The 115343-nt window shown below is 71.4% G+C and carries 101 protein-coding genes (2 of these 101 cut by a window edge); 66 read left to right on the top strand and 35 right to left on the bottom strand.

Translation table 11 applies throughout. The features are described 5' to 3' along the window. Together AB0D53_RS02015 and AB0D53_RS02010 are read right to left on the bottom strand one after the other, a co-directional pair. Positions 1 to 811: the beginning of an ABC transporter substrate-binding protein gene (locus tag AB0D53_RS02015; RefSeq protein ID WP_362438567.1), read on the bottom strand. Its footprint begins 971 nt before the window's first position; 811 of the gene's 1782 nt are visible here — the first part of the coding sequence; its start codon is at positions 809 to 811; its stop codon lies beyond the left edge, outside the window. Positions 812 to 885: 74 nt separating this feature from the next. Next, the gene (locus AB0D53_RS02010; RefSeq protein WP_362438564.1) at positions 886 to 1914 is read right to left on the bottom strand and encodes an ABC transporter permease; all 1029 of its coding nucleotides are present in this window, start codon (positions 1912 to 1914) and stop codon (positions 886 to 888) included. Between the two features lie 471 nt (positions 1915 to 2385). On the opposite strand from AB0D53_RS02010, the gene AB0D53_RS02005 reads away from it, so the two are divergent. From AB0D53_RS02005 to AB0D53_RS01980, 6 genes are all read left to right on the top strand, one after another. Then, entirely contained in the window at positions 2386 to 4017 is a 1632-nt protein-coding gene (locus AB0D53_RS02005) for an ABC transporter substrate-binding protein (RefSeq protein WP_362438561.1), read from the top strand. A gap of 116 nt (positions 4018 to 4133) precedes the next feature. Next, a complete protein-coding gene (locus AB0D53_RS02000) occupies positions 4134 to 5057 on the top strand; it encodes an ABC transporter permease (RefSeq protein ID WP_362438558.1) in 924 nt (307 codons plus the stop codon). Then, positions 5050 to 6024, top strand: a complete 975-nt coding sequence (locus AB0D53_RS01995) for an ABC transporter permease (RefSeq protein WP_362438555.1) — start codon at positions 5050 to 5052, stop codon at positions 6022 to 6024. Before AB0D53_RS02000 ends, AB0D53_RS01995 begins: the two co-directional genes overlap by 8 nt. Positions 6025 to 6037: 13 nt before the next feature. Continuing rightward, positions 6038 to 7015 carry an ABC transporter ATP-binding protein gene (locus AB0D53_RS01990; RefSeq protein ID WP_362438552.1) on the top strand — a complete coding sequence of 326 codons (978 nt, stop codon included), beginning with the start codon at positions 6038 to 6040 and terminating at the stop codon, positions 7013 to 7015. Beyond that, positions 7005 to 8234 (top strand): dipeptide ABC transporter ATP-binding protein, encoded by a 1230-nt coding sequence (locus AB0D53_RS01985; protein ID WP_362438548.1) that lies wholly within the window; start codon positions 7005 to 7007, stop codon positions 8232 to 8234. The genes AB0D53_RS01990 and AB0D53_RS01985 overlap by 11 nt, the downstream gene beginning before the upstream one ends. 196 nt (positions 8235 to 8430) lie before the next feature. Then, positions 8431 to 9471, top strand: a complete 1041-nt coding sequence (locus AB0D53_RS01980) for a hypothetical protein (RefSeq protein ID WP_362438545.1) — start codon at positions 8431 to 8433, stop codon at positions 9469 to 9471. A 17-nt stretch (positions 9472 to 9488) separates the two neighbouring features. On the opposite strand, the gene AB0D53_RS01975 is transcribed toward AB0D53_RS01980, so the two are convergent. Beyond that, positions 9489 to 11621: an alpha/beta fold hydrolase gene (locus AB0D53_RS01975; RefSeq protein ID WP_362438542.1), complete on the bottom strand. Its 2133-nt coding sequence runs from the start codon at positions 11619 to 11621 to the stop codon at positions 9489 to 9491. A 166-nt stretch (positions 11622 to 11787) separates the two neighbouring features. Here AB0D53_RS01975 and AB0D53_RS01970 point away from each other — a divergent pair, with 166 nt between their 5' ends. The 8 genes from AB0D53_RS01970 (at position 11788) to AB0D53_RS01935 (ending at position 19408) form a co-directional block, all read left to right on the top strand. Continuing rightward, positions 11788 to 11982 (top strand): hypothetical protein, encoded by a 195-nt coding sequence (locus AB0D53_RS01970; protein ID WP_329818050.1) that lies wholly within the window; start codon positions 11788 to 11790, stop codon positions 11980 to 11982. Positions 11983 to 12048: 66 nt separating this feature from the next. Continuing rightward, the gene (mshB, locus tag AB0D53_RS01965) at positions 12049 to 12948 is read left to right on the top strand and encodes an N-acetyl-1-D-myo-inositol-2-amino-2-deoxy-alpha-D-glucopyranoside deacetylase (protein WP_362438538.1); all 900 of its coding nucleotides are present in this window, start codon (positions 12049 to 12051) and stop codon (positions 12946 to 12948) included. After that, on the top strand, positions 12945 to 13382 hold the full coding sequence (locus AB0D53_RS01960; RefSeq protein ID WP_362438535.1) for a DUF6113 family protein: 438 nt from the start codon (positions 12945 to 12947) through the stop codon (positions 13380 to 13382). Before mshB ends, AB0D53_RS01960 begins: the two co-directional genes overlap by 4 nt. A 339-nt stretch (positions 13383 to 13721) precedes the next feature. After that, entirely contained in the window at positions 13722 to 15767 is a 2046-nt protein-coding gene (locus tag AB0D53_RS01955; protein WP_362438532.1) for a hypothetical protein, read from the top strand. 179 nt (positions 15768 to 15946) lie between these two features. Next, positions 15947 to 16882, top strand: coding sequence for an ABC transporter ATP-binding protein (locus AB0D53_RS01950; protein ID WP_362438529.1), 936 nt, complete (start codon positions 15947 to 15949; stop codon positions 16880 to 16882). After that, positions 16879 to 17619: an ABC transporter permease gene (locus tag AB0D53_RS01945; RefSeq protein ID WP_329818045.1), complete on the top strand. Its 741-nt coding sequence runs from the start codon at positions 16879 to 16881 to the stop codon at positions 17617 to 17619. Before AB0D53_RS01950 ends, AB0D53_RS01945 begins: the two co-directional genes overlap by 4 nt. After that, positions 17616 to 18800: a sensor histidine kinase gene (locus AB0D53_RS01940; RefSeq protein WP_362438524.1), complete on the top strand. Its 1185-nt coding sequence runs from the start codon at positions 17616 to 17618 to the stop codon at positions 18798 to 18800. Before AB0D53_RS01945 ends, AB0D53_RS01940 begins: the two co-directional genes overlap by 4 nt. Continuing rightward, positions 18797 to 19408, top strand: a complete 612-nt coding sequence (locus AB0D53_RS01935) for a response regulator transcription factor (protein ID WP_362438521.1) — start codon at positions 18797 to 18799, stop codon at positions 19406 to 19408. Before AB0D53_RS01940 ends, AB0D53_RS01935 begins: the two co-directional genes overlap by 4 nt. Before the next feature lie 203 nt (positions 19409 to 19611). Here the strand turns inward: AB0D53_RS01935 and AB0D53_RS01930 are convergent, their stop codons facing one another. From AB0D53_RS01930 to AB0D53_RS01920, 3 genes are all read right to left on the bottom strand, one after another. Further along, positions 19612 to 21384 carry a coagulation factor 5/8 type domain-containing protein gene (locus tag AB0D53_RS01930; RefSeq protein ID WP_362438518.1) on the bottom strand — a complete coding sequence of 591 codons (1773 nt, stop codon included), beginning with the start codon at positions 21382 to 21384 and terminating at the stop codon, positions 19612 to 19614. A gap of 396 nt (positions 21385 to 21780) precedes the next feature. Further along, a complete protein-coding gene (locus tag AB0D53_RS01925; protein WP_362438515.1) occupies positions 21781 to 23292 on the bottom strand; it encodes a VCBS repeat-containing protein in 1512 nt (503 codons plus the stop codon). A gap of 121 nt (positions 23293 to 23413) precedes the next feature. Continuing rightward, positions 23414 to 24133, bottom strand: a complete 720-nt coding sequence (locus AB0D53_RS01920) for a class F sortase (protein ID WP_362438512.1) — start codon at positions 24131 to 24133, stop codon at positions 23414 to 23416. A 288-nt stretch (positions 24134 to 24421) separates the two neighbouring features. Between AB0D53_RS01920 and AB0D53_RS01915 the strand changes: the two genes are divergently transcribed. Both AB0D53_RS01915 and AB0D53_RS01910 read left to right on the top strand, forming a co-directional pair. Then, complete coding sequence (locus AB0D53_RS01915) at positions 24422 to 25591, top strand: hypothetical protein (RefSeq protein ID WP_362438509.1); 1170 nt, start codon at positions 24422 to 24424, stop codon at positions 25589 to 25591. A 395-nt stretch (positions 25592 to 25986) separates the two neighbouring features. After that, positions 25987 to 28002 carry a translation factor GTPase family protein gene (locus AB0D53_RS01910; RefSeq protein ID WP_362438506.1) on the top strand — a complete coding sequence of 672 codons (2016 nt, stop codon included), beginning with the start codon at positions 25987 to 25989 and terminating at the stop codon, positions 28000 to 28002. 15 nt (positions 28003 to 28017) lie between these two features. Here the strand turns inward: AB0D53_RS01910 and AB0D53_RS01905 are convergent, their stop codons facing one another. Next, positions 28018 to 28866: a transglutaminase-like domain-containing protein gene (locus AB0D53_RS01905; protein ID WP_362438503.1), complete on the bottom strand. Its 849-nt coding sequence runs from the start codon at positions 28864 to 28866 to the stop codon at positions 28018 to 28020. A gap of 16 nt (positions 28867 to 28882) precedes the next feature. Next, a complete protein-coding gene (locus AB0D53_RS01900) occupies positions 28883 to 29884 on the bottom strand; it encodes a GNAT family N-acetyltransferase (RefSeq protein WP_362438500.1) in 1002 nt (333 codons plus the stop codon). 117 nt (positions 29885 to 30001) lie between these two features. Here AB0D53_RS01900 and fdxA point away from each other — a divergent pair, with 117 nt between their 5' ends. Then, the gene (fdxA, locus tag AB0D53_RS01895) at positions 30002 to 30322 is read left to right on the top strand and encodes a ferredoxin (protein ID WP_018956287.1); all 321 of its coding nucleotides are present in this window, start codon (positions 30002 to 30004) and stop codon (positions 30320 to 30322) included. A gap of 150 nt (positions 30323 to 30472) precedes the next feature. After that, a complete protein-coding gene (locus tag AB0D53_RS01890) occupies positions 30473 to 31567 on the top strand; it encodes a bifunctional succinyldiaminopimelate transaminase/glutamate-prephenate aminotransferase (RefSeq protein ID WP_362438497.1) in 1095 nt (364 codons plus the stop codon). Positions 31568 to 31652: 85 nt separating this feature from the next. Here the strand turns inward: AB0D53_RS01890 and AB0D53_RS01885 are convergent, their stop codons facing one another. Further along, complete coding sequence (locus AB0D53_RS01885) at positions 31653 to 32066, bottom strand: ATP-binding protein (RefSeq protein ID WP_362438494.1); 414 nt, start codon at positions 32064 to 32066, stop codon at positions 31653 to 31655. A gap of 288 nt (positions 32067 to 32354) precedes the next feature. After that, positions 32355 to 33302 (bottom strand): hypothetical protein, encoded by a 948-nt coding sequence (locus tag AB0D53_RS01880; RefSeq protein WP_362438491.1) that lies wholly within the window; start codon positions 33300 to 33302, stop codon positions 32355 to 32357. Positions 33303 to 33363: 61 nt separating this feature from the next. Between AB0D53_RS01880 and dapE the strand changes: the two genes are divergently transcribed. Together dapE and AB0D53_RS01870 are read left to right on the top strand one after the other, a co-directional pair. Next, on the top strand, positions 33364 to 34443 hold the full coding sequence (gene dapE / locus AB0D53_RS01875) for a succinyl-diaminopimelate desuccinylase (protein WP_362438488.1): 1080 nt from the start codon (positions 33364 to 33366) through the stop codon (positions 34441 to 34443). Positions 34444 to 34555: 112 nt separating this feature from the next. Then, on the top strand, positions 34556 to 35305 hold the full coding sequence (locus AB0D53_RS01870) for a TIGR00730 family Rossman fold protein (RefSeq protein WP_362438485.1): 750 nt from the start codon (positions 34556 to 34558) through the stop codon (positions 35303 to 35305). Between the two features lie 48 nt (positions 35306 to 35353). Here the strand turns inward: AB0D53_RS01870 and folP are convergent, their stop codons facing one another. Next, positions 35354 to 36214 carry a dihydropteroate synthase gene (gene folP, locus AB0D53_RS01865; RefSeq protein ID WP_362438827.1) on the bottom strand — a complete coding sequence of 287 codons (861 nt, stop codon included), beginning with the start codon at positions 36212 to 36214 and terminating at the stop codon, positions 35354 to 35356. A 136-nt stretch (positions 36215 to 36350) separates the two neighbouring features. On the opposite strand from folP, the gene AB0D53_RS01860 reads away from it, so the two are divergent. Continuing rightward, positions 36351 to 36800, top strand: coding sequence for a hypothetical protein (locus tag AB0D53_RS01860; protein WP_362438482.1), 450 nt, complete (start codon positions 36351 to 36353; stop codon positions 36798 to 36800). Next, the gene (locus AB0D53_RS01855; protein WP_362438479.1) at positions 36797 to 37384 is read left to right on the top strand and encodes a DNA-3-methyladenine glycosylase I; all 588 of its coding nucleotides are present in this window, start codon (positions 36797 to 36799) and stop codon (positions 37382 to 37384) included. Before AB0D53_RS01860 ends, AB0D53_RS01855 begins: the two co-directional genes overlap by 4 nt. A 94-nt stretch (positions 37385 to 37478) precedes the next feature. On the opposite strand, the gene AB0D53_RS01850 is transcribed toward AB0D53_RS01855, so the two are convergent. Continuing rightward, positions 37479 to 38291, bottom strand: a complete 813-nt coding sequence (locus AB0D53_RS01850) for an enoyl-CoA hydratase-related protein (RefSeq protein ID WP_362438476.1) — start codon at positions 38289 to 38291, stop codon at positions 37479 to 37481. Positions 38292 to 38604: 313 nt separating this feature from the next. On the opposite strand from AB0D53_RS01850, the gene AB0D53_RS01845 reads away from it, so the two are divergent. Then, the gene (locus AB0D53_RS01845) at positions 38605 to 38772 is read left to right on the top strand and encodes a DUF3117 domain-containing protein (protein ID WP_003966491.1); all 168 of its coding nucleotides are present in this window, start codon (positions 38605 to 38607) and stop codon (positions 38770 to 38772) included. Positions 38773 to 38903: 131 nt separating this feature from the next. On the opposite strand, the gene AB0D53_RS01840 is transcribed toward AB0D53_RS01845, so the two are convergent. Beyond that, on the bottom strand, positions 38904 to 39569 hold the full coding sequence (locus tag AB0D53_RS01840; RefSeq protein ID WP_329818028.1) for an O-methyltransferase: 666 nt from the start codon (positions 39567 to 39569) through the stop codon (positions 38904 to 38906). A 183-nt stretch (positions 39570 to 39752) separates the two neighbouring features. Between AB0D53_RS01840 and sigE the strand changes: the two genes are divergently transcribed. The 5 genes from sigE (at position 39753) to AB0D53_RS01815 (ending at position 44709) form a co-directional block, all read left to right on the top strand. After that, entirely contained in the window at positions 39753 to 40514 is a 762-nt protein-coding gene (gene sigE / locus AB0D53_RS01835; protein WP_329818027.1) for an RNA polymerase sigma factor SigE, read from the top strand. Then, the gene (locus tag AB0D53_RS01830; protein ID WP_362438471.1) at positions 40511 to 41542 is read left to right on the top strand and encodes a zf-HC2 domain-containing protein; all 1032 of its coding nucleotides are present in this window, start codon (positions 40511 to 40513) and stop codon (positions 41540 to 41542) included. The genes sigE and AB0D53_RS01830 overlap by 4 nt, the downstream gene beginning before the upstream one ends. Positions 41543 to 41653: 111 nt before the next feature. Next, a complete protein-coding gene (locus tag AB0D53_RS01825) occupies positions 41654 to 43345 on the top strand; it encodes a trypsin-like peptidase domain-containing protein (protein ID WP_362438468.1) in 1692 nt (563 codons plus the stop codon). A gap of 98 nt (positions 43346 to 43443) precedes the next feature. Further along, the gene (locus tag AB0D53_RS01820) at positions 43444 to 43929 is read left to right on the top strand and encodes a sec-independent translocase (protein ID WP_329818024.1); all 486 of its coding nucleotides are present in this window, start codon (positions 43444 to 43446) and stop codon (positions 43927 to 43929) included. Between the two features lie 120 nt (positions 43930 to 44049). Continuing rightward, a complete protein-coding gene (locus AB0D53_RS01815) occupies positions 44050 to 44709 on the top strand; it encodes a hypothetical protein (RefSeq protein WP_362438464.1) in 660 nt (219 codons plus the stop codon). A gap of 81 nt (positions 44710 to 44790) precedes the next feature. Here AB0D53_RS01815 and AB0D53_RS01810 read toward each other — a convergent pair whose 3' ends face one another. The 3 genes from AB0D53_RS01810 to AB0D53_RS01800 all read right to left on the bottom strand — a co-directional run bounded on the left by AB0D53_RS01810 (position 44791) and on the right by AB0D53_RS01800 (position 47841). Then, a complete protein-coding gene (locus AB0D53_RS01810; protein WP_362438461.1) occupies positions 44791 to 45924 on the bottom strand; it encodes an Mrp/NBP35 family ATP-binding protein in 1134 nt (377 codons plus the stop codon). Positions 45925 to 46019: 95 nt separating this feature from the next. Then, positions 46020 to 46577, bottom strand: a complete 558-nt coding sequence (locus AB0D53_RS01805) for a DUF1003 domain-containing protein (RefSeq protein ID WP_362438458.1) — start codon at positions 46575 to 46577, stop codon at positions 46020 to 46022. Next, positions 46567 to 47841: a CBS domain-containing protein gene (locus tag AB0D53_RS01800; RefSeq protein WP_362438455.1), complete on the bottom strand. Its 1275-nt coding sequence runs from the start codon at positions 47839 to 47841 to the stop codon at positions 46567 to 46569. The genes AB0D53_RS01805 and AB0D53_RS01800 overlap by 11 nt, the downstream gene beginning before the upstream one ends. 203 nt (positions 47842 to 48044) lie before the next feature. Here AB0D53_RS01800 and AB0D53_RS01795 point away from each other — a divergent pair, with 203 nt between their 5' ends. Next, the gene (locus AB0D53_RS01795; RefSeq protein WP_362438452.1) at positions 48045 to 48806 is read left to right on the top strand and encodes a hypothetical protein; all 762 of its coding nucleotides are present in this window, start codon (positions 48045 to 48047) and stop codon (positions 48804 to 48806) included. Between the two features lie 82 nt (positions 48807 to 48888). Here AB0D53_RS01795 and AB0D53_RS01790 read toward each other — a convergent pair whose 3' ends face one another. After that, entirely contained in the window at positions 48889 to 49419 is a 531-nt protein-coding gene (locus AB0D53_RS01790) for a hypothetical protein (RefSeq protein ID WP_362438449.1), read from the bottom strand. Positions 49420 to 49455: 36 nt separating this feature from the next. Beyond that, entirely contained in the window at positions 49456 to 50571 is a 1116-nt protein-coding gene (locus AB0D53_RS01785; RefSeq protein ID WP_362438446.1) for a magnesium and cobalt transport protein CorA, read from the bottom strand. Positions 50572 to 50978: 407 nt separating this feature from the next. On the opposite strand from AB0D53_RS01785, the gene AB0D53_RS01780 reads away from it, so the two are divergent. Next, on the top strand, positions 50979 to 51563 hold the full coding sequence (locus tag AB0D53_RS01780; protein ID WP_329818016.1) for a suppressor of fused domain protein: 585 nt from the start codon (positions 50979 to 50981) through the stop codon (positions 51561 to 51563). 98 nt (positions 51564 to 51661) lie between these two features. On the opposite strand, the gene AB0D53_RS01775 is transcribed toward AB0D53_RS01780, so the two are convergent. Then, a complete protein-coding gene (locus AB0D53_RS01775) occupies positions 51662 to 52894 on the bottom strand; it encodes an MFS transporter (protein WP_362438442.1) in 1233 nt (410 codons plus the stop codon). Between the two features lie 157 nt (positions 52895 to 53051). On the opposite strand from AB0D53_RS01775, the gene AB0D53_RS01770 reads away from it, so the two are divergent. The 3 genes from AB0D53_RS01770 (at position 53052) to AB0D53_RS01760 (ending at position 55408) form a co-directional block, all read left to right on the top strand. Further along, positions 53052 to 53690: a DUF6758 family protein gene (locus AB0D53_RS01770; protein WP_362438439.1), complete on the top strand. Its 639-nt coding sequence runs from the start codon at positions 53052 to 53054 to the stop codon at positions 53688 to 53690. 93 nt (positions 53691 to 53783) lie between these two features. After that, positions 53784 to 54650: a PHP domain-containing protein gene (locus tag AB0D53_RS01765; protein WP_362438436.1), complete on the top strand. Its 867-nt coding sequence runs from the start codon at positions 53784 to 53786 to the stop codon at positions 54648 to 54650. A gap of 152 nt (positions 54651 to 54802) precedes the next feature. After that, complete coding sequence (locus AB0D53_RS01760; protein WP_362438433.1) at positions 54803 to 55408, top strand: MarC family protein; 606 nt, start codon at positions 54803 to 54805, stop codon at positions 55406 to 55408. 75 nt (positions 55409 to 55483) lie between these two features. Here the strand turns inward: AB0D53_RS01760 and AB0D53_RS01755 are convergent, their stop codons facing one another. Next, entirely contained in the window at positions 55484 to 55636 is a 153-nt protein-coding gene (locus tag AB0D53_RS01755) for a hypothetical protein (RefSeq protein WP_167359504.1), read from the bottom strand. Between the two features lie 218 nt (positions 55637 to 55854). Here AB0D53_RS01755 and AB0D53_RS01750 point away from each other — a divergent pair, with 218 nt between their 5' ends. After that, positions 55855 to 56742, top strand: a complete 888-nt coding sequence (locus AB0D53_RS01750) for an NYN domain-containing protein (protein ID WP_072483884.1) — start codon at positions 55855 to 55857, stop codon at positions 56740 to 56742. Between the two features lie 16 nt (positions 56743 to 56758). On the opposite strand, the gene AB0D53_RS01745 is transcribed toward AB0D53_RS01750, so the two are convergent. Together AB0D53_RS01745 and AB0D53_RS01740 are read right to left on the bottom strand one after the other, a co-directional pair. Then, a complete protein-coding gene (locus AB0D53_RS01745) occupies positions 56759 to 57607 on the bottom strand; it encodes an alpha/beta hydrolase (protein WP_362438428.1) in 849 nt (282 codons plus the stop codon). Positions 57608 to 57725: 118 nt separating this feature from the next. Continuing rightward, positions 57726 to 59573, bottom strand: coding sequence for a DEAD/DEAH box helicase (locus AB0D53_RS01740; RefSeq protein ID WP_362438425.1), 1848 nt, complete (start codon positions 59571 to 59573; stop codon positions 57726 to 57728). A 484-nt stretch (positions 59574 to 60057) separates the two neighbouring features. Here AB0D53_RS01740 and AB0D53_RS01735 point away from each other — a divergent pair, with 484 nt between their 5' ends. Further along, positions 60058 to 60792, top strand: a complete 735-nt coding sequence (locus AB0D53_RS01735) for a ferritin-like fold-containing protein (RefSeq protein ID WP_329818009.1) — start codon at positions 60058 to 60060, stop codon at positions 60790 to 60792. Positions 60793 to 60826: 34 nt separating this feature from the next. On the opposite strand, the gene AB0D53_RS01730 is transcribed toward AB0D53_RS01735, so the two are convergent. The 4 genes from AB0D53_RS01730 to AB0D53_RS01715 all read right to left on the bottom strand — a co-directional run bounded on the left by AB0D53_RS01730 (position 60827) and on the right by AB0D53_RS01715 (position 62687). Further along, a complete protein-coding gene (locus tag AB0D53_RS01730) occupies positions 60827 to 61096 on the bottom strand; it encodes a hypothetical protein (protein ID WP_362438420.1) in 270 nt (89 codons plus the stop codon). Between the two features lie 196 nt (positions 61097 to 61292). Continuing rightward, positions 61293 to 61520 carry a DUF3107 domain-containing protein gene (locus tag AB0D53_RS01725; protein ID WP_329818007.1) on the bottom strand — a complete coding sequence of 76 codons (228 nt, stop codon included), beginning with the start codon at positions 61518 to 61520 and terminating at the stop codon, positions 61293 to 61295. 141 nt (positions 61521 to 61661) lie between these two features. Then, entirely contained in the window at positions 61662 to 62303 is a 642-nt protein-coding gene (locus tag AB0D53_RS01720; RefSeq protein ID WP_018105511.1) for a TetR/AcrR family transcriptional regulator, read from the bottom strand. Between the two features lie 168 nt (positions 62304 to 62471). Then, positions 62472 to 62687: a hypothetical protein gene (locus tag AB0D53_RS01715; RefSeq protein ID WP_362438416.1), complete on the bottom strand. Its 216-nt coding sequence runs from the start codon at positions 62685 to 62687 to the stop codon at positions 62472 to 62474. 109 nt (positions 62688 to 62796) lie between these two features. Between AB0D53_RS01715 and AB0D53_RS01710 the strand changes: the two genes are divergently transcribed. The 12 genes from AB0D53_RS01710 to moeZ all read left to right on the top strand — a co-directional run bounded on the left by AB0D53_RS01710 (position 62797) and on the right by moeZ (position 77778). Beyond that, on the top strand, positions 62797 to 63762 hold the full coding sequence (locus AB0D53_RS01710) for an alpha/beta hydrolase (protein WP_362438413.1): 966 nt from the start codon (positions 62797 to 62799) through the stop codon (positions 63760 to 63762). A gap of 8 nt (positions 63763 to 63770) precedes the next feature. Beyond that, positions 63771 to 65042 (top strand): DUF3152 domain-containing protein, encoded by a 1272-nt coding sequence (locus AB0D53_RS01705; protein WP_362438410.1) that lies wholly within the window; start codon positions 63771 to 63773, stop codon positions 65040 to 65042. A gap of 168 nt (positions 65043 to 65210) precedes the next feature. Further along, positions 65211 to 65306: an Ms4533A family Cys-rich leader peptide gene (locus AB0D53_RS01700; RefSeq protein WP_323138501.1), complete on the top strand. Its 96-nt coding sequence runs from the start codon at positions 65211 to 65213 to the stop codon at positions 65304 to 65306. Between the two features lie 226 nt (positions 65307 to 65532). Next, on the top strand, positions 65533 to 67257 hold the full coding sequence (locus tag AB0D53_RS01695) for an ABC transporter substrate-binding protein (RefSeq protein ID WP_362438407.1): 1725 nt from the start codon (positions 65533 to 65535) through the stop codon (positions 67255 to 67257). 2 nt (positions 67258 to 67259) lie between these two features. After that, complete coding sequence (locus AB0D53_RS01690; protein WP_362438404.1) at positions 67260 to 68243, top strand: ABC transporter permease; 984 nt, start codon at positions 67260 to 67262, stop codon at positions 68241 to 68243. Next, positions 68240 to 69229: an ABC transporter permease gene (locus tag AB0D53_RS01685; RefSeq protein ID WP_362438401.1), complete on the top strand. Its 990-nt coding sequence runs from the start codon at positions 68240 to 68242 to the stop codon at positions 69227 to 69229. The genes AB0D53_RS01690 and AB0D53_RS01685 overlap by 4 nt, the downstream gene beginning before the upstream one ends. Further along, the gene (locus AB0D53_RS01680; protein ID WP_362438398.1) at positions 69226 to 70809 is read left to right on the top strand and encodes an ABC transporter ATP-binding protein; all 1584 of its coding nucleotides are present in this window, start codon (positions 69226 to 69228) and stop codon (positions 70807 to 70809) included. Before AB0D53_RS01685 ends, AB0D53_RS01680 begins: the two co-directional genes overlap by 4 nt. Positions 70810 to 70999: 190 nt before the next feature. Then, positions 71000 to 72799, top strand: a complete 1800-nt coding sequence (locus AB0D53_RS01675; RefSeq protein ID WP_362438824.1) for a glycosyltransferase — start codon at positions 71000 to 71002, stop codon at positions 72797 to 72799. Positions 72800 to 73382: 583 nt separating this feature from the next. Next, positions 73383 to 74576: a hypothetical protein gene (locus AB0D53_RS01670; RefSeq protein ID WP_362438395.1), complete on the top strand. Its 1194-nt coding sequence runs from the start codon at positions 73383 to 73385 to the stop codon at positions 74574 to 74576. A gap of 154 nt (positions 74577 to 74730) precedes the next feature. Then, positions 74731 to 75696, top strand: a complete 966-nt coding sequence (locus AB0D53_RS01665; RefSeq protein WP_362438392.1) for an NAD-dependent epimerase/dehydratase family protein — start codon at positions 74731 to 74733, stop codon at positions 75694 to 75696. Further along, positions 75684 to 76514: a spherulation-specific family 4 protein gene (locus AB0D53_RS01660; protein ID WP_362438389.1), complete on the top strand. Its 831-nt coding sequence runs from the start codon at positions 75684 to 75686 to the stop codon at positions 76512 to 76514. The genes AB0D53_RS01665 and AB0D53_RS01660 overlap by 13 nt, the downstream gene beginning before the upstream one ends. 85 nt (positions 76515 to 76599) lie before the next feature. Then, on the top strand, positions 76600 to 77778 hold the full coding sequence (moeZ, locus tag AB0D53_RS01655; RefSeq protein ID WP_093549960.1) for an adenylyltransferase/sulfurtransferase MoeZ: 1179 nt from the start codon (positions 76600 to 76602) through the stop codon (positions 77776 to 77778). Between the two features lie 69 nt (positions 77779 to 77847). On the opposite strand, the gene AB0D53_RS01650 is transcribed toward moeZ, so the two are convergent. The 3 genes from AB0D53_RS01650 to AB0D53_RS01640 all read right to left on the bottom strand — a co-directional run bounded on the left by AB0D53_RS01650 (position 77848) and on the right by AB0D53_RS01640 (position 84033). Next, positions 77848 to 79428, bottom strand: a complete 1581-nt coding sequence (locus tag AB0D53_RS01650) for an alpha/beta hydrolase (RefSeq protein ID WP_362438386.1) — start codon at positions 79426 to 79428, stop codon at positions 77848 to 77850. A gap of 101 nt (positions 79429 to 79529) precedes the next feature. After that, a complete protein-coding gene (locus AB0D53_RS01645) occupies positions 79530 to 81134 on the bottom strand; it encodes an alpha/beta hydrolase (protein WP_362438383.1) in 1605 nt (534 codons plus the stop codon). Positions 81135 to 81255: 121 nt separating this feature from the next. Beyond that, entirely contained in the window at positions 81256 to 84033 is a 2778-nt protein-coding gene (locus tag AB0D53_RS01640) for a lysylphosphatidylglycerol synthase domain-containing protein (protein WP_362438380.1), read from the bottom strand. Between the two features lie 221 nt (positions 84034 to 84254). Here AB0D53_RS01640 and AB0D53_RS01635 point away from each other — a divergent pair, with 221 nt between their 5' ends. The 5 genes from AB0D53_RS01635 to nudC all read left to right on the top strand — a co-directional run bounded on the left by AB0D53_RS01635 (position 84255) and on the right by nudC (position 95326). Continuing rightward, positions 84255 to 84674, top strand: coding sequence for an MGMT family protein (locus AB0D53_RS01635; RefSeq protein ID WP_362438377.1), 420 nt, complete (start codon positions 84255 to 84257; stop codon positions 84672 to 84674). 341 nt (positions 84675 to 85015) lie between these two features. Then, positions 85016 to 88471 (top strand): ATP-dependent DNA helicase, encoded by a 3456-nt coding sequence (locus AB0D53_RS01630; protein WP_362438374.1) that lies wholly within the window; start codon positions 85016 to 85018, stop codon positions 88469 to 88471. A gap of 79 nt (positions 88472 to 88550) precedes the next feature. Further along, a complete protein-coding gene (locus AB0D53_RS01625) occupies positions 88551 to 92018 on the top strand; it encodes a UvrD-helicase domain-containing protein (RefSeq protein ID WP_362438371.1) in 3468 nt (1155 codons plus the stop codon). Between the two features lie 921 nt (positions 92019 to 92939). Then, positions 92940 to 94334, top strand: coding sequence for a dipeptidase (locus AB0D53_RS01620; protein ID WP_362438368.1), 1395 nt, complete (start codon positions 92940 to 92942; stop codon positions 94332 to 94334). A 44-nt stretch (positions 94335 to 94378) separates the two neighbouring features. After that, positions 94379 to 95326: an NAD(+) diphosphatase gene (gene nudC / locus AB0D53_RS01615; protein ID WP_362438365.1), complete on the top strand. Its 948-nt coding sequence runs from the start codon at positions 94379 to 94381 to the stop codon at positions 95324 to 95326. A 73-nt stretch (positions 95327 to 95399) separates the two neighbouring features. Here the strand turns inward: nudC and AB0D53_RS01610 are convergent, their stop codons facing one another. Further along, positions 95400 to 95654, bottom strand: a complete 255-nt coding sequence (locus AB0D53_RS01610) for a mycoredoxin (protein ID WP_072483861.1) — start codon at positions 95652 to 95654, stop codon at positions 95400 to 95402. A 325-nt stretch (positions 95655 to 95979) separates the two neighbouring features. On the opposite strand from AB0D53_RS01610, the gene AB0D53_RS01605 reads away from it, so the two are divergent. The 5 genes from AB0D53_RS01605 (at position 95980) to AB0D53_RS01585 (ending at position 99979) form a co-directional block, all read left to right on the top strand. Next, a complete protein-coding gene (locus tag AB0D53_RS01605) occupies positions 95980 to 98172 on the top strand; it encodes an ATP-dependent DNA helicase UvrD2 (RefSeq protein WP_362438361.1) in 2193 nt (730 codons plus the stop codon). A gap of 165 nt (positions 98173 to 98337) precedes the next feature. Continuing rightward, positions 98338 to 98673 carry a hypothetical protein gene (locus AB0D53_RS01600; protein ID WP_362438358.1) on the top strand — a complete coding sequence of 112 codons (336 nt, stop codon included), beginning with the start codon at positions 98338 to 98340 and terminating at the stop codon, positions 98671 to 98673. A gap of 173 nt (positions 98674 to 98846) precedes the next feature. Beyond that, a complete protein-coding gene (locus AB0D53_RS01595) occupies positions 98847 to 99215 on the top strand; it encodes a WhiB family transcriptional regulator (RefSeq protein ID WP_093549938.1) in 369 nt (122 codons plus the stop codon). Between the two features lie 32 nt (positions 99216 to 99247). Continuing rightward, the gene (locus AB0D53_RS01590; protein ID WP_362438821.1) at positions 99248 to 99571 is read left to right on the top strand and encodes a hypothetical protein; all 324 of its coding nucleotides are present in this window, start codon (positions 99248 to 99250) and stop codon (positions 99569 to 99571) included. Between the two features lie 192 nt (positions 99572 to 99763). Further along, on the top strand, positions 99764 to 99979 hold the full coding sequence (locus tag AB0D53_RS01585) for a hypothetical protein (protein ID WP_362438355.1): 216 nt from the start codon (positions 99764 to 99766) through the stop codon (positions 99977 to 99979). Between the two features lie 56 nt (positions 99980 to 100035). Here AB0D53_RS01585 and AB0D53_RS01580 read toward each other — a convergent pair whose 3' ends face one another. Together AB0D53_RS01580 and AB0D53_RS01575 are read right to left on the bottom strand one after the other, a co-directional pair. Beyond that, the gene (locus AB0D53_RS01580) at positions 100036 to 101430 is read right to left on the bottom strand and encodes an AarF/ABC1/UbiB kinase family protein (protein ID WP_362438352.1); all 1395 of its coding nucleotides are present in this window, start codon (positions 101428 to 101430) and stop codon (positions 100036 to 100038) included. A gap of 41 nt (positions 101431 to 101471) precedes the next feature. Then, complete coding sequence (locus tag AB0D53_RS01575) at positions 101472 to 102617, bottom strand: ThiF family adenylyltransferase (protein ID WP_362438349.1); 1146 nt, start codon at positions 102615 to 102617, stop codon at positions 101472 to 101474. A 218-nt stretch (positions 102618 to 102835) separates the two neighbouring features. Here AB0D53_RS01575 and AB0D53_RS01570 point away from each other — a divergent pair, with 218 nt between their 5' ends. The 4 genes from AB0D53_RS01570 (at position 102836) to AB0D53_RS01555 (ending at position 106671) form a co-directional block, all read left to right on the top strand. Continuing rightward, positions 102836 to 103456, top strand: a complete 621-nt coding sequence (locus AB0D53_RS01570; protein WP_362438346.1) for a M48 family metallopeptidase — start codon at positions 102836 to 102838, stop codon at positions 103454 to 103456. 107 nt (positions 103457 to 103563) lie between these two features. Next, positions 103564 to 105204 carry a TerD family protein gene (locus tag AB0D53_RS01565; protein WP_362438343.1) on the top strand — a complete coding sequence of 547 codons (1641 nt, stop codon included), beginning with the start codon at positions 103564 to 103566 and terminating at the stop codon, positions 105202 to 105204. An 11-nt stretch (positions 105205 to 105215) separates the two neighbouring features. Next, positions 105216 to 105896 carry an AIM24 family protein gene (locus AB0D53_RS01560; protein ID WP_362438340.1) on the top strand — a complete coding sequence of 227 codons (681 nt, stop codon included), beginning with the start codon at positions 105216 to 105218 and terminating at the stop codon, positions 105894 to 105896. Positions 105897 to 105915: 19 nt separating this feature from the next. Next, complete coding sequence (locus AB0D53_RS01555) at positions 105916 to 106671, top strand: AIM24 family protein (protein ID WP_362438337.1); 756 nt, start codon at positions 105916 to 105918, stop codon at positions 106669 to 106671. Positions 106672 to 106747: 76 nt separating this feature from the next. Here the strand turns inward: AB0D53_RS01555 and AB0D53_RS01550 are convergent, their stop codons facing one another. Further along, entirely contained in the window at positions 106748 to 107296 is a 549-nt protein-coding gene (locus tag AB0D53_RS01550) for an NUDIX hydrolase (protein WP_362438334.1), read from the bottom strand. Then, a complete protein-coding gene (locus AB0D53_RS01545; RefSeq protein ID WP_362438331.1) occupies positions 107293 to 108753 on the bottom strand; it encodes a zinc-dependent metalloprotease in 1461 nt (486 codons plus the stop codon). Before AB0D53_RS01545 ends, AB0D53_RS01550 begins: the two co-directional genes overlap by 4 nt. A 193-nt stretch (positions 108754 to 108946) precedes the next feature. Between AB0D53_RS01545 and AB0D53_RS01540 the strand changes: the two genes are divergently transcribed. The 4 genes from AB0D53_RS01540 to AB0D53_RS01525 all read left to right on the top strand — a co-directional run bounded on the left by AB0D53_RS01540 (position 108947) and on the right by AB0D53_RS01525 (position 112197). Then, the gene (locus AB0D53_RS01540; RefSeq protein WP_362438328.1) at positions 108947 to 110089 is read left to right on the top strand and encodes an SDR family oxidoreductase; all 1143 of its coding nucleotides are present in this window, start codon (positions 108947 to 108949) and stop codon (positions 110087 to 110089) included. A gap of 115 nt (positions 110090 to 110204) precedes the next feature. After that, a complete protein-coding gene (locus tag AB0D53_RS01535; RefSeq protein WP_362438325.1) occupies positions 110205 to 110666 on the top strand; it encodes a molybdenum cofactor biosynthesis protein MoaE in 462 nt (153 codons plus the stop codon). 128 nt (positions 110667 to 110794) lie between these two features. Then, on the top strand, positions 110795 to 110965 hold the full coding sequence (locus AB0D53_RS01530; RefSeq protein ID WP_329815912.1) for a hypothetical protein: 171 nt from the start codon (positions 110795 to 110797) through the stop codon (positions 110963 to 110965). A 143-nt stretch (positions 110966 to 111108) separates the two neighbouring features. Then, a complete protein-coding gene (locus AB0D53_RS01525) occupies positions 111109 to 112197 on the top strand; it encodes a PDZ domain-containing protein (RefSeq protein WP_362438321.1) in 1089 nt (362 codons plus the stop codon). Between the two features lie 29 nt (positions 112198 to 112226). Here the strand turns inward: AB0D53_RS01525 and AB0D53_RS01520 are convergent, their stop codons facing one another. Further along, entirely contained in the window at positions 112227 to 112787 is a 561-nt protein-coding gene (locus tag AB0D53_RS01520; RefSeq protein ID WP_329815914.1) for a PPA1309 family protein, read from the bottom strand. A gap of 137 nt (positions 112788 to 112924) precedes the next feature. On the opposite strand from AB0D53_RS01520, the gene AB0D53_RS01515 reads away from it, so the two are divergent. After that, a protein-coding gene (locus AB0D53_RS01515) for a UPF0182 family protein (RefSeq protein ID WP_362438818.1) crosses the window boundary here: on the top strand, positions 112925 to 115343 show its 5' portion. The gene runs 569 nt beyond the window's last position; the window shows 2419 of its 2988 coding nt (coding positions 1-2419); it begins with the start codon at positions 112925 to 112927; its stop codon lies off the right edge, out of view.

Below are 115343 nucleotides of genomic sequence, written 5' to 3'. Positions count from 1 at the left end.
GGTTGCGGACCAGCGTCATCGACTTGTCGATGGAGTGCGCCTTGATCCGGTACGGACCGCAGCTCATCGGGTCCTTGTCGTACTTCTCCTTGGTGTCGCCCTTGACCGGGACGGCACCGTAGGAGGTCATCGCCAGGGTGAAGTTGAGGTCCGGGCGGGCCTCGGCCAGCTTGAAGGTGATCGTCTTGGCCTTGTCATCGGTCACGACCGAGTCGAGGTGCTTGCCCCCGAACGGGCCCTTGTACTTCGAGCGGAAGTCGGCCGTGCCGGTCAGCGCGGTCTGGGCGTAGCCGGCGCCCTCGGTGGTGAAGCTGGCGAAGCCGCGCTCGATCCCGTGGCGCACGTCCTCGATGGTGAGTTCCTTGCCGTCCTCCCACTTCAGACCGTCCTTCAGGGTGAAGGTCCAGGTCTTGCCGCCGTCGGACATGGTGCCCGCGTCGGTGGCGAGGTCGCCGACCAGCTTCATCGAGCCGTCCGCCGCGATCTTGTAACCGGTGAGGCAGCGGATGAAGAGGTCACCGACCGCGGAGTTCCACGAGAAGTAGATGCGCTGCGGGTCCAGGTGCGAGAAGTCGTCCGGGGCGATGCCGCGGATCGTGCCGCCCTTCTTCGCCCCCGGTATCTCGGCGGCCGGACCCGTGGAGTCGGCCTTCGTGCCGACCACGACCGCGCCGGTGTACTTGTCGGCACCGCCGTGTCCGGCGCCGCCGCCCTTCTTGGTCGTGCTGCCGCTGCTGCACGCGGAGAGGACCATCGAACCGCCGGCCGCGACCGACGTGGCGATGACGAAGTTTCTGCGGGAAAGGGACATGGCTTCCTGCTCTGGTCGAGGGAGAGTAACGATCGATCCGGTGGGCCCCGTCGCCCGGCCGGAGGAAGTGCGGTTCAGCGCTTGGTCTTCGGGTCCAGTGCGTCACGCACCGAGTCACCCAGCAGGTTGAAGGCGATGACGAAGACCACCATCGCGACGCCGGGGAAGAGCATGAACGTGATGTCGCTCTGGTAGACGTCCGATCCGCGCTGGATCATCACGCCCCAGTCGGGTGTCGGGTCGGAGAGACCGACGCCGAGGAAGGCGAGGCCCGCTTCCGCCGTGACGTAGGCGGGCAGCGCGAGCGTGGCCTGGATGAGGATCGGCGTCCAGAGGTTGGGCAGCAGTTCCTTGAAGATGATCCGTGCCGGCGAGGCCCCCGTCACCTTCGCCGCCTCGACGAACTCGCGCTCGCGCAGGGCGAGTACCTCGCCGCGCAGCAGTCGTGCGATGGACGCCCAGCCGAAGGCCGTCATGACCGAGATGAGGCTGACGACGGTCAGCCAGACCGGGGTGTTCTCGTCCGGAGCGACCAGGATCGAGAGCATCACCGGCCAGAAGGCGATGAAGAAGAGCGTGGAGGGGAAGGCCAGCAGGATGTCGATGACCCGGCCCACGAGGTAGTCGGTCTTGCCGCCCAGATAGCCCGCGGTGATACCGATGGCGATGCCGATCACCGTCACCAGCAGGGTGGTTGCCGCGGCGATGAGCAGGGAGTTGCGGATGCCGTAGAGCAGGAAGGTGAAGACGTCCCGGCCGAGTCCGGGCTCGATGCCGAACCAGAAGTCGCCGCTGATACCGCCGTTGGGCAGCATGGGGGAACCGAAGTCGTCCAGCAGACCGGGTTCGTTCTGCCCGTACGTCGTGTACGGGTCCTTGCCGTACAGCTTCGCGATCAGCGGCGCGCAGACGGCGATCACGAAGAAGAAAATGACCACATAGGCCGAAATCACGCCCGTACGGTCGCGCTTGAAACGCAGCCAGGCCATCTTGCCCGGTGAGCGGCCGGTACCACCCTTGGACGCGGACGGGCCGGATGTGGACGGCGGCTTCGCGTCCTCCACCTCAACGGGGGTGGCGGCTTGCGGCGTTGGAATCGTCATGGTGCTCCTGGCCCGGAGGGTCGAAGGACTCCGCAGGGCAACACCTACGGGCTACCCGGACTTTTTCAACGCAATTCATGCAGGGTCAATGAATGTCCGACGCCCTTGGTGCGCTCTTTGGAAATTTGACCAATGCATGACCTTTTCAAGGGTGTGGCTTTGCTTCCGTTTGGCTTTTTCGAAGGCGTGTTCGCGACTTAACGGGTGAAGTCCGGCAATGAGTCCGATATGCGGGCGTGGTTGTCTCGGAATTCGTACATCCGATCAGACCGGCTCGCGGTCGATGCGTATTCGATACGCGGCCGTTATCGCTCCGGTGTCTGTCAGGTTCACGTCCGGATCTTCCCTGCCCGCGAAGTGCCACTCGAATCCGCTCCCGCACGCCCGAATGGGTGGAGTAAATGTGCGGCATATCTCTTGTGCGGTGATATTTGACCGTAAGTGAGACGGAGCACTACGAGGAGGCACTCCATGCGCGGAGCCACACAGGCCAGGTGGGCCGCATGTGCGGTGGTCGTCGCCCTGGCGGCGACGGCATGCGGAGGCGGGGGCGGCAGCAGTGGTGGCGGTGGGGCGAACGGAATCGTGAGCTCGTCCTGGGGTGACCCGCAGAACCCGCTCGAACCCGCGAACACCAACGAGGTGCAGGGCGGCAAGGTCCTCGACATGATCTTCCGGGGGCTCAAGAGGTACGACCCGAAGACCGGCGCGGCCACCGACATGCTCGCCGAGAAGATCGAGACCAAGGACAACCAGAACTTCACCGTCACCGTGAAGGACGGCTGGACCTTCAGCAACGGCGAGAAGATCACCGCCAAGTCGTTCGTGGACGCGTGGAACTACGGCGCCCTGCTGAAGAACAATCAGAAGAACGCCTACTTCTTCGGTTACATCGACGGCTACAACAAGGTCCACCCCGACACCGGCAGCGCCACGGCCGACAAGCTCTCCGGTCTCAAGGTCGTCGACGCCAGGACGTTCACCGTCAAGCTGTCGCAGAAGTTCTCCCTGTGGCCCGACACCCTCGGCTACCCGGCCTTCGCCCCGCTGCCCCAGGCCTTCTTCACCGACCACGCCGGCTGGGTGTCCAAGCCGATCGGCAACGGCCCGTACACCATCGACAAGTACACCAAGGGCTCGTCGATGAACCTGCGCAAGTGGGACAAGTACCCCGGGACTGACAAGGCGCAGAACGGCGGCATCGACCTCAAGGTCTACACCGACAACAACACCGCCTACACCGACCTGACGGCCGGCAACCTCGACCTCGTCGACGACGTGCCCGCCTCGCAGCTGAAGAACGTCAAGTCGGACCTCGGCGACCGGTACATCAACACCCCGGCCGGCATCATCCAGACCCTCGCCTTCCCCTTCTACGACAAGAAGTGGGACACCCCCGGCGGCGTCAAGGTCCGCCAGGGCCTGTCGATGGCGATCAACCGTCAGCAGATCACCGACCAGATCTTCCAGAAGACCCGCACCCCCGCCTCCGACTGGACCTCCCCGGTCCTCGGTGAGAAGGGCGGCTTCAAGGAGGGGCTGTGCGGCGCGCCCTGCGAGTACAACGCGGCGAACGCCAAGAAGCTGATCCAGGAGGGCGGCGGCATCCCCGGCGGCCAGCTCAAGATCTCGTACAACGCCGACACCGGCTCCCACAAGGAGTGGGTCGACGCCGTCTGCAACAGCATCAACAAGGTGATGGGCAACAACAAGGCGTGCGTCGGCGCCCCGGTCGGCACCTTCGCCGACTTCCGCAGCCAGGTCTCGCAGCAGAAGCTGAACGGCGCCTGGCGGGCCGGCTGGCAGATGGACTACCCGCTCATCCAGAACTTCCTCCAGCCCGTGTACTACACCGACGCCTCGTCCAACGACGGCAAGTGGAGCAACAAGCAGTTCGACGGGCTCGTCGACAAGGCCAACGCCGAGTCCGACAAGGCCAAGGCCGTGACGACCTTCCAGGACGCGGAGAAGGTCCTGGTCGCGCAGATGCCCGTCATCCCGCTCTGGTACCAGAACGGCAGTGCCGGCTACTCGGACCGGATCACCAATGTGTCGCTGAACCAGTTCAGCGTTCCGGTGTACGAGCAGATCAAGGTCAAGTGACCCGTCGAGGCCGGGTGGCCGGTGCCAGGAGCGCACCGGCCACCCGGCCTCCCCGTCCCCCGACGCGTCACTCCCCAGCCCCGAGCCACTGACACCCGCGACCCCCGGAGCCCTGCATGGGACGTTATGTGATCCGGCGGCTGCTGCAGATGATCCCGGTCTTCTTCGGCACCACGCTGCTGATCTTCCTCATGGTGAACGTGATGGGCGACCCCATCGCGGGTCTCTGTGGCGAACGCCAGTGCGACCCGTCGACCGCGGCCCAACTCCGTGCGGAATTCGGCCTCGACAAGCCCGTCTGGCAGCAATACCTCACCTACATGGGCAATGTCTTCACCGGCGACTTCGGCACCGCGTTCAACGGGCAGAAGGTCACCGAGCTGATGGCCACCGCCTTCCCCATCACGATCCGGCTCACCGTCGTCGCGATCGTCTTCGAGATCGTCATCGGCATCAGCCTCGGTGTCGTCACCGGCCTGCGCCGCGGCCGCCCCGTCGACACCACCGTGCTCATCCTGACCCTGGTCGTCATCTCCATCCCGACCTTCGTCACCGGCCTGCTGCTCCAGCTCCTCCTCGGAGTCGAATGGGGCGTCATCAAGCCCTCCGTCTCACCGGAGGCCCCCTTCAACGAACTGCTGGTACCCGGGCTCGTCCTCGCCTCGGTCTCCCTGGCGTACGTCACCCGGCTCACCCGGACCTCGATCGCCGAGAACGCCCGCGCCGACTACGTACGCACCGCCGTCGCCAAGGGGCTGCCCGGGCGCCGTGTCGTCATCCGGCACCTGCTGCGCAACTCGCTGATCCCGGTCGTCACCTTCATCGGTACGGACGTGGGCGCCCTGATGGGCGGGGCGATCGTCACGGAGCGGATCTTCAACATCCACGGCGTCGGCTACCAGCTCTACCAGGGCATCCTGCGCCAGAACTCCCAGACCGTCGTCGGCTTCGTCACCATCCTCGTCCTCGTCTTCCTGGCGGCGAACCTGATCGTCGACCTGCTGTACGCCGTTCTCGACCCGAGGATCCGCTATGCCTGAGCAGACACCGGACGAGGCGATCTCGTCGGCCGGAGCGGGAGGTGTGATGGATCTCGCCCTGGAGGAGGGCACGACCCTCGAAACGACACCGAGCGGCCCCCGGGGCACGGGCCCCGCCGAGAAGCCGCGCAGTCTGTGGTCCGACGCCTGGCGGGACCTGCGCCGCAACCCGGTCTTCATCATCTCCGCCCTGATCATCCTCTTCCTGGTGATCATCTCGATCTGGCCGTCGCTGATCGCCGACCAGGACCCCCTCGACTGCAACCTGGGCAAGGCGCAGGAGGGCTCCCAGCCCGGACACCCCTTCGGCTTCGACGGACAGGGCTGCGACGTCTACACCCGTACCGTCTACGGAGCACGGAACTCGGTGACCGTCGGCGTCTGTTCCACCCTCGGCGTCACTCTGCTCGGCGGTGTCCTCGGCGGCCTCGCCGGGTTCTTCGGCGGCTGGTGGGACTCGATCCTCTCCCGCCTCACCGACGTCTTCTTCGGCATCCCGGTGGTCCTCGGCGGGCTGGTCTTCCTCTCCGTGGTCACCAGCTCCACCGTCTGGCCGGTGATCGGCTTCATCGTGCTGCTGGGCTGGCCGCAGATCGCCCGTATCGCCCGCGGCTCCGTGATCACCGCCAAACAGAACGACTACGTACAGGCGGCACGGGCACTCGGCGCCTCCAACACGCGGATGATGCTGCGCCACATCACCCCGAACGCCATCGCGCCGGTGATCGTCGTCGCGACCATCGCGCTCGGTACGTACATCTCGCTGGAGGCGACGCTCTCGTTCCTCGGCGTCGGCCTGAAACCGCCGGCCGTCTCCTGGGGCATCGACATCTCCGCAGCGTCCCAGTACATCCGCAACGCCCCGCACATGCTGCTCTGGCCCGCCGGAGCCCTGGCGGTCACCGTGCTCGCCTTCATCATGCTCGGCGACGCGGTGCGCGACGCCCTCGACCCCAAGCTGCGCTGAGGAGCCCGCTGCCATGTTGCTCGAAGTGCGCGATCTGCACGTGGAGTTCCACACCCGCGACGGCGTCGCCAAGGCCGTCAACGGGGTCGACTACTCGGTGGCCGAGGGCGAGACGCTGGCCGTCCTCGGCGAGTCCGGCTCCGGCAAGTCCGTCACCGCCCAGGCCGTCATGGGCATCCTCGACATGCCCCCGGGGAAGATCAGCGGCGGCGAGATCCTCTTCAAGGACCGCGACCTGCTGAAGATGAAGAAGGACGAACGCCGGAAAATCCGCGGCCAGGAGATGGCCATGATCTTCCAGGACGCGCTCTCCTCCCTCAACCCCGTGCTCAGCGTGGGGGAGCAGCTCGGCGAGATGTTCGTCGTGCACCGCGGGATGTCCCACAAGGACGCGAAGGCGAAGGCCGTCGAGCTGATGGACCGGGTCCGCATCCCGGCGGCGAAGGAACGCGTCGGGAACTACCCGCACCAGTTCTCCGGCGGTATGCGCCAGCGCATCATGATCGCCATGGCGATGGCGCTGGAGCCCTCGCTGATCATCGCGGACGAACCCACCACCGCCCTCGACGTGACCGTCCAGGCCCAGGTGATGGATCTGCTCGCCGAGCTCCAGCGCGAGCTGAACATGGGCCTGATCCTGATCACCCACGACCTGGGCGTGGTCGCGGACGTCGCCGACAAGATCGCCGTGATGTACGCGGGCCGGATCGTCGAGTCCGCCCCGGTGCACGAGATCTACCGGGCGCCCGCCCACCCGTACACCAGGGGTCTGCTCCAGTCGATCCCGCGCCTGGACCAGAAGGGCCGGGAGCTGTACGCGATCAAGGGCCTGCCGCCCAACCTGCTGCACATCCCGCCCGGCTGTGCCTTCAACCCGCGCTGCCCGATGGCCCAGGAGATCTGCCGGGGCGAGGTACCGCCGCTGTTCGAGGTGGCCGAGCACCGCGAGAGCGCCTGCTACTTCTGGAAGGAGACGCTCGATGCACGCTGACCACTCGGGGCGCAGGGAAGCGCGCGAAGAGGGCGAGAAGGCCCGCGCGCTGCTCGCCAAGTCACGGGCCGGGTCCGCCGCGGCGGGCGGCGAGCCGATCCTGGAGGTCCGCGACCTGGTCAAGCACTACCCGCTGACCCAGGGCATCCTGATCAAGAAGCAGATCGGCGCGGTCAAGGCGGTCGACGGGGTCTCCTTCGACCTGGCGGCGGGCGAGACGCTCGGCATCGTGGGGGAGTCCGGCTGCGGCAAGTCGACCGTGGCGAAGATGCTGGTGCACCTGGAACAGCCGACGGCCGGCGCGATCAAGTACAAGGGCGAGGACATCACCAAGCTGTCGGGGCGCGCCCTGAGGGCCGTGCGCCGCAACATCCAGATGGTCTTCCAGGACCCGTACACCTCGCTCAACCCGCGCATGACCGTCGGCGACATCATCGGGGAGCCGTACGAGATCCACCCCGAGGTGGCCCCGAAGGGGGAGCGGCGCCGCAAGGTCCAGGACCTGCTGGACGTGGTCGGCCTCAACCCGGAGTACATCAACCGCTATCCGCACCAGTTCTCCGGCGGTCAGCGCCAGCGCATCGGCATCGCCCGCGGGCTGGCCCTGAACCCCGAGATCATCGTCGCCGACGAACCCGTCTCCGCCCTCGACGTCTCCGTACAGGCACAGGTCGTCAACCTGCTGGACCGGCTCCAGGCGGAGTTCGGGCTCGCCTACGTCTTCATCGCGCACGACCTCTCGATCGTCCGGCACATCTCCGACCGGGTCGGGGTGATGTATCTGGGCCGGATCGTCGAGATCGGCTCCGACGAGCAGATCTACGACCACCCCACGCATCCGTACACCCAGGCGCTCCTCTCCGCCGTCCCGGTGCCGGACCCGGCCGCCCGCGAGCACCGGGAACGGATCATCCTGCACGGCGACGTCCCCTCGCCCGCCAACCCGCCCTCCGGCTGCCGCTTCCGCACCCGGTGCTGGAAGGCGCAGGAGCGGTGCGAGCTGGAGGTGCCGCTGCTGGCGGTGCCGGCCGTCTTCCGCCTGGCGGACACACCGGCCGGGCACGACTCGGCCTGCCACTTCGCGGAGGAGAAGCAGGTGGTGCCGCCGGAGGGGCTGCTGGAGGTCCCGGGGGAGACGGCGGCGGAGGAGGACGGTCCGGCGCAGGACGTGGACGGGGAGAACGGGCCGGCCCCGTCCGGGAGCACCCGGGCCGACTGACCCCGGGCACGTTAACGCGTGGGCAATCCGGCCGCCCCACGTCCGATACACGGACCGGCCACCATGTCCGGGTACGGCCGTGCGGGTGCCGTGTACCGGCCGGGAGGCCGCCAAGTCCTCCCGGCCGGTTGCCCGTTCGAGCACCACGCCGGTGAACCCCTTGTCCGGCGGACAGGCACGGTGGAGTATCGCTCGGGTGATACTCACTCGGGGGGCAAGGGTCACCGGTGCCGTTCTCTGCGCCGTGCTCGCGCTGATCGTCGCGGGCTGGCTCGTACGGGACATCAGGGCGGCCGACGACATCGGGGCGCTGTGGCGCTACTGGGCCGGCTACTACGACGCGCGGCTCCCGATGCTGCCCGCCACCTCGGCATACGACCTGGTGCTGCTCGTGGTGTATCTCCTCGCCTTCGTCGCGGCCCTGCGCTCGTCGGCGGCCGCCGCGGTGCTGGTCGCGACCGGAGTGGTCACGATCGTCCTGCGACTGCCCGGGCTCTGGAACATCGGCGAGTCCCGGATGGACACCCGGTTCACCGACGACCTGCGCACCCGCGCCCTGCTCTGCGCCTTCGTGGCGCTCGCGGCAGGCATCGCGCTGATCATCACCGCGGGGGCCGGCCGCAGGCGGGCACGTGACTTCTCCGAGTGCCTCCCGGCCCGGCCGGGGCAGGGCGCGGGCGTGGTCGCCTTCCTCCTCCTCGGTGCGGCGGGAGTGGTCGTGATCGCCTGGGAGATCCGCCAGGCGGTGCGGATCCCCGAGATCTACCCCGACTGGTTCGTGGGCGGGGACCGGGTCATGCAGGGGCTGATCGACCCGCCGCCCGGCTGGTTCTCGGCGGTTCTGATGCTGCTGTGCCTGTTCGCGGGCGTGAGCGGGCTCCCGCGCGCCGTGCACGCGCGGCCGTTCGGCCTGGTCGCCGCCGCTCTGCTGCTGTTCGGCGGAGTGCTGGGGGTGGTCCGCGCGGTGCACTACGAGCTGCTGGACCGCTTCGGCGATCTGCACGTCGAGGACCAACTCATCGTGCTGACCGGGTTCTTCGAGGTGATCGCCGGAGCCGTGGTGCTGCTGGTGCTGGCCCGGCCCGGCCCCCAGGAGCCCCCGGCCCCGCCCGACCAGGGGTACGGGCAGGGCTACGGGCCGGGGTACGGACAGGGGTACGGCCAGGGCTACGGTCATCCGCAGCCCGGCGCCTTCGGGCCGCCGCCACCCCCGTCCCAGCCGCCGCCCGGCTGGTGACGGGGAGGCCGCTCCGATCAGCCGTCGAGCCCCAACGACCGCTTCAGGAAGTCGACCTGGAGCAGCAGCAGGTTCTCCGCCACCTGCTCCTGCGGCGTCATGTGCGTCACCCCGCTGAGCGGCAGCACCTCGTGCGGGCGCCCGGCCGAGAGCAGCGCCGACGACAGCCGGAGCGAGTGCGCGACCACCACGTTGTCGTCCGCGAGACCGTGGACGATCATCATCGGCCGCACCTGTTCGGCGGCCTCCGAGAGACCCTCGTCCGTGATCACCGAGTTGTGCGCGTACACCTCGGGCTGCTCCGCCGGGTCGCCGAGGTAACGCTCGGTGTAATGGGTGTCATAGAGCCGCTGGTCGGTCACCGGGGCGCCGACCACTCCCGCGTGGAAGACATCGGGCCGCCGCAGTACGGCCAGGGCCGCCAGGAATCCGCCGAACGACCAGCCGCGGATCGCGACCTTGCCGAGGTCCAGCGGGAACCGCTCCGCGAGCGCGTGCAGCGCGTCGACCTGGTCGTCCACGGTGAGCGCGATGTTGTTCTTGACCTCCTTCTCCCAGCCCGGTGAACGGCCCGGCGTGCCCCGGCCGTCCGCGACCACGACCGCGAAGCCCTGGTTCGCGAACCACTGCGACGTCAGATGCGGATTGTGCGCGGCGACCACCCGGCGGCCGTGCGGTCCGCCGTACGGATCCATCAGCACCGGAAGCGGGCCGTCCGACTCCTCGTACCCCTCGGGGAGCAGCACGGCGCACGGAATTCGCCGTGCGCCCCCCTCGGCGAAGTGCACCCGCGCGGAGAGCACCGGCTCCTCGGCGTGGCTCGCCACGGTGGCGACCGGCTTGCCGTCCCGGAACACCTCGGCACGGGCCCCCGGCCGCTCCAGCGAGTGGCTGACCAGCACCGTCACCGCGCCCGCGCGGACCGCCGAGTGCACCCCGGCCCCTTCGGACACCCGCTCCACGCCCAGTTCGTTGACGCGGTAGACATGGGTCTCGCCGATCTCCGGTTCCGCCGCCTCCTCGCCGGCCGTGGCCGCCACCAGGATGTCCGACTCACCGATGTCGAGCACCGCCCGGAGCTGCAACTGCGCCCCGGTCAGCAGCCGGTCGCCGACCGCGAGCACCCGCGCCCCGCCCTCGTCCGCGATCCGCACCAGCCGCCCGTCCGGGGTCCAGGCGGGCACCCCGGGGAAGATTTCCAGCCAGACCGGGTCCTCGTCGACGTGCACCGTCCGCGTCGAACCGGTCTCCGTGTCCACCGCGAGAAAGAGGTGGCTCCGCTGGTCGCGGGACTGCACCAGCAGCAGCGGCGCCCCGTCCGACGACCAGTGCACCTGCGCCAGATACGGGTGGCGCGCCCGGTCCCAGACCACTTCGGCACGGGTGCCGTCCAGGCCGAGCGCGAAGAGCCGCACCTCGGCGTTGGGCGTCCCCGCCGCCGGGTACGCGACCTCGGCGGGCCGGCGGTCCGGATGCGCGGGATCCGCGATCCACCAGCGCCGCACCGGGCTGTTGTCGACCCGGGCGACCAGTAGCCGGTCCGAATCCGGCGACCACCAGAAGCCCCGCGAACGCTGCATCTCCTCGGCCGCGATGAACTCCGCGAGACCGTAACCGACGTCCTCGGCCTCCGGCTCGGCGAGCGCCCGGTCCCCGTCGCCCTCCGCGCCCACGACGCGCAACGCACCCTTGGACACATATGCGATGTGTCGTCCGTCCGGTGAAGGCCGCGGGTCGATCACCGGGCCCGGAACCGGCAGCGCACGTGCCGTACCCGCCCGCAGCTCGGCGACGTACACCTTCCCGGAGAGCGCGAAGGCGGCCAACTCGGCCGCCGCGTCGACCGCGTAGTCGACGATCCCCGAGGAGCCCTCGCGGCTGCGCTCCCGGCGGGCCCGCTCCTGCGCCGACAGCCGCTCCGCCGAACCCCCCAGCAGGGCCCCGGGATCAGCCACCACCCGCTCCTGCGGCGATCCGTCCTTCGGCAGGTCGAGCACCCACAGGCGGCCCGACCGGTCCGTGCCGGAGCCCGACCGCAGGAAGATCACCCGCTCCCCGTCGGGGGAGACGGTGAACGACCGAGGCGCACCGAGAGTGAATCGCATGGTCCTGGCGTGCTGACGGGGAAACGAGATCTGCTGCGAAGTCATGTGCCGAACCTAGTCCCCGACCGCCCGGTCGTGCGCCCCTCGTGCTGCTGTGCCCCGATCAATGCGTTACGACGGATAGTTATGATCCGTAGCGCTCGGTGGGTATGAAACCTGCTGGCTCCATGTGTGCTGCCCGTCCCGACCGTACCGATGGAGGTGAACCGCCGTGGCACTCAAGATTTCGGCGGTGGTGCTGCTGGCGATCGTCGTCTTCCTGCTGATCCGGAAATCCGGACTGAAGGGCGGACATGCGGTGGTCTGCGCACTGCTGGGTTTCTATCTTGCCGACTCGTCGATCGCGCCGAGCATCTCGAACCTGACCACGAATGTGGCGGGCATGATCGGAAGCCTCAAGTTCTGAGGCCCGGCTCGTCGGCGAAGGGAGCGCGGGCGGTGTTCGGTGCGCCCGGCTCGTAGGGTGGTCCCCATGACGGACCATCCCGCCCGGCGCCTCCTCCTGGTGCACGCGCACCCCGACGACGAGTCGATCAATAACGGCGCCACCATGGCCAAGTACGCGGCCGAGGGTGCTCAGGTCACCCTGGTGACCTGCACACTCGGTGAGGAGGGCGAGGTCATCCCGCCCTCCCTCGCCCGTCTCGCGGCCGACCGGGACGACACCCTGGGCCCGTACCGCCGGGGCGAACTCGACGCGGCGATGAAGGAACTGGGGGTCACCGACCACCGGCTCCTGGGCGGCCCCGGCCGCTTCCGCGACTCCGGGATGATGGGCGCCGAGCAGAACCACCGCCCCGGCGCCTTCTGGGCCGCGGACGTGGACGACGCCGCCGGGCACCTGGTGGAGGTCATCCGTTCGGTGCGTCCGCAGGTCCTGGTCACCTACGACCCCGACGGCGGTTACGGACACCCCGACCACATCCAGGCGCACCGCGTCGCGATGCGTGCCGCGGACCTCGCCGCCGACCCCGCGTACCGCGCCGGGTCCGGCGACCCGCACCGCATCGCCAAGATCTACTGGAACCGGGTGCCCCGCACGGTCGCCGAGGAGGGCTTCGCCCGCCTCCGGGCCACCGCGCCGGACGCCTTCCCGGGCATCGCCGCCATCGACGACGTACCGGGTGTGGTCGACGACTCCAGGATCACCGCGCAGATCGACGGCGCCGCCCATGCCGCCGCCAAGAGTGCGGCGATGCGGGCCCACGTCACCCAGATCGCCGTGGACGGCCCCTTCTTCGCCCTCTCCAACGACCTGGGCCAGCCCGTCTTCACCACCGAGTACTACGAGTTGGTACGCGGTGACTCCGGAGCCCCTCAAGGCGTCCGGGAGGACGACCTGTTCGCGGGTGTCTCGGGGGCGGAGCGATGAGCGGCGGCAAGCAGGGCGCACCGCGCCCCTCCAGGGACGTCGCGGCCACCGGCCTCGCCGCGCCCCTCAACCCCGGGCGGATCGCCGCCTATGCGGGTCTGGCCGTGCTGGGCGCGCTCGTCGGGATCGCCGGGACGCTCGTCCAAGCCGCCTGGTTCCCCGCCGGGTTGCTGCTCGCGCTGGCGGCCGCCGCCGGGCTCTTCTACGGCGGACGCCTGGTCTTCGGCACCCAGCTCGGCGCCCTGGCACCCGCTGCGGGATGGCTGATTTCGGTTGTCGTGCTGCTCGGTGGACGGCCGGAAGGCGACTATGTCTTCGGCGACGAACTGGGTCTCACTCTTTTCATGCTGGGCGGGATGGCCGTCGCTGTGATCTGTGCCACCGTGTCGCGGGCGCCTCGACAGGGTGCCGACAGCGGGCGACCTGGCAAGTAATGTGCCACGTCCACGCCTGTAATGCCCCTTGTCCGTTCGGTGGTCGCACAGCCGTTTCCCCCGGTCGCGGGGTGTCCGTCGGCGGCGGCCAGTATGGTGGTTCGCGCGCCTAGTCGGGTGCTGAAGATCTTGGCCGGGCTCGGGATGCCTGGCACGCACATCTGCGGCGTTTCCAGAACGCCCTGATAGCTCCGCTATGAGGACGCTCCGGCGCCTCGCAGCGGCACGCGCCAGACGCCGCTCCCTGATCCGGCCAAGATCTCCAGCACCTTCCTAGCCGCCCCCAGGCCTGTGGCGTGGGGGAAGTACGGGCGGCGGAGCCAATCGGGAGAACCTGCTTTGAGTCGTGAAACTGACAGTTCGTCCTCCGGGCCCCAGGGGCGCGGAGGAGCCGCGTACCCCTCGGGGACGCCGCCGTACGGATCCCGCCAGTATCCGTCGCTGCACCCTTCGCACGATGCCCCGGAGGGGGCCCCGGAGCCTGCGGATCCGTCCCGGCCCGAGGAGCCGAGGACCGAGACGACGCTGACCACGCGCATCCGGATCAACATTCCGGGCTCGCGCCCCATCCCGCCCGTCGTCATGCGTACGCCCGTGGGCGACACTGACAACGCGGATGCCGAGCGCACGGGCAGCATCCCGCGCCCCGGTTCGCCCGCGACGGACGGTGCGCCGTCCGGCCCGGACGGCGCACCGTCCGCCGAGGCCCGGACCGAGTCCGCGGACCCGGCCGCCGAGAAGCCGGCCAGGGAGAGGAGCGGCGGCGACTGGTTCGCCCCGCGCAAGGCCCCCACGAGCACCTCGGTCGCCGGTGGCGGCACGGCCGGCGGAGCCGAGGGCATCAGGGGTGCCGCGCCCGCCGCGCCCCGCCCCGATCTGCCGTACTTCTCGGACGGTCCGCAGCGCACGGGCGACCAGGACGCACCCCGCCCCGACGACTTCGGCGGCCCGGCCGCCGGTGGCTCGCGTCCCACGCCGAACCTCGGAGTGCGTACGCCCGGCCCCTCCGGACCCACCACGGGCCCGGCCACCGGCACCTCGTCCCTGACGCCGAACCTCGGCGGACCGGGCGGGACGGGTTCCGGCCCGCTGGGTTCCGGCCCGGGCGGTCCCGCGGGCCCGCAGGGTTCCGGTGCCCCTGGTGGCCCGCCGCGGATGTCCGACGACACGGCGGTGCTGACACCGCAGTTCGCGGGCCCGGCGCCCGGCGGCAACGTCTCCGGTGACACGCTCACCAGCGGCATCCCCGTCGTCCCGTCGGACAACCGGCCGCCGTCCCTGTTCCCGGGCACGCCCCCGGGCGGGCGACCCGATCAGGCCTCCCGTGTCCCGGGCGACCCGATGGGCACCGGACCGGCGGGACCCGGCGGCCCCGCCGCCGCGTCGGCCCCGCGCCCCGAACCGGCCTCCGCGTCCGCTCCCGCCCCCGCGAAGAAGCAGGGCCGCTCCAAGCTGGTCCTGCTCGGCGTCGGTGTCGTCGGGCTGCTCGGTGTCGCCTACGGCGCCGGGCTGCTGATGAACCACTCCGACGTCCCCAAGGGCACCACCGTCCTCGGCGTCGACATCGGCGGCGGCACGAAGGAGGAGGGCGTCACCAAGCTGGACGCCGCCCTCGGCAAGCGCGCCGTGACCCCGCTCCAGCTGTCCGTGGACGGCAAGAAGACCGAGCTCGCGCCGGACAAGGCAGGGCTCGTCCTGGACAGCCAGGAGACCGTCCGCTCGGCGGCGGGCAGCGACTACAACCCGGTCTCCGTCATCGGCTCCCTGTTCGGCGGCAAGCGCGCGGTCGACCCGGTGATCCCGGTCGACAAGGAGAAGCTCGGCGTCGCGCTGACGGACCTGGCCGGTGTCTCCGGCTCGGCCAACGACGGCACGATCAAGTTCGAGCCGGGCAAGGCCGTCGCCGTACCCGGGAAGTCGGGCAAGGCGCTGGACGTCGACCAGTCGATGTCCTCGGTGCGCGACGCGTACCGCGCCCAGGTGCAGACCGGCCGGACGAAGGTCGTCGAGCTGCCCGTCACCACCCGCGAACCCACCATCGGCCAGGCCGAACTGGACCGGGCGATGAAGGAGTTCGCGAAGCCCGCGATGTCCGGTCTGGTCACCATCAAGGCGGGCACCAAGCAGATCCAGTTCGGCCCCGCCAGGTCGCTGCCGCAGATCCTCTCGATGGTGCCGGTCAACGGCCGGCTGGTCGAGCACTACGACAAGAAGGCCATCGAGACCCTCTGCGACGGAGTCTTCGACGGCATCATGATCACCAAGGGCGACGGAAAGAAGCACCAGCTCAGCGCGGACGACGTGGCGCAGGCCATGCAGAGCGCACTGCTCGGGAAGACCCCGGCCCAGCGGACCGCCACCATCGGCCTCGACGGCAACGGCTGACCACAGCCGCACAGCACAGCACAGCACAGCACCGCTCCCGGCCGCATCCCGGCCGGGAGCGGCGCCGTTTCCGGACACCGCCCCGCAGCGGAGTCATAGGCCGGGCATGACATCTGTCATCCCGTTTCCACGATTCCCGGCCCTGCCGCGAGCACCCCGCCCTCCGTCACGCTTGACGCATGACAACGACAGCCGCCGAGGCCACCGGGGCGAAGACCGCCGCGGTCCGCTTCGAACAGGTCAGCAAGGCATACGGAGCGGTACGCGCCGTCGACGGGCTCACCCTCGACCTGCACCCCGGCGAGACGGTGGCGCTCCTCGGCCCCAACGGTGCCGGGAAGTCCTCCACCCTGGATCTGCTGCTGGGCCTGCGCACCGCCGACTCCGGCACGGTCCAGGTCTTCGGCACCACCCCGCAGGACGCCATCGCCGCGGGCCGCGTCGGCGCGATGCTCCAGACCGGCGGCCTGATGGAGGACGTCACGGTCAAGGAACTGGTCGGCCTCGCCTGCGATCTGCACCCCAGGCCCTACCCGGTGACGGAGGTGCTCTCCCGCGCCGGTGTCGCGCAGATCGCCGACCGGATGGTCAACAAGCTCTCCGGCGGCCAGGAGCAGCGCGTCCGCTTCGCGCTGGCCACCGCGGGCGCCAACGACCTGATCGTCCTCGACGAACCGACCACCGGCATGGACGTCACCGCCCGCCAGGCCTTCTGGGCCACCATGCGCGAGCAGGCCGAGCGGGGCCGTACCGTCCTGTTCGCCACCCACTACCTCGAAGAGGCCGACGCCATCGCCGACCGCGTCCTCGTCCTCCACAAGGGCCGGCTGCTCGCCGACGGCACCGCCGCCGAGATCAAGGCGAAGGCGGGAGCCCGCCGGATCTCCTTCCGGCTGGAGGGCCCGGTCGACGAGGCGGCCCTGCGCGGCCTGCCGTTCCTCGCCACGCTCGACATCGCCGGCAACCGGGTCCGGATCCAGTCGCACGACGCCGATGCGACGGTCCACGCCGTCTACGGACTCGGCCTCTTCCCGCGTGAACTCGAAGTCGCGGGACTCGGCCTGGAACAGGCCTTCGTCGCCATCACCAAGGCCGAGGAGGCCAGGACCGCATGAAGACTCTCATCAGGCTCGAAGTGACCCGCACCCTGCGGAACAAGAAGTTCATGTTCTTCTCGATCATCTATCCGTCGGTGATCTACCTGCTGATCTCCAACACCCAGAACACCTCCGACCGGATCCCGCACACCGATCTGACCTTCCAGGCCTTCTTCATGGTCTCGATGGCTTCCTTCGGCGCGCTGACCGCCGTCCTCATGGGCAACAGCGAACGCATCGCCAAGGAGCGCGAGAAGGGCTGGGTCCGCCAGCTGCGGCTCACCGCGCTCCCCGGCCGCGGCTACGTCCTGGCGAAGATCGCCAGCGCGGCGATGGTCACCCTGCCCTGCATCGTGGTGGTCTTCCTGGTCGCCGCCGCCGTCAAGCACGTACGGGTGGAGACCTGGCAGTGGTTCGCGCTGGCCGGGGTCATCTGGGCCGGTTCGCTGGTCTTCGCCGCGCTCGGGGTCGCCATCGGCTACCTGGCCAGCGGCGACGCGGTCCGCCCGCTCACCATGATCATCTACTTCGGGCTCTCCATTCTCGGCGGCCTGTGGATGCCCAGCGCGACCTTCCCGCAGTGGCTCCAGAACATTTCCGAGTGGCTTCCCACGCACGCGTACGCTTCTCTCGGCCAGGCGATCGAGATGGGCGGTTCGCCGCACGCCAAGGACGTCGCCATCCTCTGCGCGTACTTCCTGGTCTTCGCGGGCGGCGCGGCCTGGCTCTACCGGAAGGACACCCTGAAGGCGTGAACGACGACGAGACGTCCGTGGGCGTCGGGCGCCCGCCCACGAACCGCAAGCAGGTCTGGATCAAGCTGCTCTGGATCGGTATCTGGCTCGCGTTCATGGGCGCCCCGGTCACGGATCTGACCGGGGGCAACCACACCCCGTGGGCGACGGCGCTCGGCGCGCTCGGCCTGGTGACCTTCGTCGGGGCCTATCTGGTCCTGGTCGTCCGCCACACGTCCAAGCCGCTGGACAGCCCTCTCGTGCACTCCGCGATCGCCTTCCTCGGCGCCCTGTCCGTCGTCCTCACCCTGACGCTCGGCACCCCGTGGCTGGTCCTCTTCGTGTACGTCGCGGTCTCCGTCGGCGCCACCCTGCCGCTGCGGACGGCCCGTTGGCTGATCCCCGCCGTCACAGGGGGCATGGTCCTCATGGGCCTGGCCGGCGGCCACCCCCGCGAGGTCATCACCGCCCTGGCCTTTCCCGCACTGCTGGGCGGGTTCTCGATGACGGGGGTGAGGCAGCTGATCCGTACGACGATCGAGCTGCGCGAGGCCCGCGCCACCGTCGCCCAGCTCGCCGCCAACGAGGAACGGCTCAGGCTCGCCCGCGATCTGCACGATCTGCTCGGCCACTCGCTCTCCCTGATCACGCTCAAGAGCGAGCTGGCCGGCCGGATGCTCCCCGACCACCCGGAACAGGCCGCCGCCCAGGTCGCGGACATCGAGCAGGTCAGCCGCCAGGCGCTGATCGACGTACGCGGAGCGGTCACCGGCTACCGCCGCCCGACCCTCCCCGGCGAACTCGCGGGGGCCCGCACCGCACTCGCCGCCGCGGGCATCACCGCCGACGTCCCTGCCGAGTCCCCCGACGACCTCCCCGGAAAGCCGGAGGAGGTGCTCGCCTGGGCGCTGCGGGAGGCCGTCACCAACGTCGTACGCCACAGCGGGGCCCGCCACTGCACGGTCACCCTCGCCCCGCGCCAGACCCTGGACGGCAGGGTCCTCGAACTCACCGTCTCCGACGACGGCGTCGGCCCCTCGGGCACGAAGCCGGGCAACGGCCTCACCGGCATGGGTGAACGCCTCGCCACCGTCGGCGGCACGCTGATCACCTCGACGGGCAGCCCCGGCTCCGGCTCCGGCAAAGGCTTCACCCTGGCCCTGACCGTTCCGCTCGATTCCGGCCTAGGATCCACGGAATGAGCATGATCAGACTCCTCCTCGCCGAGGACCAGTCCATGGTGCGCGAGGCCCTCGCGGCACTTCTCGGCCTGGAGCCCGACATCGAGGTGGTGGCCCAGGTCGCCCGCGGCGACGAGGTGCTGGCCGCAGCCCGCGAGCACGACATCGACGTGGCGCTCCTGGACATCGAGATGCCGGGCATGACGGGCATCGAGGCGGCGGCGGTCCTGCAGCGCGAGCTCCCGGCCGTGAAGGTCGTCGTCGTCACCACCTTCGGCCGCCCCGGCTACCTGCGCCGGGCCATGGAATCGGGCGCCGCCGCCTTCCTGGTGAAGGACGCCCCGGCCGCCCAACTCGCGGAGGCGGTCCGGAAGGTGCTCGCCGGCGAACGCGTCATCGACCCCACCCTTGCGGCAGCGGCCCTGGCCGACGGTGCCAGCCCCCTGACCGAGCGCGAACGCGACGTACTGCGTACGGCGGCGGACGGCTCCACCAACGCGGAGATCGCGACGGCCCTCCACCTCTCCCAGGGAACGGTCCGCAACTATCTCTCCATGGCCATCCAGAAACTGGCCGCCCGCAATCGCGCGGAGGCGGTCCGCATCGCCCGCGAGAAGGGCTGGCTGTAGCGCACTCCGCCGGGATCGGGCCGGGCCCGGGCGGGGAATTCGCCGGGCCGGGTGTACTGGAGCAGATGACCGGGCGGTGGTCGGACGCGGCGCCGACGGGAAAACCTGGTGCCGACACCCATGGGCCGAGGAGGAGCCGCCCGCCGTCCGTGCCCCACGGAGCCCCGGGCACGCGTCGCGGCGGGACGGCCCGCATCCCGGTGCTACGGGAACGACACCACCTTCGAGGGAACGGTGTCCGTCCCCGACGTGGGTGAACCCGTGTCGTTGATGACGTGCTCGTACTGCCCCTTGCCGCCGAGCGAGACCACGAGCAGGTCGTGGAACTTCACGCCGGGCTTCACCGGTGCCTGGAATCCGTGGTCCTGACGGATCGTCGGGTCCACGTTGAAGTAGCAGTAGCTGCCCAGACCCCAGCCCTCGTGACGGTTCACCGAGTCGTCGACCCGGTAGGCCGCGAATCCCTTGATGTCACCGTTCTGGACGGCTGCCTGGTCGGGGGCGTCGTACGCCTTCTCGTTCTGGAAGAAGATCGTCCGGCCGTTCTCGCCGGACCACCGCACGTCGTACTTGTTGAAGTGCTCGACGAACAGGCCGGTCGCCAGGACGTTGTCACCGTTGACCTGGAGGCCGTGGTCGGACCGGTTGGTCTCCCAGCCGACGCCCTCGCCGTGGTCGGCGCGCCAGAGCCAGGTGTGGTCGATGATCGTGTCGTTGCTGTTGATCACCATGCCGGTGGTGGCCTTGCCGGCTCCCGCGCCCCCGACCCGCACGAACACGTCCTGGAGCGATGTCGGGTTGTCCGCGTGGCTGGTGGACGCGTCCTTCGGGCCGACCTCGATCAGTGTGTCCGAGTTGACGGGTCCGGCGTCGACGAGCAGCCCGGCGAGCTTCACGCCGTCCACGTCACCGACCCGGATGGCCGTGACCCCGTTGTCCGGGACGATCGTCGCGAGACCCAGACCGAGTACCACGGTGTCGGCGCGGTCGATGTCGATCGTCCGGTCCACGTGGTAGATGCCGGGCGTGAACAGCAGGTGCAGACCCTGCTCCACCGCCGCGTTGATCGTCTCCGCGGTCGCGCCCGGCTTCACCACGTAGAACCGGTCCAGTGGTATCGAATCGCCCTGCGGTGTGCCGTTGCCCCATGAAGTGCCGCGCGCCTGGGTGCGCTTGGCGGGCACGAACACCTTGTACGCGTCCCCGTCTAGGTAGAGGAACGGCTTCTCGCGCGAGACGGGAGTGGTTTCGAGCGTGGTGTACGGAGGCTCCGGGAAGCTCTGCGCGGGTGCGCCCTCGACGCCGGAGAACGTCATGTTCCAGACGCCGTTGTTCCAGCCGCCGACCGAACTGTCCCGGGTGTACCACTGCTGCTGCGAGTACGGTCCGACCTGGCCGTCGATCCTGCTGTCGGCGATGTACCCGCCACTGGCCCAGCCGTAGCCGTCGGGCGCGAGGTTCAGCCCGCCCCGGACGTGCATCCGGCGGAACGGCGCGGCCTGCGAGACCGCCCAGCGGTCCGTGCCGTTCACCGGGTTGAGCGCCAGGTTCTCCGCCGACCGCCAGAAGTTCTGGGTGGCGTTCCCGTTGAACCACCCGGCGTCGACCGTCACGTCGCCGTTGAACGTGGTGTCGTCCGGGTTCAGGCCCAGCCCGGCGATCGAGGTGTAGAAACCGATCTGCGCATTGATGTTGTCGTAGGTGCCCGGCTTGAAGAACAGCGCATAGCGGCCGTCACCGAACTGTGCCGACTCCTGCTGCGCGAAGACCGCGTCGACCTTGCCCTGGATGTCGGGTGTCGAGGGGTCGAAGACCATGACCTGGGGGCCGAGGTCGCCACCGCCGGCGATCTCCCGCGCGTCCTGTCCGGACGCGGTCGGGGCGATGAGCACGGAAGCGAGCAACGCGGCGGCGAGCGCGGCGAATCCGGGAATCCGGCTCCGGCGGCGTGGGGGTGTTGTGGGGGGAGCATGCATGAGAACACTTCTCCTGGGTCGTGGTCCGAGTGCACGACGAACTGCCGGGAGAGTGCTCCGAGAGCGCTCTGAGAGCGCTCTCCCGACAGGCTCCGATGGTTCCGCCGTCGCGCGGGGAGCGTCAAGAGGTGTGCACGGACGGTCGCGCCGGATCGGCCTGGGCGCAACAATCGACGTCAGTGGAAAGGCAATTGACCCGTTCTGTGGTCAGTTCGGTGGAGTTCTCGATTCGGAGGGTGATGCCGGGCCGGTCACCGACGAGGAGCGGCCGGCTTCGTACCTGCCGCCCCCGAGCGGGGTGGGGGAAGCCGGCTGGACCCGTAGATCCGGCCGGCTTCCCCCCTTCCGTGCCGTCGTCGGTCCGCCGGGACGTCAGCCGGTCAGCCCGTCGGTCCGTCAGCCGGTCAGTGTCTCGCTGAAGCGGGACGGGCCGGTCGGGGCGCCGATCGTGGCCGCGCCGAACGAGACGGAACCCTTGGCGATGACGCCCGTGGCGTCCGTACCGAAGATCCACAGGGCGCCCCTGCTGTTGTTCTCCGACGGGGCGCCGACCACCATCTCCGTACGGCCCTTGCCGTCGTAGTCGCCCAGCGCGAGGGCCTGGCCGAACTGGTCGCCCGCCTCGGCGACCCCCGGAACCCCGGCCGTGTACTGCCCGAACTCCTTGGAGCCCGCACCGCTCACGCCCTTCGGGCCGCCCTTGAACACCAGGACCCGGCCCGCGTCGGCGATGCCCTTGATCTTCTCGTTCGGCAGGCCCGTGGCGATGTCGGGGTAGCCGTCGCCGTCCGTGTCGCCCAGCGCCAGGCTGTAGCCCATCCGGTCGTGGAACTCGGCCGTGCCCGAGACACCCTCGGTGTCCTGGTTGATCCAGACGGGCTTGCGGGTGGTGCTCTGCCCCCCGGGGCCGCCGTACGAGATGAAGAGCGCGCCGCCCTTCTTCACGGGGGTGTCCTGCCCCGACCACTCGTCGCCGCGACCGATCACGATGTCCCCGTGGCCGTCCTTGTCCAGGTCGGCGATGCCCACGGCGGTGCCGCCGACGCCGGCGCCGTCCGCGTCCTTGATCTCGACGGGGGCGGCGAAACCGGTACGGCTGCCCTTCAGCAGATACGTGTGCTGCTGCCACGGGTCGTCCGGGCCGAAGCCGAGGATCACCAGATCGCCCACCCCGTCGCCGGTCACATCACCCACGGCCATCTCCGAGGTGTCGAGGACCGCCGTGCCGTCGACCGTGAAGGAGCTGACCCTGCTCCATTTGCCGGTGCGGTCGACCGGGCCGTGCAGGACGTGGCCGCCGCGCCGTACGTCGCCCACCGCGATGTCGGCGATGCCGTCACCGTCCACGTCGCCCACGTCCAGGTCGCCGGTGCCGTCGACCTGGTCGCCGGGGACGGGCCGCAGGAGCGTGGCGTTCTTCGAAAGGCCGGACGGGCCGCCCCAGTTGACGGCCAGCACCGTGCCCTTGTCGCCGTCGCTTCTGTACGCCCAGAGGCGGCTGACGAGATCCGCGTAACCGTCACGGTCCAGGTCGGCGCTGCGCAGGCCCGTGCCGTAACGGGCGTCGTTCGGGTTGTTGATGCCCGGGCGGTCCGGCCAGGTCAGCACCTGCTTGTGGGCGGAGGACAGGCCGCCGGGGCCGCCGAAGAGGACGCTCACGGCACCCGCGCCGCCTTCCGGGTCGCCGAGGGCGGCCATGGGTGCGCCCACGGCCACATCCGGGTAGCCGTCGCCGTTGAAGTCGTCGTGCAGCCGCTTGCCGCTCGGCGCGTTCGCCGCCGCGGACGGCTGCGCCGCCGGGGCGGACGACGGCGCGGCGGCGTGGCCGGCCGGGGCGGCCACGGCTCCGGCGACCAGGGCGATTCCGGTCGCGATCGCCAGCCGGCGGCGTTGGGAGAGGACGGGCACGTCGATCAACTCCGGTGCTCGGGATGTCGGTCGGGGCAGTACGGAATCAGCTTCCGTACTGCCCCGTACGACCTCGCGACCCGGCGGATGGTTGTGCCGCACCGTCGACGAGTGCCGGTGCTCAGCCGTTCTTGAAGGAGTCGAGATGCGCGAAGGCCACCACGTTGTCCTCGTAGTCCTTCGCGGTCTTGTTGTACGGGCCTCCGCAGGTGATCAGGCGCAACTGGGCGGAGTTGGTCTCGGCGTAGACCCGGTCGTCCGGGAACCTCGCCTTGCTGAACTGCTCGACGGAGTCGACCTTGAACGTGGCGACCGAGCCGTCCGCACGGGTGATGTCGACCTCGGCGCCGGGCTTGAGGTACTGGAGCTGGAGGAAGACGGCCGGACCGGTCCTCGTGTCGACGTGGCCGGCCACGATCGCGGCGCCGCGTTCGCCGGGGGTCACGCCGTCCTTGTACCAGCCGACCAGGTTGGTGTCGTTGGGCGGCGGCGGGTTCAACTGGCCGGTGGGGCCGAGGGACAGATCGGTGAACGGCGCGTTGACGCCGATGGCCGGGATCCGCAGCCGCTGCGGGACGGAACGGGCCATCGACGGGCCGACGGTGGCCTTCGACGAGGTGACGGGGGCGGGGGCGGCATGGGAGCCGAGGACCTCGGGGGCGGCGGACGAGACGGCGGCGGGCGCGGGCGGCGCTTTGTCGTCGACCGCGGTGCCGAAGGAGTTGTAGATGAGAACCATGCCGAGCCCGGCTGTCACGGCGGGCCACATCAGGGCGCGGCCCAGTGTGGTTCGGGGGGCAGTCCGGGTGGGGGTGGAGCCGGTCGACTGCGGGGCGGCCATGGGAACGTGCCTTTCGGTCGTGCGGTGTTGAGAGGAGGAGCAGAGGGAGCCGGTCCGGGGCTTATCCGGGGTTTACCAGGGGAGAAAAGCAGTCGCCGCGGCCGCCGCCCCGAGGGGCAGCGGCCGCGACAACGTGACGACCGGCTGGATCTGGCCCGGTCAGGCCATCGCGTCACCCGACGACTGGCGGCGGCGCAGCTTGTACGCGCCGACGCCGACGCCGCCCAGCAGCAGGGCCGAGCCGGCGGCCAGACCGCCACCGGTCATCGCCATGCCGCCACCGCCGGCGTGCACGCCACCACGGGGCCGGTCGCCGCCACGGTCGCCGTAGCCGCCTCGGCCGCCCTCGTCGCCACCGCGGTCGCCGCCACGGCCGCCCTCGTCGCCGCCACGGTCTCCGCCGCGGCCGCCCTCGTCTCCGCCACGGCCGCCTTCGTCTCCGCCACGGCCGCCTTCGTCGCCGCCTCGGCCGCCCTCGTCGCTGGTGACCACGGAGGCCATGAACCCGCCGCCGGCGTGGACGCCGCCGTTCGGGCGGCCGCAGTCTCCGCCGCGGCCGCCGCAGTCTCCACCACGGCCGCCTTCGTCGCCGCCGCGGCCGCCACGGTCGCCGCCACGGCCGCCTTCGTCGCCACCACGGTCGCCGCCGCGGCCGCCTTCGTTGCCGCCACGGTCACCACCGCGGCCGCCTTCGTCGCCGCCACGGCCGCCTTCGTCGCCACCACGGTCTCCACCGCGGCCGCCCTCGTCGCTGGTGATCACGGCCGCCATGAATCCGCCGCCGGTGTGGACACCGCCACGGGGCCGGTCGCCGCCGCGGTCGTCGCCACGGTCGCCGTAGCCACCGCGGCCGCCTTCGTCGCCACCGCGGTCTCCGCCGCGGCCGCCCTCGTCGCCGCCACGGCCGCCACGGTCGCCGCCACGGCCGCCCTCGTCGCCGCCACGGTCCCCACCGCGGCCGCCTTCGTCGCCGGCGATCACAGCCGCCATGAATCCGCCGCCGGCGTGGACGCCGCCGTACGGGCGGCCGTGGTCGCCGCGGCCACCGCGGTCTCCGCCACGGTCTCCGCCGCGGCCGCCTTCGTCGCCGCCGCGGTCGCCGCCACGACCGCCTTCGTCTCCGCCGCGGTCTCCACCGCGGTCGGACCTTCCGTTGTCGTCGCCGTGCGAGGACGAGTAACCGTTGTCGTGGCCCGAGTCGCCCGACGTGACCATGGCGTAGGCGGACGGGCCGGTGATGGCGAGGACCGCTGTGACAGCGGCCGAAGCGAACAGTGTGCGGGCAGAGCGCATCTGAACACATTCCTTCCGCCGCAACTGCGAAGAGTGACTGGGTGTCGACTCAATGTGGCGCAGTGGCGACGTGATCCACCGTCAGCCGGAATACGGATCCGCGCCATCGGGGAGTGCAGCATTGGAGCTACGCCGTGGGCTCTTCGGGTGGAGTGGGGCCGATAATCACCCGTTGGACTGCACGCGGCGACGTGTGAGGTTTGGGCGGTGCGACCCCACCCGTTTGCCGCCCTCCTTCGCGCAGCCGGGTGGTCCTCATGCACTTGGTGACGGTTTCTCGGTTCCGCCGAACTGACGCTACGGCAAGGTGAGTTGGCGAGGGTCGCGCAGTGCGCCGGTCGAGTGGGGCGATCCCGGCGGCCTGCCGGATTCCGCGCGCGGATGCCCCGGGACCAGGGCCGGCGGTGTGTGTGATCCGGCGCCGCTAAATCGGTTGTCGGGGGGTGTGCCGCTCTGCTGTAATCCCCGCTGAAGTCGACCGACAAAGGAGCGGGTCATGCGAGGAACTCTCATGTTCATTCAGGCGGGAATTGCCACCGATCTTGAGGACATGGAGTTTCGTGCACACGCTGAATCTGGGAATCCTGGCGCATGTCGACGCCGGTAAGACGAGCCTGACCGAGCGGCTGCTCCACACCGCCGGTGTCATCGACGAGATCGGCAGCGTCGACGACGGCAGCACCCAGACCGATTCCCTGGCGCTCGAACGGCAGCGCGGTATCACGATCAAGTCCGCCGTCGTCTCGTTCGCCGTCGACGACACCACCGTCAATCTGATCGACACCCCCGGTCACCCGGATTTCATCGCCGAGGTGGAGCGGGTGCTGAGTGTGCTCGACGGCGCGGTGCTGGTCGTTTCCGCGGTGGAGGGCGTACAGGCGCAGACCCGCGTCCTGATGCGGACACTGCGGCGCCTGCGCATTCCGACGGTCATCTTCGTGAACAAGGTCGACCGCGGCGGCGCGGGGGGCGAGGCCGTGCTGCGGAGCATCGCCGAGAAGCTGACCCCGGCCGTGGTCGCCATGGGCCGGGTCCACCGGCCGGGCGGCCGGGACGCCCGCTGCACGGCGTACACCGGCGCCGACGCCGGCTTCACGGACCGGCTGACCGAACTGCTCGCCGATCACGACGACGCCCTTCTGGACGCTTACGTCGAGAACGCCGCGCCGCTCCCGTACGGCAGGCTGCGTGAGGAGCTGGCGGCGCAGACCGGTCGGGCGCTGGTGCATCCGGTGTACTTCGGTTCGGCGATCACCGGGGCCGGGGTGGACGCCCTGATCGGCGGGGTCCGGGAGCTGCTGCCCGCGAGCGGGGGCGATCCCGGCGGGCCGGTCTCGGGCACGGTCTTCAAGGTGGAGCGCGGACCGGGCGGCGAGAAGACGGCGTACGTCCGGATGTTCTCGGGCACGCTGCGCGTCCGCGACCGGCTGCCGTTCGGCCGGGGCGACGGGCGTGCCGAGGGCAAGGTGACCGGGATCAGCGTCTTCGACCAAGGCTCGGCCGTGCGCGGGGCGGAGGTCCGCGCGGGCCGGATCGCGAAGCTCCGGGGGCTCGACGGCATCCGGGTCGGTGATCCGGTCGGCGAACCGGACCGGGCCGCACCGGACCGGTCGTTCGCTCCGCCGACGCTGGAATCGGTCGTGGTGCCCCGCGCTCCGGCGAGCCGGGGCGAGCTGCACTTCGCGCTCGCGCAACTCGCGGAGCAGGACCCACTGATCAACCTGCGTCAGGACGACGTCCGCAAGGAGGTCTCCGTCTCGCTCTACGGCGAAGTGCAGAAGGAGGTCATCCAGGCGACGCTGGCCGATGAATTCGGAATCGGTGTCTCCTTCCGCGAGACCACGACCATTTGCCTGGAACGGCCGAACGGCAGCGGAGCGGCGTACGAGATCATCGACCAGAACGGGAATCCCTTTCTGGCGACCATCGGCCTCAGGGTCGACCCCGCCCCGGTCGGCAGCGGCATCACCTACCGCCTGGAGGTGGAGCTCGGATCGATGCCCTTCTCCCTGATGCGGGCGGTGGAGGAGACCGTGCCGGAAACCCTGCGGCAGGGAATTCACGGCTGGCAGGTCACCGACTGCGTGGTCACCATGACGCATTCCGGCTACTGGCCCCGTCAGAGCCATTCCCACGCCGTTTTCGACAAGAGCATGTCGAGCACCGCGGGCGACTTCCGCAATCTGACCCCGCTGGTCCTGATGAGCGCGCTCAAGAGGGCCGGCACCACGGTGCACGAGCCGATCCACCGCTTCCGCCTGGAATTCCCCGCGGACCTGCTCGGCCCGCTCCTGCCCGTACTCGCCCGCCTGGGTGCCGTGCCGGGTACTCCGGCCGTGCAAGGTTCCGCCTGTGTGCTGGAGGGCGGGATCCCGGCGGCCCGCGTCCACGAGCTCCAGCAGCAGCTGCCGGCCCTGACGCGCGGCGAGGGGGTCCTGGAGTCCGACTTCGACAGCTACCGCGCGGTCGTCGGTACGCCCCCGGACCGGCCGCGCACCGACCGCGATCCGCTCAACCGCAAGGAGTACCTGCTGCGTACGGTGCGCAGGATCGCCTCGGGCGGGGACGGGCGGTGACCCCGGGCGCGGTGCTCAGTTCAGCAGCGACCGGGCCGCCCGGGCCCGGTGCCGGATCGCCTCCGCCGCCGCGGGCTCGACCCGGTCGACCACGTCCGCGTACTCCTCCATCTCCGCCGCCCCACGCAGGAACTGCCCGCTCTGGACGAGCAGCTGCGCGCGCTCGTAACGGAGCCTGGCGGGGTGCGAGGGGAGCAGCAGCGACAGGTCCACCGCCCACAGCGCCACATCGGTGTGCTCGGGGCGGGTCGCCGCCCACGCCCTGATGTTGTTCAGGATCCGCAGCACGGTCTCCAGCGGCCGCGCGGGAGCCAGCATCGATTCCTCCAGCGGCTCCCCGGTGGCCCCGGCCACCAGCAGCTCGGCGTCCTGCCCGGTCATCGGCCGGCCCCCGTCGAAGGGGTCGGCCAGCACGCGCTCGGCCGGATCGCCGAAGCCGACGACGAAATGGCCGGGCAGCGCCACCCCGTACACCGGGGCGCCAGCCCGCCGCGCGACCTCGATCCACACCACGGACAGCAGGATCGGCAGCCCGCGCCGCCTGCGCAGCACCTCGTGCAGCAGCGAGGACTCCAGCCGCTGGTAGTCCGCCGACGAGCCCGCGAAGCCGCACCGCTCACCCAGCAGTTCGGCCAGCGCCGAGGCCCAGGCCCGGCCGCCCCGGATCCCGTACGGAAGCCGGCCCGCCAGCTCGTCCAGCCCGATCTGCGCCGCGTCGATCCCGTGCGCGTCCAGCGCCGGATCGGCCACCGCGCCCACCAGCAGACAGAGCAGCGCGAGGTCCGGCCGCTCGGCGCGCGCCTCCTCGGCGAACCGCCGGTACAGCTCGTCCCGGTCCGGGTGCTCGGCGGAGTCAGGGTTCATCGGGCCGTCCGTCCCGTCACGCCGACCGGAAGTGGTGGTACAGGTGATGGACCGCGAACCCCATGCCCTCGTACAGCGCCCGCGCCCCCTCGTTGTCCGTCTCCACCTGGAGCCACGCGGCCGACGCACCCTCCTCCAGGGCCTTGCGGGCGAGCGCGGCCATCACGGCGGAGGCGAGCCCCCGGCGCCGGTGCGCGGGGTCGACCTCGACGGCCATGAAGCCGGCCCACCGCCCGTCCACCACGCACCGCCCGATCGCGGCGGGCGCCGCGTCCTCGCTGTCGCCGGCCACCGAGGCGAACCACACCGAGGGGCCGCCGCGCAGCACCGCCAGGACATGCGGGCCGGGGGTCTCGAAGCGCTGGTAGCGGGAGAGCCACTTCTCGTCGAGGTCCCGGCCCAGCCGCACCCGGGACACGTCCGCGTCCAGATCGCCGATCGGGGCGAGCCGGGCGGTGCGCACCTGAGCCGTCACCTCGCGGTGCCAGCCGCGTTCCTCCAGCTCCGCGCAGAGCAGCTCCTGGGTGCCCTCGGCGCCGGTCGCGGTCTGGATGTACGCGGGCAGGTCCCGCTCCCCGTACCACCGCCGGACGTGCCCGAGCGCCTCGTCGAGCGGGACACCCGGATCGCCGAGCGGCAGCACGGAGTTGGCGCGCCGGGTGAACCCCCGCGCCGCGCGCAGCCGCCAGTCGCCCAGCGGTTCGCTCTCCACCGGCTGCCAGGCGCGGGCACAGACGGGCGCGAGCTCTTCGAAGGAGGCCGCCGGACCGCGCCGCCGGGCCGGAGCCGCGGGCACCACCTTGCCCGCCACGAGAACCGATTCCGGGATACGGACGGATTCCCCGCTCTTCGGTGTGATCGAGAGCACACCGTCGTCCCACGATGTGAGAACCCCGACCGTGTCGGCAAACGTCGCTCCTTGTGGGGCCGTCTCGCACACACGCCGGACTGATACCCGTTTGCCCACGTCAGCCGGTGTGATTCGGACCCTGAGCTGTCCGCCGATGGTGAATTCCACAGCTCTGTACGCCCCTCCTGTTCGGTTCGTGCCCCGGAACGGAGATACTAGGGGCGGGCATCGACGACGCCGCGCTCCCGCGCGAGAGCCAACGCCCTACCGAGGAGGAACGACAGCGTGACCTACGTCATCGCGCAGCCTTGTGTCGACGTAAAGGACAAGGCCTGCATCGAAGAGTGCCCCGTCGACTGCATCTACGAGGGCCAGCGGTCCTTGTACATCCACCCGGACGAATGCGTCGACTGCGGAGCCTGTGAGCCGGTGTGCCCGGTCGAGGCCATCTTCTACGAGGACGACACCCCGGAGGAGTGGAAGGACTACTACAAGGCGAACGTCGAGTTCTTCGACGACCTCGGGTCGCCCGGTGGTGCCTCCAAGCTGGGCCTGATCGAGCGCGACCACGCCTTCATCGCCGCGCTGCCGCCGCAGAACCAGTAGTCCGCGGCCAGCACGTGCGCAGCCCCGGTCCCGTACGGCTCGTCACCGTGCGGGGCCGAGGCGTTTTCGCACCCGGGTGACGAGCGGTCCGAGACCCCTCACGACCCCGTGCGTGTCCCGCGTGACCCCCGTACGAGAAAGCAGAGATCCGTGTCCGCAGTCTCCTCCCGTCTCCCGGTCTTCCCCTGGGACAAGCTCGCGCCCTACAAGTCGACGGCCGAGGCCCACCCGGACGGCATCGTGGACCTGTCCGTCGGTACCCCCGTCGACCCGGTGCCCGAGCTGATCCGGCGGGCGCTCGTCGCCGCGTCGGACAGCCCCGGCTATCCGACGGTGTGGGGGACCACCGAACTGCGTGACGCGATCGCCGGGTGGGTGGAGCGGCGGCTCGGCGCGGTCGGGGTGACGCACGGACACGTACTGCCGGTCGTCGGCTCCAAGGAGCTGGTGGCCTGGCTGCCGACCCAGCTGGGACTCGGCGCGGGCGACAAGGTGGCGTACCCGCGGCTCGCCTACCCGACCTACGAGGTGGGTGCCCGGCTCTGCGGCGCCGAGCCCGTCGTCTACGACGACCCGACCGAGCTGGACCCGGCCGGACTGAAGCTGCTCTGGCTCAACTCGCCGTCCAACCCGACCGGCCGCGTCCTGGCCAAGGACGAGCTGACCCGGATCGTGGCCTGGGCCCGCGAGCACGGCGTGCTGGTCTTCAGCGACGAGTGCTACCTGGAGCTGGGCTGGGAGGCCGAACCGGTCTCCGTGCTGCACCCGGACGTCTGCGGCGGTACGTACGAGGGCATCGTCGCCGTCCACTCGCTCTCCAAGCGCTCCAACCTGGCCGGATACCGCGCGGCGTTCATCGCGGGCGACCCGGCGGTGCTGAGCGAGCTGCTGCTGATCCGCAAGCACGGCGGCATGATGACGCCCGCCCCGGTCCAGGCGGCGACGGTCGCGGCGCTCGGCGACGACGAGCACGTCGCCGAGCAGCGGGCCCGGTACGCGGAGCGGCGCGCGGCCCTGCGCACCGCGCTGGAGGCGCACGGCTTCCGCATCGAGCACAGCGAGGCGAGCCTCTACCTGTGGGCCACGCGCGACGAGCCGTGCTGGGAGACCGTGGCGCACCTGGCGGAGCTGGGCATCCTGGTGGCGCCGGGCGACTTCTACGGACCGGCCGGGGACCGCTTCGTACGGGTGGCGTTCACGGCGACGGACGAGCGGGTGGCGGCGGCGGTCAAGCGGCTGTCCTGAGAACGACGGCATACGCGCGGGGCCCAGGGAGTGCGCACTCCCTGGGCCCCGCGCGTATGTGGTGGTGCCGGCCGGAGGGGCCGGGTCAGCCGAGCGGCAGGCCCTTGGTGGGCAGGCCCTGGGTCGGCAGGCCGCCCCGGGTCGCGGCGCCGGCGGTGTCGCCGAGGACCTCGCCCGCGCTGCCGGCGGCGCCGCCCGCGGCCTTCTGCACGGTGGGGGCGGTCTCGGCGCCGGCCTTGCCGACGGTCCTGCCCGCGGCCGGGAGGGTCGTGCCGACGATCTTGCCGCCGGTCTCGCCCGCCGCCTTGGTGCCCTGCTGGGACGCGCTGTCGACCGTCTTGCCGAGACCGGCACCGTCGACGTGGGTCAGACCGCCGAGCTCCGGGGCCTGCGGGAGCTCGGCGGCACCCGCGGCTCCGGCCGCACCGACCACGGGGGCCGCACCCGCGGCGATCAGCAGCGCGGCACGGGCGATCCGGCGGGTCAGGGGGAGGGACATGATGCTCCTTCGACGGGACGAGGAATAGGTCTGTCCGTTGATCGGACGCAATGACAACCGTCGAAAGGGCAGGGGAGGTTGCGGTGGGCCGAGGTAAAGAGTCGGTAATGCGTCACATGATCTGCAATGGAGGAACCCGGGCAAACGCAGCATTCCAGCAACGGTTGATGAACCGTCACTTCCCTTTACATATAAGGGAATTGGGGTACCTGGAGGCGGCCACGGGAAGGGGGCGCGCGAGGGGGCGCTCGAAACGGGCCGGACGACACCTGCGGGCGATCGGGTGAACTAGTGCGCGAGCCGGATCCGGACGTCGGTGGTGCCCGAATCCTTGCGCTCCGTCCGCCAGCCCGACCCGGCCTCCCAGACCCGGCCCGCGTACGAGACCTCCGCCAGCCGGAGCGCCTCGGACTGCGCGACCGCCCAGTGCGCGAGCTCCCAGCCGCGCCGGGCCGCGCCGTCGTCCCCGGCCGCCCGGGCCGCGGGCACCGGCACCGAGACGGTGCCCGTCGACGCCGGACCGGCCGCCGGCCCGCCGTCCCCCGGCGCGGTCTTCGCCGCGGGCAGCACGCCCTTGCCGAAGGCGCGCACCAGCTCCGCCCGCACCTTCGCCGGGTCGGGGCCCGCCGCGGTCGCCCGCGGCGGCGCGCAGTTCAGCGAGGCGGGCGTACGACCGGTCAGCGCCGCCGCCAGCAGGGCCGCGTCCGGCTCGTGCTTCGCGTAGGCCTGCGGGAAACCGCTGCGCTGGACCCGCTGCGCGGCGACCGTCAGCGGCAGCCGCGAGTAGCCGGGGACCTCGGCCAGATGCCGGTAGAACTCCCCGGCGGAGTAGACCGGGTCCAGGATCTGCTTCTCGGTGCCCCAGCCCTGCGAGGGACGCTGCTGGAACAGCCCCAGCGAATCGCGGTCGCCGTGCTCGATGTTGCGCAGCCCGGACTCCTGCAGCGCGGTCGCCAGCGCGATCGTCACAGCCCGCTCCGGCATCCCGCGCGAGGTGCCGACCGCGGAGATCGTCGCGGCGTTGACGGCCTGCTCCGGGCTCATCCGGTACGTACGGCTCTCGCCGTCCGAACCGTCGGCCGACTCGACGACGCATCCGTCGATGATTTTGCTGCCGGTTATGTACTGAACGGTCAGATAACCGCCGAGTACGGCGAGCACGACAAGGGCGACAGCGATTCGCAGGAGGCGGCTGCGGACGGTGTGTCGGCGGGCGGGGGAGGCGGTCCGGGGCACGCGCCCACCGTACTGGAGTACCCGTCCGGGGCCGAGGGCCCTGTCAATTAGGGTCGGTGCCATGCCCGAAACCACACTTGACCTCACTCTGGACGGTCCGGCGCTCACCGCATGGCTCGTCGACTTCCCGTCGGTCAGCGGTCAGGAGAAGGACCTCGCGGACGCGATCGAGGCGGCCCTGCGGCCCCTCCCGCACCTGACCGTCGACCGGCACGGCAACAATGTCGTGGCCCGGACGAACCTGGGCCGCGCCGAGCGGGTGGTGCTCGCCGGGCACATCGACACCGTCCCGATCGCCGACAACGTGCCGTCCCGGCTCGACGGGAACGGGGTGCTGTGGGGCTGCGGCAGCTCCGACATGAAGTCGGGCGTCGCCGTCCAGCTGAGGATCGCCGCGACCGTGCCCGAGCCCAACCGCGACCTGACCTTCGTCTTCTACGACAACGAAGAGGTCGCCGCGCACCTCAACGGGCTCGGCCACATCGCCGACGCCCACCCCGACTGGCTGACGGGTGACTTCGCGGTCCTGCTGGAGGGCTCCGACGCCGAGGTCGAGGGCGGCTGCCAGGGCACCCTGCGGGTCTTCCTCCGTACCGAGGGGGAGCGGTCCCACTCCGCGCGCGGCTGGATGGGGTCCAACGCGATCCACGCCGCCGCCCCGATCCTGGCCCGCCTCGCCGCGTACGAACCGCGCCGCCCGGTCATCGACGGCCTCGAATACCGCGAGGGCCTGAACGCGGTACGGATCGAGGGCGGCGTCGCCAACAACGTCATCCCGGACGCCTGCACCGTCGTGGTCAATTTCCGGTACGCGCCCGATCGGACCGCCGAGGAGGCGCTGGCCCACGTCCACGAGGTCTTCGCGGACTGCGGCGTCGCCGAATTCGTCGTCGACGACCACTCGGGCGCGGCCATGCCCGGCCTCTCCCACCCGGCCGCCAAGGCGTTCATGGCGGCGGTGGGCGGCACCGCCCGGCCCAAGTTCGGCTGGACGGACGTCTCCCGCTTCGGCTCCCTCGGCGTGCCCGCGGTGAACTACGGACCGGGCGACCCGCTGTTCGCCCACAAGCGCGACGAGCACGTGGTGGTCGAGCGGATCACCCACTGCGAGGAACGGCTCCGCTCCTGGCTCACCGGCTGACCCACGGCATTCCCCTGTCCGTAACCTCCATGGATCTACCCTGACCTGACACGGACGACCACGGGTCCCCCGGGATCCACCGGTCGTCGATCGTCGTCGGAGGGAGCAGGTCATGGGCAACCCCGAGGGGGCACGCGTCCCGGAGGAGCAGCGGCTCGGACCGGTACTGCGCCGCAGGGAACAGGTACAGCCCGGCACCACCGATCAGCGGTTGCTGGACACCGAGGGCGACTCCGAGTGGGTGCACACAGACCCCTGGCGGGTGATGCGCATCCAGTCGGAGTTCGTCGAGGGATTCGGCGCGCTGGCCGAGCTGCCGAGCGCGATCAGCGTCTTCGGTTCGGCCCGCACCCCGGCCGGCGGACCCGACTACGAGGCAGGCGTACGGATCGGCAAGGCCCTGGTCGAGGCCGGCTTCGCGGTGATCACCGGAGGCGGGCCGGGGGCGATGGAGGCGGCGAACAAGGGGGCGCGGGAGGCGAAGGGCGTCTCGGTCGGACTCGGCATCGAGCTGCCCTTCGAGTCCGGCCTCAACCCGCACGTCGACATCGGCGTCAACTTCCGCTACTTCTTCGTCCGCAAGACGATGTTCGTGAAGTACGCGCAGGGCTTCGTCGTCCTGCCCGGCGGGCTCGGCACCCTGGACGAGCTCTTCGAGGCGCTCACCCTCGTCCAGACGGGCAAGGTCACCCGCTTCCCGATCGTGCTGTTCGGCACCGCGTACTGGAGCGGTCTCGTGGACTGGCTGCGGGACACGGTGGTGGCGCAGGGCAAGGCGTCCGAGCACGACCTGCTGCTGTTCCACGTCACGGACGACGTGGAAGAGGCGGTCGACCTCGTGACGAAGGAGGTCGGCCGGTAGCGACCGTCCGGGGTGCGGGGCCCGCCGCGGGACCCGCACCCGGCCCGGTCACGCCAGTCCGCGCCGCGCCACGGCCGGCTCGCGGTGCCCCGCGATGGACGCCACCATGTCGAGCACCTGCCGGGTCTCCGCCACCTCGTGCACCCGGTACACCTGCGCCCCGAGCCACGCGGAGACCGCCGTGGTCGCCAGCGTCCCGATCACCCGCTCCTTCACCGGCCGGTCGAGCGTCTCGCCGACGAAGTCCTTGTTGGACAGCGATACGAGCACCGGCCAGCCGGTCTCCGTCATCTCGCCGAGCCGGCGCGTCGCCTCCAGGGAGTGCCGGGTGTTCTTCCCGAAGTCATGACCGGGGTCGATCATGACGCCGTCGGGCCGCACCCCGAGCGCGACCGCCCGCTCGGCCAGCCCCACCGTCACCCGCAGGATGTCCGCCATCACGTCGTCGTACGCGATCCGGTGCGGCCGGGTCCGCGGCTCGGCGCCGCCCGCGTGCGTGCACACCAGACCGGCGCCGTACCGTGCGGCGACCTCCGCGAGCTTCGGGTCGACACCGCCCCACGCGTCGTTCAGCACATCCGCGCCGGCCTCGCAGACCGCCTCGCCGACGTCGTGACGCCAGGTGTCCACGCTGATCACCACGTCCGGATGGCGGCGGCGCACCTCCGCGACGAAGCCGACCGTGCGACGCGCCTCCTCCTCGGCGGTCACCTCCTCGCCGGGGCCCGCCTTCACGCCGCCGATGTCGACGATCGCCGCACCGTCCGCGATCGCCTGCTCGACCCGGGCGAGCGCCGGCTCGTCCCGGAAGGTCGCCCCCTGGTCGTAGAAGGAGTCCGGGGTACGGTTCACGATCGCCATGATCACCGGCTCGTGCGCACCGAACTCGCGCCGCCCCAGCCTGAGCACACCGCTTCGCATCCCGCGTTTCTCCTCTGGTAGATCGCCCGTGGGTCGCCTGCGACCCTAGCCCGGTGGGCACCGGCTGTCGGTGTTGCATGGCACGATCGGACCCGGACAGGTTTCCGCTCCCGGGGAGATGCGCGTGTTCTGGTTCTTGCTGGTGACGATGGTCGTGGTGGTGGCCGCGGTCACCCTCGCGGTGGTCGGCGGGGGGAAGAGCGCCGTCCTGCAGGACGTGGCGCCCGAGCAGCCGGTCGACCCGCTGCCCGCGACGCGACCGGTCGGCCGCGCGGACATCGACGCGCTGCGGCTCCCGGTGGCCGCGCGCGGCTACCGGATGATGGATGTCGACGAGGCGCTCGACCGGCTCGGCGCCGAGCTCGCCGAGCGGGACGCGCGGATCGCGGAGCTGGAATCGGCACTGGCCGGCGCGCAGGCGACCGCGGTCGGCGGCCCCGGCCTCATCGAGGGACCGGCCGAACGGCCGGAGCAGGGGCGGGAGCAGCCCGAGGACCGCCCGAAGGCGCCGTGGGAGCCACCGGAGCAAGACCCGCGGCCCGCGGAGCACCCCGGAGAGGAGCCCCGGCGATGAGCGGCGGCGCGGAAGCGGCCCCGGACGGCGGACTGCGCTGCCCCTGGGGGCTGTCCACCGAGGACTACCTCACGTACCACGACACCGAATGGGGCCGGGCCGTCCACGGCGACGACGCCCTGTTCGAACGGCTCTGCCTGGAGGCCTTCCAGTCGGGCCTGTCCTGGCTGACGATCCTGCGCCGGCGGGAGGGCTTCCGCTCCGCCTTCGCCGGGTTCAAGATCCCCGCCGTGGCCGAGTTCACCGACGCCGACAAGGAGCGCCTCCTCGCCGACGCCGGCATCATCCGCAACCGCGCGAAGATCGAGGCGACCCTCGCCAACGCCAAGGTGCTGGCCGGCTGGGACGCCGGCGAGCTGGACGACCTGATCTGGTCCTACGCCCCCGACCCGGCCGGCCGCCCCGCCCCGCGCACCCTCGGCGACGTCCCGGCGGTCACCCCGGAGTCCACGGCGCTGGCCAAGGACCTCAAGAAGCGCGGGGTGCGTTTCGTCGGACCCACGACGGCCTACGCCCTGATGCAGGCGTGCGGCCTGGTCGACGACCACCTGGCCGACTGCGTCGCGCGCGGCGGCGGGGCATAAGGCCTCTCGTCCGGATCGGCCGGGCGCGCGTGCCCCCGCGGCCCGATCCGGACGAAAGCCCCTGGGGCCGTACCGCGGGAAGGAGTCCGGGCGGCTACCGGCCGAGGTACTTCGGCTTCTCCTTGTTCAGGAACGCCTGCACGGCGATCGTGTGGTCCTCGGACGCGCCCGCCCGGGTCTGGAGCTCGTCCTCCTTCTCCAGCGCCTCGCTCAGCGTGTGACCGGCGCCGTACGCCAGCGACTCCTTGAGCGCGGCGTACGCCACCGTGGGGCCGGACGCCAGGGTGCGGGCCACGGCGGCGGCCTCGGCGGCCAGGTCGGCGGCGGGCACCAGTTTGTTCACGATGCCCAGCTCATGGGCGTCCTGCGCGGAGATCGAGCGCGGGAAGAGCAGCAGGTCGGCGGCGCGGCTCTGCCCGATCAGGCGCGACAGCGTCCAGGAGACGCCCGAGTCGGCGGTGAGGGCCACACCGGCGAAGGAGGTGTTGAACGAGGCCGTGTCCGCGACCACCCGGTAGTCGCAGGCGAGCGCGAAGCCGAAACCGGCACCGGCGGCGACCCCATTGACCCCGGCGACGACCGGCTTGGGCATCCCGGCGATGGCCCGCACGATCGGGTTGTAGTGCTCCCGCACCGTGCTCAGCGCATTGCCGCTGCCCGACTCGCGGGTGCTTTCGAGCGTGGCCACGTGCTCCTTCAGGTCCTGGCCGACGCAGAACGCCCGCCCGGTCGCGGTGAGCAGAACGGCACGTACGGCGGGGTCGGCCGCCACGGACTCCAGTGCGTCACGTAGCGCCACCTTGGTCGCGGTGTTCATGGCGTTCATCGCGTCGGGACGGTTGATCGTGATCGTCGCGAGTCCGTCGCTCACTTCGGTGAGCACGCTGTCCGCCATGTGGTCGGCCATTTCGTTGTCCCCTTCGCACCTCGGGCAATGCCTGTCCAGGCAAGCATGGCCGACCCGGGCGGGAGCCGACATGTGACCTGCGTCTAACAATTGGGCCCCGAAGCGGGGGTACGGGCGGCGGAGTATCGCAGGCCGATTGCCTAAATGGGTGGTTTTGAGAGAGCGCGTTGCGCAAGCGATGCCGACCGATGTTGGTCATCGGGGTCTGTGATGCGGGATAATGGCCTGGAAGCAATGTGTTCGATGCCGGTGAGGCAGCGCCTGTCATGGGGCCGCCGGTTGCGATGAGCTGGTTTCAGGAAGGGGAACGAGCATGGCGGCCATGAAGCCGCGGACGGGCGACGGCCCGCTCGAGGTGACAAAGGAGGGGCGGGGCATCGTCATGCGCGTTCCGCTCGAAGGCGGCGGTCGGCTTGTCGTGGAGCTGACGCCGGACGAGGCCGATGCACTCGGCGATGCCCTCAAGAAGGTCGTCGGCTGAGCAGAGGCGCCCACACTTCATCACTGCCCCGGCACGGTGTCCGTGCCGGGGCAGTGATGCGTTCACGGCCAGGTGCGCCCGGAGTGTCCGCCCGGGGCCCGGACGGCTTCCCGGCCCCGCGACGGCGGGCCTCAGCCCCTGCGCACCGCGCAGAGCAGCCCGTCGCCCACCGGCAGCAGCGTCGACATCAGCTCCTGGCTCTCGCGCACCGCGCGCAGCAGCTCCCGCAGCCGCAGCACCTCCGCGGGCTGCGCCGCGGAATCGACGGTACGGCCGTCCGCGAAGACGCCCTCGAAGCAGACCAGCCCGCCGGGGCGCAGCAGGCGCAACGATTCAGCGAGGCAGTCCAGGCTCTCCAGCCGGTCGCCGTCGCAGAACACCAGGTCGTATCCGCCGTCCGCGAGCCGGGGCAGTACGTCCAGGGCGCGGCCGGGAATGAAGCGGGCCCGGTTGGCGGCGTACCCCGCGGCCCGGAAGGCCTCGCGGGCGAACTGCTGGCGCTCGGGCTCCGGGTCGACGGTGGTCAGAACGCCGTCGGGCCGCATGCCGTGCAGCAGATAGAGCCCGGACACGCCCGTCCCGGTGCCGATCTCGGCCACCGCTTTGGCGTCCGTCGTGGCAGCGAGCAGGCGCAGCGCGGCGCCGGTACCTGGCGACACCGAGCGGAGCCCCGTCTCCCGGGCCCGGTCACGGGCCCAGTGCAGTGCTTCGTCCTCGGCGACAAAGGCGTCGGCGAACGCCCAGCTCGTCTGCCGGTTGGCGGTAATGACCCTCTCCTGTCCCCGTAGTTGGCGCAACGGTGACTGTATCCGCTGCGCCCGGGAACCCGCAGATGGGACCGGGCGTTATGAAGGGGCAGGGGAGAGCCTGTGGAATCGGCCCGCGGATCGGGTCCGGGAGCCACGGGCCGGCGGTTCCCGGGGCGATCCCCGGCCCCAGCAGGAAAAAAGGCTTATCCGGAGCTAACGGGCGAGGTGGCTATGGTAGGGGCTCCACTGGACACCACCAGAGCCGATAGGGGAGGTGCGGCTGCGCCTGTGGATCGGGGAGGAGTGCTGCGGCGCTTTCTCAGGTCGGCGGGTGAGCCGAAATCCGTGACCAACATTGCTGACCGTTCTTCCAACCACTCCGCACCGACCGCGACTTTCGCCTCGGACACGGAATCCCAGGCGTGGACGCCACCTTCATGGGAAGAGATCGTCAGCACGCACAGCGGCCGGGTCTACCGCCTCGCCTACCGGCTGACGGGCAACCAGCACGACGCCGAGGACCTCACACAGGAGGTCTTCGTCCGGGTCTTCCGGTCGCTGTCGACCTACACGCCGGGCACTTTCGAGGGCTGGCTGCACCGCATCACGACCAACCTGTTCCTGGACATGGTCCGCCGTAAGCAGCGCATCCGCTTCGACTCGCTCGGCGACGACGCCGCCGAGCGGCTGCCGAGCCGCGAGCCGTCCCCTCAGCAGGTCTTCAACGACACCCACTTCGACGCGGACGTGCAGCAGGCGCTCGACACCCTCGCGCCCGAGTTCCGTGCCGCCGTCGTGCTCTGCGACATCGAGGGCCTCTCGTACGAGGAGATCGCCGCGACGCTCGGCGTGAAGCTCGGCACCGTGCGCAGCCGTATCCACCGCGGTCGCTCGCATCTGCGCAAGGCGCTGCGGCACCGTTCGCCCGAGGCCCGTGCCGAGCAGCGCTCGCTGGCGGGCGCGGTCCTGGCAGGGGAGGGCGGAACGGCGTGAGCGGCACAGGTCCGACCCCCGCGGAACAACACCTGGGGGACCGCCTCGCCGCGCTTGTCGACGGCGAGCTGAAACATGACGCCCGCGAGCGGGTGCTCGCCCACCTCGCGACCTGCGCCAAGTGCAAGGCCGAGGCCGCGGCGCAGCGGCGCCTGAAGAGTGTCTTCGCCCAGTCCGCCCCGCCGTCACCCTCCGAGGGGTTCCTCGCCCGGCTGCAGGGCCTTCCCGGGGGTCCGGGAGGTGACGACGACCGGCAGGACAGACCGTTCGGCGGCTCCGGGCGCCTCGGCGACGGGCTCTTCCCCGTGATCCAGCCGTCCGGCAGCCGCCCGGAATCGCCCGGGGACCGGTCGCTCGGCGGCTTCGGCTTCCTCCCGACCCCGCACGGCTCGACGGCCGTGCTGCCGGGGGGTTCCTCCCGTTCCGCCTTCCGGATCCACGAGGTGGGCCGCGAGGGAGAGCGTTCGCCCTGGCGCGGCCGGAGATTCGCCTTCGCGGCGGCGAGTGCCGTCTCGCTGGCGGCCATCGCCCTCGGCGGTGCCCTGCCGACGGGCGCGGGCACCGGCTCCGCGGCCCGGGCCTCGGGTGCAGGAAACGCGGTGACCCCGCTCGACGCGCCCTCGCGCGGGGAGAGCGGCGGCTCGGTCAGCCGTCGCGGCGGCGGCAGCCACGGCACGCTCGCCGCCAGAGGGGCGGGCGACCGCTCGACCGCCACGGCCCCCTCGGCCGTGCCGAGCGTCGCACCGGCGGTGCCCTCCGCCACTCCCGCGGTGGTCGCCACCGCGAGCCTCGCGGGAAACCCCTTCGCCGCTCACCTCCTGACCAATGTGTCCGCGCCACCTCTGATACGCCCGACCGGCACCACCCCGCTCTTCGCCGAGGTGTTCGGGCGGCTCGCCGCGCAGTCGCCCACGCCCTCCGTGCCACCGGCCGGGACGCAGCCCTCGCCTCCGCCCTGGGCACAGTCCTCGGCCTCGGCCGTTCCCACCCCCACCGATCGCGGTCTGCCGCTTTCGTCCCGGGGCTGAACCGGGGCCTGCGCAAGCATGCGCAAACCTGGTTGAATTCCGGGAGCAGTTCCGGGAGGGACGCCCCGGCCGGGGCGTGCAGAGGCCAGTTGCGGCAGTTGCGGGGAGAGCATGGAAGACGGGAAGTCCACCGGGCCGAAGGCGAAGTGGTGGAGCCGGCCCACGGCGGGCAGTGCCACCCGCACAGCGCCGGACGAGCCGTCCCCCGCCGAGGACGCGGCACCGGTGGCCGACCCGACGGAGTCAGGGACACCCCGGGCCGACGTGCCGCCCCGGTCCCCGGCCCCCGTACCGCCGCCCGCCGTGCCCGCCGAGGCGCCGCCCGCGGCACCGGCCGTGCCGCCGGTGACGCCGCTGCACGAGCCCGACCAGTACAGCACCCCGCCCTACGGCGGACCCGGCCCCTGGGCACCCGCACCGCCCGTCCAGCGGCCGGTCCCGACCCCGGCGCACGGCACCCCCGTACCCCCGCAGTACGCGGGGACGAACGGCGCGGGCATCCCCACATCGCCCACCCCCACCCCGCCGCCCCACGTGCCCCGGCAACAGCCCCAACTCCAGCAGCCCCAGCCCCAGCCCCAGCCCCAGCCGCAGGCGGCGTCGGCGCAGTGGCTCCAGTACGACCCCTGGGGCGCGCCCAGGCAGCCGCTCACCAACCCGGGCCCGCCGCTCGGGGCCGACACCGGCCGCAAGAAGAGCCGGCGCGGCTCCCTCCTCGTCGGCGCCGTGCTGCTCGCGCTGGTTGCGGGCGGGATCGGCGGCGGCATCGGCGCCTACATCGAGCGCAACGGCGGCCTCACCCAGGTCGAGCTCCCGCAGGCCGGCCGCAGCAGCGGCGGCCGGGCCCCCGACAGCGTCGCCGGCATCGCCGCCAGTGCCCTGCCCAGCGTGGTCACCCTCCACGTCAGCGGCGCCACCGAGTCCGGCACCGGCACCGGCTTCGTCCTCGACGGCTCCGGCCACATCCTCACCAACAACCACGTCGTCGCCCCGGCAGGCCAGGGCGGCGAGATCACCGTGACGTTCAGCGGCGGGGAGACCGCGCGCGGCAAGGTCGTCGGCAAGGACAGCGGCTACGACCTGGCCGTGGTCAAGGTCACCGGTGTCTCCGGCCTCAAGCCGCTGCCGCTGGGCAACTCCGACAACGTGCAGGTCGGCGACCCCGTGGTGGCCATCGGCGCCCCCTTCGACCTCTCCAACACCGTGACTTCCGGCATCATCAGCGCCAAGGACCGGCCGATCACCGCGGGCGGCGAGAAGGGCGACGGCAGCGACATCAGCTACGTCGACGCGCTGCAGACCGACGCGCCGATCAACCCGGGCAACTCCGGCGGTCCGCTCGTCGACACCGACGCCCATGTCATAGGCATCAACAGCGCCATCCGCGCCGCCGACAGCGGCTCGGCCGAGGAGGGCGGCCAGGCGGGTTCCATCGGCCTCGGCTTCGCCATCCCGATCAACCAGGGCAAGCGGGTCGCCGAGGAGCTGATCAACACCGGGAAGGCCACCCACCCGGTGATCGGCGTCACACTGGACATGAAGTACGCGGGGGACGGGGCCAGGGTCGGCGCGAAGGGCGCGGCGGGCAAGTCCGCGGTGACGCCGGGCGGGCCCGGGGCCAAGGCCGGGATCAGGCCCGGTGACGTCATCACCGAGGTCGACGGCCGACGGGTGCACAGCGGCGAGGAGCTGATCGTGAAGATCCGCGCGCACCGTCCGGGAGACCGTCTGGACCTCACATTGACGCGCGGTGGTAAAGACCTGTCCATCTCTTTGACGCTCGGCTCGGCGAGCGGCACGTGACAGCCACGTGACGCTACCGCGCGGACAGTTTCGACGGGTACCGTGGGCGGGTCCGGACCTCGACCGACATGGTCTCGGAGAACACGAGGAGCAACAGGGTGTTCAATGACATAGGCGCACTCGAGCTGGTGACGCTCGCGGTTCTGGGCGTGCTGATCTTCGGCCCGGACAAGCTGCCGAAGGTTATCCAGGACGCCTCGCGCTTCATCCGCAAGATCCGTGAGTTCTCCGAGAGCGCCAAGGAGGACATCCGTACGGAGCTCGGCCCGGAGTTCAAGGACTTCGAGTTCGAGGACCTCAACCCCAAGACGTTCGTCCGCAAGCAGCTCATGGACGGCAGCGACGATCTGGGGCTGAAGGAGATCCGCGAGAGCTTCGACCTCCGCAAGGATCTGTCCGAGGTCACCGACGCGGTCAACGGCCGGGAGAGCAAGGACCTGGAGTCCGCGGACTCCAGGAGCGGCGTGTCGGGCGCCTCGGCGATCACCGCCGCCAATGGCTCCGCCGGTGCTCCGGATCTGCTGAAGAAGCGTGACCAGCCCGGCAAGGACGACCGGCCGCCGTTCGACGCCGACGCCACCTGACCCCCCGCCAATCCCGGCTCGTCCGGACGGTATGGCTATTCTCCATCTGTCCGGTTGTGAGTACGCCCGCTGGGGGGCGGGCCGCTCCGGACCCAACGGATCGAGGAGGCGGCCGGGCAGATGGAGACGACAAGTCGGGTGGGCGCGGAAGATGCGCCGGGCACAGTCACCGCAGAGGGGGTGCCGGCGGCCCGGCGCATTGTCGACGGCTATCTGGCAGCCACGTTTCCCTGGTACGCACTGGACGAGGCCTTCACCGGGCCGCGTCGGCTGATGCAGGTGGGCACCGCGGCGGACGGCACGGTGCAGCACGGTTCCATCGGGCACGGTGACGAACCGTCGGTCCGGGCCGAAGCGGGCGCCGAGAAGCAACGGTTCGCCGTCGTCGTGTCGATGGCCAGCAGCCCGGTCCGGCGCAGCGGTGACGGCACGGGGGTGCTGGACGCGACCACGGTGTCCTCCGCGGCCTGGCTGGCCGGGTCGGGCCTGCTCGCCTGCACGTGGCCCCCGCAGATGGACCACGCGCTGCGCGACGACTGGCTGGACCAGCAGACGGAGACGGCGTTCGAGCTGGCCGACGACCTGGAAGGTCCCGCGTGGTCGGTGCTGTCGCTGCCGGTGGACGGTGTCCCGGTGCCGTTCCACTACCGGGAGTCCGAATTCGGCTGGGTACTGGCGGGATCGGCGCGCGGCGGGGTGCACATCGGGGCGTACGGGCGGGGGATGAGCGCGTACGGGCTGGGGTTCTCGGTGATCGACGACATCACGACGTACGCGTAGCACGCGGACGCGGGCGTACGCACGGGCGTGCGCCGGACACCGGGCGGTGACCGGCCCCGGGCCGGTCACCGCCCGGTCGTCTCAGAACTTGTTGCGCGGGGTGATGCCCAGCGACATGCCGGACAGGCCACGCTGACGGCCGCCCAGCTTGTCCGCGATGGTGCGAAGCGCCTTGCCGGCCGGGGAGTCCGGGTCCGACAGGACGACCGGCTTGCCCTCGTCGCCGCCCTCGCGCAGCCGTACGTCGATCGGGATGGAGCCGAGCACCGGCACCTCCGCGCCGGTCGTCCTCGTCAGGCCCTCGGCGACCTTCCGGCCACCGCCGGTGCCGAACACATCGACCATCTCGTCGCAGTGCGGGCACGGCATGCCCGACATGTTCTCGACGACGCCGACGATCTTCTGGTGGGTCTGCACGGCGATCGAACCGGCCCGCTCCGCGACCTCGGCCGCCGCCTGCTGCGGGGTGGTGACGACCAGGATCTCGGCGTTCGGCACGAGCTGCGCCACCGAGATCGCGATGTCGCCGGTGCCCGGCGGCAGGTCGAGCAGGAGGACGTCGAGGTCGCCCCAGTACACATCGGCGAGGAACTGCTGGAGCGCGCGGTGGAGCATCGGTCCGCGCCACACCACCGGGGCGTTGCCCGGGGTGAACATGCCGATGGAGATGACCTTCACACCGTGCGAGGACGGCGGCATGATCATGTTCTCGACCTGGGTCGGTTTGCCGTCCGCGCCGAGCATCCGCGGCACGCTGTGCCCGTAGATGTCCGCGTCCACGACACCGACCTTGAGGCCGTCGGCGGCCATCGCGGCCGCGAGGTTCACCGTCACCGACGACTTGCCGACGCCGCCCTTGCCGGACGCGACCGCGTAGACCCGGGTCAGCGAGCCGGGCTTGGCGAACGGCACCTCGCGCTCCGCCGTGCCGCCGCGCAGCGAGGTGGCGAGCTCCTTGCGCTGCTCGTCGCTCATCACGTCGAGCGTGACGTCGACCCGCGAGACGCCCTCGACGCGGGCGACCGCGTCCGTGACGTTCTTGGTGATCGTCTCGCGCATCGGGCAGCCTGAGACCGTGAGATAGACCGTGACAGCGACCGCACCGTCAGCATCGATCTCGACCGATTTCACCATGCCGAGTTCGGTGATCGGACGGTGGATCTCCGGGTCGTTCACTGTCGCCAGTGCCTCAAGCACCGCGTCTTCCGTAGCCATACCTCGATAGTACGGGTGCGCGCGGCGCTCCTTGAGGGTGGTGGTGGGCGGCGGGAGGGCATTGCGGCGTCCGTCGTACCGGCGAGTAGCACCCGTCAGCGGTCTTCGTCGCTCTCGGCCGGGAGCAGGGGGAGCCGGTCGTCGAGGTCCTTCGCGAGGTCCTCCAGCTCGGAGCGGATCCAGTCGCGGGTGGCGACCTCGCCGAGCCCCATCCGCAGCGAGGCGATCTCCCGTGTGAGGTACTCGGTGTCCGCGATGGAGCGCTCGTTCTGCTTGCGGTCCTGCTCGTGGGTGACCCGGTCGCGGTCGTCCTGCCGGTTCTGCGCGAGCAGGATCAGCGGGGCCGCGTACGAGGCCTGGAGCGACAGCATCAGCGTCAGGAAGATGAACGGGTACGGGTCGAACCGCAGGTCCGCGGGCGCGAAGACGTTCCACACCAGCCAGACGATGATGACCAGCGTCATCCAGACGATGAACCGTCCGGTGCCCAGGAAGCGGGCGATCCGCTCGGAGAGCCGGCCGAACGCCTCGGGGTCGTAGTCGGGCAGCATCCGCCGCCGCGGGTCCTTCGGCTGGTCCAGCCGGGAACGGGGCGGACGCGCGATGCCCGAGGCCCCCGACGGCGCCGTCTTCGAGCGTTCCTCAGCGGCCACTGGCGACCCCCTCCTCGCCGTGGAAGTCCGTCTCCCGCCAGTCCTCGGGCAGCAGGTGGTCGAGGACGTCGTCGACCGTCACCGCGCCGAGCAGCGAGCCGCCCTCGTCCACCACGGGCGCCGAGACCAGGTTGTACGCGGCCAGATAGCTGGTCACGGCCGGCAGCGGGGTGTCCGGGGTGAGCGGGACGAGATCGCTGTCGACGATCGAGCTGACCAGCGCGTACGGCGGATCCCGCAGCAGCCGCTGGAAGTGCACGGTGCCCAGGTACTTGCCGGTCGGTGTCTCGTCGGGCGACCGGCACACGTACACCTGTGCGGCCAGCGCCGGGGAGAGGTCCGCCTGCCGGACCCGGGCGAGCGCGTCGGCGACCGTCGCGTCCGGCCGCAGGATGATCGGCTCGGTGGTCATCAGCCCGCCCGCGGTCCGCTCCTCGTACGACATGAGGCGCCGCACATCGGCCGCGTCGTCCGGCCGCATCAGAGTCAGCAGCCGTTCCTTGTCCTCCTCGGGCAGCTCGGACAGCAGGTCGGCCGCGTCGTCCGGGTCCATCGCCTCCAGGACGTCGGCGGCGCGCTCCTCCTGGAGCTTGCCGATGATCTCCACCTGGTCGTCCTCGGGCAGCTCCTCCAGGACATCGGCGAGCCGGTCGTCGTCGAGCGCCGCGGCGACCTCGGCCCGCCGCTTCGGCGAGAGGTGGTGCAGCGCGTTGGCCACATCGGTCGGGCGCAGCCGCTCGAACGTGGCGACCAGGGTCTCGGCGCCCTGCCCGACCTCCTCCAGCGAGAACCCGCTGACCGCCGACCACTCGACCGTCAGCGTCTCGCCCTTGCGGCGCAGCGCCCCGCCCTTGCCCTTGCGCACGAAGTACTTGTCGATCTCCCAGTCGCGGCGGGCCGGGAGCTGCTGGACGGAGACGTCGAGGACGGTGACCTCCTCGCCGGTCTCCACGAGGCGGACCCGGCGGTCGAGGAATTCGCCGAGCACCAGGCGTTCGGTGGGGCGCTGTTCGAAGCGCCGCATGTTGACCACGCCGGTGGTGACGACCTGGCCGGACTCGATCCCGGTGACCCGGGTCATGGGGAGGAAGATCCGGCGGCGGCTGAGCACCTCGACGACGAGCCCGAGCAGCCGGGGCGGCCGGCCGCCGACCCGGAGCATCGCGACCAGATCGCGGACACGGCCCACCTGGTCGCCGTTGGGGTCGAACACCGGTACACCGGCGAGATGGGAGACGAACACCCGGGGGGCGCCTGCCACCATCCTGCGCCTCCTTCTTCCGTGTACGACTTCTCCGACTGGTCCGTTTGGCAGTCAATCAACCGTTATGACGGGATCAGGCTAGCCCGTACCGCTCCGGGTTGCCCCGGTGGAGCCGTCCGTACGGCTCCCTGCCGGAAGGTGTGAACGGCACAGGTACGCTGCCGTCTGCCACCCCCGCGATGCAGATGAGAGGCAGTGCGCCCGTGACCTCTTCCGTTCCGCCCGTCCGGGCCCGACGCCGGACCGCCCTCGCCGCCCTGCTCTGTGCGGGCCTGGCCACAGCCCTCACGGCGTGCGGCGAGGACCCGGACCAGGGGACCAACGGCGTCGGCAAGCTGAGCGCCCTGGAGATCGAGAAGAAGGCCCAGCGCGCGGCGGACACCGCCGACACGGTGCGCCTGGCCGGGACGCTGGTCGGCAAGGGCGGCACGTACAAGCTCAACATGCGGCTCAACGAGAAGGGCGGCACCGGCTCCGTCGTCTCGAAGGACAGCACCTTCGAGCTGCTGCGGATCGGCGACGAGCTCTATCTGAAGGCGGACTCCGGGTTCTGGAGCCACGAGGAGGAGCCCGGCGCCGACGGCGGGGCGGGCGGCGCGGCCGCGGACAAACTCCAGAACAAGTACGTGAAGGTGCCCCAGGACGACCCCACGTACAAGCAGCTGCGCGGCTTCACGGACAAGAAGACCCTGCTCGACGGGATGCTCACGCTGCACGGCACCCTCAACAAGGGGGACCGGCAGACGGTCGGCGAGACCCGGACCGTCCAGATCACGGGCGGCAAGGGCGAGGGCGGCACGCTCGACGTCTCGCTGGAGGGCACGGCGTACCCGCTGCGGTTCGCGCGCGGCGGCGGCGGGGGGACCGTCACCCTGTCGGACTGGGGCAAGGACTTCGCCCTGGAGGCCCCGACGCGGGGGGACACGGTCGACTACGGGAAGCAGCTGCCCAAGACGTCGTCCTGACCGCGGGCCGCGTCCTCCGGTCAGCCCTTGCGTCCCTGCCCTGAGGGTCCGGCAGCAGGCCTCGCGGCGTCCCGCGGCTCCTTCACCCGCGCTGCCTGCCGCGGGACGCCCTGAGCAGTCGCGGCAGCCCCGCGGGCACCGGCCGGCGCGTGGTCGCGGGCGTCGGCAGCGGCGCCGCGGCCTGGGAGCCGTCCGGCAGCCGGGTACGGAACTCGCCGGGCGTCAGCCGCAGCACCCGGCACTCGCGCGCCCAGCGCTCTGTCATCCGCTCGGCGTCCGGTGCGTTCAGCCGCTTGCCCTTGAGCTCGGCGACCGCGGCCTCCCACTGCTCGGAGTGCGGGGCGAGCTCCGTCACGGCGGCCGTCCAGGCGATCAGCCGGCCGCCCTTGTCCTTGCTGCGCACGGTCACCTCGGCGGTGGCCCCGTCGGTGAGCCCGGCCGGGAGCGGCTGCTCGCCGGGGCCGTCCCCGACGAGATGCGCCGCACCCTCGTGCCATACGTGCCACAGCGCCCGCGCGGGTCCGGTGCCCCGCACCCAGATGAGGCCCGACTTCTTGGTGGCCTCCTCGACGAGGGCCCGGCCCAGCGGCACGTCAGCGGCAGCAGCAGTCATGCCCCGAACTCTATGGGACCGGCCGGGGACGGTGCCTCAGAGCCAGCCGTTGCGCTTGAGGGTGCGGTGGATGGAGAAGCAGACCACCCCGATGACGCCCAGCACCATCGGATAGCCGTACCGCCAGCGCAGCTCCGGCATGTGGTCGAAGTTCATGCCGTAGACGCCGCAGATCATCGTCGGTACGGCGACGATGGCCGCCCAGGACGTGATCTTGCGCATGTCCTCGTTCTGCGCGACGGTCGCCTGGGCCAGGTTGGCCTGGAGGATCGAGTTCAGCAGTTCGTCGAAGCCGACGACCTCCTCGTGCACCCGTGCCAGGTGGTCGGCGACGTCCCGGAAGTACTTCTGGATGTCGGGGTCGATCAGCCGCATGGGCCGCTCGCTCAGCAGCTGCATCGGCCGCAGCAGCGGAGCCACCGCCCGCTTGAACTCCAGCACCTCGCGCTTCAGTTGGTAGATCCGGCCCGCTTCCGAGCCGCGCGAGCTGCCCTTCGCCGGGGCGGAGAAGACCTCGATCTCCACCTCGTCGATGTCGTCCTGGACGGCGCCGGCGACCGCGATGTAGCCGTCGACGACATGGTCGGCGATGGAGTGCAGGACCGCTGAGGGCCCCTTGGCGAGCAGCTCCGGGTCGTCCTGCAGCCGGTGCCGCAGCGCGCGCAGCGAGCCGTGGCCGCCGTGCCGCACGGTGATGACGAAGTCCCGGCCGGTGAAGCACATCACCTCGCCGGTCTCGACCACCTCGCTGGTGGCGGTGAGCTCGGTGTGCTCGACGTAGTGGATGGTCTTGAAGACGGTGAACAGCGTGTCGTCGTACCGCTCCAGCTTCGGCCGCTGATGGGCGTGGACGGCGTCCTCGACGGCGAGCGGGTGCAGCCCGAACTCCCGGGCGATACCGGCGAATTCCTCCTCGGTCGGCTCGTGCAGGCCGATCCAGGCGAAGCCGCCCTCCTCGCGCACCTGGAGCATCGCCTCGTGCGGCGTGCGGCAGGTGCCGCTCTCCAGGCGCCGTCCGTCGCGGTAGACCGCGCAGTCGACGACCGCGCTGGAGGCGGAGGGGTCACGGGTGGTGTCGTAACTGTTGTGCAGGGCGTTGCTCTTGCGCAGGGACGGGCGCACGGCGGCGCGCAGGTCACGGATCATCGACATGGCTGGCTCCTTCACGGAGGGCCGTCGTCGGGCACGTGGAACAGCCCGGAATGAGGACGTGTGCTCACGTCCGCAAAGCGGGCGGCACCGCGGCGGCGCGATGACGGCGTTCGCTACAGACAGGCAAAAAAGGAGTGCTCTTCCGTCGTGCGCAAAGCCGTGGGCCTCGACCGGGAGGCTTCAGATCACCTGGAAAGGCGGAGTGCGGAAGAGCGGTTGGTACTGCACGATCGACTTCGATCCATTGCAGCCCCACCTCCTCCAGCCGGTCCCCCTTGAGGGATGACGTGTCGTCGGGGCTGAGAGCGACGCTTCTGCGTGCTGCCCCGACCAGCGGCCAAGACTATCAGCCGACTGACGGCCAATCCCTTACTTTGCCCGTTCCATACGCGACCTATGCTCGCTGGATGGGAGAAATTCTTGCTCTGGTCGAGGCCCGGCTGCTGACGGCCCTCGGTGAACCGGACGCGCGCGCGGCAGTGACGTTTCTCGGTACGGACCGGATCGAGGTGCTGCGCTTCGCCGACGGCGATGTGGTGCGCTACGCCACACTCGGTATGTCGGCCCAGCCGATGGCCGACCCGACCGCGGCCCTGGTGGACCCGGTGAAGGGCCCGCGCGCCGAACTGGTCCTCTCCGTGCGCGCCGGGCTCGCCGACACCGACAAGGTGCTGCGCCCGCTCGCCGTGCTCGCCGCCTCCCCGCAGGTCGAGGGGGTGATCGTGGCGCCGGGTGCCTCGCTGGACGTCGGCGAACCGCTGTGGCCCGGGGCTCCGTTCAGCTCCGTGCTGGTCGCCGAGCCCGGGGGCCTGGTGGAGGACCTGGAACTGGACGCGCCCATGGAACCGGTGCGGTTCCTGCCGCTGCTGCCGATGACGCACAACGAGGCCGCGTGGAAGCGGGTCAGGGGCGCGCAGGAGCTCCAGGAGCGCTGGCTCTCGCGCGGTACGGACCTGCGTGATCCGCTGCGCGGCTCCGTACCCCTGGACTGAGCCGTACGGCGCAGCGATCCGGCCGGGCGCGCGAGAGCCCCGCCGCGCGGCCAGGAGGGGGAGCCGCGGGCGGGGCGGTGCGGGGGCGGGCGCAGGGGTCAGTCGGCGAAGACCGTGACGCCGTCCTCGGTGGCGTGCTTCGGCTCCAGCTCCACCGCCTCGTGGGTCAGCGCCGCCCGCCGGATCCAGACGACGACCGCACCGGCCACGGCCGTGGCGGCCGCGACCACGAACGGGATGTGGATGTTGCTCCACTCCTCGATCTTCGGGGCGAGGTACGGGGCGGCGGCCGCGGCGAACCAGCGGACGAAGTTGTAGCCCGCGCTCGCCACCGGGCGCGGAGCGTCCGACACCCCGAGCGCCAGCTCCGTGTAGACGGTGTTGTTCATGCCGATGAAGGCGCCGGAGACGATCGTGCAGACGATGGCGGCGGTGTGGTTGCCGTATCCCAGGACCAGCAGGTCGACGGCGAGCAGCAGCAGTGAGGCGCCGAGCACCTTCAGCGAGCCGAAGCGCTCCTGGAGCCGCGGGGCGACGAGCACCGAGAAGACCGCGAGCAGCAGACCCCAGGCGAAGAACACCGCGCCCGACTTGTACGGCGTCATGTTCAGCACGAACGGGGTGAACGCCAGGATCGTGAAGAACGCGTAGTTGTAGAAGAACGCCGAGGTGGCGACCGACGCCAGACCGCCGTGGCCGAGTGCCTTGACCGGGTCGAGCAGCGAGGTCTTCCGGGCGGGCCTGGGCTGTTCCTTCAGGAACGCCGTGATGCAGATGAAGCCGATCGCCATCAGTGCGGCCGTGCCGAAGAAGGGGTAGCGCCAGCTGGCGTCACCGAGCAGGGCGCCGACCAGGGGCCCGCAGGCCATGCCGAGGCCGAGCGCCGACTCGTAGAGCAGGATCGCCGCGGAGCTGCCGCCGGCCGCGGCGCCGACGATCACGGCCAGCGCGGTCGACACGAAGAGCGCGTTGCCGAGTCCCCAGCCGGCCCGGAACCCGACGAGTTCGCCGACGGACGACGAGGTGCCGGAGAGCGCGGCGAAGACGACGACGAGCGCGAGACCGGCCAGGAGCGTCTTGCGGCCGCCGATCCGGCTGGACACGAAGCCGGTGACGAGCATCGCCACGGCGGTGATCAGGAAGTACGAGGTGAAGAGCAGGGACACCTGGCTCGGCGTCGCCTCCAGGCCCTTGGCGATGGACGGCAGAATCGGGTCCACCAGGCCGATTCCCATGAACGCGACAACAGAGGCGCCCGCCGTGGCCCAGACGGCCTTCGGCTGGCGCAGGATGCTGCCCGCGCCCTGATCGAACGGATCCTCTCCCTGCATGGGTCTTCTCGCTCTCCACTAGGTCGTTGCGATACGCACAGAATAAGTTAGGGAAGCTAATGAGTGCAAGTTACATCTATTTTCGCAGGTGGGGGCCTCGCTGCGGACGGGTGATCTTCCTTGACGCGGCGACGGTCCTGGAGGACCGTTGGTCGCTATGAGGGGCGAACCCAGTTGCCCGAAGTGCGGAGGCCGGGTCAGAGCGCCCGGTCTGTTCGCCGACACCTGGCAGTGCGAGGTGCACGGCAGCGTGCAGCCGCTGCAGCCGGTGATTCCGCCCAGCGTCGAAGCGCTGGGGGTGGTGGTGCGCCGGGCCGAGGTCCCGGTCTGGATGCCCTGGCCGTTGCCGGTCGGCTGGCTGTTCACCGGAGTGGCGATCGCCGGCGACGACCGCAGCGGCGGCCGGGCCACCGCAGTGGCCTGTTCCGGCCCCGGTCCCGTCGGCGGCATGGGTGAGCTGCTGCTCGTCACCGAGGAACTCGGTGTCGGGCTCGGCGCGCGCTACGCCGGGGTCGACGGCCCCGACCCCGGTCCCTACCTGGACGTCGACGGCCCGCCGGACGTCAAGATGCTCGCCGCCGGCCGCCCCACCCCGCTGTGGAACGTCAAGGGGGTCCCCGAGGACCGGGCGGTCTTCGCGGGCGAGGCGCGCGGACTCTGGCTCTGGGCGATCGTCTGGCCCGAGCAGTCCGGGCTGCTGATGTACGACGAGCTGGTGCTCGCCGATCTGCGCGAGGCCGGGGGCGAGATGGACCTCGTGCCGTGCGGGGCGCTCACCCCGCGCCTGCTCGGCTGAGCCCGGAGCCGGCGGCGCCCGGCCGGGCGCCGTTCGAATGCCGGTTATCCTGAGACGTCCCCTTTTCCGGCCCCGAGCACTGGAGTACGCGTCGTGCGCATCGACCTGCACACCCACTCCACCGCTTCGGACGGCACGGACACCCCCGCCGAGCTGGTGCGCAACGCCGCCGCCGCGGGCCTGGACGTCGTCGCACTCACCGACCACGACACCGTGCGCGGTCACGCCGAGGCGGTCGCCGCCCTTCCCGAGGGGCTCACCCTCGTCACCGGCGCCGAGCTCTCCTGCCGGATCGACGGCGTGGGACTGCACCTGCTGGCGTATCTCTTCGATCCCGACGAGCCCGAGCTGGCCCGCGAGCGCGAACTCGTGCGCGACGACCGGGTGCCGCGCGCCCGGACCATGGTGCGCAAGCTCCAGGACCTCGGGGTGCCCGTCGAGTGGGAGCGGGTCGCGAGGATCGCCGGGGACGGATCGGTCGGCAGGCCGCACGTCGCCACCGCACTCGTCGAGCTCGGCGTCGTCGAGACCGTCTCCGACGCCTTCACGCCCGAATGGCTCGCGGACGGCGGACGCGCCTACGCCGAGAAGCACGAACTCGACCCCTTCGACGCGATCCGGCTGGTCAAGGCCGCCGGCGGCGTCACGGTCTTCGCCCACCCGGCCGCCGTCAAGCGCGGCGAGGTGGTGCCCGAGTCCTCGATCGCGCGGCTCGCCGCCGCCGGCCTCGACGGTATCGAGGTCGACCACATGGACCACGACGAGCCGGCCAGGACCAGGCTGCGCGGGCTCGCCCACGACCTGGGGCTGCTGACCACCGGGTCCAGCGACTACCACGGCAGCCGCAAGACCGTCGGCCTCGGCGAGTACACCACCGACCCGGAGATCTACGGCGAGATCACCCGGCGCGCCACGGGAGCCTTCCCGGTGCCGGGAGCCGGCGGACCCCGCCCCGCGTAACGACGCACGCGAAGGGGCCGGACCGCGGACCCCGTACACGTACCGCCCCTTCCACCTTCACGTTCCACTTCCGCGCACCCGGCCGTCGGGCCGCCGTCATGGCTCCGGGGTGCGCTCCTTCAGGCCGTTCCTCTCTTCTCGCAAGGCTCACTGTGTTCGACGTCGCTGTCTTCGGATCCCTCTTTCTCACCCTTTTTGTGATTATGGATCCCCCTGGGATCACCCCGATCTTCCTCGCGCTCACCGCGGGCCGACCCGCCAGGATGCAGCGCAGGATGGCTCTCCAGGCGGTCGCCGTCGCCTTCGGCGTGATCGCCGTCTTCGGTCTGCTCGGCCAGCAGATCCTCGACTACCTGCATGTCTCCGTACCCGCCCTGATGATCGCGGGCGGACTGCTCCTGCTGCTCATCGCGCTCGACCTGCTGACCGGCAAGACCGACGAGCCGACGCAGACCAAGGACGTCAATGTGGCGCTCGTGCCGCTGGGCATGCCCCTGCTCGCCGGACCCGGTGCGATCGTCTCCGTGATCCTGGCGGTTCAGCACGCCGACACCGTGGCCAGCCAGATCTCGGTCTGGTCGGCGATCCTCGCCATGCACATCGTGCTCTGGCTGACCATGCGTTACTCGTTGCTGATCATCCGGGTCATCAAGGACGGCGGTGTCGTACTGGTGACCAGGCTCGCCGGAATGATGCTGTCCGCCATCGCCGTGCAGCAGATCATCAACGGCGTCACCCAGGTCATCCAGAACCCCTGACGGCGCCCCGGCACCACAGCGCCCCCGTACGGACCTTCCGTACGGGGGCGCTTCGTCTTTGTGCGTCGTCGTGCGTTACGAAGCCGAGGTGTCGGCCGGGCGGATATAGATGCGCTGGCCTATGGCTGCGGCCTGCTGCACGATCCGGTTGACGGAGGCGGCGTCCACGACGGTGCTGTCCACGGCGGTACCGTCGACGTCGTCGAGTCGCATGATCTCGAAGCGCATAAGGCTTCCCTTCGTCTGATCCTCCTGCTGGAGAACTACTGGGAGGACGGATGATCCGTCCGCAAGGATGAGAGCACCGGACACCGTCCCGTGCTCCACAAGGGGTACAACGGCTTGCCTCGGGCAAACATTCCCTACGCTAAGGAAATTTTTTGGATGTCTAAGTATCAGCAGGTCACCGAGCACGACCGGTCGACGAGGTCCACGACGAGGCCCGAATGAACGAGGCAGAGATCCGCGAGCGCCTGGACCGCACCAACGAGCTGCTCCAGCGCATGCTCGCCGAGGTGTCGAAGACCCCCTCGACCCACGCGATCTTCGTGGACGCGGGCTATGTGTACGCCGCGGCCGGACTGCTCGTCACCGGCACCGAGGACCGCCGCTCCTTCGACCTCGACGCGGAAGGACTGATCGAGGCCTTCATCGACAAGGCCCGGACGATCTTCGCGGACAGCAGGCTGCTGCGTGTGTACTGGTACGACGGAGCCAGGCGGCGCATCCACACCGCCGAACAGCAGTCCATCGCCGAACTCCCCGACGTCAAGGTCAGGCTCGGCAACCTCAACGCCAACAACCAGCAGAAGGGCGTCGACTCACTCATCCGCACCGACCTGGAATCGCTCGCCCGGCACCGCGCCATCAGCGACGCCGCACTGGTCGGCGGCGACGAGGACCTGGTCTCCGCGGTGGAGGCGGCGCAGGGGTACGGGGCCCGGGTGCACCTGTGGGGCATCGAGGCGGGGGAGGGGCGCAACCAGGCCGAACCGCTGCTCTGGGAGGTCGACAGCCAGCGCACCTTCGACCTGGACTTCTGCCGTCCCTACGTCACCAGACGCCCCGTCACCACCTACGAGGACGACACCCCCGCCCCCGCGCGCGAGGACGTCCGCTTCGTCGGCGCGCAGATCGCCGCCGCCTGGCTGGCCGCACGGGGCCGCGAGTCCCTCGCCGATCTGCTGCCCGGACACCCCTACCTGCCGGGCTCGGTCGACCAGGACCTGCTGGTCGAGGCCGAACGGCTGCTCCAGCACTCGCTGCGCGGCCACGCGCATCTGCGGCGGGCGCTGCGCGACGGCTTCTGGCAGCACCTCCAGTCGCAGTACTGAGCCCTCGCGGCGTCGGCTACAGGCTGTCCCAGAACGCGGCGATCGCCGCCGCGGTCTGCTCCGGGCGATCCGTGTTCGGGGAGTGCTCGGCGCCCGCGATCCGGGTGCGGTGCGCGCCGAGCCGCCGCGCCATCCCGTCGAGCAGCGGCACCGGCCAGGTGTCGTCGCGCTCGCCGGAGAGCACATGGACCGGCAGCCGTACGGCGGCGAGTTCGGCCACCCGGTCCGGCTCGGTCACCAGCTGGCGGCCGGTGGCGATCAGCTGGGCGGGCCGGTGGCGCAGCCAGCGGCGGCGCAGGCCCTCGCCGTCCGTCGCCGCCTCCTCCGGCGGGTCGAGGGCGCGCATCGCCTCCCACACCTCGGCCATGCTCAGCGTCGCGAGCGCGTCGCTGAGCACCTTCACCTTGAGCTGCTGGGCCTCGACGACCTCGGCGGGACCGGAGGACATCAGCGTCAGCGAACGGAACGGCGAGGCGTCGAGCAGCACGGCGGCACGGGCGATCTGCCCGCCGAGCGAGTGCCCCAGAAGATGCACGGTGCCTTCGCCGCCCGCGTCGAGGGCGGCCGCCTGGGCGAGCACATCGAGGGCCAACTCGCCCTGTGTGTAGCTCTCCTGACGGTCCGTCCCGTCGGTCTCGTACTGTCCGCGGCCGTCCACGGCGACGATCCGGTACCCGGCGGCCGAGAGCGGTTCGAGGAGCGCGATGAAGTCCTCCTTGCTGCCCATGTACCCGGGCAGCAGGAGGGCGGTGCCGCGCACGGCGCCGGACGGCGAGGCGTCCAGCACGGCGAAGTCGCCGCGCGGCGTGCGCAGCTGACGGGCATGGGCGCAGGGGGGCGGGGTGAAGGTGTGCGGCCGGCTCATGGGACGAGGTTATGCCGTGACGGGCCGGACGGGCAGAAGCGAGGTGCACGAACGCCGGACGGGCCCGAGGATGTCCTCGGGCCCGTCCGGCGGATCAGGCTCTTCGATCGGTGGCCGCTCAGCCCTCGGTCTTCGCGGCGGCGGCGCGCGGCGCCCGGCGCCTGCGCGGCTTCGCCTCGCCCTCGGCGACCGGGGCCTCGGCCACGGCCTCCGTCTTCGGCTTGGCGGCCGCACGGGTGCGGCGTCGCGGCTTGGTCTCCGGGACGGGCTCGGAGATCGGCGCGATCTGGAAGTCGACCTCGTCCTCGGCCGGCTTGACGACGCGGGGGCGGCGGCGCGGCTTGGTCACCGTCCTCGTCTCGGCCACCGGCTCGGAGATCGGCGCGATCTGGAAGTCGACCTCGTCCTCGGCCGGCTTGACCACGCGGGCGCGGCGGCGGCGCGGCTTGGTCTCGGTGACGGGCGCGTCCTCGACCGCGGTCCTGGCGGCCTTCGGCGCCACCTCGACCTCGACCACGGCCTCCACCGCGTTCATCACGGCCTCGGCCGCGGCGTCCGCGGCTGTGACCCGGGTGCGGCGACGGCGACGCGGCGTACGCGGCTCCGACGGGGCGTCGGCGGCCTCGGCCGCCGGGGCCGGCGCGGCGGCGGTGGCGGTGGCGGGCGCCTCCTCGACGGCGGAGCCGCCCCGGGTGCGGCGACGCTGACGCGGCGTACGCGGCGCGCGCTCCTCGCGGACGGCGGGCGCCGGGGCGGACTTGCGGCCGCGGCCGCCCGTCTCGCCGAGGTCCTCGATCTCCTCGGCCCGCAGACCCGCCCGGGTCCGCTCGGCGCGCGGCAGGACACCCTTGGTGCCGGCCGGGATGTCGAGCTCCTCGAAGAGGTGCGGCGAGGTGGAGTACGTCTCGACCGGGTCGTTGAACTTCAGGTCGAGCGCCTTGTTGATCAGCTGCCAGCGCGGGATGTCGTCCCAGTCGACCAGCGTGACCGCGATGCCCTTGGCACCCGCGCGACCGGTCCGGCCGACGCGGTGGAGGTAGGTCTTCTCGTCCTCCGGCGACTGGTAGTTGATGACGTGGGTGACACCCTCGACATCGATACCGCGCGCCGCGACGTCGGTGCAGACGAGCACGTCCACCTTGCCGTTGCGGAAGGCGCGCAGCGCCTGCTCGCGGGCGCCCTGGCCGAGGTCGCCGTGGACCGCGCCGGAAGCGAAGCCACGCTTCTCCAGCTGCTCGGCGATGTCGGCCGCGGTGCGCTTGGTGCGGCAGAAGATCATCGCAAGTCCGCGGCCGTTGGCCTGCAGGATGCGGGAGACCATCTCCGGCTTGTCCATCGAGTGGGCCCGGTAGACGTGCTGCGAGATGTTCGCGACGGTCGCGCCCTCGTCGTCGGGCGAGGTGGCGCGGATGTGCGTCGGCTGCGACATGTAGCGGCGCGCGAGTCCGATGACGGCGCCCGGCATGGTCGCCGAGAACAGCATCGTCTGCCGCTTCGCCGGAAGCATCGTGATGATCCGCTCGACATCGGGCAGGAAGCCCAGGTCGAGCATCTCGTCGGCCTCGTCGAGCACCAGCGCACGGACGTGCGAGAGGTCGAGCTTGCGCTGTCCGGCCAGGTCGAGCAGCCGGCCCGGGGTGCCGACGATCACGTCGACGCCCTTCTTCAGGGCCTCGACCTGCGGCTCGTACGCCCGGCCGCCGTAGATCGCGAGAACCCGGACGTTGCGCACCTTGCCGGCGGTGAGCAGGTCATTGGTGACCTGCTGGCACAGCTCACGGGTGGGGACGACGACGAGCGCCTGCGGCGCCTCGGTCAGCTCCTCGGGCCGGGCCCGGCCCGCCTCGACGTCCGCGGGGACGGTGACGCGCTCCAGCAGCGGCAGACCGAAACCGAGGGTCTTGCCGGTGCCGGTCTTGGCCTGACCGATGACATCGGAGCCGGAGAGCGCGACGGGGAGCGTCATCTCCTGGATGGGGAACGGGGACACAATGCCGACGGCTTCAAGGGCCTCGGCCGTCTCGGGAAGAATCCCGAGTTCACGAAACGTAGTCAGGGTGCTGCCTCTTCTGTGAGACGCGGTCCGAGGCGAACGCTGGGGGTCGTACCGTGCCGGGGTTGGTCATCCGGCCGTGGATGGGCCGGGTGGCGCGGGACCACTGCCGTCGCTCGAGCGCTCGTGCCGCTGAGGGGGCCCCTCATCTGCGGTCGTACGTGTCGTACGACCCGCGTGGAGGGCTGTCGGGTCGGAGCCGATCGGGCCACCGACCGGGCATCCTCATTCGTTTTCACCATTTTCACGCCACCGGTACATCCAAAATACTCAGTAGGCGCAATACCACTGTACCCCGGATTCGCGCATGTGTGTTGGGCGAATTCATCGGAACGGTGTGATGTCACTGACCGGCCAGGCCCTTCCGTCCCCCGCCGGGCGGGCTATTCTGCGCTCCATGGAGACGCCTGACAACGCCACTGAAACCCCTGAACCCACCGGAATCGCCGCCCAGGACTGGGCCACCGCGTCGGTGGAGCCGCAGTACCGGGCAGCGGTCGTGGACCTGCTGGGAGCACTCGCGTACGGGGAGCTGGCGGCCTTCGAGCGGCTCGCCGAGGACGCCAAACTCGCGCCGACGCTGGCGGACAAGGCGGAGCTGGCAAAGATGGCCTCCGCCGAATTCCATCACTTCGAGCGGCTCACCGACCGGCTGACCGCGATCGAGGTGGAGCCGACCGGCGCGATGGAGCCTTTCGCCAGGGCGCTCGACGACTTCCACCGCCAGACCGCACCGTCGGACTGGCTGGAGGGCCTGGTCAAGGCGTACGTCGGTGACTCGATCGCCAGTGACTTCTACCGCGAGGTCGCGGTCCGCCTCGACTCGGACACCCGCTCGCTGGTCCTCGCCGTGCTCGACGACACCGGGCACGGGAACTTCGCCGTCGAGAAGGTGCGCGCCGCGATCGAGGCCGACCCGCGCGTCGGCGGCCGACTCGCGCTGTGGGCCCGCCGGCTGATGGGCGAGGCGCTCTCCCAGGCGCAGCGCGTGGTGGCCGACCGCGACGCGCTGTCGACGATGCTCGTCGGCGGTGTGGCGGACGGCTTCGACCTGGCGGAGGTCGGGCGGATGTTCTCGCGGATCACCGAGGCGCACACCAAGCGCATGGCCGCGCTGGGCCTGGCCGCGTAGCGGGCTCACCGGGGGCCGGTCCGCCGGGCCGGCCTCAGGCCGCCGCTGATCGGCTCAGCGGGCGGCTCCGGGGGCGTACCAGCAGCGAGAGCGTCACGGACCCGATCAGTGCCGCGCCGACCAGCGTGGCCACGACATGGCCCGGGCCCAGCACCGAGTGCATGAGGAACGAGCCGAACAGGGCTCCCAGGGCGCCGGTGGTGAAGACGGCACGGCGGGACGGGAGCCGGTGCGGCAGGGAGCGGAGCGCCGCCCAGGCGAGGACGAGCCCGAGCACGACGGAGCCGAGTGGTTCCAGGATCACAGAAGATCACCTCGCGAGTTGCGGGGCGGGTAGGGCCTGACCTGAATCGGTCATCAGCGGTACTACCCGCCGGTCGCGGAATGCAACCCTCCTCGGCACAGGGTTCGCACAGCGATCGCCAGGAACGGCAACGGGCAGCGGCCCGGCGGGAAGTCCCGCCGGGCCGCTGCCACGGTCACTGCTCGGAGCGTGCTGCCTACAGCGCGCCGAACCCCACACGACGCGTGCTGGGCTCGCCGATCTCCACGTAAGCGATCCGGTCGGCCGGCACCAGGACCTTGCGGCCCTTGTCGTCCGTGAGGCTGAGCAGCTGCGCCTTACCGGTGAGAGCCGCCGCGACGGTGCTCTCGACCTCTTCGGCGGAAAGCCCGCTCTCCAGAACGATCTCCCGGGGCGTGTGCTGCACCCCGATCTTGACCTCCACGGCTATGTCCCTCCGACGGTCAGTCCCTGCGCGGTGAGCCGCGCCGTACGCAGCACACATTAGCCCGCTGAGGGGAGCCGCCAGTGGTCGGCGGGCAACGCCCGCAGCGAACACGGACGGCGGCCGCGCCGGGCGAACCGGTCAGTGCTGATCGATGCCGTGCAGCGGGAAGCCCGCGATGCCCCGCCAGGCCAGCGAGGTGAGCAGCTGGACCGCCGTGTCCCGCGGAATGGCGGACCGGCTGGAGAGCCAGTAGCGGGCGACCACCTGGGAGACGCCGCCCAGGCCGACCGCGAGCAGCATGGACTCGTCCTTGGACAGTCCCGTGTCACCGGCGATGACGTCGGAGATCGCCTCCGCGCACTGCAGCGACACCCGGTCGACGCGCTCGCGCACCGCGGGCTCGTTGGTCAGGTCGGACTCGAAGACCAGCCGGAAGGCGCCGCCCTCGTCCTCGACGTACGCGAAGTACGCGTCCATCGTCGCGGCGACCCGGAGCTTGTTGTCGGTGGTCGAGGCCAGAGCCGTACGGACCGCCTGGAGAAGCGACTCGCAGTGCTGGTCGAGAAGGGCCAGGTAGAGCTCCAGCTTCCCCGGGAAGTGCTGGTAGAGCACCGGCTTGCTGACCCCGGCCCGCTCGGCGATGTCGTCCATCGCGGCGGAGTGGTAGCCCTGCGCCACGAAGACTTCCTGCGCGGCGCCCAGCAACTGATTGCGTCGGGCGCGGCGAGGCAGGCGAGTGCCCCGCGGGCGCGCCGCCTCGGTCTGCTCGATGGCTGTCACGCCGCCTCCCAAATTTGTGATCGGACACAGCATTTCCGTGCACGCTGCGCCGTACAGCCATCGTACTTTTGGGTAACCCGGGTGTGCGCGGCGCGGACGCAGAATTTCATGGACCGGACGGCTGCGGTAGCCACAGGTTGCCCGGCCGCCAGGACAAAGCAGTTTGTATCAGCGGTAATCGTCCTCATCCTGTGTCACGACGCGGGCCTGTTCCGCCGCATCGGCCTCGTTGGCACTGTCCCGGTCGATGTCCGTGAGCGGTTCGTCGTGCTCCTGCTGGAGATCGGCCCGCTGCTCGGCGGCGTCCGCCCGGGGTGTCTCCTCGTCCGGCTCGTCCGGCTGGACGTCCTCGAAGGTCTCCGGGTCACTGGGGTCGACCGTCATGGTGACTCCCTTCCTTGCTTCGAGCGTAGGAGCTGCGCCCCCGGGCCGCTACGCGGTCTGTGACGGCGAACACACGAATCGAGGTGTGATCGTCTCGTAACATTGCCGCATGTCTTCGACCGAGCTGCCGGGAGTCCGTGCCGTCGCCGCCGCGGTGTCCCCGGCGGTCAGCGCCGTCCGGGTCGCGGAGGGGGAGGAGCTCCGCTCCGTCGCGCTGCCCGGGCTGACGTTGAACGTCCGCTCCCGGCCGCCGGAGCGGACCGGGCTGCCGCCCGCGCTCTATGTGCACGGGCTCGGCGGCTCCTCGCAGAACTGGTCGGCGCTGATGCCGCTGCTCCAGGACGTGGTGGACGGCGAGGCGGTCGACCTGCCCGGATTCGGTGACTCCCCGCCGCCGGACGACGGGAACTACTCGGTCACCGGGCACGCCCGCGCCGTGATCCGCTTCCTCGACGCCGAGGAGCGCGGTCCGGTGCACCTGTTCGGCAATTCGCTCGGCGGGGCGGTGGCCACCCGGGTCGCCGCGGTCCGCCCCGACCTGGTGCGCACCCTCACCCTCGTCTCGCCCGCGCTCCCCGAGATCCGGGTGCAGCGCTCGGCCCTGCCGACGGGGCTGCTCGCCGTGCCCGGAGTCGCGGGCCTGTTCGCCCGGATGACCAGGGACTGGTCCGCGGAGGACCGCACCCGCGGTGTGATGGCGCTCTGTTACGGCGATCCGGGGCGCGTCTCCGAGGCGGGCTTCCGTGAAGCGGTGGCCGAAACCGAGCGCCGGATGGGGCTGCCGTACTTCTGGGACGCGATGACACGCTCGGCACGTGGCATTGTCGACGCGTACACGCTCGGCGGGCAGCACGGACTGTGGCGCCAGGCCGAGCGGGTGCTCGCACCTACCCAGCTCGTGTACGGCGGACGGGACCAGCTCGTCTCGTACCGGATGGCGAGCAAGGCGTCCGCGGCCTTCCGTGATTCACGGCTGCTGACCCTGCCCGACGCGGGGCACGTGGCGATGATGGAGTACCCGGAGGCGGTCGCCCAGGCCTTCCGGGAACTGCTCGACGAACGCGGCGGGAGCTGATCCGGGGCGTGGGACGACATAGCCGAAAGGGCCCCAAACCCTCGGGGCCCGAGATCGAGACCGCCACCGCGGACACGGCCGGTGAGCGCGCGGGCGCCCGGCCGGGCCCCGGCACCGGGCGCCGCCGCAGGCAGGGAGACGAACCGGCCGGATCCGACGGGCACGCCCCCTTCCAGCAGGCCGGGCACGTCCGCGGCGGCCACCCCGAACAGCACGAACCCGGTGGCGGCTGGGGAACCGTCCCGCAGCCGGGCCACCGGACGGCCCCGTCGCAGACGGCGCCCCGTCAGCAGCGGCCCGGCACCCGGCCGCTGATACCGGGACCGCGGCGAGAGTTCGTCGAGGCCTTCGACGCGCCGTCCGCGCCGCGCGGGCCTTCCGTCCCGCCGGCCCGCCCCGCCGAACCGGTCGGCGAGCAGGACGAGCAGCCGCCCGGCGGCAGCGACGACGGCACGGCGCCGGGCAAGGACGGCAAGGGCGCCAGGGGCCGCACCTTCACCGGGATCGCGGCCGCCGCGGTGACCACGGTCCTCGCGGTGGTGGTGGCCGGGCAGGTCGCCCAGGACGGCGGCGGCGGGACCACCGCCGCCCAGCCCTCGGGCGTCGACCACCGGGGCCCCGACGGCGCCTCCCGTTCGGACGACCGCCCGACCCCCGAGCCGGTCCGGGTCAAGCCGCTCTCCTACGCCCAGAAGATGGCCAAGGCCTATCCGCTCGCCCCCGAACTGAAGGCGTCCGGAAAGTTCGAGACGATTCCGGGCACGGCGAAGGCCCCGGGCCGCGGGCACAAGTACCGCTACCGGATCGATGTCGAGAAGGGGCTCGGTCTCGACACCGCGCTCTTCGCCAGGGCCGTCCAGGAGACGCTCAACGACGACCGCAGCTGGGCGCACGACGGGGCGATGACGTTCGAGCGGGTCTCCGCCGACGACCCCGATTTCGTGATCACCCTGGCCAGCCCCGGGACCACCGGCGACTGGTGCGCGAAGTCGGGTCTGGACACGACGGTGGACAACGTCAGCTGCGACTCCGCGGCGACCGAGCGCGTGATGATCAACGCCTACCGCTGGGCCCAGGGCTCGTCGACCTTCGGACCGGACAAACTCTTCGCCTACCGCCAGATGCTGATCAACCATGAGGTCGGCCACCGGCTGGGGCACAACCATGTGAGCTGCGGCACGCGCGGGGCCCTCGCTCCGGTGATGCAGCAGCAGACCAAGTCCCTGAACATCGACGGAATCAAATGCCGGCCCAACGCCTGGGTGTATCCGACCAGTTGAGTCGGAACGGGGCGGGCCCACGGGTGTGACGGGTCCGCCCCTTCCTCATGCCGGGCCCCGCCGTCGTATGCGGAACCGGCGTATGCATGCCTCTGTCGCGTCCGCATGGTGAGATGACTGTCTCAATTCGCGTTGACATCCCCTGGGCGGTGATCCATATTTCTCGGCATGTCACACGGCCCCGTCCTCCCCGATCGCGCAGTCATAGAGCTGGCGCTCATCGGTGTGACCGGGCACAGTGTCGCCGACATCGACTGTTGCTGACGCCTGCCCGAGCGCGCGTCCGTCCGCGGTCCGGTCCCTGAGGGGCCGGGTCCGTCACGCATGACCGCCGCGCCCGGGCGTCTTCCGTCCGCAGGCGCGGCAGTCCGGTGTCTCCGGTCGACCTCTCCCACCGTCGACCGGCTGTGTGCACCCGCTCTCGTCGCTGCCCGCGCGGAAATCCTTCCTTCCCTTTCCCCAGGCAGTACACCCGAGAGGTCATCTTCCGATGCGTCAACCGTCCGTCATATCGCGCCGCGTGGCAGCGGCCACCGCAGTACTCGTCGTGGCGGCGGGTGCCGCGGCCTGCGGGCCCAAGGACAACAAGGGCGGCGACAGCGGCTCCGGCGCGGCGGGCAAGCCGGAGAAGGGCGGCACGCTCACCGTCCTCAACAGCAAGCCGCAGGAGGACTTCGACCCCGCGCGGCTCTACACCTCCGGCGGCGGCAACGTCCCGTCCCTGGTCTTCCGCACGCTCACCACCCGCAACCGGGAGGACGGCGCCGCCGGCGCGAAGGTCGTCCCCGACCTCGCGACCGACCTGGGCACGCCCAGCAAGAACGCCACCGTGTGGACGTACACCCTCAAGGACGGCCTGAAGTACGAGGACGGCACCGCGATCACCAGTGCCGACATCAAGTACGGCATCGAGCGCTCCTTCGCCGCCGAACTCTCCGGCGGCGCGCCCTACCTGCGCGACTGGCTGATCGGCGGCGCGGACTACCAGGGCCCGTACAAGGACAAGAAGGGCCTCGACTCGATCGAGACGCCCGATGCGAAGACCATCGTCTTCCACCTCGACAAGCCGGAGGGCGAGTTCCCCTTCCTGGCCACGCAGACCCAGACCACCCCGGTGCCCAAGGCCAAGGACACCGGCACCAAGTACGAGGAGCACCCGGTCTCCTCGGGCCCGTACAAGGTCGTCAAGAACGAGGGCGACGGCGAGCGCCTGATCCTGGAGCGCAACCCGCACTGGTCGGCGGCGACCGACGAGGAGCGCAAGGCCTACCCCGACCGGATCGATGTGCGCTCCGGGCTCGACTCCGCCGTCATCAACCAGCGGCTGTCCGCGTCGCAGGGCGCCGACGCCGCCGCCGTCACCACCGACACCAACCTGGGTCCGGCCGAGCTCGCCAAGGTCACCGGCGACAAGAAGCTCGCCGCCCGCGTCGGCACCGGACACTTCGGTTACACCAACTACATCGCCTTCAACCCGAAGGTGAAGCCGTTCGACAACCCGAAGGTGCGCCAGGCGATCTCGTACGCCGTCGACCGCTCCTCCGTGGTCAACGCGGCCGGCGGCTCCTCGCTCGCCGAGCCCGCCACCACCTTCCTGCCCGACCAGGCGGCCTTCGGCCACACGCCGTACGACCACTTCCCGGCCGGGAAGAACGGCGACCCGGCCAAGGCCAAGGAGCTGCTCAAGGAGGCCGGCTACCCCAAGGGGCTGACCGTCACCCTCACGCACTCCAACGACAAGGACTTCGCCACCAGCCCGGAGATCGCCACCGCGCTCCAGGAAGCGCTGAAGAAGGCCGGAATCACCGTCGAGCTCCGGGGTCTGGAGTCCAACGACTACTCCGACACGGTCTACAACGTGAAGAGCGAGCCCGGCTTCTTCCTCGGCGGCTGGGGCGCGGACTGGCCGTCCGGCGGCCCGTTCTTCGCGCCGATCTTCGACGGGCGCCAGATCGTCAGGTCCGGATACAACTTCAACTCCGGCCAGCTGAACGACCCCGCGGTCAACAAGGAGATCGACGAGATCAACAAGCTGACCGACCTGGACGCCGCCGCGAAGCGCTGGGGCGCGCTCGACAAGAAGGTCGGTGAGCAGGCGCTGACCGTGCCGCTGTTCCACCCGGTCTACAAGCGCCTGTACGGCGAGGCCGTCAAGAACGTCGTGATCAGCGACTGGACCGGCGTGCTCGACATCTCGCAGGTCGCGGTCAAGTAGCCATGGCAGAAGCACTTCCGGCCGAGGAGGCGGGGGCCGTTCCGGTCCCCGCCTCCGGGGCCAGTCCGTTCTGGCGGCGGCTGCGTGCCCGGCGCGCGGCCCTCGTGGCGGCGGCGGTCGTCGCCCTGCTGGTCCTGGCCGCGCTCGCCGCCCCGCTGCTCGCGGGCATCGAGGGCCAGGACCCCACCACCTACCACCCCGATCTCGTCGACTCCGCCACCGGCGGGGTGCCGATCGGCTCCTTCGGCGGGATCAGCGCCGAGCACTGGCTCGGCGTCGAACCGCTCACCGGACGCGACCTGTTCGCCCGCGTCGTGTACGGGGCCCGGGTCTCGCTCGGCGTCGCGCTCGCGGCCACCCTGCTCCAGGTGCTGATCGGAGTCGGCATCGGGCTCGCGGCCGGGCTCGGCAACCGCTTCGTCGACCAGGCGCTCAGCCGGGTCACCGACGTCGTGGTCGCGCTGCCCGTCATGGTGATCGCGCTCGGCGCGCTCGCCGTCGTACCCACGAGCTTCCCCCGCCCGGTCCTGATCGCCGTGATCATCGGCCTGGTCGGCTGGTCAGGGACCTCGAAGATCGTGCGCGCCCAGACGCTCTCGCTGAAATCGCGCGACCACGTCGCCGCCGCCCGGCTCAGCGGCTGGAGCTCCTGGCAGATCGCCAGGCGCGAACTGCTGCCCGCGCTGGCCGCGCCCGTCATCACCTACGCGGTGCTGCTCTTCCCGTCGAACATCGTCGTCGAGGCGGCCCTGTCCTTCCTCGGCGTGGGCATCAAGCCGCCCACGCCGTCCTGGGGACAGATGCTCAGCGACGCCGACACCTGGTACCAGGCGGCGCCCACCTATCTGCTGATCCCCGCGGTGCTGCTCTTCGTCACCGTGCTGGCGCTGACCGTCCTCGGCGAGGGCGTACGCACCGCGCTCGACCCGCGCGCCGAGTCCCGGCTGCGGATCGGCACCGGCCGGAAGAAGGAGGCCGACGCGTGAAGTGGTTCCTGCTCAGACGCCTCGGCGGGGCGGTCTTCGTGCTGCTCGCCCTCAGTGTCGTCGTCTACGCGGCCTTCTACGTCGCCCCCGGCAACGTCGCGCAGATCGCCTGCGGTCCGCGCTGCTCGCCGGCACAGGTGGCACAGGTCAGCGAACAACTGCACCTGGGCGACCCGCTGTACATGCAGTACGCGCACTTCCTCCAGGGACTCTTCTCCGGCCGCGACTACTCGACCGGGACCGGGGTGCTGCACTGCCAGGCGCCCTGCCTGGGGCTCTCGTACCAGAGCGACCAGCAGGTCACCGAGCTGATCCTGGCCAAGCTCCCGGCCACCGCCTCGCTCGCGCTGGGCGCCTTCGTGCTGTGGATGCTGCTCGGGGTCGGCACCGGGCTGCTCTCGGTGTGGCGGCGCGGCCGGCTCACCGAGCGCGTCCTCACCTGGATCACCCTGGCGGGCATGGCGACACCGGTCTTCGTCATCGGTCTGCTGCTGATCATCGTCCTGGTCACGGCGCTCCAGATCCTGCCGTTCCCGGACTACGTACCACTCACCGAGGATCCGGAGCAGTGGGCCTGGAACCTGCTGCTGCCCTGGATCTCACTGGCGCTGGTGTCGGCGGCGCCGTACGCCCGGATGACCCGGGCCTCGATGCTGGAGACCCTGGCCGAGGACCATGTGCGCACCTTCAGGGCGTACGGGGTCGGCGAACGGGCGCTCGTGGGACGGCACGCGCTGCGCGGTGCGCTGGCGCCGGTGATCGCGCTCGGCGCACTGGACATCGGCTCGATGTTCGGCGGCGCCGTCCTCACCGAATCGCTCTTCGGGATTCCGGGGGTCGGCCGTGAACTCGTCGACGCCGTGAAGCACGTGGACCTTCCGGTGGTCGTCGGTCTGGTGCTCGTCACCGGATTCTTCGTCGTCCTCGCCAATGCCGTCGCCGACATCCTCCAGGCGATGGCCGACCGACGGGTGGTGCTGGCATGAGCCTGGTCGAAGTCTCGGATCTCTCGGTCTCGTTCGGCGGGGTACAGGCGGTGGACGGGCTGTCGTTCTCGCTGGAGGCCGGCGGCGCGCTCGGGGTGGTCGGCGAGTCCGGCTCCGGCAAGAGCGCCTCGGCGTACGCCCTGCTCGGACTGCACCGGGGGACCGGTGCGAAGGTCGGCGGCTCGATCCGGGTCGCCGGGGTGGACGTGACGGCCGCGGACGACGCGGAACTCCGGGCCCTGCGCGGTGCGAAGGCCGCGATGGTGTTCCAGGACCCACTGTCCTCGCTGGACCCGTACTACGCGGTGGGCGACCAGATCGCCGAGGTGTACCGGGTCCATAACCGGGCCTCCCGACGGGCGGCGCGGGCGCGGGCGGTGGAGGTGCTGGACCGGGTCGGGATCCCCGACGCGGTACGGCGCTCCCGGTCCAGGCCGCACGAGTTCTCCGGCGGGATGCGGCAGCGGGCGCTGATCGCGATGGCCCTGGCCTGCGAGCCCCAGCTGCTCATCGCCGACGAGCCGACGACCGCCCTGGACGTCACCGTCCAGGCCCAGATCCTGGACCTGCTGCACGATCTGCGCCACGAGACGGGCATGGGGCTGCTGCTGGTCACGCACGACGTGGGCGTGGCGGCGGAGTCGGTGTCCGAGGTGCTGGTGATGCAGTCGGGACGGGCGGTGGAACGGGGGCCGGTGGGCGAGGTGCTCGTGGCCCCGCGCGAGCCGTACACGAAGGCGTTGCTGGCAGCGGTGCCCCGGGTGACGCGGTCGCGGACGCCCTCGGGCACGAAGCCGGCGGACGACACGGGCGCCCCGCTCGTCGAAGCCGTCGACCTCCGGCAGGTGTTCGGCCGGGGGAGGAGCGCGTCGGCCGCCGTCGACGGGGTCTCCCTCACCGTGCGACGCGGCGAGACCCTCGGCATCGTCGGGGAGAGCGGCAGCGGCAAGACCACCCTCGGGCGGATGCTCGTCGGACTGCTGGAACCCACCTCGGGGCGGCTCACCCGCGACGCCCGGGTCCAGATGGTCTTCCAGGACCCCGTCTCCTCGCTCAACCCGCGCCGCTCGATCGGCGAGTCGGTCGCCGACCCGCTGCGGGCCTCCGGGCAGCGCGACGAGACGGTGATCAGGGCACGGGTGCGGGATCTGCTGACCCGGGTCGGGCTCGCCCCGGAGAGCTACGACCGCTACCCGCACGAGTTCAGCGGCGGACAGCGCCAGCGCGTCGGGATCGCCCGCGCGCTGGCCGCCGAGCCGGAGCTGATCGTCTGCGACGAGGCCGTCTCCGCGCTCGATGTGACGACCCAGGCCCAGGTGACCGCCCTGCTCGCGGAGCTCCAGCGGGAACTGGGGCTCGCCCTGGTCTTCATCGCGCACGACCTCGCCGTCGTACGGCAGGTCAGCGACCGGGTCGCCGTCATGCGGCAGGGCCGGATCGTCGAGGAGGGCGCGGTGGACGAGGTGTACGGGAACCCCCGGGACCCGTACACCAAGCAGCTCCTGGCGGCCGTCCCCGCACTCGACCCGGCGCTGGCGACGGTGCGCCGCGCGGCCCGCAAGGAGCTGGCCGCTGCCTGACCCTGCGTGACCGATCGTTCCCATAGCGCGACAGAACGCTGTCGGAGCGGGAAAGTTACGACGGTTCACCCCTTTCGGTGGTGCGACGGACAACCGTCCGTCGCACCACCGGCGTATCCGCTTACGGTCGTCCCGCTGTGAGCCGCCATTTCAACGGCGGCCGCCCACAAGGGAGATCGGGGGTGTGCTCGTGCGGATCGGACTCCTCACCGACGGTGGTCACCCGTATGCGACCGGTGAGTCCAGACTCTGGTGCGACCGTCTGGTGCGCGGGCTCGCGCAGCACGAGTTCGATCTCTTCGCGCTCAGCCCCTCCGCCGAACAGGAGGCGCGGGACCGGACCCAGCTCCCGGTGCGGGCCGGCCGGGTGCGGACGGCGCCGCTGTGGACGGCCGACGAGGACGTCCCGGGCACCCGGCCCGCCAAGGGGCTGCTGGCCCGGATGGTGACGGGCGGGGGCACCCGTTCGTACGGGCGGCGCGAACGGCGGCGCTTCGCGGCGCACTTCTCGGCTCTCGCGGCCTCGGTCCGCGCGGGGAGCGGCGAGGGCGCGGGCGCCGGCGGACCGGGCGGCGAAGGGCGTACGTCGGTCGCGGACGCGCAGTTCACGGACGGGCTGTACGGACTCGCCGATCTGGCCCGCGAGCACGGCGGACTCACCGCGGCCCTCCGTTCCGAGACCGCCGTGCGGCTGCTCGAATCGGCCTGCCGCGCCCCGGGCGCCGGGCGCACCGTCCGGACCGCCACGGTCCCCGACCTCCTCGCCTTCGCCCGGGAGCTCGACCGGGTGCTCCGCCCGCTCTCGCTCGACTGGTACGACGAGGAGGGCCTCGGCGCGGTCGATCTCTGTCATGCGACGTCCGGCGGAGCCGTCGCTCTGCCGGGGCTGCTGGCCAAACGCTTCTTCGGGGTGCCGCTGCTGGTCACCGAGCACGGCGCGCAGCTGCGGGCGCACTACCTCGCCGCGACCGGCGCCCTGCTGAACGCGCCGGTGCGCGCCCTGCTCGCCCACTTCCACGGGCGGCTCGCCACCGAGGTGTACCGGCAGGCCGAGATCGTCACCTCCGGCAACGCCCATGCCCGCCGCTGGCAGGAAAGGTGCGGCGCCGAACGCGGCAAGCTGCGCACCGTCCACCCCGGCATGGAGTCCGGCCGCTTCACGGCGCTGGGGGAGGGCGGCGACAGCGGCCCCGACGACACCCTGGTCTGGGTCGGCCGGATCGAGCCGGACAAGGACCTGATCGCACTGCTGCACGCCTTCGCGGAGGTACGGAAGGCCGAACCGGACACCCGGCTGAGGATCATCGGAGCCCCGGCCCCGGGCCCCGAAGGTGCCCCGTATCTCGCGCACTGCCGGGCCCTCGCCGCCCAGCTCTTCCCGGACGAGGCCACGGACGCCCATGCCGTCGGCGACAACCCGGTCTCCTTCGAGGAGATCGGCGGGGCCGAGGTGGCCGATCTCCCGGACGCCTACGCGGCGGGCGGGGTCGTCGTCCTGTCCAGCGTGGTCGAGGGCTTTCCGGCCGGGCTCGTCGAGGCGATGTTCTGCGGCCGGGCCACGGTGTCGACGGACGTCGGCGCGGTCGTCGAGGTCATCGGCGGCACCGGGCTCGTGGTGCCCCCGCGCAACCCCAGGGCGCTGGCCGATGCCTGTCTCGCGCTGCTGCGGGATCCCGAGCGCCGCGCACGGCTCGGAGCGGCGGCGCGCGCCCGCGCACTCGAACTCTTCACCGTCGAACAGAACCTCGCGGCATTCCGCGGCATCTACCTGGAGCTGATCTCGCACGCCCCGGTGCGCAGGGAGGCCGAAACGGTGGACGCCGACGGCGGACCGCGCCCGTTCGCCACCCCGCCGGAGGCACACGTCCTGGGCCCGTGGACGGCCTCGGGCCCCGCCCCGGCGGCCCCGGCCGACCGCAGACCCAGCTGGGCCGCCGGGCCCCGGGCCGTCTGCGCGGGAGTGCGGGGAGCGGGTGGCGGCGATGCGTGAACAGGGGCACGAGACGGCCGGGCCGGGCCGGGGCGGACCGCGGCGGTCCGGGACGGCCGGCGACGATCACGGAGGAATCACCATGGGTGGCCCGACCGAGGTGTCCGACGCGCCCGCCACACCGACCACCGGCGGAAGCTGGGACCTCCGCTCCCGGGTCCTGGTCTCCGAGACCTCCGGGACACACGAGCCCTCCGGGACGTGTGAGTCCTCGGGAGCACACGAGCCTTCTGGGACGGGTGAGTCCGCCGGGACGCATCAGCCTTCTGGGACGGGTGAGTCCTCCGGGACGCACGAGCCTTCTGGGACGGGTGAGTCCTCCGGGACGCACGAGCCTTCTGGGACGGGTGAGTCCTCGGGAGCACACGAGCCTTCTGGGACGGGTGAGTCCGCCGGGACGCATCAGCCTTCTGGGACGGGTGAGTCCTCCGGGACATACGAGCCTTATGGGACGCGTGAGCCCTCCGGGACACACGAGCCCTCCGAGACGCATGAGATCCCCGGGGCACACGAGCCCTCCGGGACACACGAGCCCTCCGGGACACACGAGCCCTCCGGGACAGACGGAAAGCCCGGGAGGCATGTGCCGGCCGAGTCCGCTCCGGCCGCCGCGGCCACCGAGCCCTCCCGGGCCCCCGAGATCGCGCGCCCCGCCGCGGCGCGCCGGCCCAGTGCCGCGCGCCGGGGCCCCGCCGACCCCGTGAAATCGCTGATGCACCGGCACCGCGAGCTGTGCGAGCGGGCCGTCGATCCGCTGGAGGTCGCCGCCGGGCTCGAAGCCCATGGCGTCACCGACCGCACCGCCGCCCGTTATCGGCACCGTGACGTCTTCTCGCTCGCCGAGGAGCTCTTCGCCCGGGTGCCCGGTGCGGCGGCGGACTCCACGGCAGGGCCCGACGCGCCGGAGCGTGACATCGCGACCCGCGCCGCCTGGTCGCTCCGTGCGCTGCTGCCGGGCGCCGCCTGCATCGCGACCGTCGGCGCACTCGGGCTCACCGAGGGAGCGCTCGACGCCCGGGCACGGATCGCGATCGCCCTCGCCGGAGGGCTTCTCGCGCTCGGCGGGCTCGTGGCCGGCCTGCGCAGCGGCCCGCTGCGCGCCGAAGGCCGCTCATCGGGCGCGGCCAAGGTGTACGGCTGCTGGCTCCTCGGCTACGTCCTGTACGGCGAACCGCTGCTCGACCAGGTGCTCAGCGGAGGCCCCGAAGGCCCCTGGGCGATCACCCCCGCACCGCTGCTGGGCCTGGCCCTCTCGCTCGCCCCGGCCACCTGGTGCGCCCACCTCTTCTCCGTGCACGCCCACCGCAGACTCAACGGCAGCCGCGCACTGGAGGAGTTCGCCGCGGGGGTGCGCCCCCTGCTGTTCGGGGCCGTGGCGCTCTACGCGTGCGCCCTCGCCGGACTGCTGTACCTCGCGCATCTGGGGTACGGGGGCCGCGGGGCGTTCGTCGGGGCGGCCGCGCTCGGGGTGCTGCTCCTGCTCGCCCGGCTGCTGGCCGTGCACGGGTTCCCGGGACTCGCCGCCGGAGGGCTGGCCGTCGCCTGCGCGGTCGAGGCCCTGGCACCCGCGCTGGTCCTGGCCGGGCGGCTGCCCGGTCTGCACTTCCTCGCCCGCCCCGTGGACGTCCTCGTCATGGCGTCCGGCACCGGATCCGTACCCGCCCTCGCCTGCGGTGCCTCCGCCCTGGGACTGCTGGTAGCCACCACCGTCCTGCTCTCCCGGGCATCCGCCCACACCACCGCCCGGCCGGGCGATGAAGGCCCGGCCGTCGCGTAACCACCACAGCCGTACCACTGCCATCGCACGCCCCGCGGAGCCGACGCCGCGGGTCATTGCCCGCAATCGCATCTCACTTCCTCAAGGAGACACCGGACATGACCCCCCAATCCCCTTCACCGGCAGCTCGCCGTCGGCGCCGAGGGGGCGCGCGATGAGGGTGCTGCTGCTCGGAGCCAACGGATTCCTCGGCCGGTTCGTGGCCGACCGCCTGCTCGCCGACCCCGCCGTGCACCTCACGGCGCTCGGCCGCGGCGACGACGCCGACGTACGGTTCGACCTCGCCAGCGGCAGCCCCGGCGCGCTGACCCGCTTCCTGGACGCCGTCCACCCCGGAGTCGTCGTCAACTGCGCGGGCGCCACCCGCGGCGGGGCCCGCGATCTCACCCGACACAACACCGTCGCCGTGGCCACGGTCTGCGAGGCGATGCGGCGCAGCGGCTGCACGTCCCGGCTCGTCCAGGTCGGCTGCTCCTCGGAGTACGGGCCCTCGCAGCCCGGCTCCTCCACCGCCGAGGACGCGATCCCGCGCCCCGGCGGCCCGTACGGCGTCAGCAAGCTCGCCGCCACCGAACTCGTCCTCGGCTCCGGCCTCGACGCGGTCGTGCTGCGGGTCTTCTCCCCGGTCGGCCCGGGTACCCCGGCCGGTTCCCCGCTCGGCAGGCTCGCCGAGGCGATGCGCCGGGCCATGCAGTCCGGCGACGGCGAACTGAAGCTCAGCGGCCTGGGCGTGCAGCGCGACTTCGTGGACGTACGCGATGTCGCGCGCGCCGTGCACGCCGCCTCGCTCTCCGCCGCCCAGGGCGTCGTCAACATCGGCACCGGGCGCGCCGTGCGGCTCCGGGACGCGGCCGCCGTCCTCGCCAGGGTCGCCGGATACGCGGGCGCACTCCACGAGCTCGACGCGCCCCCGCCCCGGCTGCCCATCGGTGCCCCGCGCACCTCGACCGAGTCGGTCATCGAGCACCTCTCGGCGACCCCGTCCCCCTACCCGGACGGCTGCGGCGCCTGGCAGCAGGCCGACGTCCGCACCGCCCGGGACCGGCTCGGCTGGCGCCCCCGGATCAATCTGGAGGAGTCCCTCGCCGACATCTGGATGGAGGCGGCATGCCGTATCTGACCAGCACCGGCACGGCCCGCCGGACCAGCGGCGCCGAGCAGTTCGGCTTCGGCGTGCCCGGCTGCGCGCACCCGCTGCTCGCGCCGTCCGAATGGGCCGAGCTGGCCCGCCCCGGCACCCCGCTGCACTGGGCCGTCCTCAACATCGACAACGGCCCCGGCGCCCGCCCCGATCCGCACTGCCTGGAAGCCGCGGGCCGGCTCCGCAACGCGCGCGACCGGGCCCTGCACGGCGACGATCCGCAGGACTCGGTACGGGCGGCGGGCGGGCGGCTGCTCGGCCATCTCGACCTGGCCTTCGGCAGCCGCTCCTTCGGAGAACTGATCGCCGACGCGCAGGCGTTCCTCGGCTGGTACCGCGTCGACGGCTTCTATCTCGGCCGCTGCCCGGCCGAGCGCGTCCACCTCCCGGCGGTGCGCCGGCTCACCAGCACCCTCGCGACGCTCCTCGACCACGGCGACCGCCCGTACGGGGAGGGGAGCGGGCCGCTGGTGCTGGGCCTGGGCACCCACCCGTACCCCGGCTACGCCGAGGCCGCCGACCAGTTGGTCACCTTCGACGGGCCATGGACCGACTACCGCTGGTCGCAGGTGGCGGAGTGGACCGCCTCCTACCCGCCGGAGCGGTTCGCGCACTTCGTCCACGGCGTTCCGCGCACCCATCTCGACGAGGCCATGCGCATCGCCCGCTGGCAGGGCGCGGGCACGATCTTCTTCACGGATCGAGACGGCCAGCACGGACAAACGGACCCATTCGCGGCGCTGCCCAGTTACTGGGACGAAATTGTCTCGCGGATCGGACCTGGTATCTCGGAATGAGAGGGGGCGTGGCAGTGTTACCGGAAGAACAACCGTACGTAGATGAAGTACGTAGAAACCGACCACCTGCATTGTTGAGGTTCCTGTGTCGCTGCCACCCCTGGTCGAGCCAGCTGCTGAGCTCACCGTCGACGAGGTCCGCAGGTACTCCCGCCACCTGATCATCCCGGATGTCGGGATGGACGGACAGAAGCGGCTGAAGAACGCGAAGGTGCTCTGTGTCGGTGCCGGCGGCCTCGGCTCGCCGGCCCTGATGTACCTGGCCGCGGCCGGTGTCGGCACGCTCGGCATCGTGGAGTTCGACGAGGTCGACGAGTCGAACCTGCAACGCCAGATCATCCACAGCCAGGCCGACATCGGGCGCTCCAAGGCCGAGTCCGCCAAGGACTCGGTGCTGGGCATCAACCCGTACGTGAACGTGGTCCTTCACGAGGAGCGGCTCGAAGCCGACAACGTGATGGACATCTTCGCCCAGTACGACCTGATCGTGGACGGCACGGACAACTTCGCCACCCGCTATCTGGTCAACGATGCTGCCGTACTGCTGAACAAGCCGTACATCTGGGGCTCCATCTACCGGTTCGACGGTCAGGCGTCCGTCTTCTGGTCCGAGCACGGCCCCTGCTACCGCTGCCTCTACCCGGAGCCGCCCCCGCCGGGCATGGTCCCCTCCTGCGCCGAGGGCGGCGTGCTCGGGGTGCTCTGCGCGTCGATCGGTTCCATCCAGGTCAACGAGGCCATCAAGCTGCTCGCCGGCATCGGTGACCCGCTGGTCGGCCGGCTGATGATCTACGACGCCCTGGAGATGCAGTACCGCCAGGTCAAGATCCGCAAGGACCCCGACTGCGCGGTCTGCGGCGAGAACCCCACCGTCACCGAGCTCATCGACTACGAGGCCTTCTGCGGCGTCGTGTCCGAGGAGGCCCAGGAGGCGGCGCTCGGCTCCACGATCACTCCCAAGCAGCTCAAGGAGTGGATCGACGCGGACGAGAAGATCGAGATCATCGACGTCCGTGAGCCGAACGAGTTCGAGATCGTCTCGATCCCGGGCGCGAAGCTGATCCCGAAGAACGAGTTCCTGATGGGCAACGCCCTCCAGGACCTCCCGCAGGACAAGCGCATCGTCCTGCACTGCAAGACGGGCGTCCGCAGCGCCGAGGTCCTCGCGGTCCTCAAGTCCGCGGGCTTCGCCGACGCGGTCCACGTGGGCGGCGGCGTGATCGGCTGGGTCAACCAGATCGAGCCCGAGAAGCCGGTGTACTGAGACACCCTTCGGCACGGGGAAGGGGCCGGTCCGCACGGACCGGCCCCTTCCTTGTGTCTCCGGGCCGCGCTACGAGCAGGTCTTGCCGTCGTCGGGGACCATCCCGTCGAGGAAGTACGCGTCCACGGTCGACGTCACGCAGGTGCTCCCGCCGTACGCGCCGTGCCCCTCGCCCTTGTTGGTGAGCAGGATGCCCACGCCCTTGCCCAGCTCGTCCGCCATCTTCCGGGCACCCTCGTACGGCGTCGCCGGGTCGCCGGTCGTGCCCACGACCAGCACCGGACCGGCACCCGGAGCGCTTGCCTCCGGGTGGTCGTGCTCACCCTGCACCGGCCACTGCGAGCACCAGCCCGCCGTGTCCCACGCCAGGAACGGGCCGAACACCGGGGACAGCTTCCGGAACTCCGGCAGCAGCTCCCTGGCCTCGTCCGCCGTCGGCCGGAGCTTGCTGTCCGCGCAGGAGATGGCGCGCTGCGAGTGGTTCTGGGTGTCGTAGTGGCCCTTCTCGTCACGGCCGTTGTACGAGTCGGCCAGCTGGAGCAGCATGGTGCCGGTGCCGCTCTTCTCGGCCTCGTCCAGCGCCTGCGTCAGGAACGGCCAGTTGCTCTTGGAGTAGAGCGGCGTGACGATGCCGGTGATGGCCAGCGACTCGTTGAGCTCGCGGCCCGAACGGGTCGGCAGCGGCTTCCTGTCGATCTGTTCCAGCAGCTTCGCGATCCGCTGCGTGCCCGCCTTCGGGTCCTGGCCGCGGTCCTTGAGGTAGTTCTCCAGCGCCCGCTGGAAGCCGGTCGCCTGGTTGCGGGCGTGCCCGATGGTGTCCGCGGTCGGGTCGACGACGGCGTCCAGCACGGTCCTTCCCACGTTCGCGGGGAAGAGATGCGCGTAGGTGCCGCCGAGCTCGGTGCCGTACGAGATGCCGAAGTAGGTGAGCTTCCTGTCGCCGAGCACCTCGCGGATCAGGTCCATGTCCCGGGCGGCGTTGGTCGTACCGACGTAGGGCAGGACCTTGCCGGAGCGGCGCTCGCAGCCGGCGCCGAAGTCCGCGCCGTCCTTCAGGAACGCCGCCTCCTCGGCCGCCGTGTCCGGGGTCATGTCGACCTTCCGGTAGGCGGTCTCCTGCTCCTTGTCGGTGCGGCAGCTCACCCCTTCGCTGCCCGCGACCCCGCGCGGGTCGAAGCCCACCAGGTCGTAGCGGGAGTTGAGGTTGCCGTACGAGCCGGCGGCACGGGGCAGTATCGAGACCCCCGAACCGCCGGGGCCGCCGAAGTTGAACAGCATCGAGCCGAGGCGCCGGCCGGTGTTCCGGGCCTTCTTGCGGATCAGCGCGATCTCGATCGTCTCGCCGTCCGGCTTCGTGTAGTCCAGTGGCACCCGGACCGTCGCGCAGCGCCACTCGGAGCCGGGCGCGCTCTCGCCCGCGCGGGCCTCGCAGCCCTTCCAGTCCGGCCGCTGGGAGGTGAGGGCCGCGGGCAGCCGGGGTGTGCCCGGCTGCCCGCCCGGCGTGGTGGACGGCCCGCCGGCCGGGGACGCGGTGTCGCGGTCCGCCCGGTCGTCCGGCTTGTCGTCCGTACCTCCGCCGCAGCCCGCGAGCAGCCCCGTCAGCAGAAGTGCGGCGCCGGCCAGAGCCCCGGCGCGTGCGTGTGCGACCACCTGTGCGTCCTCCCCGATGTGCCTGTACTCAACGATGTCCTGTACTCAACGATGTACAGAGAGTCCGCCCATGCTAGGGGGTGCCCACGCAGGACGCGCCGCTACTTGCAGACGGTTCCGGCCGCCGGGACCTTGCCGTCCAGCAGATAGCCGCCCACGACCTTCTGCACGCAGGCGTTGCCGCTGTTGTACGCGCCGTGCCCCTGGCCCTCGTACGTCATCACCATGCCGACCCCCTGGCCCAGCGCGTCGGCCATCGCCCTGGCGCCCTCGTACGGCGTCGCCGGGTCGCCGGTGTTGCCGACGACGAGGATGGGGGCCGCGCCCGGGGCGCTCACGTCCGGGTTCTTCCAGGCACCCGGCACCGGCCAGCCGGTGCAGCCCATCAGCGACCAGCCCAGATAGTCACCGAAGATCTTCGAGGCGGCCCGGAACTCGGGGAGTTTGGCCTCGGTCTGGTCCGCGGTGAACCGCTGCTTGGAGTCGGCGCAGTTGATGGCGGCATTGGCGGCCATCGAGTTGTCGTACTGGCCGTTCTCGGAACGGCCGTTCAGCGAGTCGGCGAGGGCGAGGAGCAGCGCGCCGTTGCCGCCGTCGGCCTCGTCGACGCCCGCCTCCAGCAGCGGCCAGGTCTGCTGGGAGTAGAGGGCGGCCGCGATACCGGTGATCGCCAGGGTCTCCGTCAGCCGGCGCGGGCCGATTCCCTCGATCGGCTGCTTCTCCAGCCTGTCGAGCAGACCGGAGATCCCCTGCTCGACCTCCTTGGAGTTGGTACCGGGAAGCTTGCAGGCGCCGCCCCGTTCGGCGCAGTCCTTGGTGAAGTTGTCCAGCGCGAGCTGGAAGCCCTTGGTCTGGCCGAGCGAGGACTGTACGGAGTCCTGCGTCGGGTCGACCACCGCGTCCAGCACCGACCTGCCGACGTTCTTCGGGAACAGATGGGCGTAGACGCCGCCCAGTTCGGTGCCGTACGAGATGCCGAAGTAGTACAGCTTCTTGTCGCCGAGCACCTGGCGCATCAGATCCATGTCACGGGCGGCGTCGGTGGTGCCGACATGGGGGAGCTGCCTGCCGGAGTTCTTCTCGCAGGCCGCCGCGAAGGTCTTGGTGCTCTTGACGAAGGTGTTCACCTCCGCGGGAGTGCTCGGGGTGCCGTCGATCTCGCCACGGGCGTCGAGCTGCTTGTCGGTCTCGCACTTCACACCGTCGCTGAGGCCCACGCCGCGCGGGTCGAAGCTGACCAGGTCGTAGCCGGCGCGGAGTTTGTCGTAGTCGGTGCCGAAGGCGGGCAGGGTCGCGACGCCGGAGGCGCCGGGACCGCCGAAGTTGAAGATGAGGGAGCCGATCCGCTTGTCCGGGTTCTTGGCCCTGGCCCGGATCAGTGCGAGCCGGATCGTCTCTCCGCCGGGCTTGGCGTAGTCGAGCGGCACCCGCATGAACGAACACTCCCAGGGGGTGCCGCCGGGCAGCGGGGACGGCGCCTTTCCGCTGCCCTGCGCCGGGGCCGGGGCGGGGCAGGGCTTCCACGTCAGCTCCTGGGAGGTGAGGTCGCCGGAGGTGCCGCCCTCGGCGACGTTCGCCGTGAGAGGCGAGCTCTGCGGCCCGTCCGGGTCTTCCTCGTTGCCGCTCTCCGAGCAGGCGGTGATGGGCAGGAGCAAGGTGACGGCGGCGGCCAGGGCGGCGGCACGCAGGGCAGGGGAGGTCCTCATGGGCCCATGGTGCGGCGGGAAACCGGTCGCTGCACGGGACACCGGTCCAAGCGGGTGGCGGGCCGCCGCGCCGTCGCCCGACTGGACTCGCGAGCGGCCCCGCACGGTGACTGAGAGGGCGTCAGAGCTCGCCCTTGCGGGTCAGGTGGTTGAAGCAGAGCCAGCCGGGAAGCACCGGTAGCCACAGCGTCAGCAGCCGGAACAGCAGTACGGCGGGTGCGGCGACCTCCTTCGGCAGACCGACCGCGATCAGGCCGAGTGTCAGCGCGCCCTCGACCGCGCCCATTCCGCCCGGTGTGGGTGCCGCCGACCCCAGCGCGTTGCCCGCCAGGAAGACCACCGCGATGCTGGCGTAGCTGAGATGCGGCACGTCCGGACCGCTGAACGCGCGGACCGAGGCGTCCAGGCACATCACGAACATGCCGGTCAGCAGCAGCATCCCGCCGATGCCGGTCAGCAGCTTCTGCGGCCGCTGCACCACGTCTAGCATGCGCGGCACGACTCCGGCGAACAGCGAGCGCACCCGCGTCACCACGAACTTCCGCAGGAACGGGACCGCCGTCACCACCAGCACCAGCACGGCGACCGTCAGCAGTCCGGCGATCACCGTCCTGGACGGGGTGAGCGAGGACGGTGTCTTCTCGGTGCCGGTCAGATAGCCGAAGGCCGCCAGCAGCAGGATGTGGCAGCCGAGACCGAACAGCTGCGAGGCGCCGACGCTCGCCACGGCGAGCCCCGGACGGACCCCGGCCCGTTGCAGGAAGCGGGTGTTCAGCGCCACACCGCCGACCGCGGCCGGGGCGACGATCTTCACGAAGGACCCGGCGACCTGCGCCAGTACCGTCTTGCCGAACGGCACCCGCTCCGGCACGAAGCCCAGCAGGCTCATCGCCGCCGCCACATAGCTGAGCGCGGAGAAGGCGACCGCGGCCGCCACCCAGCCCCACTCCGCCTGTTCGACGACCGCGCCGAAATCGGCCTGGGTCACCTGCGAGATGAGGAAGTACGCGGCGATCGCACCGGCGATGCAGCTGAGCAGGGTACGGGCCTTGATGCGTTCCAGACGCACCGGTTCGACCGGTGCCTGCGGCCGGATCAGCAGCACCTGCTGCCGCATCTGGGAGAGCAGGTCCTCCTCACGCGCCCCGTCCAGGGCGTCGTCCAGAGCGCGCTTCTCGGCCTGCTTCTGGTTGCGCAGCGCCTTGCGGTCGGCCTTGCGGTCGTCGGCGGCCGCCCCGTGCTCGTGAGCCCTGGCCCGCTTGGCCGCGTCCGACGCCTCCAGCACCGCCTCGCGCTCCCGCTGCGAGCGCTCCCGGGCCAGCCGGCGCAGCGCCGCCCGGGTGGAGCGGCTCAGCGCGATCGGCTGGAGCAGCGGCAGACAGTCCGCGACCGCGTCGGGGCCGAGCACCTCCAGCGCACCGGCGACGGCCCGCTCGGCGCCCACCCGCAGCCCCGTCGTGGTCAGCAGCTGGGCGACATCCATCCGCAGGACCAGATCACCGGCCGCGATCTCGCCGCCGCGCAGATCGGTGACGAACACCTTGCCGGAACGATCCACCAGGATGGCGTCCCCGGTGAGCCTGCGGTGCGCGATCCGCCGGGACTGGAGCGCCTTCACCTGACGCCACGAACCGCGCAGCAGCTCGTCGGTGATCTCCGAGTCCTCCAGAGCGTCCAGCGAACGGCCGCCGATGTGCTCGTACACCAGCATCACGGCGTCGGGACCGAGCTCGGACGTGGCGATCAGCTTGGGCGCGTTGGCCCCGGCGGCGATCGCCGCGTAGGCGAGCAGCGCCTCCTGCTCCAGGGCCTGGCGCAGCGACTGGATGGAGCGGCGCTGGGTGATGCCGCGCAGGGTGAGCCTGCGCCACACCCGGTAGAAGAAGCCCTGGGCCTGCTGCTCGCGGTCGACGACCGTGACGTCGAGCGGCGGCCCGTCCTCCAGGGAGACCAGATAGCGGCGCCCCCGGTCGCTCTGGTCGCCCGAGTCCGGGGCGTCGTCGGCGCGCATCGCGCTGACCGGGTGGAAGCCGACATGGCGCAGACCGGCCATCAGGTGCTGACCGGTCGGCCGCACGTTCGGCGAGCCGACCGCGTACAGCGTGCCGTACGCGACGGTCCAGCCGATCAGCACGGTGAGGACGATCGAGAACGGGGTCGTGTAGCCGCCGACCAGCATGGCGAACGCGTCGAGCAGCAGTACCACCCACAGCACGACCCGCCAGCGCGGCCGTCTCGCCATGCCGACCGCCGTCATATAGGCGATCACCGGCGCGAGATAGCCGTGCACGGGATCGGTGAGCGCGTCACCGGGCTGCGGCTGGGTCAGGGCGTCCTGGATGGTGCCGGGCGCGGACTTGGCCACCCACAGGTCGGCGGCGAGCGTGACGCCGTGGGCCAGTACGGCGGCGAGCACCCCGTCGGCGATCCGCAGACCGTCGCGTTTGATCAGCCGCTCGATCGCGAAGGCGACCGGGACGAGCAGCACGGCGATGCTGGAGACCAGGCCCGCCATCTTGATCAGGATGTCGGGGGCCTGCCCGGTGCCCTTGTTGATGTCCTGTTCGAGTCCGGTGGTCGTGCCGTGGGCGAACGCGGCGATCGAGAACAGGATGACGATCGCCAGGACCCCGATGAGGAGCCGCATGAGGTCGGAGGGGCGGTGCACCCGGGCGGGGAGCAGCGGCTCGTCCCCCGAGACGCGCTCGGCCTGCTCCTCCGCGGTGGTCGAGAGCGTCGAGCCGGCCAGATGTCCGGGGAGCTTCTCCTGCCCGGCACCGGGCTTCCCGGCCCCGGAGCCGGGTTCCGGGGGCTCCGCGCCGGGCTTCGCGGCGGGTGCGCGGGACGCGTCCGGCTGAGGCTCGGCGTCAGGGGCGTCCGCCGCCTTCGGTGGCTGCACGCCCTGCTCCTTCGTCGCCTCTGATTGGTCTTCGTGTTCTCGTATCACCGGTCACCGCCCGCACGATGGTGGCACGGCCCGGCGACACGGCGGGGCATCAGGGTGCTCCGCACGGACACGGGAAGCGCAAGATACGCCCCTCCGCCTCCGCCCGCAGGCCCTGTGACCGGACGCACACGGACCGGGCCGGGATGTCGGTGGCGTACGGCAGGATGGGGCGGATGAGCCAACACCGCACGAGCGGCGACGGGACGAGCGACGACCGCACGAGCCACGCACTGCCGGAGTACGCGGAGCGCGTGCTCGACGTCGCCGAGCTGATCCCGCCCGGCCGCGTCATGACGTACGGCGATGTCGCCGAGTGGCTGGGCGAGGGCGGTCCGCGCCAGGTCGGCCGGGTCATGTCGCTGTACGGGGCCGCGGTGCCGTGGTGGCGCGTGGTGCGCGCCGACGGGGCGCTGCTCCCGGGCCACGAGCTGCGGGCGCTGGACCACTACCGCGCGGAGGGCACCCCGCTGCGCGGGGCGTCGCGCGCCGCGGAGGGCCACCTGCCGCGCCTCGACATGAAGCGGGCACGGTGGGACGGCGTCACCGCGGACGGGGACGCGGACCGGGACAAGGGCGCAGGTGCTCACAACTGACAGCTTCCGCCATCCGGCGGCACAGCGGGCGGCGCCGGGGCCGTACGACGTACCCGACTTACGGGAAGTGACCCAGGGCGCACGAGAAGTGATCGGGAGTGCACGGAAAGTGACTGACGAACAGGTCCGTGGCATGTGACGCGGCAGAACCGGAGCCGTGCGGAGTGACGGAAACCACGGCCGGGCGCGGTACCGGGCACGCGAGGGCGTCCGCGCCCCGGAACGTGACGAGGCACGCAGGACTCCCACCCCGCATCGCGCTCCCGCTGGCGTAGCTTCGTAAGTTCGCGGCGCGCACCGCATCCTCATCATCAGTACACCCACCAGGACCGGCGATCCACGTGAGCTCCTCCTCCTTCACCCGGCACAGCCCGCACCGTCAGGCACGGCAGCGGGCCGCGGGCGCGTACCGGCTGGTGCGCACCCCGCCGGGCTCCGTGGACCCTCCTCTCCTGGACGCGGCGCAGCGTGCGGTGGTTGATCACCCGGGCGGCCCGCTCCTGGTGCTCGCCGGACCCGGCACCGGCAAGACGACCACGCTCGTCGAGGCGGTCGCCGCCCGCATCGCACGGGGCGGCGACCCGGCCCGCGTCCTGGTGCTCACCTTCAGCCGCAAGGCCGCCGTGGAGCTGCGCGACCGGATGGCCGCCCGCCTCGGCGCCGCCCGCGGCCCGCAGGCCACCACCTTCCACTCCTTCTGCTACGCGCTGGTCCGCGCCCACCAGGACGCAGACCTCTTCGCCGAACCGATGCGGCTGCTCTCCGGACCGGAGCAGGACGTCACCGTCCGCGAGCTGCTCGCCGGCCAGCTCGAACTGGAGCGGGACGGCTTCGCGCACATCCGGTGGCCCGACGAGCTGCGGGCCTGCCTGACCACGCGTGGCTTCGCCGACGAGGTGCGCGCGGTGCTGGCCCGCAGCCGTGAGCTGGGCCTGGGGCCGGACGCGCTGGCCGCCTTCGCGGGCCGCACGGGCCGGCCGGACTGGGGAGCCGCCGCCGAGTTCCTCGCCGAGTACCTGGACGTGCTGGACGCGCAGGGGGTGCTGGACTATGCGGAGCTGGTGCACCGGGCGGTGCTGCTCGCGGAGCGCCCCGAGGTGGCGGCGCTGCTGGCGGGGCAGTACGACGCGGTGTTCGTCGACGAGTACCAGGACACGGACCCGGCGCAGGTACGCCTGCTGCACGCGCTGGCCGGCAACCGGGGGAGCGCCCCGGGCGCCGGGGGCGGCCGGGAGCTGATCGCCTTCGGTGACCCCGACCAGTCGATCTACGCGTTCCGGGGCGCCGATGTGAACGGCATCCTCGACTTCCCGGAGACGTTCCGGCGGGCGGACGGCGCCCCGGCCCCGGTCGGTGTGCTCACCACCTCGCGGCGCTCCGGCGGACAGCTGCTGGCCGCTACCCGGCTGCTCACCCGTCGGATGCCGCTGACCCGGCTGCCCTCGGCGAAGGTCCGCGCCCACCGGGAGCTCACCGCGGTCCGCGAGGGCGGCAGCGTGGAGGCGTACACCTACCCGACCGCGTCCACCGAGCTGGAGAACATCGCCGATCTGCTGCGCCGGGCGCATCTGGAGGACGGCGTCCCGTGGCACGAGATGGCGGTGCTGGTACGGGCCGGGGGCCGCACGCTCCCCTCCCTGCGCCGGGCCCTGACGTCGGCGGGCGTCCCCCTGGAGGTCGACGGGGACGACCTCCCCCTGCGCCACGAACCGGCGGTGGCCCCGCTCCTGACGGCCCTGCGCACGGTCGCCACGGCGGCCCTGCGCGGGAGTGCGCCGGGCGCGGAGAGGACAGCGGGGGCGGCGGGGGCGGCGGAGGCGGTGGCAGCTGCCACCGACGCGGGCGCGGGGGCTTCGGCAGGGGGCGCGGGCGCGGGGACGGGCGCGGGGGCTTCCGCGGGGGACGAGGACGCGGGGACGCCCTCCTGGCTGGACACCGAGACCGCCCTGACCCTGCTCGCCTCCCCCCTCGGCTCCATGGACGCGGCCGACCTGCGCCGCCTCGGCCGGGCCCTGCGCGACGAGGAGCGGGCCGCCGGGAACCGCGTACCGGCGCCCTCCGGCCAGCTGCTGGCCCGAGCGCTCGCCGAGCCCGAGCGGCTCGTGGCGCACGATCCGGCGTACGCCCGCGGTGCCCAGCGCCTCGGCGCACTCCTGAGCAAGGCCCGCGAGCTCCTCGAAGGCGGCGGCACCGCGGAAGAGGCCCTGTGGGCCCTGTGGTCCGGCACCCCCTGGCCGGGCCGGCTGGAGCGCGCCGCACTGCGCGGCGGCGCGGGCGGCCGCAACGCCGACCGCGACCTCGACGCCGTCTGCGCCCTCTTCGACACCGCGGCCCGCGCCGAGGAACGCACCGGCGGGCGCGGCGCACTCAACTTCCTGGAGGAGGTCGACGCCCAGGACATCGCCGCCGACACCCTCTCCAGGCGCGTGGTGCGCCCCGACGCCGTACGGCTGATGACCGCGCACCGCTCCAAGGGCCTGGAATGGCACCTCGTCGTCGTCGCGGGGGTCCAGGAAGGGCTCTGGCCGGACCTGCGCCGCCGCGGCTCGCTGCTGGAGGCGGACCGGATCGGCCACGACGGCCTGGCCGAACCGCTCACCCCCGGCGCCCTCCTCGCCGAGGAGCGCCGGCTCTTCTACGTCGCGGCGACCCGCGCCCGCGAACGGCTCGTCGTCACCGCGGTGAAGGCGCCCGCCGACGACGGCGACCAGCCCTCCCGCTTCCTCACCGAGCTGGGTGCCGAGCCGCGCGACGTCACCGGCCGGCCGCGCCGCCCCCTCGCCGTCGCCGCGCTGGTCGCCGAACTCCGCGCCACCACCGTCGACCCCGGGGCCTCCGACGCCCTGCGGGAGGAGGCCGCACGCCGCCTCGCCCGGCTCGCCGCGCTCACCGACGACGAGGGCCAGCCGCTCGTACCCGCCGCCCACCCCTACCGCTGGTGGGGCCTGTACGAACCGACCCGCTCCGCCGTCCCGCTCCGCGACCGGGACCAGCCCGTGACCCTCTCCGGCAGCGCGCTCGACCAGCTCGCCAACACCTGCGCGCTCCAGTGGTTCCTCGGCCGCGAGGTGAAGGCGGACGCCCCGGCGACCGCGGCCCAGGGCTTCGGCAACGTCGTCCACGTACTCGCCGACGAGGTGGCCTCCGGACGCACCCCCGCCGATCTCGCCGTCCTGATGGAGCGGCTGGACTCGGTCTGGGACGGGCTCGTCTTCGACGCCCCCTGGAAGTCCCGGCAGGAGAAGGAGCAGGCACGGGCCGCCCTCGAACGCTTCCTGCGCTGGCACGTCATGGACCGGGCCGGCCGTACCCCCGTCGCGAGCGAGCACGACTTCGACGTGACGCTGGAGGCGGGGGAGTACGAAGTACGCATCCGGGGCTCCATGGACCGCGTCGAACAGGACGCCGAGGGTCGCGCCTATGTCGTCGACTTCAAGACCGGCAAGCAGTCCCCGACCAAGGACGAGGTGGCCCGCCACCCCCAGCTCGCCGTGTACCAGCTGGCCGTCCGGGAGGGCGCGGTCGACGAGGTCTTCGACGGCCGCCGCCCCGAGCCCGGCGGCGCCGAACTCGTACAGCTGCGCCAGGCCGCCGCCAAGAAGGAGGGCGGCGAAGCCCATCCCAAGGTGCAGGCGCAGGAACCCCTCGCCGGTGAATGGGTCCCCGAACTGCTGGCCACCGCCGCGGGCCGGGTCCTGGACGAGCGCTTCACCCCCACGACCGGCCAGCACTGCACGCACTGCGCCTTCCGCGCCTCGTGCAGCGCCCGGCCGGAGGGCCGCCACGTCCTGGAGTGAGCGGGGCCGGGCGTCCGGTGAGGGCGGCGGGCATCCGGTGGGCCGCACGTTGTCGGTGCGTCCGGTTAGCCTCTCTGGGGTGTCCTCACGTATCACCGATCCCGAGCAGCTCAAGGAGCTCCTCGGGATCCCGTTCACCCCGGAGCAGACGGCCTGCATCACCGCGCCGCCCGCCCCGCAGGTGATCGTGGCCGGAGCCGGGTCCGGGAAGACCACGGTGATGGCGGCGCGCGTGGTGTGGCTGGTGGGCACCGGCCAGGTCGCCCCCGAGCAGGTCCTCGGACTCACCTTCACCAACAAGGCGGCCGGTGAGCTCGCCGAGCGTGTCCGCAAGGCGCTGATCGCGGCCGGGGTCACCGATCCGGACGCCATCGACCCGGACAACCCCCCGGGCGAGCCCAGCATCTCCACGTACCACGCGTTCGCCGGCCGGCTCCTCACCGAGCACGGGCTGCGCATCGGACTCGAACCCACCACCCGCCTCCTCGCCGACGCCACCCGCTACCAGCTCGCCGCCCGCGTACTGCGCGAGGCCCCCGGCCCCTACCCGGCCCTGACCAGGTCCTTCCCCACCCTCGTCAGCGACCTGCTGGCGCTCGACGCCGAGCTCGCCGAACACCTCGTACGCCCCGAACAGCTCGCCGAGTACGACACCGGCCTGCTGAGCACCCTCGAATCGGCCCGGCTCAGCAACGCCGAGCTGCGCAGGATCCCCGAGACGGCCGAGGCCCGCCGCGAGCTGCTCCAGTTGGCCCGGCGCTACCGCGAGGCCAAGAAGAGCCGCGATCTCCTCGACTTCGGCGACCAGATCGCGCTCTCCGCCGAGCTGGCCCTCACCCGCCCCGAGGTCGGCACGATCCTGCGCGACGAGTTCCGCGTCGTCCTGCTCGACGAGTACCAGGACACCTCCGTGGCCCAGCGCCTCCTGCTCTCCGCCCTCTTCGGCAGCGGCCCCGGGGGCGTGACCGGGCACGCCGTCACCGCAGTCGGCGACCCCTGCCAGGCGATCTACGGCTGGCGCGGCGCGTCCGTCGCCAACCTCGACGACTTCCCGCTGCACTTCCCGCACGCCGACGGCACCCCCGCCACCCGCCATTCCCTCAGCGAGAACCGCCGCAGCGGCGGCCGGCTCCTGCACCTCGCCAACGGCCTCGCCGCACCGCTGCGCGCCATGCACGAAGGCGTCGAGGCACTGCGCCCCGCCCCCGGCGCCGAGCGCGACGGCATCGTCCGCTGCGCGCTGCTGCCCACCCACGCCGAGGAGATCGACTGGCTCGCCGACTCGATCGCCCATCTCGTGCGGACCGGCAAGGCACCCGGCGAGATCGCGGTCCTCTGCCGCACCGCCGGCGACTTCCCCGAGATCCAGGCCGCGCTGGTGGCCCGCGACATCCCGGTCGAGGTCGTCGGCCTGTCCGGCCTGCTGCATCTGCCCGAGGTAGCCGACCTCGTCGCGGTCTGCGAGGTGCTCCAGGACCCCGGCGCCAACGCCTCGCTGGTCCGGCTGCTCACCGGCCCCCGCTGGCGGATCGGCCCCCGCGACCTGGCCCTGCTCGGCCGCCGCGCCCGGCTCCTCGTCCACCGCGCGGCCCACGCCGACGAGGACCACGACCCCGACCGGCGTCTCGCCGAGGCCGTCGAGGGCATCGACCCGGCCGAGGTGATCTCGCTCGCCGACGCGCTGGACACCTTCCTCGAATCGGGCGGCGAGCAGGACGACGGGCTGCCGTTCTCCACCGAGGCCCGCATCCGCTTCGCCCGCCTCGCCGCCGAGCTGCGCGACCTGCGCCGCTCGCTGGCCGACCCGCTGATGGACGTGCTGCACCGGGTCCTGGCCACCACCGGCCTGGAGGTCGAGCTCTCCGCGTCGCCACACGCCCTGGCCGCCCGCCGCCGCGAGACCCTCGCCAACTTCCTCGACGTCGCGGCCCGCTTCGCCGCCGTCGAGGGCGAGGCCACCCTCCTCGCCTTCCTCGGCTTCCTGCGCACCGCCGTCCAGTACGAGAAGGGCCTGGACAACGCCCTGCCCGGCGGCGAGAACACCGTCAAGGTCCTCACCGCCCACAAGTCCAAGGGCCTGGAGTGGGATGTCGTCGCCGTGCCCGGCCTGGTCACCGGCCAGTTCCCCAGCGGCCAGTCCCGCGACGCCTGGACCGCCCAGTCCAAGGTCCTCCCGCACGCCCTGCGCGGGGACCGGGCGACCCTTCCCGACGTGCACTCCTGGGACGCCAAGGGGCTCAAGGCGTTCAAGGAGGAGATGAAGGAGCACCAGCACACCGAGGAGCTCCGCCTGGGATACGTCACCTTCACCAGACCCCGCACCCTGCTGCTCGGCTCCGGCCACTGGTGGGGCCCGTCCCAGAAGAAGCCGCGCGGCCCTTCCGGCTTCCTGCACGCGCTGTACGAGCACTGCGCGGCCGGGCACGGCGAGATCGAGGTCTGGGCCGACGAACCGGCCGAGGACGAGGAGAACCCGGCGCTCGACACGGAGACCGCCGACCACGCGTGGCCGCTCCCGCTGGACGACACCGCGCTGGCCCGCCGCCGGGCCGCCGCGGACACGGTCATGGCCCACCTGGAGGCCCTGGCCATGGCGGGAGGTGCGCCGGACGCGTACGGGGCTCCGCCCGGCGGGGCCCCGGAGCCGGACGACGGCGCGTATGCGTCCGGCGCGTACGACGGCACGTACGACGACGCCCCGTTTCCCGACGACGAGGCGTATGCCGATGAGGCGTTCTTCGACGACGCCGACGACTGGGACGCGCTGTCCACGGAACCCCCTGCGGCACCCGCCCCCGCACCACATGTCCCCGCGGCCCGCGCCCCCGAGCCCGCCGGGGCGCACCGCCTCACCCCCGAGGAGACCCGCACCCTCGCCTCCTGGGACCGCGACCTCGACGCCCTCACCGGCGAGCTGCGCCGCGCCCGCGCCACCGTGCGCGACGTCCTCGTACCCGCCACGCTCTCCGCCACCCAGCTGCTGCGCCTCGCCGACGACCCCGACGGCTTCGCCCAGGAGCTGGCCCGCCCGATGCCGCGCCCCCCGCAGCCGGCGGCCCGCCGGGGCACCCGCTTCCACGCCTGGGTGGAGTCACGCTTCGAGGAGCTGCCGCTGCCCATGCTCGGCCCCGACGAGCTGCCCGGCGGTGACGAGAACGACGCCGAGATCGCCGACGAGCGCGACCTGGCCGCGCTCAAGGAGGCCTTCGAGCGCACCCCGTACGCCCGCCGCACCCCGTACCGCGTCGAGACGCCGTTCCAGATCACTCTGGCCGGCCGGGTGATCAGGGGCCGCATCGACGCGGTGTACCGCACCGGGGACACGTACGAGATCGTCGACTGGAAGACCACCCGCGCCAACACCGCCGACCCCCTCCAGCTCGCGGTCTACCGACTGGCCTGGGCGGAACTGCACGACCTGCCGCTCACCGACGTCACCGCCACGTTCCTGTACGTGCGCACCGGCGAGACCGTCCACCCCACCCGCCTCCCCGGCCGGGCGGAACTGGAGCGGATCCTGCTGGACGAGCCGCCGCCCATGGACTGATCCCTGTCGATCAGCGGCCGGGCACGCGCGGTCGTGAACAGCCGCTGCCGCGCGGCGAGTTTCCCGGGACGGGCGACGGTGTCGAGGAGCAGCCGGTGGACCCGGCCCTCCGCGCCCGCCACGAAGGCCTCGACACGCTTTCGGGGTTCGCTCCGGCCCGCCCAGTGACAGCCGCTCTCCAGCCGGAGGGCGTCGCGGCCGTTCTGCCGGGTGGTGTGCGAGACGGCCTCGACATCGGCCATCGACGACTCGGCGGTGTCGCGGTACCGGGCGAGCTGCCCGGCGGAGGCCGCCCGGGCGGTCGCCCCGCACGACGTGTCCCGCTTGACGCGCATGTCATGAGCGCCGTCCGGGGAGGTCCAGTCGCTCCGGATGCCGTTCCGCGGCTTCCGGGGCCGGCCGGCCGGCAGGGCGAGGACGACCGTGCGGCCGGGTTCGCCGAGCCGCTGCCGGCCCTTGGACATGACCGGCGAGGAGGGCTGTGACCGATGGGAGGGCCGTGCCGACCCCGAGGGCGCGGTGCCGGGGCCGGTGGTTGCGTCCGGGGAGCCGGGGGCGTTCGTCCTCTCCGCACCCGGTGCGGACGAGGAAGGGGCGCCGGCACGGTCGGCGACGGTCCGGCCGACCGAGGAGCCGCCGACGAGCGGGCCCCCGGGCACCGCCGGCAGCGGACCGACGACAGCCGCGATCGCCGAGACCCACGCCGCTGTTTCCCCGGTCCGCCGGCCCGGCGGCGTACCTCCACCCGGAGCGCTCGACTCCCTCTCCCCCTCGCGGCAGGGCACCGGGCACTGTCCCGCGGAGCCGTTCGACCGGAGAAGGAACGACATCGACAGGTATCCGGCCACGGCCGGCCGTCGGGGAAGGCCCCGCACCGCCTGCCGGGACGACCCCGGCAGGCGAGGCACTAGGCTCAAGGCCATGAGCGACACCCCGGACAGCGCCGTCCGTACGTACACCGAGCAGCACCGCACAGCCTTCCTGGACGACCTCGCCGCCTGGCTGCGCATCCCGTCCGTATCCGCCCAGCCGGACCACGACGGGGACGTACGGCGCAGTGCCGAGTGGCTGTCCGCCAAGCTCCGGGAGACCGGCTTCCCGGTCACCGAGATCTGGGAGACGCCCGGCGCCCCCGCGGTCTTCGCCCACTGGCCGTCCGACGACCCGGACGCCCCGACCGTCCTCGTCTACGGCCACCACGACGTGCAGCCCGCCGCCCGCGAGGACGGCTGGGACACCGACCCGTTCGAGCCGGTGATCCGCGACGGCCGCATGTACGGGCGGGGCGCCGCCGACGACAAGGGGCAGGTGTTCTTCCACACACTCGGCGTCCGGGCCCACCTCGCCGCCACCGGCCGCACCGCCCCCGCCGTGAACCTCAAGCTCCTGATCGAGGGTGAGGAGGAGTCCGGCTCGCCGAACTTCCGCGCCCTGGCCGAGGAGCGGGCCGACCGGCTCACCGCCGACGCCGTGATCGTCTCCGACACCGGCATGTGGGACGAGTCGACCCCCACGGTCTGCACCGGCATGCGCGGCCTCGCCGAGTGCGAGATCGAGCTGTACGGCCCCGAGCAGGACATCCACTCCGGTTCCTTCGGCGGCGCGGTCCCCAATCCGGCCACCGCCGTCGCCCGGCTCGTCGCCGCGCTCCACGACGTGGACGGCAGGGTCGCGATCCCCGGCTTCTACGACGGTGTCGCCGAACTCACCGACACCGAGCGCGCCCTCTTCGCCGAGCTGCCCTTCGACGAGGCCACCTGGCTGCGCACCGCCAAGTCCCGCGCGGCATCGGGCGAGGCCGGATACTCCACGCTGGAACGCGTCTGGGCCCGCCCCACCGCCGAGGTCAACGGCATCGGCGGCGGCTACCAGGGCGCCGGAAGCAAGACGATCATCCCGTCCTCCGCCCTGGTGAAGATCAGCTTCCGGCTGGTCGCCGGCCAGGACCCCGACCGCGTCCAGCAGGTGGTCCGGGCCTGGGCCGAGGCACAGGTCCCGGCCGGTGTCGGGCACCGCATCACCTTCGCCCCGGCCACCCGGCCCTGCCTGACCCCGCTGGACCACCCCGCCCTGCAGGCCGTCGCCCGCGCCATGGGACGGGCCTTCGGCCAGAAGATCCTCTTCACCCGCGAAGGGGGTTCGGGACCCGCCGCCGACCTCCAGGACGTGCTGGGCGCTCCCGTTCTCTTCCTGGGCATCTCCGTACCGTCCGACGGCTGGCACGCCCCCAACGAGAAGATCGAGCTGGACCTTCTGTTCAAGGGCGTGGAGACGACCGCGCACCTCTGGGGCGAGCTGGCCGCCGCACTCCGCTGAATCCTCTGAACACCCGATCCATCCCGGGGGAGTAGGAAGCACCTGTGAGCACCTTCGACAACGCCACCGCAGACCGGCCCATCGGTCTCACCGCGCCCAGCGGCATCGACCGCGCCGCGCACCACCGCCTCGACGAGGCATGGCTGTCCGCCGCGTGGAGCCACCCGACCACCCGCGTGTTCGTCGTCTCCGGCGGCCAGGTGCTGATCGACGACACCGCCGACGGCGGTACGGAGATCGTCATGACCCCGGCCTTCGAGGCCCCGGTCACCGAGACCCACCGCTACTTCCTCGGCACCGGCGAGGACGGCGTCAGCTACTTCGCGCTCCAGAAGGACTCCCTGCCCGGCCGCATGGACCAGCCGGCCCGTCCGGCCGGCCTGCGCGAGGCCGGTCTGCTGCTCGGTCCGCGCGACGCGGGCCTGATGGTGCACGCGGTGGCCCTGGAGAACTGGCAGCGCCTGCACCGCTTCTGCTCCCGCTGCGGCGAGCGCACGGTCATCGCGGCGGCCGGTCACATCCGCCGCTGCCCGGCCTGCGGTGCCGAGCACTACCCGCGCACCGACCCCGCGGTGATCATGCTGGTGACCGACGACCAGGACCGCGCCCTGCTGGGCCGCCAGGTGCACTGGCCCGAGGGCCGCTTCTCGACGCTCGCGGGCTTCGTCGAGCCGGGGGAGTCGATCGAGCAGTCCGTGGTGCGCGAGGTGTTCGAGGAGGCGGGGGTCACGGTCGGCGAGGTCGAGTACGTCGCCAGCCAGCCCTGGCCGTTCCCGTCCAGCCTGATGCTCGGTTTCATGGCCCGGGCCACCTCGTCCGAGATCAATGTGGACGGCGAGGAGATCGAGGAGGCCCGCTGGTTCTCCCGCGAGGACCTGAAGGCCGCCTTCGAATCCGGCGAGATCCTGCCCCCGTACGGCATCTCGATCGCGGCGCGCCTGATCGAGCTCTGGTACGGCAAGCCGCTCCCGAAGCCGGGCACCGTCGGCTGACTCCAGCGGTACGTGTACGCCCCCTCCGATACTCGACCGGAGGGGGCGTACACGTACCGCTGGAGATCCGGGATCAGGCGGCGAGCGCCTGCTTCACCTGCGCCAGGGACGGGTTCGTCATGACGGCCTCGGCGCCCGTGGAGCCGACCACCAGGACGGTGGGAACGGTCTGGTTGCCCCCGTTGGCCTTCTCGACGAAGGCCGCGGACTGCGGGTCCTGCTCGATGTTGATCTCGTTGTACGCGATGCCCTCGCGGTCCATCTGGCTCTTGAGCCGACGGCAGTAGCCGCACCACGTGGTGCTGTACATCGTCACAGTGCCCGACATGTCTTCGCGCTCCTTGGTCTCGTCGGTCTTCTCAGACTCGTCTGTCGCATCCGTCTCATCCGTCACGCGGAGAAGCTGGACTGTGCGTCACCGCACGGAAAGGGAACGTACGCGAGGCAACCACCATTCCCGCAGCCGGGCCGGGGCGCCCGGGGCGACGGTGGGACCGGCCGGGCGCACGGGTCCGGGACCGGCCGGGCGCACGGGTCCGGGACCGGCCGGGCGCACGGGGTCCGGGATCAGCCGGGCCGTATTAGTACGACGGATGCGCTTCGCCTGTGGACAACTTCCGCGCCCGTCTCTTCCGACCTGGCAGCATGGCGGGGTGACAGCAGCAACGCATTCCTCCCTTTTCCCGCAGGTCCCCGAGTCGGCCGACGCCGTGCTCGACGGCCTGGACCCCGAGCAGCGCGAGGTCGCCACGGCCCTGCACGGCCCGGTGTGTGTGCTGGCCGGAGCCGGTACGGGCAAGACGCGTGCGATCACCCATCGCATCGCGTACGGGGTGCGCGCCGGGATACTCCAGCCCACGAGTGTGCTTGCCGTCACGTTCACCAACCGGGCCGCCGGCGAGATGCGCGGACGGCTGCGCCAGCTCGGCGCCGGAGGCGTCCAGGCACGGACGTTCCACTCCGCCGCCCTGCGCCAGCTCCAGTACTTCTGGCCGAAAGCGGTCGGCGGTGACCTGCCCCGGCTGCTGGAGCGCAAGGTCCAGCTGGTCGCCGAGGCCGCCGCCCGCTGCCGCATCCGGCTCGACCGCAACGAGCTGCGGGACGTCACCAGCGAGATCGAGTGGTCCAAGGTCACCCAGACCGTGCCCGCCGACTACCCGGCCGTGGTCGCGAAGACCCAGCGCGACGCCCCGCGCGACCCGGCCGAGATCTCCCAGATCTACGCGACGTACGAGGAGCTCAAGCGCGACCGCTCGGTGATCGACTTCGAGGACGTGCTGCTGCTCACCGTCGCCATCCTCCAGGACCGCCACGACATCGCCGACCACGTCCGCCGCCAGTACCAGCACTTCGTCGTCGACGAGTACCAGGACGTCAGCCCGCTCCAGCAGCGGCTGCTCGACCTCTGGCTCGGCGACCGGGACACCCTGTGCGTCGTCGGCGACGCGAGCCAGACGATCTACTCCTTCACCGGAGCCACCCCCGACCACCTGCTGAACTTCCGCACCCGCCACCCCGACGCGACGGTGGTCAAGCTGGTCCGGGACTACCGTTCCACCCCCCAGGTCGTCCATCTGGCCAACGGACTGCTCGGCCAGGCCCGCGGTCGCGCCGCCGAGCACCGGCTCGAACTGGTCTCGCAACGCGAGCCCGGCCCCGAGCCCGCCTACACCGAGTACGCCGACGAGCCCTCGGAGGCCGAGGGCACCGCCCGCCGGATCCGCGATCTGATCGCCACCGGGGTCCCGGCCGGAGAGATCGCCGTGCTCTACCGGATCAACTCGCAGTCCGAGGTCTACGAGCAGGCCCTGGCCGACGCGGGTGTGCCGTACCAGCTGCGTGGCGCGGAGCGCTTCTTCGAACGGGCGGAGGTGCGGGAGGCGGGAGTCGCTCTGCGCGGCGCCGCCCGCGCCGGGGGCAACGACTCCCTGCTCGACGACGCGGAGGGGCTGCCCGCGGAGGTGCGCGCGGTGCTCTCCACCAAGGGGTGGGCCTCGGAGCCCCCCGCGGGATCGGGGGCGGTGCGCGACCGCTGGGAATCCCTGGCCGCCCTGGTCCGGCTCGCCGAGGACTTCGAACGGGCCAGGCCGGGTGCGACACTCTCCGACCTGGTGGCGGAGCTCGACGAGCGGGCCGCCGCCCAGCACGCCCCCACGGTCCAGGGCGTCACCCTCGCCTCGCTCCACTCGGCGAAGGGCCTGGAGTGGGACGCCGTGTTCCTGGTCGGCCTGACCGAGGGCATGATGCCGATCACCTACGCCAAGACCGACGAGCAGATCGAGGAGGAGCGCCGCCTGCTGTACGTCGGAGTCACCCGGGCCCGCCTCCACCTCTCGCTGTCGTGGTCGCTCTCCCGCTCGCCCGGCGGCCGCGCCGGCCGGCGCCCCAGCCGCTTCCTCAGCGGGCTGCGCCCGGGCTCGGTGCCCGTCGGCGCACGCGGCACGGGCGGTGGCGGCGGGATCGAGCGTGGCCCGGAGCCGGTCGCCAAGCGCGGACGCCGGGGCCCTGCCCGGTGCCGGGTCTGCGGCAAGACCCTCACCGACGCCGGCGAGATGAAGCTGATGCGCTGCGAGGACTGCCCCTCCGACATGGACGAGGCGCTGTACGAGCGGCTGCGCGACTGGCGGGCGGTCAGGGCGAAGGAGATCGGTCAGCCCGCCTACTGCGTGTTCACGGACAAGACGCTGATGGCGATCGCCGAGGCCGCACCGGGCAGTGCGGGCGAACTGGCGGTGATCTCCGGGGTCGGCGCGCGGAAGCTGGGCCGGTTCGGGACTGCGGTTCTGGCCATTTGCGCAGGTGAGACGGTGGAAGAGGTACTCGGTGAGGCTGCTGACGAAGTGTGAGAAAAACTCGTCGAAAAAATAGTTTGCGCCTGCCCCAGTCATCACCATAGGTTCTTAACCACGGGAACAGCGACTTCTCTGAAGCCCTGGTCCTGTGCTGTACTTATCCGAATACGTAGGACCGCCCCGCCGGTCCGCCCGAGACGCCGAGAGGAGGCGATTGAAGTGATCAGCATCATCGAGACCAACAAAGTGACCGATCTTTCGGTCGTCTCCGCCTGCTCGCTCGGCCTCTCCTGCTCTTCCGAGTCCTCGCTCCGTGGCACCGGTCTGTCCGGCATTTCCGTCGCCGGCCCGCTGTCTTCGGCGAGCCTCCCCGTGCGGGAGCGCAATGAGCGACCGGCTCAGGCACCGGCAGCAGCAGTAGCGAAGGGACAGGCCCAGGCCTATGCCTTTGCGGCCGTCGGTGCGGGAGCGGAATCCGGCGCCAAGAAGCAGACGATGCAGCACCACACGATGTGGGCCTTCCGTGGGCCTGAACCCTGGAGTGATCCAGCCTGATCCACCATCAGGCCGGCGCCTTCAGGGCCGCGGAACCCCACTCGGGATCCGCGGCCCTTTTGTTTTGTCCGAACGGACGAGACAGCACGAAGGAGCCTCGGGACAAGCAACACCCGGTACCAGCCGCCACCCGGCCAACAGGCCGGAACGACCAGACGAGGACACCACCCACCGTGCAACTCGAAGCGCACGCCCCGTCCGTACCGCCTTCCGACACGATCCCCCCGCCCGGCCTCACGGAGGACTCCACCTTGATCCCCCTCACCGCGCTCACCGCGCTCGACGACGCCATCGAGAACCTCGGCGTGCCCGTCCCGTGCCGCTCCTACGACCCGGAGGTCTTCTTCGCGGAGTCGCCCGCCGACGTCGAGTACGCCAAGTCCCTCTGCCGCACCTGCCCGCTCGTCGAGGCCTGCCTCGCCGGCGCCAAGGAGCGTCGCGAGCCGTGGGGCGTCTGGGGCGGTGAGCTCTTCATCCAGGGCGTCGTCGTCGCTCGCAAGCGGCCGCGTGGCCGTCCGCGCAAGAACCCGGTCGCGGCGTGATCGCCGGACTGGGGGCCACGGCCCCCAAACCCATGAAGCGCATCGGCACCATCGACCGTCCCCACACCCACGATCCCCGAAATCAGGCAGAAATGTCCGTCCCCACCAACGAGCCCGTCGGCTCCGCAACACCGAACGTCAAGATCATCGGCGCGAACGACTCGCGTCAGAACAGGACCCGCGAGATGCAACTCATTCCAGAAGCCCTGGCTCGTGCTCATATGCACGACCGCATGAGGGAGGCCGACAGGCAACGGCAGGCCGTACGCCTGGCCAACGCACGCCGGATGCAGCGCCGGGCCGAGCGCGCCTCGATGCGCGCCCGCCGAGCGCTGGCCATGGCCGTCATGCACTAGTCAGGCCGGACACCTGCAGCACCCGCTGCCGGGCAGCCGCTCTGCCCGGCAGCGATCAGTACCCATAGTCAGTACCCCTTCCGCGGGGCCGGTCCGAACGGGCCGGCCCCGCGGTCGTGCTGTGCGGTGATGCTTCGTGGCGGCATTGTGTGGTGCCGCGCGGCCCGGCGGAGACGGAGTTATCGTCACGAGGTGGACGAGGAGACACAGCGCCGGATTCAGCAACCCGCACAGAGCGACGCCGCGGTCGTCACCTGCGCCCTGTGCGGTACCTCCGCCGACGGTGAGGCCGCGCCGCCGACCTGGATCTGTTCCGTGGAGAACGGCAGACGCCAGTACTTCTGCGAGGAGTGCGCCCGCACCCACATCAGGGCGATCGAGAGCCGCCTCGACTCCGCCTGGTGGTGACCGCGGCGGTGAACCGTCCGGCAGGGCGGGAACGCAGTCGGCCGTGACGCCCCGGCCTACGCCCCGGCGGGCGCGTCGCCCGCCAACTCCTTCACCACCGGGCCCTGCTCGTCCTCCGGCAGAAATCCCGGCAGCCAGGATTCGAGCTCGTCGCGCAGCCGCACCGTCGCACCCAGCTGGCACAGCACCCCGATCGTGCTCAGCGTCACCCGGTGTATCAGCAGATAGGCGGGCGGCAGATTCAGCTGCTTGCCGAGCTGGTGAGCGGGGGAGCGGGGATCCGCGATCCGCGCCGCCTGATTGCGCATCCAGCTCCGGGTGAAGGTGAACTCCGCCACCTGCGCCGGTTCGATGATCGGCAGGAGATAGTCGAGCACCGCATCCGGGTCGAGGTCGATCGAGTCCTTGACGAACCCCTCCTCGCGCAGCAGTTCGTACACCGCCTCCGCCTCGCCCGCCAGCGTCAGCCGCAGGGAGTCCCCGATGGTCTGCGGCAGACCGCCCGGCAGCCGGTCCACCGTCCCGAAGTCCAGCACTCCGAGCCGCCACTGCCCGGCGTCGCCGGTCTCCTCGACGGGCGGCAGCAGCCGGAAGTTGCCCGGATGCGGGTCCGCGTGCAGCAGACCGGTGCGCGCGGGTCCCGAGAAGAGGAACCGCGCCAGCAACTGACCGGCCCGGTCCCGCTGCTCCGGCGTGCCCTCCGCGATCACCTCGGCCAGCGGAAGACCGTCCATCCACTCCGTCACCAGCACCTGGTCGGACTGGTGCACCACGCCGGGGATCACCACATCCGGGTCGCCCGCGAACTCCTCGGCGTGATCCCGCTGCGACCAGGCCTCCTGCTCGTAGTCCAGCTCCTCCGAGACCCGGTCGCGCAGCTCCGTGATGAGCGGTTTGATGTCTATACCGGGGACCAGCGGGCCGAGCAGGCGGGCGAATCTGCTGAGCTGGGTCAGATCGGAGAGCAGCGCCTGACCGGCACCCGGATACTGCACCTTCACCGCGACGTTCCGCCCGTCGTGCCACACCGCCCGGTGCACCTGACCGATCGAGGCGGCGGCCGACGGCCTGTCCTCGAATTCGAGGAACAACTCCCGCCAGTCCTCGCCGAGCCGCTCCTCCAGCACAGCGTGGACGGTGTCGCTGGGCATGGGCGGCGCGGCTTCCTGGAGCTTGGTGAGCGCTGCCCGGTACGGTCCGGCGACCTCCTCGGGCAGAGCGGACTCGAAGACGGACAGGGCCTGGCCGAGCTTCATCGCCCCGCCCTTCAACTCGCCCAGGACCTTGAACAACTGGTCCGCGGTGCGCTGCTGCACCTCCCGGGCGACCAGCTCCGCAGATCTCCCGCCGATCCGCTTGCCCAGACCCCACGTCGCCCGGCCGGCGAAGCCCAGAGGCAGGGCGGCCAGCTTGGCGGTACGGGTGACCGCTTTCCGGGGTAGATCAGACATGAGCCCCTCCAAATCCCAGACTGCCGTACCGCGTGCGGCGGTTACCCGGCCATTGTGTCCTGCCTCGTGCCGGCCCCGGAGGAGCGCTCCCTCCCAGTGTGCCCAGCCGCTCCACAGGAACATTCGAGGTGCGGCCCCATTCGCTCGGACCGCCAGTCCAACAGCGGCAGCGCGGCCTCCCAACGAGTCCCGGTGCTCGCGGGCAGTTCGCCGTCCAGGAAGGACAGGGCGTGGGCGGCCGCCAGCCCCGCCACCGCCGTCGCCAGTCCCAGGTCACAGGCCTGCACGGCAGTTCGCCGCCCGGACCGCCACTGGGACAGCATCCTTGTCCAGTCCTCGTCCCGGTCGGCGCGCTCCAGGGCCAGGCACCCGGCGCAGGCCGTACCCCCGGGCAGGACCAGCGGCCCGACGATTCCTGTCGCCTCCATCACTCCGGCGTAGAGGTGGGGAGTCCCCGACGCGATCCACGGTTCGGCCGACCGCGGGTCGGGGGCGTAGACCGACAGACCGTCGCGAGGGGCCACCACGATCAACGACAGTCCCGGCTCGCCACCGCCCGGGGAACCCGCCGTCCCCGCCGCCCGGGGAGCCGCGCCCGCGGCCGATCTGCGCACCAACTGCCGGGCGGCGGTGTCCCTGCGCTCACCGACGGCCGCCGGCGGAAGCCCGCCGGGCGAGACGTCCCACGGCTCGGTGTGCCCGCCGTCCAGAACTTCCACCCGGCCCACCCCGGACCCGGACAGCACCGCCGCGACAGCCGCGCCGACCCGGCCGGCGCCCCGCACCTGGACCCGCATCGCCCGACGGGCCGCCAGCCGCCGCATCCCGCCGCCCGGTTCGGGATGGACGACGGAGAGCGACGCCAGGTCGGGGCGGTGCCGGTCCAGGGCACCGGGCCGGTTCCGCAACGCTTCGGTCTCCGGTCCGGCGGCCCTGATGTCGTCGATCAGTCCCGCGTCGGACAATCGGCTCACCAGGGTGTCCACTTGATGGTCCGACAGGTCCAGCGCGCGGGCCTCCTCGCGCAGCAGTGGCAGGCCGCGCGTTCCGTCGAGCAGTTCCAGAAAACTGCCTGTGGCGATATCCAGCGGGCCGAACTTCACCGCATGGGCGCGAGTCGCCCCGAATTGCACGGTGCCTCCGCTGCGCCATGCGCGGCGCAGTGCGGGCTTCAACATCGGATGCACGGCTACCCCCGGTCTGTGTTCCTTGATCACTGCGTGCGGGCCGCGGCACTGATCTCCGCGCGACCCGTTGCCAGAATGCAGCCGGGCGCCGAAGCGTGCAGAAAGTTATCCACAGGCGCGGGTATTAGTCGTTCAAATGGTGCATGCCGTGGAGTGGATCAGGTGTGAACCCTTCCGGAGGCGGGACTTCCCCCGCTGATACCGGGTAACGTCGTGGCGTGCCCGCCGACCCGTCACCCGGATTCGCCGGGGAGACCCCCGTGCGCAGCGCCGGAACCCGGCGCGGCGCGGCAGACCGTCCGCCCCGCGCCTCGGCGACGAGCGCGGTCGAGGTCCGCCGGAGCAACCGCCGCAACAGAACGGTCTCCGCGTACCGGGAGGGCGATCGCACCATCGTGCTCATCCCGGCCCGGATGTCGGAGGCCGAGGAGCGACGCTGGGTCGGAGTGATGCTCGACAAGCTCGCGGCACAGGAGAGCAAACGTGTCCTGGGCGACGGCGAACTCGCCGCGCGGGCCGAGCGGTTGTCCGCCCAGTACTTCGGGGGCCGGGCCCGGCCGACGTCGGTGCGATGGGTGACCAACCAGAACACCCGATGGGGGTCCTGTACCCCGGCGGAGGGCAGCATCCGTCTGTCGCACCGGCTGCAGGGCATGCCCGAGTACGTCGTCGACTACGTACTGGTCCATGAGCTGGCGCACCTGCTCGTGCCCGGTCACGGCCCCCGCTTCTGGCGGCTGCTGGAGGCGTATCCCCGTACGGAGCGGGCCCGCGGATACCTGGAGGGCGTGGTGGCGGCCGACCGGCTGCCCCAGCTGCCCGCCGCCCGCGGTGAGTGACGTCCGCAGATTCTGTACCGGGTGTGTACCGACTTAGCTCGATGTCGGCGTTTGCGGTTAGCCTGACGCGACGCATTCACATTCGGGATGGGGGACGGTCGTTACGCATGGCCAGGGAATTCCAACGCGGCCACAAGGCCAAGATCAGTGATCTCACGGCGGGGACGGATCTGTACGTAGGTGTGCAGATCGCCGGTCCGGGACTGACCTTCGACATCAGTTGCTTCGGCCTCGACGCCAATGAGCAGCTCTCCGACGACCGGTATTTCATCTTCTTCAATCAGCCTAAATCGCCCGAGGAGTCCATTCAGCTTCTCGGTGCCCAGGCCGGCGACGCCGAGTCGTTCCGTGTCACCCTGGACCGCATTCCGGCGAACATCCACAAGCTGTCGTTCACCGCGACGGTCGACGGCGCCGGGCAGATGTCCCAGATCGGTCCCGGATACATCAGGATCGTCGCGGGTGGCGAGGAAGTCGTCAGGTACGCCTTCAACGGTTCGGAGTTCACCACCGAACGTGCGGTGATGCTGGGCGACTTCTATCTGAAGGACGTGTGGCGGTTCGCCGCGGTCGGCCAGGGCTTCGACGGCGGCCTCGAGGCGCTGCTGAAGAACTTCGGCGGCGAGGTCGCCGAGGAGGAGCCCGCCGCACCCCAGCCGCAGGCGGCGGCCCCGTCGTTCGCCCCGCCCGCCGGCCCGGCCGTACCGGCGCCCGCCCCGTCCTTCAGTGCCCCGGCCGCTCCGCAGGCGCCCCAGGCCCCGCCGCCGGCCCCGGCCTTCGGCGCTCCGGCCGCCCCCGCCCCGGCTCCCACGCCGCAGCAGCAACTGCACACCGCGCCGACGATGGTTGCGCCGCTGGCGCCCCACGGTGGCATGGTGCCGCCGCCCGCACCCGCCCCGGCCCCGTACGGTCAGCCGGGCCAGCCGCCTCAGCCGCAGTTCGGCCAGGTCCCCGGCCAGGCGCCCCCGCACGCTCCGTTCGGCCAGCAGCCGCCCGCCCCGTTCGGCCAGCCGGCCCCGGCCCCCTTCGGCCAGCAGCCCCCCGGCATGCAGCCCCAGGGCGTATCGCAGGGTGTGCCGCAGGCCGGTGCCGGTCTCCAGGCGGCGCTCCAGCCGTACAAGGAGACGGCCACCGGCCAGCGCTGGACCCCGCAGAACCAGCAGCTCATGCGGGTCGATCTCACCATCGGCGATACGCCCGTGCTCGCCCGCCAGGGCAGCATGGTGATGTACCAGGGCAAGGTCGACTTCAGCTACAAGGGCGCCGGTTTCGCCGGCCGCATCGTCGGCAACGCCACCGGCCAGGAAATGCAGCTGATGCGCTGCACCGGCCGCGGACAGGTCTTCCTCGCCGAGGACGGCTCGCATCTGCACGCCATCGAGCTGCAGGGCGACGGCATCTGCGTCTCCGCGGAGAACGTCCTCGCCTTCGACGAGTCCTTGCAGTACGAGGTCCGCAGGGTCGAGGGCCACGGCATCCCCGGCGGCGCCCTGTTCACCATGCAGTTCCAGGGCACCGGCACGGTCGTCGTCAAGACTCACGGCGTCCCCGTCGTCCTGCCCGTCACGCCGACCACCTTCGCCGACTGCAACGCCGTCGTCGCCTGGTCGGCCGCGTCCCAGGTGATCATCTCCAGCCAGGTCCGACTGCGCCGCAACGCGTACCCGGGACACAGCGGGGAGACCGTGAACCTCCAGTTCCGGGGAGCCCCCGGCAACTTCATCGTCGTCCAGCCCTACGAGGTCTGAGGGAGCCCGTCATGAACCAGCAGCTCGCGGGCTACGCCCCGACCCCCGTCACGGCCCGTATGGAGAACCACGGCCGTACGATGCTCAAGGTCGCCATGGCCACCGGCCAGGACCTCTACGCACGTACCGGCTCGATGGTCGCGTACGAGGGCTTCATCCAGTACGAACCCAACCCGCCCGCAGTCCGGCAGATCGCCTCCCAGTGGATCACCGGCGAGAGCACACCGATCATGAAGTGCTCCGGCGACGGACTGCTCTACCTCGCCGACTACGGCGCCGATGTGGTCGTCATCAACCTCAACAACGACTCCCTCTCGGTCAACGGCACCAACGTCCTCGCCTTCGACGGCCATCTCACCTGGGGCGTGGAGCGGGTCAAGGGCCTCGCCAAGTTCGCGGGCCAGGGCCTGTGGAACGTCTGCATCTCGGGCACCGGCTGGGTCGCCATCACCTCGCGCGGCACACCGATCGTCGTCGACTGCGGACGCGGCGAGGACGAGACGTACGTCGACCCGGACGCGCTCGTGGCCTGGTCCCCGAACCTCAAGGTGAAGGGCAAGCGCAGCTTCAAGGCGTCCTCGCTCATCGGGCGGGGCAGTGGCGAGGCGTACCAGATGGCTTTCTCCGGCCAGGGCATCGTCGTCGTGCAGCCGAGCGAGGACAGTACGGACCGCCTGCGGGTCCGGAACTGACGGGGAGGAGAGACACACCATGCAGAGTCCGCTTTTCAGCTACACGGAACAGCAGTCCCAGGACCGGTACACCGTCCAGAACCCGCAGCTCCTGCGGGTCTCGCTGACCGGCCACGACGACGTCCTCGCCCGCAAGGGCGCCATGGTCGCGTACCAGGGCCTGATGGAGTTCGACGGCGAGTACCAGTCGCACGGGCAGCGCAGCGCCCGCGCGCACACCGGCGAGGGCCTCGAACTGATGCGCTGCTCCGGGCAGGGCACCGTCTTCTTCGCCAATCTGGCGCAGTACATCCATGTCGTGGATGTCGACCACGACGGCATCACCGTGGACAGCGCCTACGTCCTGGCGCTGGACTCCTCGCTGCACACCGAGGTCATCGCGGTGGACAGCCAGTACGGCATCTCGGGCACCGGGAAGTACCAGCTCAACATCTCCGGCACCGGCAAGGTCGCCCTGATGACCTCGGGCCAGCCGCTGATGATGCAGGTCACGCCGGACAAGTACGTCAACGCCGACGCCGACGCGATCGTCGCCTGGTCCAGCTCGCTGCGGGTGCAGATGCAGGCCCAGACGCACTCCTCGGGGGTCTGGCGGCGGCGCGGGAACACCGGCGAGGGCTGGGAGCTCAGCTTCCTCGGCCAGGGCTTCGCGCTGGTCCAGCCGAGCGAGGTGCTGCCCCCGCAGAACCACGACATCGGCCAGGGCGTCCGGGCCCAGTACGGAATGGGCCAGCACGGCGCCCACGGCCAGAACCAGAACAACTCCTGGAACTGAGCCACGGCGCACCGGCACACGGAACACGGGTGAGGGGCGGTCTCCGCGGAGACCGCCCCTCACCCGTGGCGCTCTTCTACCGGCGCTGCTCCAGCGCGGCGCGGGCGCGCTCCGTCAGCCGTACGACCGATGTGTCGGCCACCGAGGCGACCTCGTCGTACGCGAACCAGCGCAGGTCCAGCGACTCGTCGCTGATCTGCTCCGTCGCACCCGAGGGCGCCAGCGCCACGTACTGCACGTCCAGATGCCAGTGGCAGGGCGCGGGGATCGCGTGGCGGTCCAGCGTCACCGGGCCGCCCGCGAGCAGGGTCAGGCCGGCGACGCCGGACTCCTCGGTCGCTTCCCGCAGTGCCGCGGCGGCGAGCGAGGCGTCCTCCGGCTCGCAGTGCCCGCCCATCTGCAGCCACATCCGCAGCTTGCGGTGGAGGGTGAGCAGGACCCGGCCGCGCTCGGGGTCGACGACCAGCGCGCTGGCCGTCAGGTGGCCCGCTTCGCAGGCCTTCCACATGCCGTCGGGGTGCCGGGCCAGATGGTCGAGATAGACCTGGCGCAGCTCGTCCTGGCCCGGGTCCGCCGGGTTTCCGTACCCCTTCAGTACGAGAACGGCGTCGTCGTACAGGCTCACCGGTCGGTGTCGCCCTTGCCGTCGTCCTCGCGGCCACCGGCTTCCCCGGTGCTGGGCGAGTCCTTGCCGTCCGCCTCCGCGGCGGGCTTCTGCGGGCCCTTGGCGGCCTCGCCGAGCATCTTGTCCAGCTCGGAGAAGTCCAGCTGCTCGTGGTGTACGAAGCCGTCCGGATCGTCCAGGTCGTGGGCCGTCGGCAGCATGTCGGGGTGCTCCCACAGCGCGTCGCGCCCGTCGAGACCGCGGGCGTCGGTGAGGGACGCCCACAGGCGCGAGGCGTCACGCAGTCGCCGGGGGCGCAGCTGGAGGCCGATGAGCGTGGCGAAGGTCTGCTCGGCCGGACCGCCGGAGGCGCGGCGCCTGCGCATCGTCTCGCGCAGCGCGTCCGCCGAGGTCAGACGGGACTTCGCGGCCTCGTGGACCACGGCGTCCACCCAGCCCTCGACCAGCGCGAGCGCCGTCTCCAGCCGGGCCAGGGCAGCCTTCTGCTCGGGAGTGTCCTCCGGCTGGAACATGCCCTGCTGAAGGGCGTCCTGGAGCTGCTCGGGCTGCGACGGGTCGAACTGACCGACCACGTCCTCCAGCTTGCTGGTGTCGACCTTGATGCCGCGCGCATACCCCTCGACGGCGCCGAACAGGTGCGAGCGCAGCCAGGGGACATGGGCGAAGAGGCGCTGGTGCGCGGCCTCGCGCAGCGCGAGATACAGCCGCACCTCGTCCTGCGGCACGCTGAGGTCCTTGCCGAACCGCTCCACGTTCAGCGGCAGCAGCGCGGCCTTGCCCGCGGGGCCCAGCGGCAGGCCGATGTCGGTCGAACCGACCACCTCGCCCGCCAGCACGCCGACGGCCTGCCCGATCTGCTGGCCGAACATCGCGCCGCCCATGGACCGCATCATGCCGATCAGCGGCCCGGCCATCGCCTGCATCTCCTCGGGCAGCACGTCGCCCATGGCGAGGCCGACGCGCTCCGCCACCGGGTCGACCAGCTTCTGCCACGCGGGCAGGGAGGCCTCGACCCACTCCGCACGGCTCCACGCGACGGTGGAGACCGAACCGGAGGGCAGTGACGTCACGCCGTCCAGCCAGAGGTCGGCCAGACGCAGCGCCTCGTCGACCGCGGAACGCTCGGTCGGGCCCACGCTGGCGTCCTTCGTGCCGTCCGGCGTGCCCTGCGAGACCGTCTGGCGGGCGATCTGCTTGGCCATGTCCCAGTTCACGGGACCGCCCTCGTAGCTCAGCATCTGGCCGAGCTGCTGGAAGGCGGCGCCCAGGTCATTGGGGTTCATCGAGCCGAACATCGCCGCGAACGGGTTGTCCCCGCCCGCGCCGGGCCCGAAGCCGAACGGGTTCGCCGGCCCGCCCGAGCCCTGCCCACCTCCGGTGGGGTCCTTCTTCTTGCCCTCGTCGCCGTTGTCCGGCTCCTCCGGCGGAAGGCCGAATCCGAATGGGGTGTCACTCACGGGGTTTCCTCGGCTCGTAGGGCCGCCGGCTCGAACCGACGGCGACTGCCCGACATCACCATCCAGCGTAGACACCAAAAGCCCGCTCAGGGCCTCAGTGCTCCGTCGGCTCCCGGCCTGCGGCAGGATGGACGCCACCTGGTACGCACGCGTCATTCGGGTACGTACTGAAGACAACCGCTGGAGACGCCCGGTGAGTTCCCCAGATCCTCAGGTTCGCGCAGCGCGAAACCTGTCCGACCCCTCGACCGAGAACAAACCAGAAAAGAACCGCTCCCGGAGCCGTGGCCCCGTCGTCGCGGTCACCGGAGCCGCCGGCGGAGTGGGCGAGCTGCTCACCGCCCGCCTCGCGGCATCGCAGGAGATCAAGCAGGTCATCGCCATCGACGAACGCCGCGGAGAGGTCTCCGAGGCGACCTGGCACATCCTCGACGTCCGCGACCCCGCCATCGCGGAGAAGCTGCGCGGCGCAGATGTCGTGGTGCATCTCGCCCTCGATCTCGACCTGGAGACCGACCCCGCCGCCCGCACCGCGTACAACGTGCGCGGCACCCAGACCGTGCTGACGGCCGCCGCGGCCGTCGGTGTCCACCGGGTCGTGCTGTGCACGTCGGCGATGGTCTACGGGGCGCAGCCGGACAACGACATCCCGCTCGCCGAGGACGCCGAGCTGCGCGCCACGGCCGAGGCCACCGGCGTCGGCGACCTCCTGGAGATCGAACGGCTGGGCCGCCGGGCGCCCCGCGCCCACCCCGGACTCAATGTGACCGTGGTCCGGCCCACCGTCCTGGTCGGCGGTACGGACACCGCGCTGACCCGCTACTTCGAGTCGCCGCGTCTCCTGGTCGTCGCCGGATCGCGTCCGACCTGGCAGTTCTGCCATGTCGACGACCTGGTCACGGCCCTGGAGTACGCCGCGCTCGAAAAGATCGACGGCGAGTTCGCGGTCGGCTGCGACGGCTGGCTGGAGCAGGAGGAGGTCGAGGAGCTCAGCGGTGTCCGCCGGATGGAGCTGCCTTCCGCCGTGGCCCTGGGCGCCGCCGCCCGGCTGCACCGGATCGGCCTCACCCCGTCCCCGGCGGGCGATCTGGCGTACACGATGCACCCCTGGGTGGTCAGCGTGAGCCGGCTGCACGACGTGGGATGGCGCCCGAAGTGGACCAACGAGGAAGTGCTCGCCGCCCTCCTCGAAGAGGTCGAGGGCCGGCACACCGTCGCCGGACGCCGCCTCGGCCGCAAGGACGCCACCGCTGCGGGTGCCGCCGGTGCGACCGTGGCACTGCTCGGCACCGCCGCCCTGGTCCGCCGTGCCCGCAAGGCCCGCCGCCGCATCTGAGAGCCGCCCCGGACCTCCTCCCACGGACTTCTGTAGAAGGCTCCAAGGTCAGGGGCGGCCCGCCGGTGGAAAGAGCTATTCCGCGTTGTCGGTGCCGTACGGCACCATGGGCCCCATGGCACCCAGCAACGACCACCCCGGCGAGCAGGCGGCGGGCGACCCCGTCCGGCTGCTGGAGATCCGCGACACCCCGCTGTCGGTCGACGAGGTCTTCCAGGCCGTCGGGGACGACGCCGCGGGCGGCACGGCGTTCTTCGTCGGCACGGTGCGCAACCACGACGGCGGCCAGGACGTCGAGGCTCTCGGGTACTCCTGCCACCCCTCGGCGCAGGACGAGATGCGCCGAGTGGCCGAAAAGGTCGTCGCCGACTTCCCCGTCCGGGCGCTGGCCGCGGTCCACCGGGTGGGTGACCTCCAAGTGGGCGACATCGCCGTGGTCGTCGCCGTCTCCTGCCCGCACCGCGCCGAGGCGTTCGCGGCCTGCCGCAAGCTCATCGACGACCTGAAGCACGAGGTCCCGATCTGGAAGCACCAGCGCTTTTCGGACGGCGCCGAGGAATGGGTCGGCGCCTGCTGAGCGCAAGTCGGCCAGGAGGCCGTTCGGTCCGATTTGCGTAACCCCACCCCTGCCGTGAGCGTTGATTCACCAAACGGTTAATCTGCTGATCGGTCAGTTGCGGTCGCTCATGGGGTAGGGAGGTCGTGATGGCAGCGCTTGCCTGGTTGCTGATTCCGCTTTTCGCTGCGCTCGGCGCTGCGATATGGGGAAGCTGGGCCACCCGTAATCGAACGACCGGCGATGTCACCGAACTCGCCGGCTATGCCAGGTTCCGTGAGGCGATGGAGAAGTCGGACTCCGGTTCCGATGTCGTCTGACGCCTCACCGCGCGTGCGCAATCGCCAATCCGCATCGCGACTCCGGCTGCCGGCGCGCTCCGGCGCGGTCCGCGCCCGGATTCCCGCCTCGTACGGACCGGCCCCGACAGTGCACTGACAGGCCCTTCCCGTACTGTCGTTCCATGCCACGCCGCACCGCGACGATGCTCGCCTCCACCCTGATCCTCATCGCGCTGCTCTGCGCAGGCGTGCTGATCCCCGTGCCGTATTCGGAGATGTCCCCCGGTCCGACCGTGAACACCCTGGGCAAGGTCGGCGGCGAACCCGTCCTGCAGATTTCCGGGCACAAGACGTACCCGACGTCCGGCAACCTCAATATGACGACGGTCAGGGTCACCGGCGCCGACTACCACATGAATCTCGTCGAGTCCGTCTACGGCTGGCTGGCCCACGACAGCGTGGTGGTGCCGCACGACACGCTCTACCCCGACGGCAAGACCGAGCAGCAGTCGACGCAGGAGAACGCCGAGGAGTTCAGCCAGTCCCAGGAGAGCGCCAAGGTCGCCGCGCTGACCGAACTGGGCATCCCGGTGACGTCGCGCGTCGTGGTCTCGACGGTCGTCAAGGACAGCCCCGCCCAGGGCAAGCTGCACGCGGGCGACGTGATCAAGCAGGTCGACGGCACCCCCGTCAAGCAGCCCGAGGACGTCGCGAAGCTCGTCACCCGCCACGACCCCGGCGAGAAGGTCACGTTCACGGTCATCCCGGCCCGCACGGCCCAGGCCGCCGAGAAGGCCGGCAAGGAGCCCGAGGGCAGCCGGAAGATCGTCATCACCACGGCGAAGGCACCCAAGGAGAACCGCGCGATCGTCGGCATCCAGGCCGGGACCGACCACACGTTCCCGTTCCGGATCGACATCAAGCTGGCCGACGTCGGCGGCCCGAGCGCCGGTCTGATGTTCTCGCTGGGCATCATCGACAAGCTGACGCCCGGCAAGCTCACGGGCGGCAAGTTCATCGCGGGCACCGGCACGATCGACGACAAGGGCAAGGTCGGTCCGATCGGCGGCATCAACATGAAGCTGGTCGGCGCGCGCAACGCCGGCGCCAGGTACTTCCTGACACCGGACGAGAACTGCAAGGCCGCCGCCTCCGACACCCCGAGCGGACTCACGCTGGTGAAGGTGAAGACGATCGACGACGCGAAGAAGTCGCTGGAGAAGATCCGGGTGGGGGACACGGCCGGGCTGCCGAGCTGCTCGGCAGGCTGACCGTGCCCCCGCGGGGGCACGCGCCGGGCTCAGGCCTCGAAGGTCGCGGCCAGCGCGTCGGCCAGCCCGGGCACCAGACCGGCGCCGGTCCGCACCTCGCCCGGGGCGTCCTTCGCGCGAAGCCGCACGGCCGACTCACGCGTACCGTCCCGCAGGACCGCCACGGTCATCCGCACCTCCTGGCGCTCCGGGTGCTTGGCGACCCACTTGGTCAGCTGCGCGTCGTCCAGCCCCTCGGGCACCGAGGCCTCGGCGGACGGCGGCAGCATCAGCCGCTCCACCGTCAGCGCGCACCCGATCACGGCGTCGGGCCAGGCGATCGTGGCGAGGAACTCGTCCAGGGCGGTCCCCGGCGGCAGCTCGTCCTGCTCGATGGGGGTCAGTGAGGCGGACGGGGAATCGGCGCTGTCCAGGCCGAGCTGGGCAGCGAGGCCGGGCTCCTGGACCCGGAGCTTGGCGGTGTCGACCAGGGCGAAGAGCCGGGCCGGCTGGTCCCAGCCGAGGCCGGAGATGTACTCGTCGATTTCGAGCACGGCGACGGTGAGCGGGCTCGCGGCCATCGGAGGGCCTGAGGGGGAAACGTTGGGCATGGGCAATATCCTGCCTCCTTCCGCCCCGGGAACGGGAACTAGGTAAAGCCTCAGTAAGTTGCATAGGTGGGCTCTACGATCGCTGGGCCCGCTTCACACGACCCGCGAACTTCGAGGTGCGCACGTTGGCTTTCCAGATGCCGGACCGCGGCGGAGGCCCGACCGGGCCACGGATCAGAGTCGGCCGCCCGTCCCGGCGTGCCCGTACCCTGCTCATGACACTGGGCGTCCTGGCGGTTCTCGCCATGGCGTTCGTCATGTTCGCCGGGTTCTGGACGGACTGGCTCTGGTACCGGTCGGTCGCGTATTCATCCGTCTTCACCACCACCCTGTGGACCAAGATCGGCCTGTTCCTGGTCTTCGGCCTGCTGATGGCATTCGCCGTCGGACTGAACATCTGGCTCGCGCACCGGCTCCGGCCGCCGCTGAGCGCGATGTCTCTGGAACAGCAGAGCCTGGACCGCTACCGGATGAGTCTCGCCCCGTACAAGAAGTGGGTGCTGCTCGCGATCACCGCGCTCGTCGGGCTGATCGCCGGAGCATCCGCCTCCGGCCAGTGGCGCACCTGGCTGATGTATGTGAACGGCGTGGCGTTCGGGCAGAAGGACCCCCAGTTCCATCTGGACGTGTCCTTCTACGCCTTCGACCTGCCCTGGTACCGCTTCCTGCTGGGCTTCGGCTTCGCGGCCACGGTGCTCTCGCTGATCGCCGCCGCGATGACCCACTATCTGTACGGCGGACTGCGCGTCACCAGCCCCGGCGCCCGGGCGACCGGCGCGGCCACCGGCCATCTGTCGGTGCTGCTCGGAGTCTTCGTCTCGCTGAAGGCCGTGGCGTACTGGCTCGACCGGTACGGCCTGGCCGTGAAGTCCAGCGACTTCAAGGCCACGGACAACTGGACGGGTCTGCGGTACGTCGACGCCAACGCCTATCTGCCGGCGAAGACCATCCTGTTCTGCATCGCCGCTATCTGCGCCGTGCTGTTCTTCGCGACGCTCTGGCGGCGCACCTGGCAGCTCCCGGTGATCGGCTTCGGCCTGATGGTGCTCTCGGCGATCCTGATCGGCGGGCTGTACCCCGCGATCGTGCAGAAGTTCCAGGTCCAGCCGAACGAGCAGGCCAAGGAAGCTCCGTTCATCCGGAAGAACATCGAAGCGACGCGTGACGCGTACGACATCGACAATGCGCAGGTCGACGACTACTCGGGCAAGAGCACGACGGACGACGACGCCAAGCTGCGCGCCAGCGCGAACGACGCCGCCAGCTACCGGGTGATGGACCCCAACGTCGTCTCCCCGGCCTTCCAGCAGCTCCAGCAGAAGAGGAACTACTACCAGTTCCCCAAGACGCTGGACGTCGACCGCTACAAGGACGCCGCCGGCAAGGACCAGGACACGGTCATCGGTCTGCGCGAGCTCAACCTCGACGGCATCCCCAAGCGCAACTGGATCAACGACCACTTCACCTACACCCACGGCTACGGCGCCATCGCGGCCAAGGGCACGACGACCGGCAAGAACCCGAAGGGTTCCCCGGACTTCACCGAGTCCGGTCTGCCGACGAGCGGCGAGTTCCCCAAGTACGAGCAGCGGATCTACTACGGCGAGAAGACCGAGCAGTACTCCATCGTCGGCGGGCCCCAGAAGGAGCTCGACTACGAGGAGGACGGCGAGAAGACCACCAGTTACCAGGGTGGCAGCGGGGTCAGTCTCTCCAACGCCTTCAACCGTGCCGCGTACGCGGTGGCGTTCAGCGAGCCGCAGATCCTGTACTCGGGAGCCATCGGCGACGGTTCGCGGATCCTCTACAACCGCACGCCCAAGGAGCGCGTCGAGGCGGTCGCCCCGTGGCTGACCATCGACGGCGACGCCTACCCGGCCGTGGTGAACGGCCGTATCCAGTGGGTCGTCGACGCGTACACCACCACCAACGGCTACCCGTACGCCTCGCGCACGACGCTCGGTGACACCACGGCCGACTCGCTGACCACCAACCAGCGCGCGGTCGTCGCCCAGCAGAACCAGGTCAACTACATCCGCAACTCGGTGAAGGCCACCGTCGACGCGTACGACGGCAAGGTCAAGCTCTACGAGTGGGACACGAAGGACCCGGTCCTCAAGACCTGGCGCAAGGCGTTCCCGGGGACCGTGGAGCCCAGGGCGGACATCCCGCAGGAGCTCATGGACCACCTGCGGTACCCGCAGGACCTGTTCAAGGTGCAGCGCGAACTGCTCACCCGCTACCACGTCACCAACCCCGCGCAGTTCTACAGCGGCAGTGACGCGTGGCAGGTCCCGGACGACCCGACCAACAAGGAGTCGGGTGCCGTCCCGCCGTACTACCTGAGCATAAAGATGCCGGACCAGACGGCCCAGAAGTTCTCGCTGACGACGACGTTCACCCCGAAGGGGCGGCCCGACCTCGGGGCGTTCATGGCGGTGGACGCGGACGCGGCCAGCAAGGACTACGGGACGATAAGGCTGCTGAGAGTCACCACCACGGTGAAGGGTCCCGGGCAGGTACAGAGCGAGCTCAACGGCAACGACGACGTCGCCG

This window comes from Streptomyces sp. NPDC048295 (genome assembly GCF_040652135.1).
GTDB lineage: Bacteria > Actinomycetota > Actinomycetes > Streptomycetales > Streptomycetaceae > Streptomyces.
The sequence above is the reverse complement of the archived record's forward strand: the minus strand, read 5'-3'. Positions and strand labels throughout refer to the sequence as shown.

Bases quoted from the DNA above. Each gene is read 5' to 3' on its own strand.
- AB0D53_RS01740 (WP_362438425.1), bottom strand. From the start codon at position 59,573: ATGACGCTCCCCGTCGCGCTCTCCGGCTCCGATGTCATCGGTCAGGCC.
- AB0D53_RS01770 (WP_362438439.1), top strand. From the start codon at position 53,052: ATGAGGGGCGAACCCAGTTGCCCGAAGTGCGGAGGCCGGGTCAGAGCG.
- AB0D53_RS01905 (WP_362438503.1), bottom strand. From the start codon at position 28,866: ATGAACCCTGACTCCGCCGAGCACCCGGACCGGGACGAGCTGTACCGG.
- AB0D53_RS01660 (WP_362438389.1), top strand. From the start codon at position 75,684: ATGCCGTATCTGACCAGCACCGGCACGGCCCGCCGGACCAGCGGCGCC.
- AB0D53_RS01710 (WP_362438413.1), top strand. From the start codon at position 62,797: ATGTCTTCGACCGAGCTGCCGGGAGTCCGTGCCGTCGCCGCCGCGGTG.
- AB0D53_RS01610 (WP_072483861.1), bottom strand. From the start codon at position 95,654: ATGTCGGGCACTGTGACGATGTACAGCACCACGTGGTGCGGCTACTGC.
- AB0D53_RS01855 (WP_362438479.1), top strand. From the start codon at position 36,797: ATGAGCGGCGGCGCGGAAGCGGCCCCGGACGGCGGACTGCGCTGCCCC.
- AB0D53_RS01525 (WP_362438321.1), top strand. From the start codon at position 111,109: ATGCCACGCCGCACCGCGACGATGCTCGCCTCCACCCTGATCCTCATC.
- AB0D53_RS01700 (WP_323138501.1), top strand. From the start codon at position 65,211: ATGTCACACGGCCCCGTCCTCCCCGATCGCGCAGTCATAGAGCTGGCG.
- AB0D53_RS01800 (WP_362438455.1), bottom strand. From the start codon at position 47,841: ATGGTGGCAGGCGCCCCCCGGGTGTTCGTCTCCCATCTCGCCGGTGTA.
- AB0D53_RS01990 (WP_362438552.1), top strand. From the start codon at position 6,038: ATGTTGCTCGAAGTGCGCGATCTGCACGTGGAGTTCCACACCCGCGAC.
- AB0D53_RS01810 (WP_362438461.1), bottom strand. From the start codon at position 45,924: ATGGCTACGGAAGACGCGGTGCTTGAGGCACTGGCGACAGTGAACGAC.
- AB0D53_RS01535 (WP_362438325.1), top strand. From the start codon at position 110,205: ATGGCACCCAGCAACGACCACCCCGGCGAGCAGGCGGCGGGCGACCCC.
- AB0D53_RS01995 (WP_362438555.1), top strand. From the start codon at position 5,050: ATGCCTGAGCAGACACCGGACGAGGCGATCTCGTCGGCCGGAGCGGGA.
- AB0D53_RS01745 (WP_362438428.1), bottom strand. From the start codon at position 57,607: ATGAGCCGGCCGCACACCTTCACCCCGCCCCCCTGCGCCCATGCCCGT.
- AB0D53_RS01580 (WP_362438352.1), bottom strand. From the start codon at position 101,430: ATGTCTGATCTACCCCGGAAAGCGGTCACCCGTACCGCCAAGCTGGCC.
- AB0D53_RS01735 (WP_329818009.1), top strand. From the start codon at position 60,058: ATGGAGACGCCTGACAACGCCACTGAAACCCCTGAACCCACCGGAATC.
- AB0D53_RS01935 (WP_362438521.1), top strand. From the start codon at position 18,797: ATGAGCATGATCAGACTCCTCCTCGCCGAGGACCAGTCCATGGTGCGC.
- AB0D53_RS02005 (WP_362438561.1), top strand. From the start codon at position 2,386: ATGCGCGGAGCCACACAGGCCAGGTGGGCCGCATGTGCGGTGGTCGTC.
- AB0D53_RS01555 (WP_362438337.1), top strand. From the start codon at position 105,916: ATGCAGAGTCCGCTTTTCAGCTACACGGAACAGCAGTCCCAGGACCGG.
- AB0D53_RS01690 (WP_362438404.1), top strand. From the start codon at position 67,260: ATGGCAGAAGCACTTCCGGCCGAGGAGGCGGGGGCCGTTCCGGTCCCC.
- AB0D53_RS01520 (WP_329815914.1), bottom strand. From the start codon at position 112,787: ATGCCCAACGTTTCCCCCTCAGGCCCTCCGATGGCCGCGAGCCCGCTC.
- AB0D53_RS01680 (WP_362438398.1), top strand. From the start codon at position 69,226: ATGAGCCTGGTCGAAGTCTCGGATCTCTCGGTCTCGTTCGGCGGGGTA.
- AB0D53_RS01715 (WP_362438416.1), bottom strand. From the start codon at position 62,687: ATGACGGTCGACCCCAGTGACCCGGAGACCTTCGAGGACGTCCAGCCG.
- sigE (WP_329818027.1), top strand. From the start codon at position 39,753: ATGGTAGGGGCTCCACTGGACACCACCAGAGCCGATAGGGGAGGTGCG.
- AB0D53_RS01960 (WP_362438535.1), top strand. From the start codon at position 12,945: ATGAGCGGCGGCAAGCAGGGCGCACCGCGCCCCTCCAGGGACGTCGCG.
- AB0D53_RS01885 (WP_362438494.1), bottom strand. From the start codon at position 32,066: ATGTCCCTCCCCCTGACCCGCCGGATCGCCCGTGCCGCGCTGCTGATC.
- AB0D53_RS01975 (WP_362438542.1), bottom strand. From the start codon at position 11,621: ATGACTTCGCAGCAGATCTCGTTTCCCCGTCAGCACGCCAGGACCATG.
- AB0D53_RS01665 (WP_362438392.1), top strand. From the start codon at position 74,731: ATGAGGGTGCTGCTGCTCGGAGCCAACGGATTCCTCGGCCGGTTCGTG.
- AB0D53_RS01790 (WP_362438449.1), bottom strand. From the start codon at position 49,419: ATGACTGCTGCTGCCGCTGACGTGCCGCTGGGCCGGGCCCTCGTCGAG.
- AB0D53_RS01785 (WP_362438446.1), bottom strand. From the start codon at position 50,571: ATGTCGATGATCCGTGACCTGCGCGCCGCCGTGCGCCCGTCCCTGCGC.
- AB0D53_RS01945 (WP_329818045.1), top strand. From the start codon at position 16,879: ATGAAGACTCTCATCAGGCTCGAAGTGACCCGCACCCTGCGGAACAAG.
- AB0D53_RS01930 (WP_362438518.1), bottom strand. From the start codon at position 21,384: ATGCATGCTCCCCCCACAACACCCCCACGCCGCCGGAGCCGGATTCCC.
- AB0D53_RS01845 (WP_003966491.1), top strand. From the start codon at position 38,605: ATGGCGGCCATGAAGCCGCGGACGGGCGACGGCCCGCTCGAGGTGACA.
- AB0D53_RS01750 (WP_072483884.1), top strand. From the start codon at position 55,855: ATGAACGAGGCAGAGATCCGCGAGCGCCTGGACCGCACCAACGAGCTG.
- dapE (WP_362438488.1), top strand. From the start codon at position 33,364: ATGCCCGAAACCACACTTGACCTCACTCTGGACGGTCCGGCGCTCACC.
- AB0D53_RS02010 (WP_362438564.1), bottom strand. From the start codon at position 1,914: ATGACGATTCCAACGCCGCAAGCCGCCACCCCCGTTGAGGTGGAGGAC.
- AB0D53_RS01870 (WP_362438485.1), top strand. From the start codon at position 34,556: ATGGGCAACCCCGAGGGGGCACGCGTCCCGGAGGAGCAGCGGCTCGGA.
- mshB (WP_362438538.1), top strand. From the start codon at position 12,049: ATGACGGACCATCCCGCCCGGCGCCTCCTCCTGGTGCACGCGCACCCC.
- AB0D53_RS01645 (WP_362438383.1), bottom strand. From the start codon at position 81,134: ATGAGGACCTCCCCTGCCCTGCGTGCCGCCGCCCTGGCCGCCGCCGTC.
- AB0D53_RS01755 (WP_167359504.1), bottom strand. From the start codon at position 55,636: ATGCGCTTCGAGATCATGCGACTCGACGACGTCGACGGTACCGCCGTG.
- AB0D53_RS01775 (WP_362438442.1), bottom strand. From the start codon at position 52,894: ATGCAGGGAGAGGATCCGTTCGATCAGGGCGCGGGCAGCATCCTGCGC.
- AB0D53_RS01950 (WP_362438529.1), top strand. From the start codon at position 15,947: ATGACAACGACAGCCGCCGAGGCCACCGGGGCGAAGACCGCCGCGGTC.
- AB0D53_RS01985 (WP_362438548.1), top strand. From the start codon at position 7,005: ATGCACGCTGACCACTCGGGGCGCAGGGAAGCGCGCGAAGAGGGCGAG.
- AB0D53_RS01560 (WP_362438340.1), top strand. From the start codon at position 105,216: ATGAACCAGCAGCTCGCGGGCTACGCCCCGACCCCCGTCACGGCCCGT.
- AB0D53_RS02000 (WP_362438558.1), top strand. From the start codon at position 4,134: ATGGGACGTTATGTGATCCGGCGGCTGCTGCAGATGATCCCGGTCTTC.
- AB0D53_RS01920 (WP_362438512.1), bottom strand. From the start codon at position 24,133: ATGGCCGCCCCGCAGTCGACCGGCTCCACCCCCACCCGGACTGCCCCC.
- AB0D53_RS01850 (WP_362438476.1), bottom strand. From the start codon at position 38,291: ATGGCCGACCACATGGCGGACAGCGTGCTCACCGAAGTGAGCGACGGA.
- AB0D53_RS01620 (WP_362438368.1), top strand. From the start codon at position 92,940: ATGAGCGACACCCCGGACAGCGCCGTCCGTACGTACACCGAGCAGCAC.
- AB0D53_RS01530 (WP_329815912.1), top strand. From the start codon at position 110,795: ATGGCAGCGCTTGCCTGGTTGCTGATTCCGCTTTTCGCTGCGCTCGGC.
- AB0D53_RS01695 (WP_362438407.1), top strand. From the start codon at position 65,533: ATGCGTCAACCGTCCGTCATATCGCGCCGCGTGGCAGCGGCCACCGCA.
- AB0D53_RS01635 (WP_362438377.1), top strand. From the start codon at position 84,255: ATGAGCCAACACCGCACGAGCGGCGACGGGACGAGCGACGACCGCACG.
- AB0D53_RS01815 (WP_362438464.1), top strand. From the start codon at position 44,050: ATGGAGACGACAAGTCGGGTGGGCGCGGAAGATGCGCCGGGCACAGTC.
- AB0D53_RS01590 (WP_362438821.1), top strand. From the start codon at position 99,248: ATGAAGCGCATCGGCACCATCGACCGTCCCCACACCCACGATCCCCGA.
- AB0D53_RS01565 (WP_362438343.1), top strand. From the start codon at position 103,564: ATGGCCAGGGAATTCCAACGCGGCCACAAGGCCAAGATCAGTGATCTC.
- AB0D53_RS01780 (WP_329818016.1), top strand. From the start codon at position 50,979: ATGGGAGAAATTCTTGCTCTGGTCGAGGCCCGGCTGCTGACGGCCCTC.
- AB0D53_RS01825 (WP_362438468.1), top strand. From the start codon at position 41,654: ATGGAAGACGGGAAGTCCACCGGGCCGAAGGCGAAGTGGTGGAGCCGG.